At 64.0% G+C, this 115,343-nt stretch carries 97 protein-coding genes, 5 other RNA genes and 6 pseudogenes (1 of these 108 running past the window's edge); 49 read left to right on the forward strand and 59 right to left on the reverse strand.

Annotated features, from left to right (window positions below):
• Positions 1-273: hypothetical protein (locus ASF90_RS22755; RefSeq protein ID WP_082473624.1), on the reverse strand; the 273-nt coding region annotated here is incomplete at its 3' end.
• A gap of 719 nt (positions 274-992) precedes the next feature.
• On the opposite strand from ASF90_RS22755, the gene ASF90_RS17095 reads away from it, so the two are divergent.
• From ASF90_RS17095 to ASF90_RS17105, 3 genes are all read left to right on the forward strand, one after another.
• The gene (locus ASF90_RS17095; RefSeq protein ID WP_047128025.1) at positions 993-1,556 is read left to right on the forward strand and encodes a hypothetical protein; all 564 of its coding nucleotides are present in this window, start codon (positions 993-995) and stop codon (positions 1,554-1,556) included.
• A gap of 97 nt (positions 1,557-1,653) precedes the next feature.
• Positions 1,654-2,292, forward strand: coding sequence for a hypothetical protein (locus ASF90_RS17100; protein WP_055853004.1), 639 nt, complete (start codon positions 1,654-1,656; stop codon positions 2,290-2,292).
• A 63-nt stretch (positions 2,293-2,355) separates the two neighbouring features.
• Positions 2,356-3,765, forward strand: coding sequence for a hypothetical protein (locus ASF90_RS17105; RefSeq protein ID WP_055853007.1), 1,410 nt, complete (start codon positions 2,356-2,358; stop codon positions 3,763-3,765).
• 259 nt (positions 3,766-4,024) lie between these two features.
• On the opposite strand, the gene ASF90_RS17110 is transcribed toward ASF90_RS17105, so the two are convergent.
• Positions 4,025-5,332: a DUF4041 domain-containing protein gene (locus tag ASF90_RS17110; protein WP_055853009.1), complete on the reverse strand. Its 1,308-nt coding sequence runs from the start codon at positions 5,330-5,332 to the stop codon at positions 4,025-4,027.
• A gap of 384 nt (positions 5,333-5,716) precedes the next feature.
• On the opposite strand from ASF90_RS17110, the gene ASF90_RS17115 reads away from it, so the two are divergent.
• The 3 genes from ASF90_RS17115 (at position 5,717) to ASF90_RS22770 (ending at position 8,892) form a co-directional block, all read left to right on the forward strand.
• Positions 5,717-7,552 carry a 3'-5' exonuclease gene (locus ASF90_RS17115; protein WP_055853012.1) on the forward strand — a complete coding sequence of 612 codons (1,836 nt, stop codon included), beginning with the start codon at positions 5,717-5,719 and terminating at the stop codon, positions 7,550-7,552.
• Between the two features lie 371 nt (positions 7,553-7,923).
• Complete coding sequence (locus ASF90_RS17120) at positions 7,924-8,229, forward strand: hypothetical protein (RefSeq protein WP_055853904.1); 306 nt, start codon at positions 7,924-7,926, stop codon at positions 8,227-8,229.
• 285 nt (positions 8,230-8,514) lie between these two features.
• Entirely contained in the window at positions 8,515-8,892 is a 378-nt protein-coding gene (locus tag ASF90_RS22770) for a hypothetical protein (RefSeq protein WP_153066530.1), read from the forward strand.
• A gap of 337 nt (positions 8,893-9,229) precedes the next feature.
• Here ASF90_RS22770 and ASF90_RS17125 read toward each other — a convergent pair whose 3' ends face one another.
• From ASF90_RS17125 to ASF90_RS17150, 9 genes and pseudogenes are all read right to left on the reverse strand, one after another.
• The gene (locus ASF90_RS17125) at positions 9,230-10,129 is read right to left on the reverse strand and encodes an XVIPCD domain-containing protein (RefSeq protein WP_055853906.1); all 900 of its coding nucleotides are present in this window, start codon (positions 10,127-10,129) and stop codon (positions 9,230-9,232) included.
• A 108-nt stretch (positions 10,130-10,237) separates the two neighbouring features.
• Positions 10,238-10,705, reverse strand: a complete 468-nt coding sequence (locus ASF90_RS17130; RefSeq protein ID WP_236699302.1) for a hypothetical protein — start codon at positions 10,703-10,705, stop codon at positions 10,238-10,240.
• 394 nt (positions 10,706-11,099) lie between these two features.
• Positions 11,100-11,177 (reverse strand): annotated as a pseudogene (locus ASF90_RS24530) (transposase); the annotation flags it as partial.
• A 156-nt stretch (positions 11,178-11,333) separates the two neighbouring features.
• Positions 11,334-13,103, reverse strand: a complete 1,770-nt coding sequence (locus tag ASF90_RS23630; protein ID WP_153066529.1) for a helix-hairpin-helix domain-containing protein — start codon at positions 13,101-13,103, stop codon at positions 11,334-11,336.
• Between the two features lies 1 nt (position 13,104).
• Positions 13,105-13,980 (reverse strand): hypothetical protein, encoded by an 876-nt coding sequence (locus ASF90_RS23635; RefSeq protein WP_153066528.1) that lies wholly within the window; start codon positions 13,978-13,980, stop codon positions 13,105-13,107.
• 103 nt (positions 13,981-14,083) lie between these two features.
• Positions 14,084-16,771, reverse strand: coding sequence for a pyruvate dehydrogenase (acetyl-transferring), homodimeric type (gene aceE / locus ASF90_RS17135; protein ID WP_055853017.1), 2,688 nt, complete (start codon positions 16,769-16,771; stop codon positions 14,084-14,086).
• A 389-nt stretch (positions 16,772-17,160) separates the two neighbouring features.
• The gene (locus ASF90_RS17140; protein ID WP_055853020.1) at positions 17,161-18,162 is read right to left on the reverse strand and encodes an arabinogalactan endo-1,4-beta-galactosidase; all 1,002 of its coding nucleotides are present in this window, start codon (positions 18,160-18,162) and stop codon (positions 17,161-17,163) included.
• 387 nt (positions 18,163-18,549) lie between these two features.
• On the reverse strand, positions 18,550-19,872 hold the full coding sequence (locus tag ASF90_RS17145; protein ID WP_055853023.1) for an XVIPCD domain-containing protein: 1,323 nt from the start codon (positions 19,870-19,872) through the stop codon (positions 18,550-18,552).
• Complete coding sequence (locus ASF90_RS17150; protein WP_055853025.1) at positions 19,869-20,468, reverse strand: hypothetical protein; 600 nt, start codon at positions 20,466-20,468, stop codon at positions 19,869-19,871. The genes ASF90_RS17145 and ASF90_RS17150 overlap by 4 nt, the downstream gene beginning before the upstream one ends.
• A 136-nt stretch (positions 20,469-20,604) precedes the next feature.
• Between ASF90_RS17150 and ASF90_RS17155 the strand changes: the two genes are divergently transcribed.
• The 4 genes from ASF90_RS17155 to ASF90_RS17170 all read left to right on the forward strand — a co-directional run bounded on the left by ASF90_RS17155 (position 20,605) and on the right by ASF90_RS17170 (position 24,277).
• Positions 20,605-22,716 carry a SpoIIE family protein phosphatase gene (locus ASF90_RS17155; protein WP_055853028.1) on the forward strand — a complete coding sequence of 704 codons (2,112 nt, stop codon included), beginning with the start codon at positions 20,605-20,607 and terminating at the stop codon, positions 22,714-22,716.
• Complete coding sequence (locus ASF90_RS17160) at positions 22,713-23,144, forward strand: ATP-binding protein (RefSeq protein WP_055853031.1); 432 nt, start codon at positions 22,713-22,715, stop codon at positions 23,142-23,144. The genes ASF90_RS17155 and ASF90_RS17160 overlap by 4 nt, the downstream gene beginning before the upstream one ends.
• Complete coding sequence (locus ASF90_RS17165; RefSeq protein ID WP_055853034.1) at positions 23,141-23,560, forward strand: STAS domain-containing protein; 420 nt, start codon at positions 23,141-23,143, stop codon at positions 23,558-23,560. Before ASF90_RS17160 ends, ASF90_RS17165 begins: the two co-directional genes overlap by 4 nt.
• A gap of 93 nt (positions 23,561-23,653) precedes the next feature.
• A complete protein-coding gene (locus ASF90_RS17170; RefSeq protein ID WP_055853037.1) occupies positions 23,654-24,277 on the forward strand; it encodes an HAD hydrolase-like protein in 624 nt (207 codons plus the stop codon).
• Between the two features lie 109 nt (positions 24,278-24,386).
• Here ASF90_RS17170 and ASF90_RS22780 read toward each other — a convergent pair whose 3' ends face one another.
• The 13 genes and pseudogenes from ASF90_RS22780 to mdcA form a co-directional block, all read right to left on the reverse strand.
• Positions 24,387-24,611, reverse strand: a complete 225-nt coding sequence (locus ASF90_RS22780) for a hypothetical protein (RefSeq protein ID WP_082473605.1) — start codon at positions 24,609-24,611, stop codon at positions 24,387-24,389.
• 456 nt (positions 24,612-25,067) lie between these two features.
• Entirely contained in the window at positions 25,068-25,787 is a 720-nt protein-coding gene (locus ASF90_RS17180; protein WP_055853043.1) for a GntR family transcriptional regulator, read from the reverse strand.
• 79 nt (positions 25,788-25,866) lie between these two features.
• Complete coding sequence (locus tag ASF90_RS17185; protein WP_055853045.1) at positions 25,867-27,222, reverse strand: SLC13 family permease; 1,356 nt, start codon at positions 27,220-27,222, stop codon at positions 25,867-25,869.
• Positions 27,223-27,309: 87 nt separating this feature from the next.
• Complete coding sequence (gene mdcH / locus ASF90_RS17190; RefSeq protein ID WP_055853909.1) at positions 27,310-28,230, reverse strand: malonate decarboxylase subunit epsilon; 921 nt, start codon at positions 28,228-28,230, stop codon at positions 27,310-27,312.
• Positions 28,231-28,408: 178 nt separating this feature from the next.
• Entirely contained in the window at positions 28,409-29,278 is an 870-nt protein-coding gene (gene mdcB / locus ASF90_RS17195) for a triphosphoribosyl-dephospho-CoA synthase MdcB (RefSeq protein WP_055853050.1), read from the reverse strand.
• A complete protein-coding gene (mdcG, locus tag ASF90_RS17200) occupies positions 29,275-29,916 on the reverse strand; it encodes a malonate decarboxylase holo-[acyl-carrier-protein] synthase (protein WP_055853053.1) in 642 nt (213 codons plus the stop codon). The genes mdcB and mdcG overlap by 4 nt, the downstream gene beginning before the upstream one ends.
• A 2-nt stretch (positions 29,917-29,918) precedes the next feature.
• Positions 29,919-30,623 (reverse strand): biotin-independent malonate decarboxylase subunit gamma, encoded by a 705-nt coding sequence (gene mdcE / locus ASF90_RS17205; RefSeq protein WP_055853055.1) that lies wholly within the window; start codon positions 30,621-30,623, stop codon positions 29,919-29,921.
• On the reverse strand, positions 30,614-31,516 hold the full coding sequence (locus ASF90_RS17210; RefSeq protein ID WP_193552579.1) for a biotin-independent malonate decarboxylase subunit beta: 903 nt from the start codon (positions 31,514-31,516) through the stop codon (positions 30,614-30,616). The genes mdcE and ASF90_RS17210 overlap by 10 nt, the downstream gene beginning before the upstream one ends.
• 136 nt (positions 31,517-31,652) lie before the next feature.
• Positions 31,653-31,730 (reverse strand): annotated as a pseudogene (locus ASF90_RS23640) (malonate decarboxylase acyl carrier protein); the annotation flags it as partial.
• A 119-nt stretch (positions 31,731-31,849) separates the two neighbouring features.
• A pseudogene (locus tag ASF90_RS23645) lies at positions 31,850-31,927 on the reverse strand (malonate decarboxylase acyl carrier protein); the annotation flags it as partial.
• Positions 31,928-32,049: 122 nt separating this feature from the next.
• Positions 32,050-32,127, reverse strand: a pseudogene (locus ASF90_RS23650) (malonate decarboxylase acyl carrier protein); the annotation flags it as partial.
• Between the two features lie 134 nt (positions 32,128-32,261).
• Positions 32,262-32,579 carry a malonate decarboxylase acyl carrier protein gene (gene mdcC / locus ASF90_RS17215; protein WP_055853061.1) on the reverse strand — a complete coding sequence of 106 codons (318 nt, stop codon included), beginning with the start codon at positions 32,577-32,579 and terminating at the stop codon, positions 32,262-32,264.
• Between the two features lie 9 nt (positions 32,580-32,588).
• Positions 32,589-34,235, reverse strand: a complete 1,647-nt coding sequence (gene mdcA, locus ASF90_RS17220; RefSeq protein ID WP_055853063.1) for a malonate decarboxylase subunit alpha — start codon at positions 34,233-34,235, stop codon at positions 32,589-32,591.
• A gap of 202 nt (positions 34,236-34,437) precedes the next feature.
• Between mdcA and ASF90_RS17225 the strand changes: the two genes are divergently transcribed.
• Positions 34,438-34,980, forward strand: coding sequence for a PadR family transcriptional regulator (locus tag ASF90_RS17225; protein WP_055853067.1), 543 nt, complete (start codon positions 34,438-34,440; stop codon positions 34,978-34,980).
• Positions 34,981-35,573: 593 nt separating this feature from the next.
• Entirely contained in the window at positions 35,574-36,362 is a 789-nt protein-coding gene (locus tag ASF90_RS17230) for a siderophore-interacting protein (RefSeq protein WP_055853069.1), read from the forward strand.
• Between the two features lie 422 nt (positions 36,363-36,784).
• On the opposite strand, the gene ASF90_RS17235 is transcribed toward ASF90_RS17230, so the two are convergent.
• From ASF90_RS17235 to ASF90_RS17240, 3 genes are all read right to left on the reverse strand, one after another.
• Positions 36,785-37,501 carry a YceI family protein gene (locus ASF90_RS17235; RefSeq protein WP_082473606.1) on the reverse strand — a complete coding sequence of 239 codons (717 nt, stop codon included), beginning with the start codon at positions 37,499-37,501 and terminating at the stop codon, positions 36,785-36,787.
• A 125-nt stretch (positions 37,502-37,626) separates the two neighbouring features.
• Positions 37,627-37,704: non-coding RNA, sX9 sRNA (locus tag ASF90_RS22790), on the reverse strand.
• Positions 37,705-38,007: 303 nt separating this feature from the next.
• Positions 38,008-38,598: a malonic semialdehyde reductase gene (locus ASF90_RS17240; protein WP_055853071.1), complete on the reverse strand. Its 591-nt coding sequence runs from the start codon at positions 38,596-38,598 to the stop codon at positions 38,008-38,010.
• 134 nt (positions 38,599-38,732) lie between these two features.
• Here ASF90_RS17240 and ASF90_RS17245 point away from each other — a divergent pair, with 134 nt between their 5' ends.
• The 6 genes from ASF90_RS17245 to ASF90_RS17270 all read left to right on the forward strand — a co-directional run bounded on the left by ASF90_RS17245 (position 38,733) and on the right by ASF90_RS17270 (position 44,259).
• Positions 38,733-39,677, forward strand: a complete 945-nt coding sequence (locus ASF90_RS17245; protein WP_055853073.1) for an ELM1/GtrOC1 family putative glycosyltransferase — start codon at positions 38,733-38,735, stop codon at positions 39,675-39,677.
• Between the two features lie 49 nt (positions 39,678-39,726).
• Entirely contained in the window at positions 39,727-40,590 is an 864-nt protein-coding gene (locus ASF90_RS17250; protein ID WP_055853076.1) for a DUF2145 domain-containing protein, read from the forward strand.
• A complete protein-coding gene (locus tag ASF90_RS17255; protein WP_055853079.1) occupies positions 40,587-41,090 on the forward strand; it encodes a hypothetical protein in 504 nt (167 codons plus the stop codon). Before ASF90_RS17250 ends, ASF90_RS17255 begins: the two co-directional genes overlap by 4 nt.
• Positions 41,091-41,634: 544 nt before the next feature.
• On the forward strand, positions 41,635-42,192 hold the full coding sequence (locus ASF90_RS17260; protein ID WP_055853082.1) for a VUT family protein: 558 nt from the start codon (positions 41,635-41,637) through the stop codon (positions 42,190-42,192).
• Between the two features lie 519 nt (positions 42,193-42,711).
• Positions 42,712-43,740: an alpha/beta hydrolase gene (locus ASF90_RS17265; RefSeq protein WP_055853085.1), complete on the forward strand. Its 1,029-nt coding sequence runs from the start codon at positions 42,712-42,714 to the stop codon at positions 43,738-43,740.
• Between the two features lie 141 nt (positions 43,741-43,881).
• Positions 43,882-44,259 (forward strand): cyclophilin-like fold protein, encoded by a 378-nt coding sequence (locus tag ASF90_RS17270; RefSeq protein ID WP_236699303.1) that lies wholly within the window; start codon positions 43,882-43,884, stop codon positions 44,257-44,259.
• A gap of 193 nt (positions 44,260-44,452) precedes the next feature.
• Here the strand turns inward: ASF90_RS17270 and glnE are convergent, their stop codons facing one another.
• Positions 44,453-47,278, reverse strand: coding sequence for a bifunctional [glutamate--ammonia ligase]-adenylyl-L-tyrosine phosphorylase/[glutamate--ammonia-ligase] adenylyltransferase (glnE, locus tag ASF90_RS17280; protein WP_055853093.1), 2,826 nt, complete (start codon positions 47,276-47,278; stop codon positions 44,453-44,455).
• Positions 47,279-47,430: 152 nt separating this feature from the next.
• Between glnE and ASF90_RS17285 the strand changes: the two are divergent.
• Positions 47,431-48,187: pseudogene (locus tag ASF90_RS17285) on the forward strand (SMP-30/gluconolactonase/LRE family protein); the annotation flags it as partial.
• A gap of 223 nt (positions 48,188-48,410) precedes the next feature.
• On the opposite strand, the gene ASF90_RS17290 reads toward ASF90_RS17285, so the two are convergent.
• The 3 genes from ASF90_RS17290 to ASF90_RS17295 all read right to left on the reverse strand — a co-directional run bounded on the left by ASF90_RS17290 (position 48,411) and on the right by ASF90_RS17295 (position 53,501).
• Entirely contained in the window at positions 48,411-50,864 is a 2,454-nt protein-coding gene (locus tag ASF90_RS17290) for a hypothetical protein (protein ID WP_055853913.1), read from the reverse strand.
• A 213-nt stretch (positions 50,865-51,077) separates the two neighbouring features.
• Positions 51,078-51,148: non-coding RNA, sX9 sRNA (locus ASF90_RS22795), on the reverse strand.
• Between the two features lie 175 nt (positions 51,149-51,323).
• Entirely contained in the window at positions 51,324-53,501 is a 2,178-nt protein-coding gene (locus ASF90_RS17295; RefSeq protein WP_055853097.1) for a hypothetical protein, read from the reverse strand.
• Positions 53,502-53,802: 301 nt separating this feature from the next.
• Here ASF90_RS17295 and ASF90_RS24535 point away from each other — a divergent pair.
• Positions 53,803-53,997: pseudogene (locus tag ASF90_RS24535) on the forward strand (propionyl-CoA--succinate CoA transferase); the annotation flags it as partial.
• Between the two features lie 230 nt (positions 53,998-54,227).
• Positions 54,228-54,371 carry a hypothetical protein gene (locus tag ASF90_RS23660; RefSeq protein WP_156364984.1) on the forward strand — a complete coding sequence of 48 codons (144 nt, stop codon included), beginning with the start codon at positions 54,228-54,230 and terminating at the stop codon, positions 54,369-54,371.
• Between the two features lie 568 nt (positions 54,372-54,939).
• On the opposite strand, the gene ASF90_RS17305 is transcribed toward ASF90_RS23660, so the two are convergent.
• The 5 genes from ASF90_RS17305 to ASF90_RS17325 form a co-directional block, all read right to left on the reverse strand.
• A complete protein-coding gene (locus ASF90_RS17305; RefSeq protein ID WP_055853104.1) occupies positions 54,940-56,013 on the reverse strand; it encodes a 3-deoxy-7-phosphoheptulonate synthase in 1,074 nt (357 codons plus the stop codon).
• A gap of 848 nt (positions 56,014-56,861) precedes the next feature.
• Positions 56,862-59,675, reverse strand: coding sequence for a TonB-dependent receptor (locus tag ASF90_RS17310; RefSeq protein WP_055853113.1), 2,814 nt, complete (start codon positions 59,673-59,675; stop codon positions 56,862-56,864).
• A gap of 666 nt (positions 59,676-60,341) precedes the next feature.
• The gene (gene yghX / locus ASF90_RS17315; RefSeq protein ID WP_055853116.1) at positions 60,342-61,229 is read right to left on the reverse strand and encodes a YghX family hydrolase; all 888 of its coding nucleotides are present in this window, start codon (positions 61,227-61,229) and stop codon (positions 60,342-60,344) included.
• A 338-nt stretch (positions 61,230-61,567) separates the two neighbouring features.
• Positions 61,568-63,949, reverse strand: a complete 2,382-nt coding sequence (locus ASF90_RS17320; RefSeq protein ID WP_201782837.1) for a glycoside hydrolase family 3 protein — start codon at positions 63,947-63,949, stop codon at positions 61,568-61,570.
• Between the two features lie 195 nt (positions 63,950-64,144).
• On the reverse strand, positions 64,145-65,071 hold the full coding sequence (locus ASF90_RS17325; RefSeq protein WP_055853122.1) for an alpha/beta hydrolase: 927 nt from the start codon (positions 65,069-65,071) through the stop codon (positions 64,145-64,147).
• 112 nt (positions 65,072-65,183) lie between these two features.
• Here ASF90_RS17325 and ASF90_RS17330 point away from each other — a divergent pair, with 112 nt between their 5' ends.
• Positions 65,184-66,101 (forward strand): LysR family transcriptional regulator, encoded by a 918-nt coding sequence (locus tag ASF90_RS17330; protein ID WP_055853125.1) that lies wholly within the window; start codon positions 65,184-65,186, stop codon positions 66,099-66,101.
• Positions 66,102-66,428: 327 nt separating this feature from the next.
• Positions 66,429-67,232, forward strand: coding sequence for a trypsin-like serine protease (locus tag ASF90_RS17335; protein WP_055853915.1), 804 nt, complete (start codon positions 66,429-66,431; stop codon positions 67,230-67,232).
• Between the two features lie 206 nt (positions 67,233-67,438).
• Here the strand turns inward: ASF90_RS17335 and groL are convergent, their stop codons facing one another.
• The gene (groL, locus tag ASF90_RS17340; RefSeq protein WP_055853127.1) at positions 67,439-69,079 is read right to left on the reverse strand and encodes a chaperonin GroEL; all 1,641 of its coding nucleotides are present in this window, start codon (positions 69,077-69,079) and stop codon (positions 67,439-67,441) included.
• A 147-nt stretch (positions 69,080-69,226) separates the two neighbouring features.
• Positions 69,227-69,514 (reverse strand): co-chaperone GroES, encoded by a 288-nt coding sequence (locus ASF90_RS17345; protein WP_055853130.1) that lies wholly within the window; start codon positions 69,512-69,514, stop codon positions 69,227-69,229.
• A gap of 442 nt (positions 69,515-69,956) precedes the next feature.
• Here ASF90_RS17345 and ASF90_RS17350 point away from each other — a divergent pair, with 442 nt between their 5' ends.
• Entirely contained in the window at positions 69,957-71,732 is a 1,776-nt protein-coding gene (locus tag ASF90_RS17350; RefSeq protein ID WP_055853133.1) for an endonuclease, read from the forward strand.
• A gap of 359 nt (positions 71,733-72,091) precedes the next feature.
• On the opposite strand, the gene ASF90_RS22805 is transcribed toward ASF90_RS17350, so the two are convergent.
• Positions 72,092-72,168: non-coding RNA, sX9 sRNA (locus ASF90_RS22805), on the reverse strand.
• 356 nt (positions 72,169-72,524) lie between these two features.
• On the opposite strand from ASF90_RS22805, the gene cutA reads away from it, so the two are divergent.
• Complete coding sequence (gene cutA / locus ASF90_RS17355) at positions 72,525-72,857, forward strand: divalent-cation tolerance protein CutA (protein ID WP_055853136.1); 333 nt, start codon at positions 72,525-72,527, stop codon at positions 72,855-72,857.
• 5 nt (positions 72,858-72,862) lie between these two features.
• Positions 72,863-75,187 (forward strand): protein-disulfide reductase DsbD, encoded by a 2,325-nt coding sequence (locus ASF90_RS17360; RefSeq protein ID WP_055853139.1) that lies wholly within the window; start codon positions 72,863-72,865, stop codon positions 75,185-75,187.
• A gap of 79 nt (positions 75,188-75,266) precedes the next feature.
• On the opposite strand, the gene ASF90_RS17365 is transcribed toward ASF90_RS17360, so the two are convergent.
• Positions 75,267-75,842, reverse strand: a complete 576-nt coding sequence (locus ASF90_RS17365; RefSeq protein WP_055853142.1) for a TetR family transcriptional regulator — start codon at positions 75,840-75,842, stop codon at positions 75,267-75,269.
• A gap of 216 nt (positions 75,843-76,058) precedes the next feature.
• Here ASF90_RS17365 and ASF90_RS17370 point away from each other — a divergent pair, with 216 nt between their 5' ends.
• The 7 genes from ASF90_RS17370 to accC all read left to right on the forward strand — a co-directional run bounded on the left by ASF90_RS17370 (position 76,059) and on the right by accC (position 81,084).
• Positions 76,059-76,871, forward strand: coding sequence for an oxidoreductase (locus tag ASF90_RS17370; protein ID WP_055853145.1), 813 nt, complete (start codon positions 76,059-76,061; stop codon positions 76,869-76,871).
• Positions 76,872-77,219: 348 nt separating this feature from the next.
• A complete protein-coding gene (locus ASF90_RS17375; RefSeq protein ID WP_055853148.1) occupies positions 77,220-77,678 on the forward strand; it encodes a GFA family protein in 459 nt (152 codons plus the stop codon).
• Positions 77,679-77,839: 161 nt separating this feature from the next.
• On the forward strand, positions 77,840-78,172 hold the full coding sequence (locus tag ASF90_RS24340) for a hypothetical protein (protein WP_153066526.1): 333 nt from the start codon (positions 77,840-77,842) through the stop codon (positions 78,170-78,172).
• A gap of 67 nt (positions 78,173-78,239) precedes the next feature.
• Positions 78,240-78,686, forward strand: coding sequence for a type II 3-dehydroquinate dehydratase (gene aroQ, locus ASF90_RS17385; protein WP_055853151.1), 447 nt, complete (start codon positions 78,240-78,242; stop codon positions 78,684-78,686).
• A 98-nt stretch (positions 78,687-78,784) separates the two neighbouring features.
• Positions 78,785-79,267: an acetyl-CoA carboxylase biotin carboxyl carrier protein gene (gene accB, locus ASF90_RS17390; protein WP_055853153.1), complete on the forward strand. Its 483-nt coding sequence runs from the start codon at positions 78,785-78,787 to the stop codon at positions 79,265-79,267.
• 77 nt (positions 79,268-79,344) lie between these two features.
• The gene (locus tag ASF90_RS17395) at positions 79,345-79,674 is read left to right on the forward strand and encodes a four helix bundle protein (RefSeq protein ID WP_236699304.1); all 330 of its coding nucleotides are present in this window, start codon (positions 79,345-79,347) and stop codon (positions 79,672-79,674) included.
• A gap of 42 nt (positions 79,675-79,716) precedes the next feature.
• Positions 79,717-81,084, forward strand: a complete 1,368-nt coding sequence (gene accC / locus ASF90_RS17400) for an acetyl-CoA carboxylase biotin carboxylase subunit (RefSeq protein WP_055853158.1) — start codon at positions 79,717-79,719, stop codon at positions 81,082-81,084.
• Between the two features lie 315 nt (positions 81,085-81,399).
• Here accC and ASF90_RS17405 read toward each other — a convergent pair whose 3' ends face one another.
• Positions 81,400-81,765 (reverse strand): hypothetical protein, encoded by a 366-nt coding sequence (locus tag ASF90_RS17405; protein ID WP_055853160.1) that lies wholly within the window; start codon positions 81,763-81,765, stop codon positions 81,400-81,402.
• Positions 81,762-82,688: a hypothetical protein gene (locus ASF90_RS17410; protein ID WP_055853162.1), complete on the reverse strand. Its 927-nt coding sequence runs from the start codon at positions 82,686-82,688 to the stop codon at positions 81,762-81,764. The genes ASF90_RS17405 and ASF90_RS17410 overlap by 4 nt, the downstream gene beginning before the upstream one ends.
• A 1,087-nt stretch (positions 82,689-83,775) precedes the next feature.
• On the opposite strand from ASF90_RS17410, the gene prmA reads away from it, so the two are divergent.
• Positions 83,776-84,696 (forward strand): 50S ribosomal protein L11 methyltransferase, encoded by a 921-nt coding sequence (gene prmA / locus ASF90_RS17420; protein ID WP_055853166.1) that lies wholly within the window; start codon positions 83,776-83,778, stop codon positions 84,694-84,696.
• A gap of 12 nt (positions 84,697-84,708) precedes the next feature.
• On the opposite strand, the gene ASF90_RS17425 is transcribed toward prmA, so the two are convergent.
• Positions 84,709-85,206 (reverse strand): hypothetical protein, encoded by a 498-nt coding sequence (locus ASF90_RS17425; RefSeq protein WP_055853168.1) that lies wholly within the window; start codon positions 85,204-85,206, stop codon positions 84,709-84,711.
• Between the two features lie 144 nt (positions 85,207-85,350).
• Between ASF90_RS17425 and ASF90_RS17430 the strand changes: the two genes are divergently transcribed.
• The 3 genes from ASF90_RS17430 to fis all read left to right on the forward strand — a co-directional run bounded on the left by ASF90_RS17430 (position 85,351) and on the right by fis (position 87,514).
• Positions 85,351-85,728 (forward strand): helix-turn-helix domain-containing protein, encoded by a 378-nt coding sequence (locus ASF90_RS17430; protein ID WP_055853170.1) that lies wholly within the window; start codon positions 85,351-85,353, stop codon positions 85,726-85,728.
• A 322-nt stretch (positions 85,729-86,050) separates the two neighbouring features.
• A complete protein-coding gene (locus tag ASF90_RS22810; RefSeq protein WP_082473625.1) occupies positions 86,051-87,127 on the forward strand; it encodes a DUF3426 domain-containing protein in 1,077 nt (358 codons plus the stop codon).
• Between the two features lie 114 nt (positions 87,128-87,241).
• The gene (fis, locus tag ASF90_RS17440; RefSeq protein WP_002804983.1) at positions 87,242-87,514 is read left to right on the forward strand and encodes a DNA-binding transcriptional regulator Fis; all 273 of its coding nucleotides are present in this window, start codon (positions 87,242-87,244) and stop codon (positions 87,512-87,514) included.
• Positions 87,515-87,593: 79 nt separating this feature from the next.
• On the opposite strand, the gene ASF90_RS17445 is transcribed toward fis, so the two are convergent.
• The 8 genes from ASF90_RS17445 to ASF90_RS17480 form a co-directional block, all read right to left on the reverse strand.
• Entirely contained in the window at positions 87,594-88,568 is a 975-nt protein-coding gene (locus ASF90_RS17445) for a phosphatidate cytidylyltransferase (protein WP_055853171.1), read from the reverse strand.
• Positions 88,565-89,197, reverse strand: coding sequence for a lysophospholipid acyltransferase family protein (locus ASF90_RS17450; protein ID WP_055853173.1), 633 nt, complete (start codon positions 89,195-89,197; stop codon positions 88,565-88,567). The genes ASF90_RS17445 and ASF90_RS17450 overlap by 4 nt, the downstream gene beginning before the upstream one ends.
• Entirely contained in the window at positions 89,194-89,838 is a 645-nt protein-coding gene (locus tag ASF90_RS17455; protein WP_055853175.1) for a CDP-alcohol phosphatidyltransferase family protein, read from the reverse strand. The genes ASF90_RS17450 and ASF90_RS17455 overlap by 4 nt, the downstream gene beginning before the upstream one ends.
• Positions 89,838-91,331: a TIGR04222 domain-containing membrane protein gene (locus ASF90_RS17460; protein ID WP_055853178.1), complete on the reverse strand. Its 1,494-nt coding sequence runs from the start codon at positions 91,329-91,331 to the stop codon at positions 89,838-89,840. Before ASF90_RS17460 ends, ASF90_RS17455 begins: the two co-directional genes overlap by 1 nt.
• On the reverse strand, positions 91,328-91,771 hold the full coding sequence (locus ASF90_RS17465) for a hypothetical protein (protein WP_055853180.1): 444 nt from the start codon (positions 91,769-91,771) through the stop codon (positions 91,328-91,330). Before ASF90_RS17465 ends, ASF90_RS17460 begins: the two co-directional genes overlap by 4 nt.
• Positions 91,768-93,105: a phosphatase PAP2/dual specificity phosphatase family protein gene (locus ASF90_RS17470; protein WP_055853182.1), complete on the reverse strand. Its 1,338-nt coding sequence runs from the start codon at positions 93,103-93,105 to the stop codon at positions 91,768-91,770. Before ASF90_RS17470 ends, ASF90_RS17465 begins: the two co-directional genes overlap by 4 nt.
• Positions 93,102-94,856 carry a bifunctional alpha/beta hydrolase/class I SAM-dependent methyltransferase gene (locus ASF90_RS17475; RefSeq protein WP_055853184.1) on the reverse strand — a complete coding sequence of 585 codons (1,755 nt, stop codon included), beginning with the start codon at positions 94,854-94,856 and terminating at the stop codon, positions 93,102-93,104. Before ASF90_RS17475 ends, ASF90_RS17470 begins: the two co-directional genes overlap by 4 nt.
• An 85-nt stretch (positions 94,857-94,941) precedes the next feature.
• Positions 94,942-95,556, reverse strand: a complete 615-nt coding sequence (locus ASF90_RS17480; RefSeq protein WP_055853186.1) for a CDP-alcohol phosphatidyltransferase family protein — start codon at positions 95,554-95,556, stop codon at positions 94,942-94,944.
• A gap of 75 nt (positions 95,557-95,631) precedes the next feature.
• Here ASF90_RS17480 and purH point away from each other — a divergent pair, with 75 nt between their 5' ends.
• Genes purH through purD form a run of 3 tightly spaced genes read left to right on the forward strand, consistent with a single transcriptional unit; the run spans position 95,632 to position 99,419 of the window.
• On the forward strand, positions 95,632-97,215 hold the full coding sequence (gene purH / locus ASF90_RS17485; protein ID WP_055853189.1) for a bifunctional phosphoribosylaminoimidazolecarboxamide formyltransferase/IMP cyclohydrolase: 1,584 nt from the start codon (positions 95,632-95,634) through the stop codon (positions 97,213-97,215).
• A gap of 22 nt (positions 97,216-97,237) precedes the next feature.
• Complete coding sequence (locus ASF90_RS17490; protein WP_055853191.1) at positions 97,238-98,089, forward strand: hypothetical protein; 852 nt, start codon at positions 97,238-97,240, stop codon at positions 98,087-98,089.
• A gap of 34 nt (positions 98,090-98,123) precedes the next feature.
• Positions 98,124-99,419, forward strand: a complete 1,296-nt coding sequence (gene purD, locus ASF90_RS17495; RefSeq protein WP_055853193.1) for a phosphoribosylamine--glycine ligase — start codon at positions 98,124-98,126, stop codon at positions 99,417-99,419.
• A gap of 4 nt (positions 99,420-99,423) precedes the next feature.
• Here the strand turns inward: purD and ASF90_RS22815 are convergent.
• Positions 99,424-99,499: non-coding RNA, sX9 sRNA (locus ASF90_RS22815), on the reverse strand.
• A 378-nt stretch (positions 99,500-99,877) separates the two neighbouring features.
• On the opposite strand from ASF90_RS22815, the gene yccS reads away from it, so the two are divergent.
• Positions 99,878-102,091: a YccS family putative transporter gene (gene yccS / locus ASF90_RS17505; protein ID WP_055853195.1), complete on the forward strand. Its 2,214-nt coding sequence runs from the start codon at positions 99,878-99,880 to the stop codon at positions 102,089-102,091.
• Positions 102,092-102,257: 166 nt separating this feature from the next.
• Here the strand turns inward: yccS and ASF90_RS22820 are convergent.
• Positions 102,258-102,334, reverse strand: a non-coding RNA gene (locus ASF90_RS22820) — sX9 sRNA.
• A gap of 61 nt (positions 102,335-102,395) precedes the next feature.
• The gene (locus tag ASF90_RS17510; RefSeq protein ID WP_055853197.1) at positions 102,396-103,586 is read right to left on the reverse strand and encodes an MFS transporter; all 1,191 of its coding nucleotides are present in this window, start codon (positions 103,584-103,586) and stop codon (positions 102,396-102,398) included.
• 97 nt (positions 103,587-103,683) lie between these two features.
• On the opposite strand from ASF90_RS17510, the gene ASF90_RS17515 reads away from it, so the two are divergent.
• From ASF90_RS17515 to ASF90_RS17535, 5 genes are all read left to right on the forward strand, one after another.
• Positions 103,684-104,586 (forward strand): LysR family transcriptional regulator, encoded by a 903-nt coding sequence (locus ASF90_RS17515; protein ID WP_055853198.1) that lies wholly within the window; start codon positions 103,684-103,686, stop codon positions 104,584-104,586.
• A 66-nt stretch (positions 104,587-104,652) separates the two neighbouring features.
• Positions 104,653-106,575: an MFS transporter gene (locus tag ASF90_RS17520; RefSeq protein WP_055853200.1), complete on the forward strand. Its 1,923-nt coding sequence runs from the start codon at positions 104,653-104,655 to the stop codon at positions 106,573-106,575.
• Between the two features lie 308 nt (positions 106,576-106,883).
• Positions 106,884-107,228: a CD225/dispanin family protein gene (locus tag ASF90_RS17525; RefSeq protein ID WP_055853203.1), complete on the forward strand. Its 345-nt coding sequence runs from the start codon at positions 106,884-106,886 to the stop codon at positions 107,226-107,228.
• Positions 107,228-107,638: a DUF2752 domain-containing protein gene (locus tag ASF90_RS17530; RefSeq protein ID WP_055853205.1), complete on the forward strand. Its 411-nt coding sequence runs from the start codon at positions 107,228-107,230 to the stop codon at positions 107,636-107,638. The genes ASF90_RS17525 and ASF90_RS17530 overlap by 1 nt, the downstream gene beginning before the upstream one ends.
• 75 nt (positions 107,639-107,713) lie before the next feature.
• Positions 107,714-108,046 (forward strand): hypothetical protein, encoded by a 333-nt coding sequence (locus ASF90_RS17535; RefSeq protein ID WP_055853207.1) that lies wholly within the window; start codon positions 107,714-107,716, stop codon positions 108,044-108,046.
• Positions 108,047-108,245: 199 nt separating this feature from the next.
• On the opposite strand, the gene ampE is transcribed toward ASF90_RS17535, so the two are convergent.
• The 5 genes from ampE to ASF90_RS17560 form a co-directional block, all read right to left on the reverse strand.
• Positions 108,246-109,139: a regulatory signaling modulator protein AmpE gene (gene ampE, locus ASF90_RS17540; protein ID WP_055853208.1), complete on the reverse strand. Its 894-nt coding sequence runs from the start codon at positions 109,137-109,139 to the stop codon at positions 108,246-108,248.
• A 136-nt stretch (positions 109,140-109,275) separates the two neighbouring features.
• Positions 109,276-110,175 (reverse strand): NAD(+) diphosphatase, encoded by a 900-nt coding sequence (gene nudC / locus ASF90_RS17545; RefSeq protein ID WP_055853210.1) that lies wholly within the window; start codon positions 110,173-110,175, stop codon positions 109,276-109,278.
• A gap of 313 nt (positions 110,176-110,488) precedes the next feature.
• The gene (gene erpA / locus ASF90_RS17550) at positions 110,489-110,875 is read right to left on the reverse strand and encodes an iron-sulfur cluster insertion protein ErpA (RefSeq protein ID WP_055853212.1); all 387 of its coding nucleotides are present in this window, start codon (positions 110,873-110,875) and stop codon (positions 110,489-110,491) included.
• An 80-nt stretch (positions 110,876-110,955) separates the two neighbouring features.
• Positions 110,956-111,405, reverse strand: a complete 450-nt coding sequence (locus ASF90_RS17555) for a polymer-forming cytoskeletal protein (protein WP_055853213.1) — start codon at positions 111,403-111,405, stop codon at positions 110,956-110,958.
• A 3-nt stretch (positions 111,406-111,408) separates the two neighbouring features.
• A complete protein-coding gene (locus ASF90_RS17560) occupies positions 111,409-112,146 on the reverse strand; it encodes a DUF6776 family protein (protein WP_055853215.1) in 738 nt (245 codons plus the stop codon).
• Between the two features lie 128 nt (positions 112,147-112,274).
• On the opposite strand from ASF90_RS17560, the gene ASF90_RS17565 reads away from it, so the two are divergent.
• The 3 genes in view from ASF90_RS17565 to ASF90_RS17575 are tightly spaced (at most 38 nt apart) and all read left to right on the forward strand, a layout consistent with a single transcriptional unit that may run on beyond the window.
• Entirely contained in the window at positions 112,275-112,901 is a 627-nt protein-coding gene (locus tag ASF90_RS17565; RefSeq protein ID WP_055853216.1) for a DUF4126 domain-containing protein, read from the forward strand.
• A gap of 38 nt (positions 112,902-112,939) precedes the next feature.
• The gene (locus ASF90_RS17570; protein WP_055853218.1) at positions 112,940-114,904 is read left to right on the forward strand and encodes an EAL domain-containing response regulator; all 1,965 of its coding nucleotides are present in this window, start codon (positions 112,940-112,942) and stop codon (positions 114,902-114,904) included.
• Positions 114,905-115,343: the start of an ATP-binding protein gene (locus ASF90_RS17575; RefSeq protein WP_055853220.1), read on the forward strand. The gene runs 1,859 nt beyond the window's last position; 439 of the gene's 2,298 nt are visible here — the first part of the coding sequence; its start codon is at positions 114,905-114,907; the stop codon falls past the right edge of the window.

The raw sequence follows: 115,343 nt of genomic DNA on the forward strand, positions 1-115,343 counted from the left end.
ATGGGGTACGTGCTGGTCGCCGCCGTGATTGTGGGCGCCGGGGTAATGGGTATAGCTGACGGTGCATTGGCGCGGGCGGCGGGCGCGGCGGGGTGCGCGTAGCGTGCCGGGGCCTTGCGAGCAGGCGTCCGGGTCGGGCGGTAGCAGCGGCGGCAGCTTAGTGCGGTCGGGTTCCACAACGACCCACTGCACGCGCTTGGGCGGCGCGGGGCGCGGACGCGTGCGAGTGGGCAGTGCACTGGCGGATGCCGTGGGTGGGCGGCGGCGTGTCATGGCGCCTCCGGGTGGTGGCGCGTAGCGGTTGCAGCGACACACTGCTGCACTGCTACTACACCGCATGCGAACCGGCGGTGCGAGGTTTGCGGCAACGTAACGAGCTGGCGACTCAGAGAACGCACGGGAGCGTCGCTCACCTGCTCAATAGCAGCGCGTGCGGCGAGCCGGCGCAGCACCTCACCCGCATCCCAAAGCAGGCGTTGAGCAGAGCCTGGCGAAAGATCAACCGGCACAGATGCCGGCATGGATGGTGCGGTAGACATGGCAACGCCCTCCTGGAACAACCCAAGAACCGCCGCCAACGGCGACGGGATGTCGGGAGGTTCGAAACCGCTAGTAGCCGGCGGGCATATTCCCCTTGCGGGTGTTGTATTAGCCGCCCTCCCGACGCAGGCATCGCATCGGCTTGTACCTGCAGGATGCAGGCACAAAAAACCCACCGGTTTGACGGAGGTGGGTACCGCTCTTAGAGGAGTTTCGACGCTCCTTGGGATTAGATTGCTAGGGCAAGGTATGGCGTGTGAATAGCCACATAAGACCTTTGCCTGGCTCCGTGCCCGCAGGGCAAGCACGCCTCGAATGCTTGGCATCGATCGCTCAGCCAGTGACTCGTATCGCAAAACCGAAGATCCGTTCTCAAGGAGTTGTGCACTGCGACCGATGCAATGGTTTGCTGTTTTCGGTATACCGCGCTCCGCGCCACTTGAAGGAACGACATGTCAATCTTGCGAAGAATTTCGGAGTCAATTGTAGGTACCAAGGAGGCAATCAAGGAGAAAGGCGATATCGGGGAAACGGATCTTTGCAAGTGGCTCGGCGACTCTGGCCTGTCCTACGTTGCGGTCTGCCAGGCAAGGGAAAGCTTCGCCCCACTCTTCACAGGCGAGATCAAGCGACCGGATTTCATGGTCCTGCTCGACTCCATCGGACTGATTGCAGTTGACGCCAAAAACTTTGACTTGAAGGAGTGGGACGGCTCGCCCTGCTTCACACTAAGCCTGCAGAAAGAGCTGCTGAAAGCGGTCGCGTTCGAGCGCATGTTCCGTATCCCGCTCTGGTACGCCTACAGAGGCGAGGACAATGACAACGTCTCCTGGTATTGGATCAGCGCGCTCAAGGCCGTTGAAGTGGGAATCAAGCGCGATGGCCGCCATGGTGATTTCCTGACCATCGGCCTCGAGCACTTTGCACATGTGGTCAACCCCGATGACATGGCCAAGCTCTATACACAGCGGCTGCCCGGTGTTTCCAGGATCGCTGCCCTTCCGGTCACGAACTGAACGCGAATCGGCATCTGCAGACGTGAAGTCAGATTCCGATCTTGCGTCCGAACTTCCGCCGACCATCGTGGTCTTCACGCTCATTGAGGAGGGGTGAATGTTCAAGGATATGATCGCTGCCGGTGGCCCTGGCCTACTCATCCCAATCGTGTTGTTTGCGCTCATCATTTATACAACGCGCGGCTTCTTCGATCTTCATGGCAGGCGAAGCCAAAATCGACGAGAATTCCTGGAGCACTGGGACCCCAAGCGCGCAGATGACGATCTATGGCTTGAGGTCACCGTTCGCCATCTCTATGGGCAACTGTTACCTGCTCATGTCATTCGCACCGCCCTGAATCACCCACACTGCAGCCAAGCATTGATGGACCTTTCTGAGATCTGGGAGTTCTACCATTACGACTCAGACACCCAAACGGTTGGCTGGGCCCACACGCGGCACAAGCACGCATATCGCAGATGGTTGAACCACCGCTGGTCCTTGGCGCGCTATTTCCTGCTTGCCTGCCTGGCAATGGTGGCGACCTATTTCGCGACCCTCGTTAGCGGACTCTCGCAATGGATCTACGCAACTGCTGCAGCACTGTGTGGGATTGGTGCGTTCATTAGCTTGTGGCGCTGCGACGTAGAGAAAAAGGCGACCGATGCCGGCGAGATTTGGATCAAACGAATCAATGATCCTGCATCAAAATCGAGGTTTGAAAGTGATGGAATAACTTCGCGCAATGCCGCCTAGATGCAGCTGCAAGCGTACTGATATCCTGCTAGTCGATGACCTTCGCTTCATGGGAGTTTCTAAATGCCATCCAACATCCCCTATGACCCCGCTTTAGCGCTCGGCAACCTAGTTAGTAAAGAGCGGCTCGACATGCTCGAGCAGATCGCCTCCACCCAGGCACCTGCAGATGCCGCTGAAAACACGCTAAATTCTTTGATCGCAGTCAAGCACGCACTGGACATGACGTCCCAGGAGCTCGCCATGATGGGTATCGACACGACGGAACTGGACGCGGAGCGGGCACAGCTTGACAGGTCGATTTCCGAAGCCGCTGAGTCCTATGCCAAAGCCAAGATCAAAGCAGTCAAGGATACGCAGTCTTTGCACGCCACGGTGCCGAGCATCAGCGATTCGACAGATTCTCTCATCGACCATAACCGAAGCCATATCAAACAGGTGCCGCTTTCTGCGGATGGCCTGAGAATGCATGCTCAGTACTTCAGCTTTGACTCCAGCAACCTGGACGCCGGAACTCACGCTTCCAACGTAGCGAAGTTCATCAGCAAGCATGTCAGTCGTCTGGGTAGCGCGCTTGCTGTCCAAGCTTTGCGCTCTTCGGCAAGCCAGGTCCATAGCCAGATCAGGGACCATAGCATCGCTGGAACACTCATTATCGCCGTCAGTTGCGTTCACAAAGATGCTGTGTTGCTCGCTCCATTGATCCTCGATGCAGACAAGGGCATCCAGGCGTTCAATGCGTGCTTCCCTGACGAGACGATCAAGACTGGTTCACTCTCTGCCATGCAGGACATCGCAGCCAGGCCAGATACAACGGGGGACAAGGCGCTGACTGTCATCTCCGGAGCCACTTTGGGTTCTTGCTTCATCGGGATGGCCCACATCAGCAGCACTACGCAGATCAATACAGCTATGGAAGGCGTCGCTTCATCACTGCAAACCCAGTTCACGATCGGAAACTGGTTTGGAAGCGTCAATGGCGTTTCTGGCATGGGCAATTCGTTCGGCGATGATGCCAAGTTATTACTGTCCTCACAGAACATCGTGTCGCAGTGCACGCTGACCACCATCGGTTCGAGCTCGTCCGCCACACTGAACCAGTTCAACATCGGCGCCCTGGAGCTATCGGGTTACGATGCATCGGAATCGATGAAGGCCTCGCCCCAAGTTCAGGGAGTGCAACAAAATCTCCAGGACCCAATCGCACTTGCAGAACCTACTGAACATTCGGGCCAGAGCTTTGTTGCGATGAAGTCAGACCAGATGGAGAGCATGCTCTCGGATCTAAAAGAGAGTGATGATGGGGAGGAAAAAATCGTCGATATCAATGCGATGGTGGCCGCACTGGATGACTATGTGGAGAAGTGTGTGGCTGGCAGGATCGGCTTACCCATCACTTACTACACCAAGCGAGTCACGGCCAGCCAGCTGGCGCAGAGTTGGATTGAAAAGTACTGCCCTGCAAGCAATTGACCGTCTCCATAGGTGCTACTAGTCCGCGTGAAAGAGGCGCAACCACCGGCGGCAGCGCCAGTTGTACCAGTTACCTGGATGGTCGGCTTTTATTCTGCTGACGGAGTCTATTTGAGCAAGTTGGTAGTGAATCGAGCTCCGCATGATATTGGGAAATTCATGGATGAGCAGGAGAAGGCAACAATTTGGGAAGGGGGCGAGCGAGGTTGCTGGTGATCGGCGCCATAAGAACCCATCGCTTCGACGGAGATGGACGCAGCTACGAGTTGCCTACGCCCATCATCTTCTGACTCTGCCTGAATTCAAGCGCATCAGGGATGTCGTGAAATGTAAGTAGATCTCCAGCAAGCTCTGCGAGCAAATTCTTCGCATCTGTCGGCGTTGCACGGAAGAATTCGCGACGATGGTTTACAAGGTTTGCCCGGCTCTCAGCCAGCCGTGCGTGCATTTCACCTTCGATTCCAACAGCGTCCGTTGAGAAAAATAGCGCATGCACATCGAAGTTGAAGGGCACTGATGCATCACTGAGTTCGCGGATACGGTCCATCGGATCCAGACGACGCGTCATACCGACCTTGATCAGCGATTCACCAAAAGATCCAATGTTGGAGATAACGTAAACGTAGCCCGCCCTGATGTTGGCTACGCGATAGTCAACTTCCGCAATTGCATGCTCAACCTCTGACACCTGGGCGCGCATCCGCTCTACAGCCTCTGAATCACCCTTGGCCAATAGCGCCTGTAGCGCGTTGAGGTAATGTTGGCGCTCCTTCTCCAGCTTCAAACGCTCGCGCTCCATCTCCTGCTGGGTTTTGCGCTCTTCCCGCAGCCGCTCGCGCTCTTGCCGTTCCAGTTCCTTCTCTTCGGCTTTCTTCTGCACGAAATCCGCAGTGAGCTGCAATTCTGTAATACGAAGCTGCAGGTACTCATGCGTGATACGGATGCTCATGGTCTTGCCCAGGCGCTGGATTGTCTTGGCTACCTTTTCAATCCGATCGATGGCCGCAGCAAGTGCGTATGGCTTCAAACCACGTACCAGAACATCGGCCTCTGCATTGAATGCCCGCAGCATCAATTTGCTGTAGTCCCGAAGCATGGTCTTGCCCTGCGCTTCTGAGCCGTTAACGGTCCAGCCCACTGCAGCGACAACAGCGCGGCCATCTGCCTTGTTCAGCTCTTTGATAAGTCCGCGAATATGATCAAGGCGATCCTTGTAGGCCACCGCGTCTTGTAGCGGATGCGCATACTCATACACACCGGATTCTTGGAGCAGGGCGCGTTCACGGGTTTCGACGACTTCTTTGCGTAGCTCTGCGACCTGCAGCAACAGCTCATCGCGATTTGCCGTCAGCGTCGTAAGCTGTTCTTTCCATGCAAGCGATGCAGACGCCAACTCAGCATTCAGTAGTTCCAGCTCTCGCTCACGCTCCAACTGGCTAACACCTCCAATACGGGAGAGTGTCGCATAAATTTCATCCCTGTCCTTCGACACCGTAGCAAGCTCATCTATAACCTGGCGTGTGAAGCGCCTTACGCCGAAGAGCGGAATTTTCCGATTGGTGTCCATACCTGCTCCCTTGTTGATGTGTGACCTCAGCTAACAGCGTAATCTTGCCATGCCTCTCCCTTCTTACGAAGAAGCACTATTTATTAGATTTGCGATTAGTTTTCGGCGCCGGGTAGCGGCACAGAATTCCTGATCTTGAGTTCTCATGTTCAGAAGCGTGAGCACGCCCTCATTCTGACTGCAAATAAACCAATACCTCTTGCCTCAAATCGAGGACCAGAGCAATTCCAGCTTCGATAAGCCTTGTTTCGCACATGGGTTCACGCGCATCTCTCGCGCATGATTCTATTGCCCGCGCTGCGCTAGTGCTACGCTACAGCCACACCACGGAGGGGATCTTTAATGGCAACGCTGATTCCCAGTCGATCGAGTAGCGCCGGCCGAATGACATCTGGCGAGCGGCGCTTTTCGCAGCGCCTGGAAGACAAGCTCGATGATGAGTACATCTGCTGGTACGACGTGCCGATCGGCCCCAGTCACCGGCATCCGGACTTTATTGTGCTGCATCCCTATCGCGGGATCCTGGTGCTTGAGGTCAAGGACTGGAAACTGGAGACGATCGCTGAGATTGACCGCGACACCGCTGTGCTCCATACCGAGCGCGGCCGTGAAGTAACGTCCAATCCATTGCGCCAAGCTCGCGACATTTGTATCGAAGTCGGCAAGCTGATGCTCAAGGATAGTGCACTGCGCCTTCCTGAGGGAAGCAAGTATCAAGGCAAGCTGATCATGCCGTGGGGCTTTGGCGTGGTGTTTAGCAACATCAGCCGCGCCCAGTTTGACGAAGCCGAATTAGGCAATGTGATTGCGGCAGGCAGTGTGATCTGCCGGGACGAGATGACCGATTCGGTGGACACCGAGGCGTTTCAGAAACGGCTCTGGGATATGTTCCCTGCTACGTTCTCATGCCAACTTAGCCTGCCGCAGATCGAACGAATTCGCTGGCATCTGTTTCCGCAGCTACGAATCGTTCCTCCTGAGCAGGTGCAGTTGTTCGCCTCATCTCAGCCGGACAAGCCCATTGCCATCCCTGATTTGATCAAGGTGATGGATCTGCAACAAGAGCAACTTGCTCGCTCGATGGGGGACGGCCACCGAGTGATCCATGGCGTGGCAGGCTCTGGCAAGACAATGATCCTGGGCTATCGCTGCGTTGAGATTGCGAAGCGTCAAGGCAAGCCGGTGTTGGTGCTCTGCTACAACAAAACACTTGCCGGCCGCCTGGAGCACATGATTCACGCGCACGGCGTGCAGGACCGCGTGAGTGTGCGTCACTTCCATGGCTGGTGTGGGGAGCAGCTGAAGGCCTACGGCATCAAGCCTCCGCCCGCACAGCCAAATGCCCAGCAGTATCTGGACACATTGGTCAGTAAAGTCATTTCAGCAGTGGAGTCGCAGCAGATTCCGCGAGCACAGTACGCGGCAGTGATGATCGATGAAGGCCATGACTTTGCACCCGAATGGCTGCAAATCGTCACGCAGATGGTCGATCCGGAAACCAATTCGCTGTTGCTGCTCTATGACGACGCGCAAACCATCTACAGCACAGGTGGACGTCGAAAGTTCAGCTTCGCCAGCGTTGGCATCCAGGCCAAAGGGCGCACCACGATCCTGCGTCTGAACTACCGCAACACCTTGGAGATCCTTTCCACGGCAAAGGCCTTTGCCCAGGAGCTCTTGGCCGGGGAAGATGCGGATGAAGACAACGTGCCCGTGATCGCGCCAGAGAGCGCAGGACGCCGGGGCACCGTCCCCGAGCTGATACAGGCGAGCAACATTTGGGAAGAATCACGCATCATCGCCCAACAGGTACGCGAAGCACTCAACAACGGTGCAAGCGCCAACGACTTTGCGGTTCTTTGCCGCAATAAAGTACTTGCCACGCATATAGCCTCGCGGCTCCGGGCTGCGGAACTTCCAGTTGTACTAGCAGAAGAGATCAACAAGCGACACCTATTCGATGGCGAGCCTGCAGTTAAGGTGCTGACGATGCACTCCAGCAAGGGCCTGGAATTCGAGTCGGTGTTCATTCCCGGCATCTGCGAGATTGGGCAACGCTTGCAAGCCGACAGTGAGGAAATGAGGCAGGAGGCCAAACTGCTGTATGTCGCAATGACTCGAGCTCTTGGCTCGCTGACAATGCTGCATCATTCAGAGACAGTACTAACCGGGCGGATTGGACAGGCCATAGATCAGATACGGACTAGGCTTGCAGCCTAAAGTCTAAGATTTAAGGGATCCGAGGCAATCCCCCCTTACGTCTGAAGTGCGAGTCGCCCAAGGCGGACTGCTGCATGACGAGAAGGAGGGCGGTTCAAGACGCGGCATGCCGGGGCCTATTGCTCAAAAATAAGACCTCACCCTGACGTGAGCGATACAGCCGCTATTGGGCATCGCCGCGGGGGCATCTCCGGGCGGCTCGCTTAATCACTGTCTCCCCTTTGTTCCATCCCTAGCTTGTCGATGTACCGGGTGATAACGTGTCAGGACGAATCCCATACCTGGGCATGAACGTGGATATAAAAATTAGGCTCATTTTCGCGACAGGATTACTCGCACTCTCAACCTTGGCTGCTTGTGCAGGAGGAAACATGCGCTCTGATTACAAAAAGAATGATCTTCAGCCGGTCAAGATCGAAAAATCAGGCGATTCACTGCAAATCACTTACCACATGCCTGCAGAAAGTCTGTTTTATTCTCCCGGCATTGATTTCGTGAATGAGGGTGGCGTCTTGCGTATCGCCATCCGCAGATGTGGCATCAATGAGAAGTGTGATGCCATGGCGAAAGCTGCCATGCCACCAGTTGAGCCGTGGACGCCGAAGGTCACCGTACCGTATGGAGGCGAAAAGGTTGTATTGGTCTACGCGGACAGCGAGGAAACGTTGCTCCCATAACTCCAGCCAAGGAACGATGCAATGAGCACCGATCAGAAGTGAGAAGGGTCATTGAGCGCCAAGGCGACGTGCTTGTCGTTGGGGACGAATCCCGGATTCCGTGCATCGGTACTTGCGGGTGCTGGCCGTGACGGCCGAAGCCAACACCTGCTATTTCGCAGTAGTTAGGCTGATCGCCTAAACTGACCGCTTTCAATTACTAAGTTAACCTGACTCCGCTAATCATCGGGAAACCTCAACACCCGACCACGTTCCCGCAAGGCTTGCGCCGGCGTTCCACGAGCTATGGCACACTCGCAGCAGGAAGATGCATGGCTGCAACATTCAATCGGCCGTGCCGCTGGCTATCTCAATATTCACTCAAGCCGCCGCCGTTTTTCCACGCAGCCAAATGCGAGCGTTCACTCCATGGAAATCCTCTACTCGGGTACGGATAAAATCCTTTGCGATTCGCTGACTTTGATGCTCACTAAATCTCGAATCGAGCACGAAACTAGCAAGCGTCTGTACAGCGTACAGATCAATGACGCTGATGAAGTACACCAAATATCGGTTCATTGCGACGATTGGGATAGTGCAGCACGAATGCTCGACATGCTCACTAGCAAGACGCAATGCAAAGAGGCATCCGCATCAGTGAAGGCTGGACCGCGTCGCCAGTAAGCTGCGGTGATCATGATTGCTCTTGGAATCTCTGCCGGCCTTGCCACTACAAGGCTACTCCATAGCGCCCCCTACCCTTGCTTATTCCTATCGCAGCCCCCTATTTCCACCCGATAAGCGACTAGTAGGGTGGGTCGTCCATGCCGGCAACGCAGCGATCAAAGCATCGGGGCGACTAAAGACCACAAGACGCAAGATGGATGCACTTCCATCGAGCGCAGCAGCGACTGACGCTCGATCTTTAGCAACAGCGCCGGCATCGCGTCACTGCATCGCTGAGCCTTTTGCTCGCCTCGGTTAACGCCTGGACGACACGATCAATTCGATGGGTTACAACTCACACCATCCGCTGCTGGGGAGCGATAGATTGCTCGCGCTGCGGCTCCTGCTGCTGGGACTGCTGTTGTCGTTGCGTCTCACCTAAGGCCTGCAGTTGTGCCAGAGACTGCTGGACCGGTTGTGCGATCGCGTCGTTAGTCTTCATATGCGCCATCTTATGCGCGGGGTCGTTTAGCGCGCCTTCGACGACGAAGACATTCTCCCCCTGTCGCACGGATTTGCTGTTCTCGCTCAGAACGACGTGATCGATCTGCGACAGGCCATTCGCTTTTGCCAGATAGGCGCTACTAGCGGCCAGTCTGGCGCTGTTGTCGTCATAGTTCCGACCGAGCCCTTGTTCGAGGCGACGTACAGCGTCTTCTGCCTGGCGGTGCAGCGGGTCCTGCGGCGGCGCACCTACTGCCATTGCATCGACATCAACGGGGAATCCCGGATTTCCAGGCTTTGCCTCACCGATCACTTTCTGCCACCAAATTTGATCAGGCTTGGGATTACTGTGCTCCTTATTCAACTCGCTATTTGGCTTGGGAGCATGGATGCTCTTGATGTCATCAACGTTCCCTACCGGCTTGAGCGCACCTTCAAAATCCTTGTCGACTCCTTGCTTGGTTGTGCGATGCAGCCCGGCATAATTCAGCGCTCCCCAGGTAAAGTCGATACAGCTGTTGGAAGCACCGCCGTACTCCATATTGAAGTCATGCTTAGCAGGTGACTTACCGAATTCCTTCAACTTCTCGTACTGCGATTGATCAATCTCCAACGTACGCGAGTAATAGGGGTCTTTATAGTTTCTGACGTCATCTTTGAAGACCTTACCCGGCCCACTGGATTCCCCATGCTTTGCGGGAGCAAACCCGTAGCTATTAACCTCTTTTCCATCACTTACCGTGTAGTACATGTGCCCGGCCTTGGAATTACCTCCTGTGATAAGGAGGGGTGTCCCTGCCGAAGCGACGTAGACGGTAACGGTATAGCGCTTATCGTGATCATCCATGTCTCGCCCGCCTTACTTTGCTTTGTGAGTGTAGGCAATCAACAATCTTGCATTTGCGTCCAACAACGCCTGCCAATTCTGATCAAAACGCAGTTTGAGACGATAGCGGCCGGCCTGCAGTGACGGGCTATAGGCAAATGCAAGCTCCTCAGAAACCATCCCGGTCGGGAGCAGCCCAGCCTCAGCCAGTGTCTCAACATCTGCATTGAGCGCAAACAAGCCCTTTGCGATCCCATCGACAGCTACCGCAACAGGAACTTCCTGCTCTCTACCGACACGTTGACTGCGTTGCAGTACCACATCAGTCACCCCAGCCTGCTCAATACGTTCCAGGTGCACAATCGCCACGATATCCGCACGCACTAGACGATCGGCAACGTCAGCTACCGCGCCGGTATCAGTTCCGGTCAAGAGAACACCGACAAAAATTGGTGGACTAGCCTCGTCCTGCTGGGCAGGAACGTCAAACTCAAGAACCATCCCCCCTCCGTCGTCGGGAGGCAAGCTTCGCGTTAGTGGCACTGAAGTTCGCATCTCTGATTTTTCCTTTGCTATTGGGGTGCTTGTAGCAGGCGGTTGCATACCGCAGCCCGCAACTAAACCAATGATCAATGCCGTGACTGCAAAGCGCATTCGGCCTTTTGCAATTAGCACCGTCTCTCTCCTGTGAGTGTGACGCTGAGGTTGAAGCTCACGGCCAAAGCCCTGTTTGGAGCCGTGATACCAAGTAGCCGCCTTCTGCGGTCAGCACGCTGCATCCTATCGCTTATGTGTCCAAGCAGCTAACGGCAACCGGGTCAATTAGGCGCTCGCGGCCCGTCACCGCCGCGCCCGTCCCGGCACTGCTGGCTTCTCTGCTGGCGGCACCAGCTCCAATCGCACACCGATTCACGCCTCTCTGGACGACATGCATCGGAACGCCGGGCAGTTCCAGACGCGGCTGACGCGGCATGGCAGGGCATCCTGCTCAAGAAGAAGACCTCAGTCTGACGGCAGCGGCACAGCCCCCTATCAGGCATCTCCGCGCGGGCCTGTACGACCGGCTCGCTTAATTACCCCACCCCCTTTTTTCCGTTACTCCACCGTTGCTCCGCGCTTATCCAACATCCTAACCCGCGACGAATTCATCGACCGCGGCGCTAACGGTACTCTTGATTATAGCTGCACGCGCCTCGCCCACGTAATTGACAGCATCAAGCTGTTCGTGGGTTGCTTCGAATAGATCTCGGACGGTCGTAAATCCTGCATCAATCAATCTACTCTTAATTGCATTAGAGAGATCTAGTAACTCAATACTCTTGTTTAGAAGCATTGCTACTGGCGAACGTCCTTGGCCTCCGGCTCCACAAACGTCGCAAGGCCGAGATATATCTAAAATGGGATGCCCGTTAGCACACTCACCGCTTGGCTCTAGCATTGCTTCTTCGGAAACGGCTTGCCATAGTTCAGCCCCGCGCCCAACTTCAGCATGGACACGGCTAGCCATACCATCAAAAAATACAAGCCAGTCAGCTGGCGCTGGATTTCTTCTAGGAAAATAAACCGCTATTACATTATCTCTGAATGTAAAGCCTGGATGCAGCAGGTATAATGTTCCGCCCTCACGCTTACTCAGGCGCGCGGGCCCCTCTGGAACTATTACATTAGCTGCAACAAGCAGCCTAATACCCGCTTGACACAAATAGGGCACCTGCATTGAATTCGTTAGCGCAAGATACCCGCGGGGCTTTCCAGACTCATAAGGCCCCGGATTATCACTAATCTTACTCCGCAGCTCATAAAGTAGTAGCTCAGCCACCTTAAGTAACCGAGGATCAAGATCCTTGATGACACCCGGGACCATATTGTCCAGATGCCTATCAGTCACTGTATTGATAGCAGTGCGGATATCTTCGAACCTCATACTAGAAATTGGACGCGACCCAATTTGGGTTTGAACTTGCGCAACCAACTTTAGAAGACCGCGCGGGTTTCCATTTGAACAATAGAACAAAATGCCTATCCAATCATTATTAGCAAGCAAAGCCTCAAAAAAAATACGGCTGTTTCCTTCCGCAGCTACCGCGCGACGGCCGAGAAGATCACGAAATGCTTGGATATTAGATGGACGAGGCAAGTCGCCAAGAGGAACAACCACGGCATCATGGCCATAACTAAAATCAAGCCCATAGCGGGTCACTGCGGGGTACACAGATATCTTAAAAGCTAGGCCAGGATCGTACAATGACTTGATACACGTAAAAAATGCACCCTGAGCCCTTGTATCCAATGCATGCGCAGCATCATCCAAAAACAAAATCAGCAACTCCGCCCCCAGCGCAAGCCTGACAGAACGCAAGATCTCCAGCGTATAAGTATAGCCTCGCAACCCTGCAATAACATGTGACTTAAGCCCGATTGCCTGTAAATGCGACGTTATTGAATGAGGATCCCTGTAAGTGGTCTCCAAAACACCGACAACCTTTGCCCAGTCGATCAACCCCAGATCACCTAAGCTCTCTGTGAATTGAAGGCCCTTTAGTTCCACAACCACTTCTTTCAGGGCATTTAATATCCTTGAGTTTATCCACGCCTTAAAGTTATCGAGAGAATTAGATTCAATATCACTTCCGGAAGAAGGTGGTATTGTGGCTAGATACCTTTTAAAGGTTGTGTGAACACCCAAGCTACGCCCTGACGCCAGGTATTGCGACTTCATTCGATGAGCAGCAGTACGCATCAGCATCGTCTTGCCTGCGCCTCTGCAGCCTTCGAGCAAAATATTCTCCGCCGTATACATGCGTTGCAATGTGGCTGCCCACGGACCTTCGACAACTAACTGTTCTACGGTGTCGATAGGAAGGTTATCTGCCTGCAACTGCAAGGAATAGTCTGCCATATTAAATTCCAATGACCCTTAAGAAGGGCTTATTTAACCTTGCAATAATCTCGATATCATCTACTGCAGCGTAATAGGGGTCGGTTGCCATGAGAGAGCCAGCCCTCAAATCTGTCAGCATCCTTTCGTCGAAGGATAAAAATTCATAAAAAAAACATATCCAATAAAGACCTACAACGTTCACAGCCTCAGCAAGCGTCTTGAGCCCTTGCTTTGAAAGCGCTGCCGAACACTCCTCCGTATTCTCCGGTGATTTTGGCCTAAATGTCCCGTGGACCCCTTGGCTAAGCGTGGTAAAAATCCGCTCCGTCCTCTTAAGTATTTTTTGGTCATTCGGGATGCCAGATTTTTTTAAACCACTCATTGTTGCATCAAATCTAGCTTGATACACGAAAGCAAATGGATGCTTTTCACCAGACTCTGTAATTAATTGATGGAGCATTAACCTGTGGCTCGGCTTATCTCCTACTGCCACTTCGTCTTTGACTTTCCAAGCAATTCTACTGATGGGAGACTCAAGAAAGTAGAGCGCAAAAATAACTTGCTCAAACCATGACCTCCATAATGTATATGCTTGCTTCAAAAATCCAAGCCGGGCAAGCTCACATCCAGCAGTAAGGTCCTCTGCTGCAGAAGCGACGAGCGGCCTTACCTGACTTACCTCGTCCTCACTCAATACCAATGCTGCACAAGCTAAATAGGCATCTTGGAATTGAAGGGCGACCTTCTCAAGCAAGTGAAGCTCGTTGAACACTCCCCTCAAGAAAAGCCTTTCATTTACCCCCCAAGCAGGACGAGCGAACACAAGTTTACGAGCCAACTTCTTTACTGAGTAATGAGTACCAAATCTGGAATTTCGTGTCCATGTTGAACTCATTACCTCCTCCTTTAAATTTTCTTGATTTAACCATTGCCCTTACAAATAAACAAGTTCCAAAAAAAAAGCGGCTGCAAAGCCGCTTTTTTGAGTCAAGCAAGTATCAAACTCCTACAGGATTAGCCTTCTCAGGATCAATCTTGTACTGCTTGATCGCCCGGGCCACATCCTTGCCCGTCATCTTGCCGTCCTTCGCCAGCGCGGCAATCGCCGCATGCGCGATGTAGTAACGGTCGACCTCGAAGAACCGGCGCAGATTCGCACGCGTATCCGAGCGACCGAACCCATCGGTGCCGAGGACGGTGTAGGTCATCGGGACGAAGGCGCGGATCTGGTCGGCGAAGGCGCGTACGTAGTCGGTTGCGGCGATGGCCGGGCCCTGGCGGCCTTCTAGCAGCTGGGTGACGTACGGCTTACGCTGTTCGGCTTCCGGGTGCAGGCGGTTCCAGCGTTCAACGTCGAAGCCGTCGCGGCGGACTTCGTTGAGGCTGGGGCAGGACCAGATGTCGGCGGTGACGCCGAAGTCCTTGTTAAGCAGTTCGGCCGCAGCAATGGCTTCGCGCAGGATGGTGCCGCTGCCCAGCAGCTGTACGCGTAGCTCGCCCTTCTTGGGCTTGCCGGCGTCGGTGAGCAGGTACATGCCCTTGATGATGCCTTCGGCTGCGCCGTCCGGCATGCCGGGGTGGGCGTAGTTCTCGTTCATCAGGGTGATGTAGTAGTACTCGTCGATCTGGTCTTCCATCATCGACTTCATGCCGTGCTGCATGATGACGGTGACTTCAAAGCCGAAGGTCGGGTCGTAGCTACGCACGTTGGGGATCGAGCCGGCGATGACCTGGCTGAAGCCGTCTTCGTGCTGCAAGCCTTCGCCATTGAGCGTGGTGCGGCCGGCGGTGCCGCCGAGCAGGAAGCCACGCGTGCGCATGTCTGCTGCCTGCCAGGCGATGTCGCCCACGCGCTGGAAGCCGAACATGGAGTAGTAGATGTAGAACGGCAGCATCGGCACGTCGGACACCGAGTAGCTGGTGCCGGCGGCCATCCAGGAGGCAATCGCACCCGGTTCGCTGATGCCCTGCTGCAGCACCTGGCCGGTCTGGTCTTCGCGGTAGTACATCAGCTGGTCGGCGTCGACCGGCTTGTACTTCTGGCCGAACGGGGCGTAGATGCCGATCTGGCGGAACATGCCTTCCATACCGAAGGTGCGCGCTTCATCGGCCACGATCGGCACGATGCGCGGGCCCAGTTCCTTGTCGCGCAGGGCAATGTTGAGGCTCTGCACGAAGGACATGGTGGTGGAATAGCTGCGCTCGCCGCTGTCCTTGAGCAGGCGCTCGAACTTGTCGAGCGTGGGCGCGACGAAGGACTTGCTGGCCTTGGGACGGCGCTGTGGCAGGAAGCCGCCCAGCACGTTGCGGCGGTCCTTCAGGTACTGCACTTCCGGGGAATCGTCGCCGGGGTGGTAGAACGGCACCTGGCCGTCTTCCAGCTGGGCGTCGGTGACCGGAATGTTGAAGCGGTCGCGGAAGTGCTTGACCGCCGCGTCGTCCAGCTTCTTGGTCTGGTGGGTGGGGTTGAGCGCCTCACCGGCCGAGCCCATGCCGTAGCCCTTGACCGTCTTGGCCAGGATCACGGTGGGCATGCCCTTGGTGTTCACGGCCTGATGGTAGGCGGCGTACACCTTGTGCGGGTCGTGGCCACCACGGTTGAGGCGCCAGATGTCGTCGTCGGACAGGCCGGCGACCATCGCCGCGGTCTCCGGGTACTTGCCGAAGAAATTCTCGCGGGTGTAGGCGCCGCCGAAGGCCTTGCAGTTCTGGTATTCGCCGTCGACGGTTTCCATCATCAGCTTCTTGAGGACGCCGTCGGTGTCCTTGGCCAGCAGGGCATCCCAGTAACCGCCCCACAGCAGCTTGATGACGTTCCAGCCGCCGCCACGGAACACGCCTTCCAGTTCCTGGATGATCTTGCCGTTGCCGCGCACCGGGCCATCCAGGCGCTGCAGGTTGCAGTTGACCACGAAGATGAGGTTGTCCAGGCCTTCGCGGCCGGCCAGCGCGATGGCGCCGAGGGTTTCCGGCTCGTCCGACTCGCCGTCGCCGATGAAGCACCACACCTTACGGTCGGACTTCTCGATGAGGCCGCGGTTTTCCAGGTAGCGCATGAACTGCGCCTGGTAGATGGCGGCCAGCGGGCCCAGGCCCATCGACACGGTGGGGGTCTGCCAGAACTCGGGCATCAGCCACGGGTGCGGGTAGGAGGAGATGCCCTGGCCGTCCACTTCCATGCGGAAGTTGTCCAGCTGGGCCTGGCTGATGCGGCCTTCCAGGAAGGCGCGGGCGTAGATGCCCGGCGCGCTATGGCCCTGGACGAACAGCAGGTCGCCCGGGTGGCTGTCGGAGGGCGCACGCCAGAAGTGGTTGAAGCCCACGTCGTACAGCGTGGCGCTGGAGGCGAACGAGGCGATGTGGCCGCCCAGGTCACCCGGCTTGCGGTTGGCCCGCACGACGGTGGCCATGGCGTTCCAGCGGATGATCGAGCGGATCTTCCACTCCAGCGCGGAGTCGCCGGGGTTCTTGGCCTCGTTGGCCGGAGAGATGGTGTTGACGTACTCGGTGGTGGGCGAGAACGGCAGGTAAGCGCCGGCGCGGCGGGTCTGTTCGACCATGCCTTCCAGCAGCTGATGGGCGCGCTCCGGGCCTTCGACGTCGATGACGGCCTTGATCGATTCGAGCCACTCCTGCGTCTCTAGCGGGTTCGGATCGTTGTGCAGCACTTCGTTCAACCAGTTCATTAGCGCTCCCGGGGGGACACACCCCGCGGGTGTGTCGACATCGTGAATTCGTGAACCCCCAAGTGTACCGCACGCACCTGTTGGCATTCCTCGCTACGGGTGCGTATGGAATGGGATGGTGTGTGCGTGCGTGGGGGGATGGCGGGTGCTGTGCACACGGGCGCGGCCGGTGTACGACCAAAGGATGAGGGGCATGGGCGGGTGATGCGCACGCGGCCGTTGCCGCTCGGGACCAAGCGGAATGCACCCAAACAGGTGCACCTGTTTGTAGGAGCGCACCTGGGCGCGATGGGCTTTACCGGGAAGGCCCCATCGCGCCCAGGTGCGCTCCTACAAGGTGGGCGAAGTTTGGCGGGGTGGAGGCCCCGCCGTGTTCCCTGGGATGCCGGTCAGAACGCCTGCAGCGCTTCGGTCAGTTGGCCGTTATTGTTGACTGCGCCCATGGTGTAGCCCTGCCAACCCGGGTAGGCGTTGGGTTCCCAGTAGAAGACGCCGAGCACGCGTGAGCCGATGGCGTTGCTGCGGCTGAGCAGGTTGGTGAGCATGGCGCGGGTGGTGGCGGCCTGCTGCCAGTCCATGCCGACCTCGGCCACCACCACGTCGGTGCCGTAGCGCTTGATCATGTCGCGCATGTTGGTATCCAGCCGGGTGTTGTAGTCCTGCCAGCTGCCCACCGGCGGATAGTGCGACATGCCGATGACGTCCCATTTGCCGCCGGCCGAGCGCAGGTTGTCGAAGAACCAGCGGAAGTTGGCGTTGTCGTAGCCGTTGGCCAGATGCACGATGACCTTGGCATTGGGATACACCGCCTTGGTCGCGTTGTAGCCGCTGTTGATGAACTGCCCCAGGTTGGCGAAGTTGGGCGTCTTGCCCTGGTCCCACAGCATGCCGCTGTTGATCTCGTTGCCCACCTGCACCCAGGTGACGGTGATGCCGTTGTCCTTGAGATATTTGAGGATGCCCTGGGTGTGGTTGTAGACGTCGGTATTGAGCTGGGCCACGGAATGCCCTGCCCAGGCAGCCGGTTTGTTCTGCTTGCCAGGGTCGGCCCAGCTATCGCTGTAATGGAAGTCGATCATGATGCGCATGCCCTGCGCGGTGGCGCGCTTGGCCTTGTCGAGCGTGTCGCGGCCATCGTTCCAGCCGCCGGACGGGTTGACCCACACGCGCAGGCGAACGGCGTTGCCGCCGACATCCTTGAACAGCTTGAGGAAGTCGGTGGTCTTGTTGGAGGCGTCGCGAAATACCTGCGGCGGATTATTGGCCGCCTGTTGATTGAGCCAGCTGACATCGGCGCCTTTGGCGATGCCCTGTGCGCCTGCGCTCAGGCTGACCAACGACAGCAGCAGCACCAACAGTAGGCGGCTGTAACACGTACTCACCACACTCATGAACCCTCTCCCTTGATCGATAGATGTCGCGCCAAATGGCGCCCTGCCTGATCCCCCTGCTTTCGATCCGCGTGGCGTGGCGTGACGGGTCGTACAAGACACGGCCAGCTGCACTGCGAAACGCTGGCGATTCAAACATGGACGTTTCGATCGCTCGAGGTCGCTATAGCTCAGCGGTGATGTCGGAATATCTCTATGCGAAAAAATACGGTAATGGCGTACATGCGCGTTGGTTACCGGCGTGTCTGTTGTGCGGCTGCAGCAAGAAACAGCTGCATCTGCGCGCAAACAGGCAACAAAAACGCCGGCAAGCCGGCGTGTCTGTGGAAGTGCTGGATGCACGCGATGCGCGCAGGGCGGGCTGCCATCTGCAACCGCGCGGGGTGCTCAGCCCATCGCGCGTGCACCCTGCTGCTGTTGCTGGGTCTGCGTTTGTTGTTGTTCCAGCGCCACCGCCTGGCGCGCCGAATTTTCAGCCACTCGCTGGCTGCTCTGCTCCAACGGTGTGTTGATCGCGGTCATGGTTTCGACGCTGACGCGCAACTGCGCCGGATCATCGGCGCGCCCCTGCACTGCAAAGGTCCGGGCAGCATCGGGACTCATTGCCACCGAATCGATACGCTGGCCGCCGGCGGCATGCATCTCCGAGGCGAGCGCGCCAGACAGCTGCGCGCTGTGCTGATCCGGCGTACGGCCAGCACGCACGTCTTGCGCATGTACGCCACGCTGGGCGTCCTGGAACAAGGGGTTACCCACGTGCCCGGGTTGATCGATGCGCAACGAAGTGTGGTCGTTGCTGTGCTCACGCGCATCGCGCTTGGCCGGCTCGCCTGGAGCTAACGGGCCGCGAACGGCGTCGACCACATCCTGCCCAAGGCCTGGTGCACCGCGCGTCAGGATGGTAGTACCGGTACGCAACCCATTCACGTCGCTGCGGTATTCCTCAATCATCCGCGCGTTCTTTTCGGCGAGCGGACGTGCGTTGGGATCGGTGAGCGCGGAATGCTCCCCTAAAAAATTGCCCAGTTTGTGCGCACCCAACGATGCCGTAGCTGCCATCAGCGGATCGTCGGGAATCAGGAAGTTGGCCTTGCTATTGCTATAACCGCTAGCGCTCAAGGCGAGCATTTCAGTGGGCTTGGCATAAATGCGCACCTGGCCAAAATGCGGTGATGCCGCACTGACCGGGTCGGAGGCCATGACGTGATTGATCACGCTGTTGCCGCCTTCCGGGATGCGATAGCTCAGGCTGGCTGCACCATACGAATTGAAGGTTTCGCCCTTGAGGTCGTAATGGTGCGCGGAGATCTGTGCGAGTGCGCCGCCGAGGGAGTGACCGGTGACGGTGACTTCCGGTGCATGGCCGCTTCGCTGGCCAGCGACCTCCGCATAATCAAGCGCATGTTTGGTCAACGCTAGCGCATCAGCCGCCTGCGGATTGGTTCGCGACGTGACCATGGTGGCGTCGGTGAGAATGTCCTTGGCCACACCTTCGGTGCCGCGATGCGCGACCACGATTTCGCCACTGCCTTCGCGGCGGTAAATCGTGCCTTGGTAGCCAGTGGACTTGTTGTTGACGTGTTCGAGAACCGCGTAACGCTGACCCTCGACCACGACGATTTCTTCCTGACCCGGCGCGCGCCGACCGACTGCGCGATCCTTGTAGACATCGTCAGACAAGCCTGCATATTGCGGTGACGGGATGCTCATGGCGCAACTTCCTTGGCAGCCAGCGTGATGGTGAAGAGATTGTCGCGGATGTCGGGCTTGAACTTCTCAGGAGTCAATTCACCTACATCGGGGAAGTCGTCCATTCCCGAGCGTGGATAGCCCTCTCTCCAGTAATACTTTGTCTGCGACTGCTGTGCAGTTACGGTCTTGCCTTCGACAGAAAAAAGAAAACGGGTGTCTTCTTCCGCACCGGTCGCCTTCAGCATCACGCTGGCGCCACTGAATTCCCAATGGCAGATGCCGCGACCGTAATAGTCTTCGTCCTGCATCAGGTCTAGATAGACGGTGCCGCGATACTCGGTATCGGACACCTTCTTCAGCGCGAAGTCTTCCTGACTGGTGATGCGGCCGGCGGTGCCGGTCTCCGGCTGGATCTTTCCGCACTCGGCTTCGTTGCTGACGTCGTACTGCGCCGCGCCCTGCACTAGACCGAACGCGCCAGGCGCGTTCTTCAGGGTGAGCGTCACCTCGAACGCCTTGCGCGGACTGGGATTCAGCTTGGCAAGGCCGCGGCCGCCCGCCTCGACGTTGGCTTCTGCAGCGGCCTCGGTAGTGGGGGATTGGGTCTGGGTCATGCTGGTCTCCGGGGCGCTACAGGCCGTAAGCAATAGGGCCAGCAGGCTTGGGGTCAGAATCTGGCGCAAGGCCGGCCTCCGTGGCAGTTGGGCAGCCAATCTAGTCCGCCTGCGCTCGGGGGGCAATCGCGGCGGCGTGAGGATGAGGCCGCTGCCGGAGATTGTGGGTGGGCGCAAAGCTGCCATGATCGAGCACAGCCATCGCCAGGGAGTGCGCGCCATCGTTACCCGCCCACCAGCGCCCACGCCGTCCGCACCGGTCGCACCGCGCGTGCAGTGGCGCAATAGCTTGCGGATGCGGGTGATGCTGGCGGCCACCGGCGTGCTGGTGGCGTTGCTGGCGGTGCTGGGCACGCTGTTCTACCTGGGCGCTCGCGCCGAGCTGGTGGAGGCCGCGCGCAACGAGGTGGACGGGTTGACCGAGCAGACCGCGCGCAGCCTGGCCGCGATGCTGGATTCGGTGCAGGTGAGCGGGCGCACGTTGGCGGCCAGCAGCGGCGCGGTGGGGTTGCAGCCGTTCAACCTGCGCGCGTTGTTGCTGGCCACGCTCAGTGGCGACCCGGATATCGGGGCGGCGCGGCTGATCATCGAGCCGCGAACGCAAAAAGCGCGCGATACGGGGTTTGTCTGGTACGTGCATCGCGATGGCACGCGCACCGTTGAAAAATCGGTGACCGAGCTGGGCTACGACTATCGCGCGATGCCGTGGTACCTGCGCACGCAGCGCGAAGGCCGTGCGTGGTGGTCCGAGCCGTACCTCAACAGCAATGGCGGCAGTGCGCTGTACACCAGCTACAACCTGCCGCTGCGGCGCCCGGGCGATGCATCCGATGCGGCGCCCGTGGGCATGGTGAGCGTGGACCTGCCGTTGCAGCATCTGCGCGAGATCATCGACCAATTGCCACGCGATATCGGTATCCAGCCGATGCTGTTGTCGCCCGAAGGCATGCTGGTATTCAGCCCCGACCCGGCGCTCAATCTGCATCACACGCTGGACGCTTATGTGGCGCGTTCGCGGCCGGATCTGCGGCCATTGCAGCGGGCACTTGCGGCCGGCCAGCCGATCTCGTTTTCGCACACGGCGCCGGATGGCGAACGCTTCCTGACCCATAGTGCGGCAGTTGGGCACAGCGGCTGGACATTCGTGCTGTCCGCCTCGGAAGACTACGTGTTGGCTGGCCTGAACTGGCTGGCGGCGTGGGTGGCAGCGGCCGCGTTGCTGGGTGCCGGCGTGTGGTGGTGGTTGATGGGGCGGATCACGCGCAAGTTGACGCGGCCGATCGAGGAATTGACCGACACCGCCGAGCATTTCCGACGTGGCGAATTTGAGTATCCATTGCGGCATATCGAGCGCGATGACGAGGTGGGAGTGATGGCGCGCGCGTTCGACAGCGCACGCGATGCGATCCGTCACCATATCGCCGAGATTGGCGAGATGACCGCCGCGCGCGAACGCATGCAGAGCGAGCTGCAGATTGCGCGCGAGATCCAGCAGGCGATGCTGCCGTCCGGACGCACCTTCGACCGTGCAAGTTCGCACCTGGAAGCCTGCGCCTGGCTGGAGCCGGCCAAGGCGGTGGGCGGCGACTTCTACCACTTCGTCGAAACCGAACCGGGGCTGCTGTGGTTTGTGGTCGGCGATGTATCGGACAAGGGCGTGCCGGCAGCGTTGTTCATGGCGCGCGCGGTGAGCGTGCTGGAAATCGCCGCTCGCCGGTACACGCGCCCGGACGGCATCCTGATTGCCGCCTCCACACGGCTGGCCGAGAACAACGACACCTGTATGTTCGCCACCGTGCTGTGCGGCTTGATCAATGTGGTGAGCGGCGATTATTGGCTGGCCAGCGCCGGGCACGAGCCGCCGCTGTTAATCGATATCGATGGCAAGACGCATGCGTTGCCGCTGGAAACCGGCCCGCCGCTGGGGATCGAACCGCAGACCTCGTTTCCGGTACTGCAGGGCCGGATGACCGCGGGGCAGACCTTGTTGGGGTATACCGACGGGGTGGTCGAGGCGATGGACGAGCACGGCGCCAGCTATGGGCTGGAGCGGTTGCTGGCCACGCTGCACCCGCGCCGCAGTGCGGCGGCGCAGTGCAAGGCGGTGATCGCCAATATCGCCCGCTTCACCGGCAACGCCGATCCGTACGACGACATCACCCTGCTGGCGATCCGGCTGCGCCAGGAGCATGCTGGACGGGTCGCAGAGACCGGCCGGGGCGCCCCCGGGGAGGCAACCAGCCCATGAAGTTCGATCTGGCCATTGCACCGTCGCTGGCCCAGTTGGCCGGCGCCAACGACGCGCTGGAAGACTCGCTCACCCGTGAAGGCCTGCACGCCGAGCGCATCGGCCAGATCCGGCTGATCGTGGAAGAGCTGGGCTGCAATGCGCTCACCCACGGGCAGTGCGCCGAACAGCCGCTACGGCTGCAGCTGCAACTGGACCAACAGGCCCTGGTGCTGGAAATGCACGACCCCGGCACCGCGTTCGACCCGTGCGCTGCGCCAATGCCAGATGTGACAAGCGAGCTCGACGATCGCCAGATCGGCGGTTTAGGCTTGTTTCTGGTGCATCAGTTCGCCGATCACATCGACTACCGCCGCGATGGTGCATACAACATCGTGCGCGTCACCCTGCTCCACCCGTACGCCCCTGTCCCCGAGGCTTTGTCATGACCACGCTCGCCATCCAGATCGACCCGCCGCAAGACACCCGCCAACGCGTCATCCTGACCGGGCGGCTGGACACCCACACCTATCAGGACCTGGACGCGGCACTGTCGCCGTTGCTGGGCACCCGCATCACCACGCTGGTGCTGGACCTGTCCGCACTGGAATACATTTCCAGCGCCGGCATCCGCTGCATCTTCAAGGCGCGCAAGGCGCTGGCCGCGCACCACGGCAAGGTGCTGGTGACCAACCCGCAGCCGCAGATCCGCAAGGTCTTCGACATGGTCAAGGCAGTGCCGCTGAGCGATGTGTTCGCGTCCACCGAAGAACTGGACGCCTACCTGGCCGCCATGCAGCGCAAGGTCATCGAACAAAGCGCGCAGAGCGATGCACCCATCGTGTCGCATTTCGCCGAAGCGTAAGCCGCATCGCCTGCGCGCACACGTGGGGACGTGTGCGCGTGTGGCATGTGCGCGGGCTTGGTTAGGCTATGACGCCCCATTCGCTGCGTCGCAATGCCTGCACTGATCATTTTTGATTTCGACGGCACCCTGGCCGATTCGTTCGGCTTCTTCCTGAGCACGCAGCGCGCATTGGCTGCGCGACATGGCTTCCGCGCGGCAGAAGCGCATGAGGTAGACGCTGCGCGCCGGCTGACCACGCGCGAACTGCTCAAACAATCGGGATTGCCTGCCTGGCGGGTGCCGCTGGTGGCGGCCGACTTCATCCGGCTGATGCGCAGCGCGCCACCGGCTGCCTTGTTCCCCGGCATTGCGCAAACCGTGAGCGCACTGCACGCCGGTGGCACGCGCCTGGCGGTGGTGTCGTCCAACGCGGTGGACAACGTGCAACGCGCGCTGGGGGAGGAACTGAGCGCGAAATTCGCCGTCATCGAAGGCGGCGCGCATCTGCTGGGCAAGCAACGCGCCCTGCGCCGCGTCTTACGCGCAACCGCATACACGCCAGCGCAGGCGGTCTATGTGGGCGACCAGGTCGCCGACTGGGAAGCGGCGCAGGTGCTCGGCCTGCCGTTTGCCGCCGTCGCCTGGGGCTACGCCCACCCGGACGTGTTTGCCGGGCTGGCCGGAACCTCGCTGATCGAACGGGTGGACGATTTGCTGACGCTGGGCATGCGTTAGAGACGGCAAAGCGCAGTAGCGCTTCGGGCACGTTCTTACAGAGCTGGCACATAGCACCGGCTTGCGCTGAGGGGGTAGCTGGCGATCCACCCAACGGCGATTCTCTAACCTAGCTGGAGGTCTGCTGCTCGCTGATGTCGGCGTTTGCGGTGGTGAGCAGGTGCTGTCGTTGATCTTGCTGTTGATCTTGCTGTTGATCTTGCTGTTGATCTTGCTGTTGATCTTGCTGTTGATCTTGCTGTTGTTCTTGCTGTTGTTCTTGCTGTTGTTCTTGCTGTTGTTCTTGCTGTTGTTCTTGCTGTTGTTCTTGCTGTTGTTCTTGCTGTCGCTTCACCCAAGTCGCCTTAAAGCAAGCCGAGCACCGCAGTCATGCGTGGCCGAAGAGGCGCCCTTGTTTGAGCGAAGCGAGTTTGGGCGCCGTGCCGCGCATGACGAGGAGCGCAGGGGACCGGCGCGGCCGTATCGCGCCGGATTGCGTCAGGCGACAGCGGTTTTGGTGACTTTTGCCAAGACAAAAGTCACCCGCGCCCGAAGGGCGTGGAAGCTTTTGGCTTGGCTGTGGCTTGAGCACTGACGCTTGAAAGCTGTGCTTCAAATTCGTGCATGGTCTACAGGTACACCTGTTGGAGATCACCGGCAACCGTACCCTCATCTGCCCTTCGGGCACATTCTCCCGGAGGGAGAAGGAAAAGCACTCAGCAAGCTTGGGCGCCGTACTGCGCGTGGCACGGAGGAAACATTGAACACTGCAACGTGCGCCGCATGACATCAGGAAAACACGCGTGAACGCCTATACCCCACCGGAGTTCGGCAACGGTGCCGGCACATTCAACATCCCGCCCGCCGCCACGTAGGCCGCCAGCGCCTGGCCCTGGCTCAACAGATGCCCGTGCATGGTTCGCTCCGCACCTTCTGCATCGCCGCGCCGCACGCAGTCCATCAACTGCCGATGCTCGGCCAGCGACTGCGCCATGCGCCCCGGCGTCAACAACTGCCGGCCGCGGTGCATCTTCAAGATGCGATGCAGATCGTGGGTCACCCGGATCAACCACGGATTGCCTGCGTAATGCTGCACCGTTTCGTGGATCAGGTAATTGTTGCGGTAATACTCGGCCAGATCGCCGGAGGCGGCAGACGCTTCCATCGCCGCATGCAGCTCTTCCAGCCGCTGCACGCCGGCCGCATCCAGACGCTTGACCGCGTCATGCGCGCAGCGGCCTTCCAGCATCGCCATCACCGGGAACAGCTGGTTGAGATCCTCCAGCGTCAGCCGCGTGACCCGGCTGCCGCGGCCTGCGTCCAGTTGCACCAGGCCTTCGGCCGCAAGCAGCTTGAGACTTTCGCGCAGCGGCGTGCGGCTGATGCCGAGTTCTTCGGCCAACGCCGGCTCGTCGATCCATTCGCCCGGCGGCAGCGCGTAGTCGTAGATCTTCTGGCGCAGGCGCTCGGCCACTTCCTCGTACAGCGGTACGCGCTTCTTGGCACTGCGCGAATCAGGGGCGAGGGTCATGGTGGGCAGGTCGTCGGCAGTGGATCAGGGGCGCCCATTCTACGGGCGCGCCCGCCGACCCTGCCCACCAGCGCCATCGTCACAGCCAACCCGGCACCACGAACAGCAGCCACGCCGCCAGCGGCCCCAACAGCACCACCAGCCCGCTGTAGACCAGAAAACGGCGGAACAGCCCATCGCGTTCTTCCTTGGCCGCCGAGGCCACCACCAGCGCGCCGTTGGTGGAGAACGGGCTGACATCCACGATGGTGGACGACACCGCCAACGCGCAGATCACCCCGGCCGCACCCAGCTGGCCCTGCATCAGGAACGGCACCGCCAGCGGAATGGTGGCGCCCAGCACAGCCGCAGACGATGCGAACGCAGACACAATGCCGCCCACGTAGCACACCAGCAACGCGCCCAGTAATGGCATGCCGATATGCGACACGCCGGTGCCGATGTAGTCCACCGCGCCGGCCTTTTCCAGCACCGCGACATAAGTGACCACGCCGCTGATCAGCAGCACCGTGGACCAGCTGATGCCATCCACCGCGCCCTTTTGTGCATTGGGCGAGATCAACGCCAGCGCCACGGCGACGGTGATCGAGACCAGGCCGACGTTGAGGTTGTAGACCAGTGCCGCAACACCCAGCCCCAGCAGGCCGACAAGCGTGATCACGCGATCGCGGGTAATGGACACGGCCTCCAGCGCCAGCGGGTCGGTGGACAAGGTGCCGCCGCCGGCCGCCACCAGTGCGCCATGGCCTTCGATAGAGAAGCGTCGCTGCGATGCTTGATCGCCGCTGACCGGCACGTACTGCGCATCGGTCAGCGACACCTCCTGCCGACGCATCAGCTTGAGCCCGCCGAAGGCGCAGAAGCAGATGATCGCCATCATCAGGTTGAAGCCCAGGCTGGTGAGAAACACCGCCATCTCGGTGACGTCCAGCCCGGCCTTTTCCACCACCTTGTTGGTGATGCCCCCATACACGCTGATCGGCGAAAACCCGCCGCCCTGCGCGCCATGGATGACCAGCAAGCCCATCATCAACGGGTTGATGCGGTATTGCTTGGCAAAGCGCAACGCTACCGGCCCGATGATGGCCACCGCCGCCGGCCCCAGCGCACCGAAGGCGGTTAGCAGGCCGGTGATGACGAACATCACCCACGGGATGGCCACGATGTGCCCGCGTACCGCTCGTACTGCCCAATGCACCAGCAGATCGATGGTGCCGTTTTTCTGCGCGATGGCGAACAGATAGGTGATGCCGACCAGGGTCAGGAACAGGTCGCCCGGAAAGCCGGCCAGCACCTCCTTGCCGTCCAGCCCCACCCACACGCCACCGACGATGAATGCCAGCGCGAAAGCCACCGCGCCCATGTTGATGGGCAATGCGGTGGCGACGATGAACATGATCACCAAGCCAAGAATCGTTGCAATTTGCGGGGTCATGCGCCCTCCCAGACACCTGATACGCGTACAGCACGGATGGCCACCCGCCATCCAAGGGTCACGCCGTGTACGACACCTGCCTGATGGTCATGCCGCGCGTTCGCATGCGGCGTTGACCCACTCCACCACCCCTTGGGTGCTGTGGAAATCGTCGACCGACCGCGCTTCGCAGCCCGGTACGATCTCGCGCGCCATGCGCGCCAATGCGCTACCGGGGCCGAGTTCGAGAAACACACGCGCACCGCGTTCGGCGGCCTGCACCAGCACGTCGTGCCAGCGCACGGTCTGCGCGATCTGTGCAGCCAGGCTGTCGATCACCTGCGTCGGCGTGGCGACGGCACGTGCGTCGATGCCGGCAAGCACGCGCAGCGTGGGTGCGCGAATGGCCACCTTGTTCAACGCGACGGCGAAAGCATCGGCGGCCGCGCGCAGCCACGGCGTGTGCGCAGGCACACTGACCGGCAGCACGGTGACGCGTGCACCGCGCGATTGCGCGTCATCGCCAAGCCGCGCCAATGCCTTGCGCGGTCCGCCGAGCACGGCATGGTCGTCGCCGTTGATGATGGCCACTGCTGCACCATGCGTGTTGCAGAGCGATTCCAGCGTGGGCAGTGGCAGGCCGATCACCGCCATCAACCCGGCATCCTCGGGGCTGGCCGCATCCATCGCGCGCGCACGGGTGGCCGCAAGTTGCAGGCAGGTCTGAATATCGATGCTGCCAGCCACCGCGTGCGCAGCCAGCTCGCCGACGCTATAACCCAGCGCCAGCAGCGGCGTCGGCAGATGCTCGCGCAGCACCTGCCATTGCGCCAAGGTGCCTGCGCAGACCAGCGGCTGGGCGACGGCATTGGCGTAGCGGCCAGCATCTGCGGCAAGGGTTTGCGGAGCGGCGCCAAGCACCTGCCCGGCAGCAGCAAGCACCGCTGCCGCAGCAGGCGCATCGGCAATGCGGGCGAACATGTCGGCGTGCTGGCCGCCTTGGCCTGGGCAGAGGATGGTCAGGGTCATGGCGTTGGCCGCGTGCATGCGCTGGCGCGACTGCTGCAGGAACTGCACGTCTGCGCGCTACGGGCAACGTTTCCTGGTGCAGCATTCAATACCGCTGCTGTGCGGAGTGAGGCACAGATGCGTTGCGTGTGCGCGCAACCTGCTTCTGCAGCCACAGTGACACTGGGTGAGCGCCTGCTCACAACGTCTCCTGGCGATGCAGGAACCACGCGCAGGCCAGCAGGTCCGCGCTACCACCGGGGCTGAGCCGACGCGCCACGAATTGTTTGCCGATCGACGATAGCCGATCGCGCCAGTAGGGTTGCGCAATACCGCCATCGGCAAGAAAGCGCCGCGCCTGCGCTTTGGCATAGGCCAGACCGTCTGCGCCGCCACGATGTAGCAGATTGAGATCGTCGACATGCGCGACCAGTTGCATCAAGGTCTGCGCGAGCGCAGCGTCCGGCGTGGCGCCAGTGTCCAACGCGGCGCGCAGGCTCGGCAGCGCGATCTCGCGCAGTAGCGGGTAGCCGGCTGCGGCCTGCTCGCGAACGCCAGCCACCTTGTACTGCGCGCGCATGCGCTGGCCATTGCTGCGTGGGTCCAGCGGCGCAGCGCGCAACGCCGCGCCCCACACCTGTACCCCGTTGCAGACCGCATCGGCAGATGGCCGCTGGCCATACGCGGCGCGCAGGCGTGCGGCCTGTGCGGTGAGCAGGCCCAGGCTGAAGATCGCACCCCGGTGGGTATTGATGCCGCCGGTGGCGCGCAGCATGGCCGCCTCGGCCGCGATGCCCAGGTCGCGCAGCCGTGCAAAGGGTGCGTTGTCGCTGCCGGCCTGTGCGATGGCAATAAAGTAGCCGCGCAATGCGAACAGACTGCGCAAGAACGTGGAGGCATCCATGTCGCTGTGGCTACCGCTGTCGAACGGCGTCACTAGCCCGGGCTTGGGCGCGCAGGCCAACTCCGCATGCAGCGTGCCGACGGCGAGCCGGCCGAGCCGGTGCGCAACGTCGCGCGGCGCTGCGCGCGAGTCCACATGCTGCAGGTGTTGGACCTGCGCGTTCATGCCGCGTTCCTTAACTGAAACAACGCAGCGCGCGGCAACAAGCAGCAGCCGTTGCCGGATTTCACCAGCACCTGCTGCGCGTCACTGGCGTACTCGCGCCAGTTCACCGCGATGTCGTGGGGGAATAGCAACTCGCCATCGGCACGCATGCCGTGGCATTGTTCCCAGCGCTGCAACAAAGCAACCACTGTTTGTGCCTGCTCGGGCGTCTCGATGGACCACAGCAGATCCAGATCAGATTGCGCGTGCACATAGGTCAACCCCGTCAAGGCTTGCCACGCGAAACTGCCGAACACGCGCGGCTGCAGTGCATCAGCCTGCGCGTGCGCGCGCAATGCCTGCAACGCGGGCTGCACCTCGCCGGGTGCGTGCGCGATGACGGCATCCAACGACAGCGGCTCACTACAGCGTGCGATTTCCACAACGTTGGCACGCAATGCCAGACGCTGCTTGCCTTCGTCGGGCGGCAACGGCACGCCCAGGCGCAAACTGCCAAGCGCCTCGCTGCCGTCGCCACGCGCCACCACTGCAGGCAAGCCGGCGGCAAACCACTGCTGCAAGCGTGGCTGCGCACCGGGCGTGTGCGCCTGCCACTGCGCATCGTCGCGTAACCACACCAGGGCGTGGCGGCCGGCCATTCTCAGGCCTCGCCCGCTGCCACGGCGGCGGCAACCTCGCGCGCCAGCGTGCGGCCGCCGCGTTGCGCGCCCAGTGCGCGACGCTGATCGCCATCGACGGGAGCAGCCAATGCATCGAGCAGCGCCTGCGCCAGATCGCCGTCCCACAGCGATTGCACCGCGCCCATGCGCACATAGTTCTCCACGCCCGGCGCGAATACCGGCGAGCTTTTGCTGAGCGCCTGCAAGGTGTCTACCGACTGCTTGGTGACACGGGCCATGGCACGCAGATCCATCACGCGCACCTGCGCATCCGGCAATGCATGGATGCGATCGGCCATCAAGCCAAACGACAGAAATCCGCCGCTCACCGCTTCGCCATACACCAGCGTGACCAGTCGCGCGCCGCGCCTGCGCGCCAGATCCAGCGCACGCGCCAGATGCGCGAAGTAGCCATTGATGCCGAGCAATTCATCGCGACGTGCCAGGCGTTGCCCGGCGGTATCGGCCAGCATCACGATCGGCCGCTGCGGATGCGCGCGGGTGCTGGCCAGTACGGTGGCGGCCAGGGCCAACGCGTGGTCCACGCCCACTTCCAGCTTGTTGGCGGTGCCGATCACCGTGACCTCGCCTGCGGCCGTGGTCGCGCTGCCGGTGAGCACATCGTCATTGCGCGCGATGGCGTGGCCGAGCGGAAACAGCTGATCGAGCAGTTGGCTCAATTCCATGGCGTGCTCCGATCTGCAGTGGCCGTGAGGAAGGCGTCGGTGTCCAGCAGCGGCAGCCGCTGCGGATCGGCGATGCCTTGGCGCCCCCAGATGTCCAGGCCGTCCCGGCAATCGCCATAAGCATCGATGCGGGCAGACAGTTGATGATGCGCGCGCTCCAAGGCCTGCAAGGCAGCATCGCCTTCGGGTTCGACGAGTGCGTCCAGCGTGCTGGCCGCTGCATCGGCAAACGCCGCGATGCGGTCGGCCACCAAGGTCTGCGCGTCGCCCAGAAGATAGCGGTGTTTGCCACCGGTCACACGCCAGACCAGGGCGCGGTCGCGGGCGTCGAACTCTTCCACCCCGCGCACGGTTTCGATCACGTCCGGGCCGGACAGCGACAAGCGGCCTTCTTCGGACATGATCACCGCGCTGCAGCAGCGCGCCACGATGCCCATGCCGCCGAATGCGCCATTGCCGCTACCGATCAACGCCAGCACCGGCACGCCGGCCGCGCGCGTCTCCAGCGTTGCACGCATGACTTCGGAAATGGCGATCAGGCCGGCATTGGCTTCGTGCAAGCGCACGCCGCCGGTGTCGAGCAATAACAGCACTGCTGCCGGATGCGTGGCTGCAGCGCGTTCGAGCAAACCGGTGAGCTTGGCGCCGTGCACCTCACCGACGCCACCGCCCATAAACGCGCCCTGCTGGCCAGCGATCAACATGCTGCGGCCACGCAAGCTGCCCTCGCCCACAACGATGCCGTCGTCGAAGGCGCCCGGCACGTCGAGCTGCGCCAGATGCGGGCTGACCAGGCGGCGACGCGGGCCGACGAATTCGCGGAAGCTGCCGGCGTCCAGCAGCCCGTCGATACGCTCGCGGGCATCGGCTTCGTAATAGCTGCGCTCGGCCATGGGAATGGTAGTGCTCATACGCGCCTCCGGATTTGTGCTGTAGGAGCGCACCTGGGCGCGACCGCGGCGTTACCGAGAACGCCAGTCGCGCCCGGGTGCGCTCCTACGGAGGTGTCTGTGTCTCTGACATGGCAGCTCATGCCACATCTCCTTGCAGAACATCGATCGCCTGTTCCAGACGCAGACTCACCAATGCCGGCGTTGCGCCAACATCTACGCGCCTCCGAATGTGTGCTGTAGGAGCGCACCTGGGCGCGACCGTGGCGTTACCGAGAACGCCTGTCGCGCCCGGGTGCGCTCCTACGGAGGTGTATGTGTCTCTGACATGGCAGCTCATGCGGCATTTCCTTGCAGGACATCGATCGCCTGTTCCAGACGCAGACGCACCACTGCCGGCGTTGCGCCAACATCTACGCGCCTCCGGATTTGTGTTGTAGGAGCGCACCTGGGCGCGATTGCGGCATTACCGGGAACGCCCATCGCGCCCGGGTGCGCTCCTACGCAGGTATCTGTATCTGTGTGATGCACAAGGCTCATGCGGCATCTCCTTGCAGAACATTGATCGCCTGTTCCAAGCGCAGACGCAGCACTGCCGGCGTTGCGCCAACATCTACGCGCCTCCGGATTTGTGCTGTAGGAGCGCACCTGGGCGCGATTGTGGCTTTATCGGACAAGCCCGTCGCGCACGGGTGCGCTCCTACGGAGGTGTCTGTGTCTGTGTCTGTGTCTGTGCGATGCACGAGGCTCATGCGGCATCTCCTTGCAGGACATCGATCGCCTGTTCCAGACGCAGACTCACCACTGCCGGCGTTGCGCCAACATCGTTGATGCTGATGCGCACATCGCGCAGCGGATGGCGCGCGGCGAAGTCGCCCAGCACCGCCTGCCAGATCGTGCCGAAGCCGCGGGCCGCCGTGAGGATCTCGATTTCCATCGCGCCGTCGAGCGGCACGCGCTCGACCAGCACTTCCAGGTTGCCGGAGGCGACCACGCCGACCAGCGCATGCTCCAGACCGGTGCGCGCACCGTGCTGGCCGTCAAAGCGATATCGCAGGGTTTCCATGCTGAGCCCTTACCAATTGCGGAAACGTTTCGGCGGGTCGTACAACCCACCGGACCAGCGCACCAAGTCCTTGACCGTGCGCGCGGCGAGCAGATCGCGTGTGGCATCGCGCGGACGGATGCCCAGATCTTCCGGCCGCTTGATCACGCCGCGGTCGCGCAGGTTTTCCACCATGCCTTTGTCGCGGCCCAGACCCACGGCGGTGTAACCGGACACGCCGCGAATCGCCTGCTCGCGCTCTTCCGGCGTGCGGCACAACAACAGATTGGCGATGCCTTCTTCGGTCAGCACATGGCTGACGTCATCGCCGTAAATCATCACAGGCGGCAGCGGCATGTTGGCGCGCTCGGCCAGTTCCCAGGCATCAAGCTTGTCGACGAACGCCGGCGCCATGTGCTCGCGGAAGGTTTCCACCATCTGCACCACCAGCTTGCGACCGCGCGGCATCTCGCCCGGTCGTGCGGCTTCGCGTCCGGCCTTGAGCCAGGCAGCGCTGGCATGGCGACGACCGCGCGCATCCGAGCCCATATTCGGCGCGCCACCGAACCCGGCGATGCGGTCGCGCGTGGCAGTGGAGCTATTGCCCTGCAAATCGATCTGCAATGTAGAGCCGATAAACATGTCGCAGGCGTATAAGCCGGCGGTCTGCGAGAGCGCGCGGTTAGACCGCATGCTGCCGTCGGCGCCGGTAAAGAACACATCCGGGCGCGCGGCGATATAGTTTTCCATGCCCAACTCGGAGCCGAACGAATGCACCGACTGCACAAAGCCCGATTCAATCGCCGGGATCAGCGCCGGATGCGGATTCAGCGCCCAATGCCGGCAGATCTTGCCTTTCAATCCCAGCGATTCGGCGTAGGTGGGCAACAGCAATTCAATGGCGGCGGTGTCGAAGCCGATGCCGTGATTGAGCCGGTCCACACCGTACTCGGCGTAGATGCCCTTGATCGCCATCATCGCCATCAACACCTGGATCTCGGAGATCAACGCCGGGTCGCGGGTAAATAAGGGTTCGATGTAATTGGGCTTGGGTGCTTCGGTCACGAAGTCCACCCAATCGGCCGGAATATCCACGCGCGGCAAGGTGTCGAGGATTTCGTTGACCTGCGCGATCACGATACCGCCCTTGAACGCGGTGGCTTCCACAATCACCGGCGTATCTTCGGTGTTGGGGCCGGTGTAGAGATTGCCGTGGCGGTCAGCGGCCTGCGCGGTGATCAACGCGATGCGCGGGGTGAGGTCGATGAAATAGCGGCCGAACAATTCCAGATAGGTGTGGATGGCGCCGATCTCGATGCGGCCTTCGCTCACCAAACCAGCCAGACGCGCGGCCTGCGGGCCGGAGAACGAAAAATCCAGACGTTTGGCGATGCCGCGCTCGAACACATCCAGGTGCGAGGCCAGCGACAGCACCGACTGCACCATGTGCAGGTCGTGCACGCGCGCGGGGTCCACCTCGGTGAGGCAGCGTGCCAGGAAATCGGCCTGCTTCTGGTTGTTGCCCTCCAGACACACGCGGTCGCCGGGCTCGATCACCGCCTCCAGCAACGCCACCACATCGTTGGCGGCCACCACGCGGCCCTGCGGCGCCAGCGCGGCGGCACGCTGCAAGCGCCTACGCCGGCCTTCGGCCTGGGTGTCCCACTGTCGACTCATCGCATTGCCTCACCGGGCCGAGCCCGTAATGTCAGAGTAATTACATCGTAGTAATTACATCGTAATTATGGAAAGAGATGCTGTCTAGACGCATTGCAGCATCGGTGGATGACGTGGCGACGGACGGTCAGCAATGCGACAGCTAAGTGCTTGCGGCCGCCCGCACTTCGATATATCGTTTTTGCATGCTTCGATATATCGAATGAAACCGAACACCCGCCACCATGCGGTCTTGGCCGATCTGGATGCCGCCGACGGCAACGTCTCCGGCCGCGGCAGTGCGCGCATCCGGCCGCTGGGGCATGGCGACCTGCGCCTGCTGTTGCTGGCCTTGATCGAACAGCACCCACGCCACGGTTACGAGTTGATGCGGCAGATCACCGCGCTGTTCAAAGGCCTGTACACGCCCAGCGCCGGCGCGATCTACCCGGCGCTGGCGCAGCTGGAAGCCGACGGCTGGGTGCAGACCGATCTGGAACAGGGCCGCAAGCAGTATCGGATCACCGACGCCGGCCGCAGCTACGCCGTCGATCACCGCGACGCCCTGGATGCCGCACTGGCGCGCACACATCGCCGCGCACGCGAGCTGATCAAGGCGCAGACACCGCCACCCATCCGCGAGGCAATCCACCGCATCAAGCACGGATTGTTTGCACGCCACGGCCAGTGGAGCGAAGCAGACATCGAACGGATTGCCGCACTGCTCAACGCCGCCGCCGACGGCATGAAGCAGGACGAGCACTGAGGGGTGTTGCAGCGTCGACGGCAGCCGTTGGCCGATGTTGCGATGTTGCGATGTTGCGAGTTTGCTGGCCGGTTCTGTTGATCGGTCGTTCTGTTGATTTGATTGGCTGTTCTGTTGATCGGGCGTTCTGTTGAGTTGAGTGGCTGTTCTGTTGATCGGAAGTTCCGTTGGCTGTTCGTTCCGTCGCCAGGTATTGCGAGCGTTGCTAAAGCCCCTCTCCCCTCGGGAGAGGGGTTGGGGTGAGGGTACGGCGCGAAGCCTCACGAACATTCCAACCACACAAGATGTCGCTCAACCTCCTCCACCTGCAGGAAGAAACACCTCGAAGCGGGTAGAAAAACAGCGGTGTCTTGGCACTCAGCAAGTTTTAGAGCCGTGAAAACCAGCAACCAATCGTCAACTCAGCATGGACAGCGCACCCAGACCCAGAGCCTACGAGGACTGCATACCGCACCGAGTACCTGCGGTGCACGCCTGGCCCTAAGCGCAGTCGTCTTGTTAGCCACTCCTAACTATCCATCGTGTCACCGCCGTACCTGTTACCACCCCCACGCCGCGCCTCTGTGCGCGACACCATCAGGAATCGCACCCCCATGGCTGCACACACCAATACCCAACTTCGCCGCGACTCGCGCCTGCGCTCCGTGGAAGTGGTCCGTTGCGAGTCGATCACTCCGCAGATGCGCCGCATTGTGTTTGGCGGCAGCGAACTGGCCGGCTTTCAAAGCGAAGCGCCGGACGACCACGTCAAACTGTTTTTCCCCAATGCCGATGGCGCCTTCGTGCTGCCGACCATGACCCCGGAAGGACCGCGCTACGCCGAAGGGGCACTGCCCTCGCCCGGCCGCGATTACACCCCGCGCGCGTTCGATCCGCAGAGCGGCGAGCTGAGTATCGATTTCGTGCTGCATGGCGACGGCGTGGCATCCAGTTGGGCCGCACAGGCGCAGCCCGGCGATGCGCTGAAGATCGGCGGCCCACGCGGCTCGTTTCTGGTGGCAGACGACTTCGACCGTTACGTGCTGATCGGCGATGAAACCGCGCTGCCCGCGATCAGTCGCTGGCTGGAGTCGATGCCGGCCGACATGCAGGCAGAGGTCTTTATCGAAGTGGCCGATGCAGACGAGCGACAGGAGCTGATCAGCGCCGCCGATGTCGCTGTGTACTGGCTGGAGCGCAACGGCTTCGATGCGGCCAGCAGCACCTTGCTGGAAGACAGCCTGCGCGATTACGAGCCACACGACGGCGACACGTTTTACTGGATCGGCGCCGAATCGATGCGCGCGCGGGCCATGCGCAGGTTTGTGGAAGAGCACATGGACGTAGACAAGGAGTGGATCCGCGCGAAGGGATACTGGAAGGCGGGTCCCGCCGGGGAGTGATGCATGTCATGAGTGCGATCTATCTGGGTATCGCGAACCTGGATCACCCTCATGCGAATGCGCTAGTGCGATGAAGGTTTATCGATCTGGCTGCGTTTCGCAGGGCGGCCTATCGGTAGTGCGTTCGCGGCCGGGGCCGCTCCTACGGGTTGTCGTTCCCGGTGCGTGGCATTTGGCGATCACGACGTTGCGTCACGTTTGCAAGAATGCGCGCTTGTGCGATGAAGCCTTATCGACCTGGCGGTGCATCGCCCGCAGGCCTATCGGAAACGCGTTCGCGGCCGGGGCCGTTCCTACGGGTGCAGCTTTTAACGGCAACGAGCTTCAGCCGCACAAACAAAAGCCCGCCAATTGGCGGGCTTTTGCATTCCACAGATCGGTGTGATCGCTCACACCGGTCTGTATTTACCGCACTGCGCGAATTACTTCGCAGCAGCGTCGCCGGCCTTGGCCTGCAGGGCTTCGGTGGTGATGCGGATCTTGACCTCGTCGCTGACGTTCGGGGCGTACTGGCCCACGCCGAAGTCGCTGCGCTTGATCGTGGTGGTAGCGTCGAAACCGGCAGCCGCCACCTTCTTCATCGGGTGCTCGCCGGCACCGTTGAGGGTGACGTCCAGCACGACCGGCTTGGTCTGATCCTTGATGGTCAGGTCGCCGGTGACGGTCAGCTTGTTGGCGCCGGCCGATTCGACCTTGGTGCTCTTGAAGGTGGCGGTCGGGAACTTGGCCGCGTCGAAGAAGTCACCGCTCTTCAGGTGCTCGTCGAACTTGGCGGTGAAGCTGTTCAAGCCGGACAGCGGCAGGGTCACCTGCACGGTGGACTTGGTCACGTCGGCCGCGTCGTACACCAGGGTGCCGTCGACATTGCCGAAATGCGCACTCGGGTTGGAGAAGCCGAAGTGGCTCCACTGCGCCAGCACGTCGGTGTGGCTCGGGTCCAGGGTGTAGGTGCCCGAGGCCACTTCCACCGCAGGAGCGGTCGAGGCAGCCGGAGCCGGAGTGGCGGCAGCGGCATCGGCCGGCGCGGTGGCGGCGGGGGTTTCGGCGGCCGGCGCGGCGGCGTTGTCGGCCGGCTTGGAGCAGGCGGCGATGGCCAGGGTCAGGGCGAGCGGCAGCAGCAGTTTGTGGGTGGTTTTCATTGGAACTCCATGTGATGAGAGACGCGTTGGATCAACGCGGATGGGACAGATGCAGACGGACGAGGACTGCAGGAAACTGTAAGCGGCAACCATATCTTGCACACAGTGCTCAGGCGACGAAGAGCGGCCAACACACCGTAGCGAGCAGTCGTCCGCTGCGTGTGGACGGCGCGCTCGGAACCGGAGTGTACCGAGTGGTACATCCCGCACCGAGCACCTGCCGCGCCCGTCTGGCGGTGAGCGCAGCGGTTTTGTTGACGACTCCAAGAACCGCAGGCTCAAAAGCGCAGTGGACATGTGGCATCCACCGTTTCCGAGCATCGGTCGCGCTCACTTGAGGGTGAGCGCAATCGCTTCATCGACGACACACAGCAATGCGGCAAAAACAAATAGCGATCAGCACCGGGTAGCCCACATGACGACGCGCGATGATGCCGTCAGACACGCCGCAGCGTTGATGTCACAACGCATGCGTCACACACGGCGCTACTCAGTGATGCAGACCATCACTCGAAGCGCGCCGCTTCATCGAAGCTCAGGCGCGGCGAACGCGGGAACAACCCGGCCGGGTCGCCGTAGCCAAGATTGATCAGGAAGTTGGACTTGATCGGCGTGCCGGCGAAGAACGCCGCATCCACCTTGGCGTTGTCGAAGCCCGACATCGGGCCGGCATCCAGACCCAGCGCGCGCGCAGCCAGAATCAGATAGGCGCCCTGCAGCGAACCGTTGCGGAACGCCGATTCGGTGCGACCTTCGCGTGGGCCCTCGAACCAGCTCTTGGCATCGGCATGCGGGAACAGGTACGGCAGCTTTTCGTGGAAGTCTTCGTCGTGCGCCACGATCACCGTGACCGGCGCGGCCAGCGTCTTGGCCGCATTGCCTTCGGACAGCGCCGGCTTGAGCTTGGCCTTGCCCTCGGCGCTGGTCACGAACACAAAGCGCGCCGGCGAGCTATTGGCGGCGGTGGGGCCCCACTTCACCAGCTCATAGAGCTCACGCAGCACGTCCTGGCTGACCGGCGTGTCGGCAAACGCATTTTGCGTGCGGGCGGTACGGAACAGCTGATCCAGTGCGGCGGCGTTGAGCGAGTCGGACATGAGCACTCCAGAAGAAGGGGTGGCGGGACGGTAAGCTGCGGCGTCGGCACCAGTGTGAAGACCCGCAGTGTAGAGTGGCGCGATTGCCGCCACACGCGTTCAATCTGAAACAAATCTATGTCGGATCTGAAACGATGGCGGTGACCTGGGCGCTGAGCGACGGCCGCGCCGGCAATACGCGCCAGGCCGAAGCGCTGGCGCGGGCACTGCAACCTGGGGCCTTCCAGCCGATCCATCTGCACACGCAGCCGCCCTGGCGCTGGGCGGCGCCGCGTCTGCTACCCGGCGCACAACGCGCATTTGGCGCAGCGTTTGCCCAGCAACTACAGCAGCCCCCTGCCCTGGCGATCGGCTGCGGCCGCCAGGCAGCGCTGGCTACCCGGCTGCTGCGCGCGCGCGGCTGCCGTAGCGTGCAGATCCTGGACCCGCGCCTGGATGCCCGCCACTGGGATCTGCTGATCGTGCCCGAGCACGACGCGCTACGCGGCAGCAACGTGCTCACCCTGCTCGGCAGCCTGCATCCGGTGGACGATGCCTGGCTGGCGGCCGGGCGCGCCGCGTTCCCGGCACTGGGCCGCCTGCCCGGCCCGCGGCTGGCGCTGCTGGTCGGCGGACCCACCGCGCAGGTGCCATGGACAACGCAGGAGCTGACCGCGCTGTGCACGCCGCTGCGAGAGCAACTGCGGGCCGGCGGCAGCCTGCTGATCACCGTCTCACGCCGCACGCCGCCGGAGGCGATCGCCCCGTTGCGTGCGATCTGCAGCGGCTTACCGCACCTGCTGTGGTGCGACGACCGCGACGGCCCCAATCCCTACGCCGGCCTGCTGGGCTGGGCCGATGCCATCGTGGCGACCGCCGACTCGGTCAACCTGCTCTCCGAAGCCTGCGCCACGCGGGTACCGGTAACGGCGGCGTTTGCCGAACAGGCGCAAGGCCGGGTTGCCACGTACGTGCGGGCACTGCAGTCGCATGGCCGTTTATGCGATGCAGCGGATGTCTTCGTAACGCCGTCGCACCTTCAACCGCTGCGCGAAACTCAGCGCATCGCCACGCTAGTGCGCGAGCGCCTGCACGTATGATGGTTCAGCCGTGGCTGTCACGGGGCAACCACACGGACGATCGACCCCCATGCAACTCGAACACAAGCAGCGCAGGTGGCTTGCAACGGCGTCGTTGCTCATCGCCTTGACGTGCGCACTGCCCGCCATTGCCGCGCCGGTCTGCACCCCGCACTATCCAACCCCCGCCACGCTGGCGGCGATGTTCGACATGGCCAGATCCACCCAGCAGACGCTGGATGCAGTGGACGGTGCGCAGGTGGTGCTGCTGGCACGCGGCGGCCAGGATCTGAGCCGTTATGGGTTGAAACACAGCCATCTGGCCTTCGCGCTACGCGAGGACGACGGCACATGGCGGGTGAAGCACCTGCTCAATCATTGCAAGTCGGACAACTCCGCGCTGTATCACGAAGGTCTGAGCAACTTCATCGGCGAAACTGCCCTCACTGCAGATCTGCGCGTCGGCGTGCTGGCACCGGCACTGCAGCGGCAGCTACGCAGCTTGCTGCAGGACCCGGCCACGCTGGCGCATGCGCTGCATGAGGCGCGCTACAGCATAATTGCCTACCCGTTCTCCACCGATTATCAGAACTCCAACCAATGGGTGCTCGAGGTGCTGGCGGCGGCAATGGCAGCAACCAAGGCAGCAGATGCGACACCTGCGCCGGTGAGCGATCGACGCAGCGCGCAAGCCTGGCTCAAGCACAACGGTTACCAACCCACCCGCTTGCATCTCGATCTGAGCAAGCGCATTGGCGCACGTTTTTTCGTCGCCAATGCGGCGGTAACCGACCATCCTGCCAGCGAACGCATCTCCGGCAATTATTCGGTGATCACGGTCGAGTCGGTGTTCGATTTCCTGCAGCAACAACAGGTGCTGCAGCAGGACCAGTCCATTCCACATCGCGTCGCCACGCACGGAGCGTCTCCATGAACATCCCTTCTCGATTTACCTTCCTCGGGCTGTTGCTCGCCGTCTCGTTCGGTCAGCCGATGCCGGCCAACGCAGGCTTGACCACGATCACCCGCGGCGACGCCTCTGCGATGTCGGCGATTCTGGTGATCTCCGCACCGTACTTCGTGTCGTTGGCGCTGGGCCATAGTGCGATGGCAGGCTCGGAAGCACTCGATCATGCATCGAACAAGGCCTCCGCAGGGCCGTTGCCGCCGATGCGGGTCAAGTCGGTGGAAAAAACCACCGACGGCGGTTGCGAAGTGCAGTTGCAGGATCCAGAAAAAGCCGACAACGCCGCCCTGCTGCGCTGGCCGGCGCGCGAGGACGACCCGGCTGCGGGCTTTCGCGTTGGCGAGACGGTGACCTTCCAGCCGAGCCCGGCCGGTGCGGGCTGGACGGTGCAGTCGCCACAAGGCCAGGCGCTGGCGTTCGTGCCGACCGCAGAATCCGCTGCGCAGAACAGCAGCAAGACCTGGTGATGCGGGCACGCTGCTTGCAGATGCTGTCATCGGCCAGGATGGGGCGTTACTGACGCCTCCCGTCTGCGGTTACGGCGCTACGCGCGGCGCACGCAGACACATCTTCCACCGTCTACCGAGCTGCCTGCACGAAGACGTGTTGATCGTCACCGATGTGTACGGCGCGCGCAGTCGCAGACCCGTAGCGCACGATGCCTGGCACGTGCGCAGTTGCCAGCGTGCCAATCGCAAGGCAGGTAGCAACGATGTGTACGCCGATTGGCGATGTCATTGGTGGCGTGTGCGGGCGGGCGTTGCTGGCACTGGTGGCGCGCCGCATGCGGTCAAACGACAGCGCAGCGGCACGGTGGATCGATCAGGCATCGCGGTCGCGCGAACGCAAGCGATTCATACGGCGTCACTCCAGCGTGCTGGCGGCACCCCCTCATCAACACGCCGTTTCAACCTGCAGCCGCCGCCGTGGATTCTACGTGCGGCTCTGCGCACTGGTCCGCCTGCGTCAACGCGCGGATAATCCGCGCTGCTCTGTCACTGCCGCACCGCCATGTCCAGCACTTCGCCGACGCCGTACACCCCGCTCACTGCCCGCGCATTGGCGTGGGCGGTAGTGGCCATGGGCGCGGTGGTGCTGCTGTCCAACATCCTGGTGCAGTACCCGATCAACGACTGGCTGACCTGGGGTGCGTTCTCGTACCCGTTGGCGTTTTTGGTCAGCAATCTGATCAATCGCCGCTTTGGCCCACGCGCAGCGCGTACGGTGGCCTGGTGCGGGTTCGCGCTGGCGGTGCTGTTGTCGATCTGGCTGGCGACGCCGCGCATTGCGGCGGCCTCGTGCACAGCCTTTATCGCGGCGCAGTTGCTGGATATCACCGTGTTCGACCGGCTGCGCAACGGCAGCTGGTGGCGCGCGCCGATCGTGGCCACCACCTGCAGCGCCACGCTGGATACCGCACTCTTCTGGAGCATCGCCTTTGCCGGTGCATCGCTGCCGTGGGTGAGCTGGGCCGCGGGCGATCTAGCGGTGAAGCTGGGCATGGGCGTGTTCTTGCTCGGGCCGTTCCGTGCGTTGCTCTGGCGCAGTGCGCCTCGGGCGAATAGCTGAATCACGGTTGCGCTCTCTCACCTTGCGCACATGGGCATCTGCGCTGTAAACGATTTGCCACCGCCACGGACACCCAGTCTGTGCATGCGTAAGCACCGATCGCGTGCATGGCAGCCAAGGCGACCCACGTTGCCATGCGCACGGCACATCGCAGCACTCATGAAACGGCCACATGAAGGCATGCACGTGGCGGCAATGCTCTGGCGTGTCGCTTGACCTACATTAGGCCACCGCAAGACGCACCACGGCGGCAGCAACGCCCACCGGCTGCAGCAGGTAGGCACGCAAAAACGCAGTAACCATACCAGCGACGTGAGGCTGCATGCATCGCGGCGTAGCGCTCGCACACGGTGATGCAGCGCGGTCATCGGCGACATCGCAAAGGGCATTGCTGCAGCCATGCCACTGTCCGCACGGCGTCGCCCGTTGGCCGCACACGTCATCCCTTCATCCACCGGCCAACGCAACCACAGCGGCACATAGCTGCGGGCGGCGTGCACCGTTCATGAGAGCCACACCATGCAACTGCGCATCTTCTTTCTGGTGCTCTTGCTTGTTTCATTCCCAACGCTAGGAGCAGACATGTCCAACGGTGCCGATAATTTCTACACCAGCGAGACGGTGACCGTGCAAAAGGTCACCTTCAAGAATCAGTACCAGATGACCGTGGCCGGCAACCTGTTCGTCCCCAAGGGCCTGGACACCGGCAAGCGGCATCCGGCCATTGTGGTGGGGCATCCCATGGGTGCGACCAAGGAACAGAGCGCCAATCTCTACGCGACCAAACTTGCCGAACAAGGCTTTGTGACGCTGTCCCTGGACCTGTCGTTCTGGGGCGAAAGCGAAGGGCAACCACGCAACGCGGTGTCGCCGGACATCTATGCCGAAGACTTCAGTGCGGCAGTGGATTTCTTGGAAACGCAAACGTTTGTCGATCGCGAGCAGATCGGTGCGCTGGGTATCTGCGGCAGTGGCAGCTTTGTGATCAGCGCGGCCAAGATCGACCCACGCATGCACGCGATCGCCACGGTGAGCATGTACGACATGGGTGCGGCCAACCGCAACGGCCTGCGTCATGGGCTCAGCCTGGCGCAGCGCAAGCAGATCATCGCCGCGGCCGCCAAACAACGCTCGGTTGAATTCAGCGGCGAGCCGGTGGAATACACCGGCGGCACGGTCCTGGCGCTGACGCCGGAGTCCAACCCGATCGAACGCGAGTTCTACGATTTCTATCGGACACCGCGCGGACAGTACACGCCTAAGGGCCAGTCGCCCGAGCACACCACACGGCCGACGCTGACCAGCAACGTCAAGTTCATGAACTTCTATCCGTTCAACGACATCGAGACCATCTCGCCGCGGCCGATGCTATTCATTACCGGCGAGAAGGCGCATTCGCGCGAGTTCAGCGAAGAGGCGTACCGTCTGGCTGGCCAGCCCAAGCGATTGGTGATCGTGCCGGACGCAGGACACGTGGACTTGTACGATCGCGTGGATCTGATTCCGTTCGACACGCTCACCGCGTTCTTCCGCAAGCACCTGCAGTAATCCACGAGGACAGCGCCGATGTCGATCCTTCGCCCCAGCGCCTGCGTGCGCACCCTGTTACTGGGGTGCGTCGTCCTGGTCACCGCCTGCTCGGCTGCAACGCCACCAGCAGCGGCCACCCCACATACACCGGAGCGCACGATGCGTATCACCCTCACCATCGGCGATGACGTCGTCGAAGCGGAGCTGGTCGATCACTCGGCCACGCGCGACCTGCTCGCGCGGTTACCGATGACCGTGCCGTTCGAAGACTTCCATGGCAGCGAAAAGATCAGCTACCTGCCGTCCAAGCTCGACCTGAGCGCGGTTGGCCCTGCCGGCCCGGCACAGGTAGGCGACCTGATGTATTACGTGCCATGGGGCAACCTGGCGGTGTTCTACCGCGGCTATACGCCATCGCGCGATCTGGTGCGGCTGGGGCGGATCGTGTCCAACCCGCAAGCGCTGACACGCTCAGCCAGCTTCACCGCGACCATCGCACGTGCGGCGCCCGCGGCTGCGGCACCGCCGCCGCACTGAGGCGGGCGATCACAACACGCATCAGTGCGCTGCACATGGCCTGCTGCCGCTGCTGCAGGCCTTGCCGGCCCCGCTTGCCGACGCGGGCCTCAATCTCCTGCTGAGCCACTCCTGCGACTGGCGTCCTGCGCCAGCGGCAGCACGCAGCACGCAGGCGGCACTGTGAATCACCTGCACACCACCGCGTAATGCCTCACCCACGCGGTGCGTCCCTGCCGCGCGGGAACGCCAGGCCTTGCGCCTGCGCAATCGCAAAGATGCTGCCGGTGGCCTGCTGGATGGCGGCAGTTGGCGTGATCAGGCGCGGGCGCCGGTCCAGCGTGCAGGCCAGCCCGGCATCCACCAGCGTGGCATGTGCGTCGTGCAGCGCTTGCGCGGCAGTGCCGGGCAACCACTGCGCCTGCACCAGTGCATCGATCAGTGCGGGCGTGTCGCAGACCTGCAGCAACGGCGGATGCTGCGCCGCCTGGCCCAGCACACCGGCCTGCAACAGGAATTCCAGATCGACCAGGCCGCCGGCGCCTTGCTTGAGATCCAGCCGGCCGGCATCGCTGCGATCAAGCTCAGCGCGCATGCGTGCGCGCATCTTGCGCACGTCTTCGTGCAGCAGCGCAGTGTCGCGCACGCGCGCCAGCGTCTCGCGGCGTACCTGTGCAAACGCCTCGCACAGCGCGGCGTCGCCTGCGACCGCACGTGCGCGCACCAGCGCCTGATGCTCCCAGGTCCAGGCGCGCTCGCGCTGATACTCGCGGTAGCTGGCCAGCGACGACACCAGCGCGCCCTTGCCGCCGTCCGGACGCAGCCGCACGTCGATGTCGTACAAGCGGCCAGCGCCGGTTTCGGCAGCGAGCAACGCCATCACCTTCTGCGCAAACCGTGCGAACCAGCGCCCGGCTTCCAGCGGCCGCTTGCCGTCGGAGCTTTCAACCGCGCGCGGATGATCGTAGAGAAACACCAGGTCCAGATCCGAGCCGAAGCCCAGTTCCAACCCACCCAGGCTGCCGTAGCCGATGATGGCGAAGGTGCCGCCGGGCACTTGCCCATGCGCGGCGACCAGTTCGACGCGCGCCAGCTGCAGGACGGTCTGCACCACCGCCTCGGCAAGCCAGGCCAGTTGCCGGGTGCTGTCCACCGCAAGTTGGCGGCCATCGAGCGTGGCCAGCGCGATACGGAAACTCAGCGCCAACCGGCGCTCGTTGAGTTCGCGCAAGGCTGCTTCGGTATCGTCGATCTGCAGCGTGTCGGCACATGCCGCATGCAGGGCCGCGCGATCCGGCAATGGCCCGCTGATGCGGGTGTCGAGCAACTCGTCCAGCAGCAACGGGTACGCGGCCAGCCGCTCGGCCAGCAACGCACTGCGCGAGAGCACATCGACCAGGCGTGCCAGCGCACTGGGTTGTTCGTCCAGCAGCGCCAGATAGCTGGTGCGGCGCAAGGTGGCCTGCAACAGGCCCAGCATGCGCCGCACGGCGGCATCGGGCTGGCTGGCGCGCGTGGCCGCGTGCAGCAATGCCGGCATGACCCGATCGAGCCGTACCCGCGCGCTATCGGACAGTGCGTGCACGCCGGACGATTGCGCAAAATCGCTCAACACCTGATGCGCGTTGGCGGGATCGTGCAAGCCGATGCCCAGCAGCGGCGCCGCATCGCCCTCGGGCAATGCGCGCCAGTAATCGGCCAGCGCATCCGGCGCGGTGGCACGCACGCGCGGCGCCAGCAACTCGGCAAACTCCGCCGCCACCCGGCTGCGATGCGGGGCCAGCGCGTCCAGCAGCGCCGGCCAGTCCGCATGGCCCAAGCCCAATGCGATCCGCTCGCGGTCCAGCGGCGCCTGCGGCAACGCATGGGTCTGCGCATCGCGCAACATCTGCAGGCGGTTTTCCAGACGGCGCAAAAAGCGATACGCCTCGGTCAAGGCCGCACCGTTGTCCGCTTCGATCTGGCCTGCTGCAACCAGCGCCTGCAATGCGGGCAACAGCCGCCGCTCGCGCAGCGCGGGCTCGCGTCCGGCGCGGATCAGCTGCAGCGATTGCGCAAGAAATTCGATCTCGCGAATACCGCCGGGCCCACGCTTGATGTCGTCCAGCCGGTCGTGCCGCGCCACTTCGGCAGTGATGGCGGCTTTCATTTCGCGCAAGCCGTCCAGTGCGGTGAAATCCAGATAGCGCCGGTAGACGAACGGCCGCAGTGTTTCCAGCCAGGCCTCGCCGGCAGCGATGTCCCCGGCCACGGCGCGCGCCTTGAGCCAGGCATAGCGTTCCCAGTCGCGGCCTTCGCGCTGGAAGTACTGGTCCATGCCGGTGAACGACAACGCCACGCGGCCAGCGGTGCCGAACGGGCGCAGGCGCAGGTCCACGCGGTGGCTGAACCCATCGGCGGTGGTTTCGTCGAGCAACTTGGCCAGTTGCTGGCCCAATCGCGCGAAGTATTCTTCGGCCGCCAACGGGCGCGCGCCAGTGGACTGCCCGCCCTGCGGGTAGGCGTAGACCAGATCCACATCCGAAGAAAAATTCAGCTCGCCGCCGCCGAGTTTGCCCAGCCCGAAGACCACCAGCTGCTGCACGCTGCCGTCCTCGGCAATCACCTGCCCATGGCGGCTGTCGAACTGCTGCTCCAGCGCCTGCAGCGCACATTGCAGGCAGGCTTCTGCCAACCGGGTCGCACCGGCAAGTGTGGCGTCCACGCTGTCCAGGCCCAGCACGTCGCGCCACACCAGGCGGGTGGATTCAGCGGCGCGGTAGCGCCGTAACTGCGCCGCCCAGGCTTGTGGCTGCGCCGGGTCGAGCGTTGGCACCGGCAGCGGTGGCGGATCGGCCTGGGCCAGGTGCAGCAGCAGTGCCGGCTGGCGCGCCAGGGTTTCTAGCGCGAAGTCGCTGACAAGCGCGACCTGTTCGAGCGCTTGCGCAAGATCGCCGCCAGGCCACGGCTGCTCGGCAGGGACAGCCTGGCGGACACGCGCCACGGCCCGCTCGATCAGAGCGGTGAGCGCAGGAGAAGCAGATGTGATGGGCAGCGACATACGTCGATTCTGGCATCCCTGCACGGTGGCGGCATGTGTGCGCGCGCCATCATCCGGATGCGGCGTGCTGCCTGCGCATTCGCCTGCGCGATGCGTGACGCAGGCGAGTGCGCCTGCAAACCTGTACGACCAGGCCAGGCCCGGTGTGATGCGAGGCGCAACGCACACTGGTGTGGAGCGAGGTGGCGGACCGCGGCGTGCTCGGTTGGCGCGAAGACGGCGCAGTGGGCGTGCTACTGGACGCCATCGCCTTCAGCAACGGCAATGCGGTGGATGCGCAACAACGGCTGGTGCCTTGCGCGCATGGCCGCCGCGCAATCACCCGCAGCGATGCGGCTGGACGGGCGCATTTGCTGGTCGGGCGTTTTGAGGGCAAACGGCTGAAGTCGCCCAACGCTCCGAGCGTGGCGCGCGACGGCGCGATCTGGTTCGCCGGCCCACCGTTTGGCCTGCTCAAGCCCGCCAGAGCTACCCCGGCCCGCAGGAACTGGACCACCACGGCGGTCTATCGGCGGCCGCACGATGCTGGCCCGCTGCAGTGCATGGCAAGGCTGGATCACCCCAATGGCCTGGCGTTTTCGCCCGACGCGCGCGTGCTGTAAGTGTCGCAAACCCCGGAGGACGGCCCTGGCGAACCGGAGATCACCGCATGGGATTGGTGCGATGGTGCACTGCACGATCGACGCCGCTTTGCAGTGGTGCCAAACGGCCTGGCCGAGGGCTTCTGGGTGGACCGCCAAGGATGGCTGTGGAGCAGCTCCGGCGCAGGCGCGTGCATCCTCGTTCCGGAGGGACACCTGTTGGGGCTCGTACCGAGCCCCCGCACCGCGTCACTGCAGCTTCGATCAGGATCAGCGGCGGCTGTTCATCAGCGGCGGCAGCACGATGTGGATGCTGGAACTGCAGTAAATCCCGTGCTTTACGGAGCTGCACATGCTTGACTGGTCAAACGTCAGGCAATAAAAAAGCCCGCTTGCAGCGAACTGCCAGCGGGCTTTGCTCCCTCCCCCACGTCGGGATGCAGGATCATAGTGCGCGCCCCGAATCCGACTTGCACGCTGCACTGCAAAACAACACCAGACGGTACAGAACTGGCCCAGTTTTCTTCACGCAACGCTGCCGCGTCCGGTTGTCATCGCAACAGGTCCGGCTGCGCCTGATACCACTCCGGCGCACGTAGCAGATGCCACTCGGGGGTGTCGTTGCGCAGGCCGACTGCCGCACTCACTACACCCCAGCGCGCGAGCAGGCTGCCGCTGCGCTGCGTGCCTTGCAGGCGCAACCGTGCATCGACCTGGAAACGTGCGTTGCGCGCCTGCAGTCGATCGACGATGACGGTATCGCCTTGCCAATGCACACGACCGACGACCTGCGCCTGCCCTGCATCCACCAACCGCAGCATCCAATTGGGAATGGAGCGGTCGCGCGCGTACAACGCCATCAAGAACGCCAGGTCGCGTACCTGGATGCGCACGCGTCCATCCACACCGACCGGCTGACGCCACTGCATACGCGTGTCGTCCAGCACGATGCGTGCCCACCAGCCATCGCGGCGCTGTCCATCCGGACCGGTAAATCCGACATTGCGCAGCTGCACCGTACTGGCATCGAGTCGAAAATTTTCTGCACGCAGATCGCCACGCTGCAGGCGCAGATCGGCATCCACGTCGCCACGCAATGCGAGCCCGGCAAACTGCAGGCGCGCCGCGCGTGCACCGAGACGCAATCCGCCCTTGCCGATACGCCCACCGGGCTCGATCTGCAGATCGCCGCTAAGCACCCCGTTGCCACCATCGAACCGCAGCTGCTGCTGCGGCAGATAGCGGTTGTATGCACGCAAATCAGGCACACGCGCATTGGCAAAGGTCAGATGCGCACGCGTGGCATCGCGCAATGTCGCCAGGTTGCGTGCATCGGCGCGCGTCTGCAGATCCAGACGCAGATCGCGGCCTTGCACGAACGGACGCGTAGGTGCGTCTGTATGGGCGATCGCAAACTGCTGCATCTGCAGTGCGAGCGCGGGCAACAGCTGACCGTTGGCATCGGCATCCACGCGCAGATCCGCACTGGCCTGGCCATCGATCGCGTGCCCCATCACGCCGACATGCGCGCGCACATGCGGCACCCGCAGCCGGCTGCCGGCACCGAGCTGGCCATGCGCGATACGCAGGTCCGCATCGACCAGGCCATCGCCCTCCAGGGTGAGCCAGTCCACATCCGGAAATAGCGCGGGAATCCAGCTGAGCGACGCCAGCTGCCAATGTAGCCGTGCATGCCCGGAGGTGCGCGGCAGCAGGTCGCGCAGGGACTGCAGCGGCAACTGCCGGCCCTGCACGCGCAGGTCGGCATCCAGCGTCAGCCCGGCATCGGCAGGCTCAGGCATGCTCACGGTCAGGCGCATGTTGTCGTCCACCTGCAACTGCGCCGCCAACTCACCCAACAACGCGGCAGGCATGCGCGTGCTGTCGTGCAGAGGCGCACGCCAGTGCAGCTGGCTGCCCGGTTGCAACGCGCCGCGCGTCCAGCGTAACTCGCCATCTGCCCGCCCTTTGCCCGGCCGGGTGACCACCGTGTGGCGGCCCTGTGCAGTACGGGTGACATCCAGCGCGGCGGTGTCGCCGTGCACGGCCACCAGCGCATCGGTCAGCTGCAGCAAGGCCAGCCCGCGCGCCTGGTCGGGCACATGCCGCGCAATGCTCGCCTCCAGGCGCAGCTGCCCGTTGCGCAGCAATTCGCTCTTGCCCCACTGCACGCGTGCGTTGTCGAACACCGCACGCGATGGGAACAGTTCCATCGGCCCGCCGCGCAACTGCTTGAACAGACCGAGCTGCAGCTGGCCGTCGCCTTCGATCCGCAATTGGCGCAGTGATAGCGTGTGTACCTGCACGGCATCGATGCGGTCGAACTGCAGTGTCCAGGCCGGCGTGGCGGGGTTTGGATTTGCAGGGGACTTAGCGGATTGCGGATTTCGTGCCTGATCCGATGGAGATGACGCGGTTGCTGTTGTTGCTGTTGTTGCTGTCGACTTCGCACGTTCTGCGGCTGTCGCTGTTGCTGCTGTCGAAGGCGCTGCTGTCGCGTGCGTTGCATTCGCTGCGGCTTGCTCGGGTGCAGCGGTCGCGGATGCATTCGATGTTGCGTCCATCGTCGTGGTTGCCGGCTGCGCACCCACCGCGGCAGCAGCGGGAGCTGCGCCCAGGGCATCCGCTATGGACGGTGCCGAATGCAGGCCGGCACGCACACCGTGCACATGCAGTTCCGGCACCAGCAGTTGCCGATGCAGCAAGGGCAACATTCGGATCTGCCCGCTCATGCGCTGCGCCCTGACGCTCCAGCGGTTGCGGTTGGAGCGGCCTTGCAGATCGACATCCCACAACATCACCCGTCCCGGCCACCAAGTCAGGCCAGGGCCCCATTGCATGGCGAAGGTGTCCGGCTTGCGATTGAGCGCTGCCGGCCCGAGCGGGGTGTTGAGCAGCAGGTTGCCCAGCAGCAGGTAGCCCACATACAGCACGATCACGGCCGATAACGGCCAACGCAGCGCACGGGGCAATGCGCGCCAGCGGGCGCGAACAGGCATCGTCATGACGTCAGGCTCCTTCAAGACCGCGCAGGCGGCGCCGCGCAGTGTGCCAATCAGACCGTGAGTGCGGTGCGCATCGTGGGCACATGGCTGCGCACGCGTATGCGCGTGGCGATTGCGATTGCGATGGCGACCACGAGGCATGGCGCTTGGCGTGGACGCCACACGTCGAACGCTCCGCTCAATGCTTGATCAGGCAACCGGACGACTTAGAGCGACTAACACACCGTAGCGAGCAGTCGTCAGATGGGTGGACAAAGCACAGGAACCGAAGTGTACGAGTGCACCACGCCGACTCCGAGCATCGCCCGCACTCGCCTGGCAGTGAGCGCAGCCGCTTTGTTAGCCGCTCTTCGCCATCTGATGCCCACACCGCGCGGCCCGCACTGTGGTCTACACGGCATCGCCCAAGATGGATGCCACACCCAGAATGACGCCATGCCAGCACGCTTCGCCAAGCGCTTACTTCCGCCGGGATACCGGCGGCAGCAAGCCCGGTTGTTTGTCGTACCACTCGCGCGCGCCGGCCAGATGCCATTGCCGCTGCTTGCCATCCAGTTCGATGCCGGCGCCGAGCACGCCCCAACGCAGATACAGATTGCCGCGCCGCGTGTCGTCGTCAAGCGCCAGGCGCGCGCGCAACGAAAGCCGCGCGTTTTCTGCCTGCAGATCGTCGACCGTGAGTTGCTGCTTACGCCAGCGTACGCGGCCGGTGGCATCGAGCTCGCCCGAATCCAGCAAGCCCACCACCCAGCGCGGATAGTCGGCCCGCTGCGCGAACACCGATAGTAGCGGCGCGGCATCGCGCATGCGCAGCGCCGCGTCGGCATCCAGCTGAAACGGTGCGCTGGCCTGGATGGTGCCGGCACCGACCTGCAGCTCGCCCCACCAGTTGGTATCGGCGGTGTCGTCGCCCACGCGCATGTTGCGCAGACGCACGCGCGTCCCGCTGAGGTCGAAGAACTTGTTCTTGAAGTCGGCGCGTTGCAGCTGCGCCTGCAGGTCGGCATCGCCGCGCATCTGCACGCCGGCCAGCGCCAGATGCGCGCCCTGCCCGCGCAGATGCGCATGCCCGCTGCCGACATCGCCGGCTGCGTTGAGCGCGACATCGCCGGTCAGGCTGCCACTGCCGCCGAGCAGGCGCACGGCCTTACCGGACAGATAGCGGTTGTAGACCGTCAGGTCGGGCACCTTCGCATCGCTGAAACGCAGCTGCGCCTTGAGCGTGTCGCGCAGACGCGCCAGTTCCGCATCGCCATGCATGGCCAGCTGCAGGTCGCGACCATCCAGCAGGATCTGCTTGGGCGCATCGCGTGGCGCGGCGCGGAACGTTGGAATGCTCACATCCAGATGCGCCTGCGGGGTGGCGGCATCGTCGATGCGGCCGCGCGCCCTGGCGATGCCGGTCAAACGCGTATCGAACACCTGCGCCACTGCCTCCACGCGTGGAATCTCCAGGCTACTGCCACTGGTCAGCCGACCTTGCGCCAGGCGTAGATCGGCTTCCACCAGGCCGCCGCCTTCCAGCTGAAACCACGGCTTACGTACGAACAGCTCGGCGATCCAGTTCAAGGATTCGAACTTCCAGCGCCCCTGCACCTGTCCCGATAGCCGCGGCAAGATCTGCGCCGGCTCCTGGAAGGGAATGCTGCGGCCGGCAATGCGCAGATCGGCGTGCAGTTCGCTGCCGGTGTCTGCATCGCGCGGCAACCGCGCCTGTACGCGGATGTCCTGCGCCACGTCCAGCTGCAACGCCAGCATGCCGCGGTCGGTGGCACCGACACCGGCCATCAACGGCAGCCGCCACACCGCGTGACTGCCCGGCTGCAGCGCGCCGCGGTCCAGCGTGATGTCGGCCTCCACGCGCGCGACCGATGGTCCGCTGCGGATGTCCACGTGCGGGGCACCGGTATCGATCTTCAATGCCACCGTACTGGCCTTCAACTGCAGGCGCGCACGGGTGATACCGAGCTTGCGCAGGCCGGGCGCTTCATCGCGGTAGTGGCGCGGAAACTGGAACTGCGCATCCAGCTGCGCGCCATTGAAGACCTGCACCCCATCGAAGCTGACCACCGCATCGGTAAAGCCCGCCTCGGATGGAAACAGCTCCGATGGCCCGCCCTTCAGCTGCTTCAGAAAGCCAACCGTACCGTGGCCGTTGCCTGCGATCAGCAGTTTCCCCACGCGCGCACTGCGGATGCTGTCGCTGCTGATCGCATCGAAGCGCAGGGTCCAGCCCTGGTCGCCACGTGGCGGCGGCGGGATGGGCGTATCGGAGGTCTCCACTTCTGCGCTCAGGCCGGTGGCATGCAGCCACGGCAGACGGACCTCACGCCGGAACAGGGCCAGTAGCGCGATGCGTGCATGCGCGCGATCGGCATGGAAGACATACACGGTGCGGTTGGCCTGCCCGCGCATGCGCACATTCCAGGCCATCACCTCGCCCGGGAACAGCGTCAGTGCCGGGCCCGTCTGCATGGTGAACTTGTGCGGCTGCCGGTTGGTGGTGGCATCGAACAACGGCGTGTTGAGAAACACATTGCCGGCCAGCAGATACAGCGCGTACAGCGCCAACAGCACCAGCAGTGCGAGCCGCCACGGCCGGGGCCAGCGCTGAAAGCGTTCGCGAAGAGAGGGCATGGGCGCAGGCGAAGAAGAGTCTGCCGCCACTATCGGGGGTGCGCCGACGGCGAGGCGTGAACGCTGAGGGTGAGCGACACCGTGGAGGCGCTGTCAGGTGGGTTCTGGAACGCCCGCTGCAGCCTCTGCATGCGCGACACCTAGTGACGCTTAGCGGCCGCGTTCGGCTGATGATAAGCGCAGTGATTCCAGATGGCGTGCTCACTGGCAGCAGACGCAAGTGACCATTGCACCAAGGTCGCACGCGGCCAGCTGTTTGCTGCGGCGATAATGGCGCTGCCCCGTTGCAGCTGCGCCCGCCATGTCCGAGCAACGCATCCTGTACGCGCCGCTGCGCGACCGACGGGTGTCTGCCAAGGCGGCAGCCGCGCTGATCAAGCCGGACCAGACCGTGGCGACGAGCAGCTTCATCGGGTCCTGCTATCCCAAGGCGGCGCCGATGGCGATAACGAAGCGGATCGAAGCGGCGAACCTACAAGGCAAGCAGTGGCCAATCTGCGTGTGCTCACGCCCAATCAGCACGCGCGCCAGTCGCTCGACCATTGAGTGTCCCCGCGCTATCGCAATGCACTGGAACACTAGATGGCATGCGCCAATCACGTTAGCGATTGCACGCACATCCCGCATACGCTGACTGAGTCATTGGCGCGGCGCCAGCGCTGGCTCGACCCTGGCGACATGCTGGGCTGACGTTGCATGCATGCACAGGTTATTGGGTTACATCGCGTGTCCCCGCGCTATCGCAATGCAGTGGAACACCAGGTGGCACGCGCCAATCGCGATAGCGATGGCACACACACCCCGCATACGCTGACTGAGTCATTGGAGCGGCGCCAGCGCTGGCTCGACCCTGGCGACATGCTGGGCTGACGTTGCATGTATGCACAGGTTATTGGGTTACGTGGCCATGCATGCAGCGATGTACGCAAGTGAAGCACCGCCGCGGCGCCGCTTAACTCTTTGGAAACTTCATGTCTGCCGGCGCCACGCAGCGACATGCGCAGGTCATGCCCCGGGGCGATAACGTCCTTACCCGCTCGCTGGCGGTGCATAACGTCTCTCCCTCCTAGCCACCGCAGCGACGGGTCACCAGTGGGTGGTGTTGTTCAATCCGCCGGACCGGCTCCCTGCGCCGGTCCGGCGTTTTTCTTTGGCCGCCCATGTGGTGTTTCAAGCGATGGATGGGTTTTCCGCCGCACCATCGCCCCAACCATCTCCCGCCGGCTTAGTGGCTTTCGTTTTCTCGGACGAAAGACGCTTTCATCCTGTCGATGCGCGCTGCTTTCATCCTCCCAGGATAATAAGCGCTCCCGGCCTTCTCCCGTCGGGAGAAGGTGGCGCGTCGCGCCGGATGCGGGTCCAGGCGACACTTGGTGCCGCATCCGTAAGCCGACCAACCGCAACCTCGAGATCAGTCAGCGAACACCATGTCGCACGCTTACGCAGCCTCAGCAATCCGCCGCGCGCGCCGGGCGCGCACTGCAGTCGCCAGACGATCCAGTACCTGTACCGAAGTGTCCCAATCCAGGCAGCCGTCGGTGATGCTCTGGCCGTAGGTCAGCTCGCAGCCTGCGACAAGTTCCTGGCGGCCGCCGACCAGATGGCTTTCCACCATGACGCCGACGATGCGCGTCTCGCCGCCTTCCAGCTGCCGCGCGATGTCATCGATCACCTTGGGCTGGTTGTCGGGATTCTTGCCGCTATTGGCGTGGCTGGCGTCGATCATCAACCGTGCCGGCAGACCGGAGGTGTTGAGCACCTGGCTGGCCGATTCAACGCTGGCCGCATCGAAGTTGGGCACCTTGCCGCCGCGCAGGATCACATGGCAATCCGGGTTGCCCGCAGTCGCTGCCACCGCGGTCTGGCCGTCCTTGGTCACGGCCAGGAAATGATGCGGATGCGAGGCCGCGCCCACGGCGTCCACCGCAATCTTGACGTCACCACCGGTGCCGTTCTTGAACCCCACCGGGCACGACAGACCCGAGGCCATTTCGCGGTGCACCTGGCTTTCGGTGGTGCGTGCGCCGATCGCGCCCCAGGCCACCAGATCGGCGATGTATTGCGGCGAAATAATGTCGAGAAACTCCACACCGGCCGGCAACCCAAGGTTGTTGATGTCGCGCAGCAAGCCGCGCGCCACGCGCAGCCCCTTGTTGATCTGGAAGCTGCCATCCAGGTCCGGATCGTTGATCAGGCCCTTCCAGCCGATGGTGGTGCGCGGCTTTTCGAAGTACACCCGCATCACGATCTCCAGCGCATCGCCGAACTGCTCGCGCAGTGGGCGCAGCCGGTGTGCGTACTCCATCGCCGCGACCGGGTCGTGGATCGAGCAGGGCCCGATCACCACCGCCAGGCGGTCGTCGCGCCCATGCAGGATCTCGTGCAGCGCGGCGCGCGAGTTGGTGACGGTTTCGGAGGCGCGCTCATCGCAGGGCAGCAGCGACAGCAGCTGCGAAGGCGGTGCGAGGGCTTCGATCTTGCGGATACGCAGGTCATCGGTCACAGGCGGCATAACAGTGTCTCGGGTCGGCGGTTGCATCGGGGAGCCAGGCGAGGCGGCAACAAAAAAGCCGCCAGTGTGCGCTGGCGGCTTTTCGGGAATGCTGCTGAAGTTTCCTTCAGGGTGAGCGCAATCCTTCCTCCGCCAGCGGCATCGGAAAACCGTAGTACCAAAAATAAAACTGGCTGCGGGGTGCGTTCATGGGATGCATTGATACCACGCGTTTTTGCGTGTTGCCACTGTTTCATCGGCAACGGACGTGCGCCCTATCGCAGTCGATGCACTGCCGGGACGCGAGAAAGGCCCACCGGCATATCCCTCGTTGACCACGACGGCGTGGCGCGACGCAATCGATGAGCGATGTGCGACCAGCCCTTTTGGCGCGGCTGTTTCATAAAGCTTGCGGTCCGTAGCTGCGGCGGAACGATTAACGCACTGGTACGCAAGTCCGCTTGTCCGACATCCGATGCGTGGATGCAGATGCGTCGTGACACTCAGCAGATCGTACATAGCGTTCCAAATTCGTATCTCGCTGCGGGCAACGACACATATATTCGCCAGATGCCAGTTGAGCAACGGCACCGCCACCAGCAACCCCTCGTTCCTCCAGCATGGAATTGCTATCCGTATCCACGCGAGCGCTGCACTGCGGCCCGTCTAATGTCGGGTTGCAGCCGATCGTCATTGCACTGCTATGCGCCGCGTCCGCTTGCACCTTGCAGCCGCTGTTCACTGCATTGCCGCGCACGCTATCGATGCTTGCACCAAACAGCATCGCGCTAGCTTGATCGACCGCGCCACCGCGCACCACGCCACAGCGATCATGCCGTGACGTGGTGTGCATGCAGCAACCACATCACTCAAAACGTAAACACATACTCCGCTGCGACTTCGCGGCCGATCGGGTTGAACAAGGTGGTGTTGTAGAACCCGTAGCCGTAGAAGCGCTCCTTGTTCTCGTAGCCCACTTCGTTGAACACGTTGTTGACGTAGAAGTTGACCTTGGCGTGGTCGGTGATCTTGTAGCCGGTGCTGAGGTTCCAGTAGATCGCCGGGCCCACGCGACCGAAGTAGCGCTTGCTGCTCTCGCCCAGATGCACGTTGGCGGTGTCGGTTACCAGGCATTGGTCCGATGCGCTGGGCTGGTAGCCATCGTCGAAGCGCGCGCAGGTGCCCCAATTGACCGCACGCATCGAGCCGAGCCGGCGGAAGTACACCGTCCAGTCCCAGGCGCCGCCGTTGTCCCAATGCACGCTGCCACGCACCCGGCTGCGCACGCGTTCGTCGCGGCGGTTTTCGTCGCTGTCGGTGCGGTAGATCTGTTCGCGATAGGCGATCAGGTTGTTGTAATCCAGCGACAGCTGGAAGTTGCCCCAGCCGGCGGTGGCAAGGCGATATTTCAACGACGCATCGATGCCGGAGGTTTCCATCTGCGCCAGGTTGATCGGGCCGCGCTCGATGCTGGCGATGGTGCCGTCGGCATTGCGCACCACGCGCGAGGTGATGGTGTCGCAATAGCCCGCACCGCCGGGATTGTTCCAGGCGCCACCGCTGACGGTGGTGCCGGTGCGGCAGCCGGCTTCGGCGGACAGGATCTCGTCGCGGTCCAGATCCTTGATCATTTCCTCCAGCTGGATGCGGTAGTAATCCACGCTCAGCGACAACCCTTGCGCGATGTCCCACACCACTCCGCCGGTGAACGAGCGGCCGGTTTCCGAGCGTAGATCCGGGGTGCCGCGCCGATTCACATCCACGGTGTAGTAGATATCGTTGTTTTCGTCGTTGCAGCCGCCGGTGAGGTAGGCGCCGGAGGAAATGCAGCGGTATTGATCGATCACGGTCTGGTTGGTGGAGCTGGGTTCGCCGAGCACGTAGTGCATGTCCGGCGCGCGGAAGCTGGTGGCCAGCGTGCTACGCAACAACAGGCTCTCGACCGGGCGCCATTCCAAGCCCGCGCTCCAGGTGGTATCGCTTTGCGTGCCGACATCGGTGGCGATGGCGGCCGACGACCGGTAACTGCCATAGCGGTCGTAGCGACCGGCCACATTCGCGCTCAACGTGGACAGCAACGGGATCTGGAATTCCAGGCCGGCGGAGCTTCGCACGCGTTCGCCGCCGCCGCTATCGACCACATCCACCGGGTAGCACTCGTTGGCGCACGGGTCCGGCGACAGTTGATAGCCCTGCTTGGCGACTTCGGCCACGGTGGCGAAGCGGATCGGCCCAGCCCAGCCCTGCACCAGATCGCCGCTGAGGCTGAAGCTGGCCTGATTTACCCAGGAATACGCGGCATTGTGCGATTTGGCGACCAGGTCGTCGTACTGATCCGACGACAGCGGTGCGTACAGGCGCGCTTCGTTGATTGCATAGATGGGCGAGCCATCGGCGGCGGTGCCGGTGGGGCTGCCGAGGAAGTATTCGGTGGCACGCGCGGTATCCACGGTGCGGATGTATTCGTCCACGGTGTAGCGTGAGCGGCCCACGCTCAACTCCCAATCGAAGCGGTCGGCCCAGACCCCGCGCAGGCCGGCGCTGAGATCCCACGACTGTTCCTTGTTGTAGTTGGCCAGCCGGTCCCAGCCGCCGGCTTCGCGCCGGGTGAGCTGACGGATCAGGTTCAACGAACGCCCGGTGGCCGCGTCCTGGAACGGGCCCAGATACGCGTATGGCGGGTCATAGGTCCAGCGCCCGATGCTGCGGTTGGCCGACAGCGTGGCCCAGGCCTCGGTGGCCTCGCCGAACTTCCAGGTGCCGTAGAGATACGCCGAATAATCTTCGCTGCCGGTGACCAGGCCCCAGTCACCGTAATCGCGCGCCACGCCGCAATAGTTGCCGGTATTGCTGAGCGCGCCGCTGTTCTGGTCGTAGCTCAGCCGCTGCGCATCGACGAACTCGCCGCCGAAGCGCGCGCAGGTGCCCGCAGGCGGCGCCAGACGCTGGTTGGTGTTGGCATCGACCAGGCTCAGGCCAGTGAATGGATTGAAGCCATACAGGCGGTTCTGGCCGGTCCAGTTGGAATAGGACATGTCGTCCGAATCGTCCATTTCCGGGCGATCGCGGCCGCTCAAGGGGTCGCGTCGCGTGGCCTGCAGGGCGTAGGTCACGCTCCAGTTTTCGCCGGTGCGTCCGCCCGCCCACGACACATCGAAACTGTCGCGCCCGCCTTCGGTGGCGGTGCCGCCACGCAGGCGCACCTGGTCGCCCTGGTAGTCGCGCTTGAGGATCACGTTGACCACGCCGGCCACCGCGTCCGAGCCGTAGATCGCCGAGGCGCCGCCGGTGAGGATCTCGATGCGCTCCACCGCCGCGGACGGGATGTTGCTGTAGTTGGAAAAGTTGCTTTCGCCGCCGTAAGGCAGCGGGTAATCGGCGACGCGGTGGCCGTTGACCAGCAGCAGGGTGCGCCCCGGCCCCAGGTCGCGCAGATTGATCGGCGAGGCGTTGGGCGTGTGCGAGCCCCATTGCGTGTCGGCTTCCACCGAGCCCTGCTGATTCATGCTGTTGAGCACATCGTAGACGGTGGCGAAACCTTCCTGCTGGATCTGCTGCGCGGAGATGGTGACCACCGGCTGCGCGCCTTCGACCTGCGCGCGCTTGATGCGCGAGCCGGTGACGCTGACCGCGTCCAGCGTGGAGGTAGCGCGCGGTGTGTCCGGCTCGGTTTGCTGGGCCATGAGCGGCGCTGCGGCAGCCGTCAGTGCGAGAGATACGGAAATCGACAAGGCAAGACGATGACTGCGGCAGTTCATAAGATCCCCGGGAGAAGCCGGACGCGGCCGGCGTGGCAGTGCGCTGCAACGACGTCTGCCAGCGATGCATGCACCGCCGCCCCTTGTCCGATGGCCCCCCGACCACGCGGCGCAAACGCCTGCCCAGCGACGCTAGAGCTGCGATGACATCGGTGTCAATACACTCTTACGCTAGTGTGATCGACATCGCGGTCCTGGGTTTGCGAATCCACTGGACACGCTTGCGCTCGCATGGCGATTGCGCGAAGTGCGGCGCACTCCGCAGGGGATGCGTCGCACGCTTCGGCTTGGTCGCCTGTTTCGTTAGCTTGCCTGATCGACTGGCCGCCTGTTCGCTTGTCCTCTGGGTGACAAGGTTCGATTGATTCCTGATCGCTTGGCGTTTGGCAGTGCGCACGCGACACGCACACCAGCCGGGAGACTGACAGCTCAGCAGTCGGCAATCCCGGTGCGTCGCTTCTGCCGGCAGTCTGGCGTCGTCGCGACAACCCGATGCCTCACAGCCTTAATGTGCCCGCATCGAGCGGCTACGCCAGGGTGCAGGCGCTGGGCCCGGGCAACGAACGCCGCACGGCGACGCGCGCCATCGACTCAGGCCAGATAGCGGCGGAACCACGCAATGGTGCGGTCCCACGCCAGCGTGGCGGCGGCCTTGTCGTAGCGCGGCGTGGAATCGTTATGGAAGCCGTGATTGGTACCAGGGTAGAGATGGGCCTCGTACACCCTGTGCTGTGCCTTGAGCGCGGCCTCATAGGCCGGCCAGCCGGCGTTGACGCGCTCGTCCTGCGCCGCGTAATGCAGCAGCAACGGCGCACGGATGCGTGCGACCTCCTCGGCGGTCGGTTGACGGCCATAGAACGGCACGGCAGCGGCCAACTCGGGATAGGCCACGGCCGCTGCATTGGCCACCCCACCGCCATAACAGAAGCCGGTGATGCCGACCTTGCCGGTGCTGTTCTCGCGGCGCATCAAGAACTCCACGGCGGCGAAGAAATCATTCATCAGCTTGGTGGGATCGACCTGCTGCTGCAACGCGCGGCCCTTCTCGTCGTTACCGGGATACCCGCCGACCGAGCTCAGGCCATCCGGCGCCAACGCGACAAAGCCGGCCTTGGCCACGCGCCGCGCCACATCTTCGATATACGGATTCAACCCGCGATTCTCGTGCGCCACCACCACACCCGGCACCGGCGCGCCGGTCTTGGCCGGACGCACCAGATAGCCACGTACGTCGCCATGCCCGTTGGGCGAGGGATACCGGATGTACTCGGCCACGATGTCCGGGTCGGTGAATTCCACCTGGGTGGCCAGCGCGTAGTCGGGACTCATCGATTCCAGGATCGCCGCCGCACTCAACCCTGCCACCGCAAAAGCGGCCGCGCGATCAAGAAACTCGCGCCGGCTCAGCGTGCCGTGCACATAGCCATCGTAGAGCTCGAGCAGTGCGGGATGAACATCCTGGGCGGTCAGACGGGGCATCGGCGTTCTCCTGGAGCTGGCCTGGCGAGCTGGGCGATCACGCCAGGCAGCATACGGTCTGCGCCGACGCTGCCTTCACTTGGTCTGCAGGTCCCTCCCGACAACGGCTTGCGTGCTACTGCGGCAGGACCCGTGCACGGCTAGCACGCGGTCGGATGTGTCGTGGCTGTCCAGTACCCGAAGGCACTGTGCCCGACCAGGCGCCGACCACAAACAGCATTGGATCCCAGCGCTGCTCGGTGCGGGAAACAAGCACGCGCGTTGCGGGTGCCGTAGCCGGCTTGCTAGGGCGTTTGTTCGGCCTGCGACCACAGTCGCCGATTTGCACCTTTGTGTTTCTAAGGCTTGACGTTGCGAGCGCTCACGTTCAACGACATAGACTTCCCCGGATCGGCTGCGTTGTCCGCCAAGCGAACGCTGTATGTGCCTTCCGAAATCGCCCACTGACGCGCTGCGGTGTCGAACCTGGCGAAGAATCTTGGATCGATCTCAAGTTCCAACTTTTTGCTCTCACCCGGCGCAAGCTCGACGCGCTCGAAGGCACAAAGCCGTTTTGGAAACTTAATCACGCCCTCGCCCGCCACATACACCTGCGCTACATACGCTCCGGTCAGGTCGCCGGAATTGCTGACAACAAAGCGAGCGACGAACCTGCCACCTTCGTCACTCACGTGAAAGTCATGGGTTTCAAAGCGCGTATACGACAACCCGTATCCGAACGGGAACAGCGGTGTTAGCGAGCGCGCGTCGAACCAGCGATAGCCTACATCGGCGCCCTCGACGTTGTAATCGATGCAGAAGATCTCGCCCTTGATCGGCTCCCCCGGATTGGACGTCGTGGTCGACGGATCTCGCTGCTCAGGATGCGGCAACTGTTCGACACTCTGTGGGAACGTGATGGGGAGGCGCCCGGAAGGGTTGACGCGGCCAAACAAGATGCCAGCGATGGCCTCTCCGCCGCCTAGGCCAGGATAGAACGCTGCGACCACGCCAACGACGTCGTCTAACCAAGGCATCGTGACCGAGCCACCTGAGATCAGCACGACCACGGTGTTTGCGTTGGCCTTGGCCACGGCAGTGATCAATGCATCCTGATCATCAGGCAACGAGAGACCTTGGGCATCTTGACCTTCCGAGCGCCATTCTTCGGCAACGACGATGACCGCATCGGCACCATGCGCCGCTGTGACGGCTGCGGCTGCATCGTTCGCGCTCACATAAACAACCTGCGCCGCGCAGGCTTCGGCCTTGATGGCGTTCAAGACCGAGCTGGGATGGTAGACCTTCTCCATCACCGTTCCCATAAACTCGAAACCAGGCTTGGTCACGCTGCCGATCGGAGTAACGGCAGACGAGCCGCCGCCCGCCACGACGCCGATGTCCGCCTGCGTGCCGATGACGATGATGCGGTTAGCGCCTCTCGAAAGTGGCAGGACATCTGCCTTGTTCTTGAGCAATACGATGCCTTGCTCAGCGGACCGCTGCGCCAACAGGCGATGCGCGGCGTAGTCGATCGCGGCGCCTGGCTTGGGCGGAGTGTCGATGACGCCGACAGCAAAAAGGCTACGCAGCTGACGGTGCACCATGTCGTCGATACGCGATTGGAGGACCAAGCCATTGCTGACGGCGGTTCGCAGCGGTTCGGCGAAATAGGGTTCAGGGTCCAAGTTCGCTCCGGATTGAACATCCAGCCCGGCAAGTGCGGCCTTCTCCACCGAGTGTGTCGCCCCCCAGTCGGACATCACCCAACCCGGATAGCCCCATTCCCCCTTCAATACGGTGTTGATGAGATAGGCGTTTTCGCTGGCCCACTCTCCGTTGACCAAGTTGTAGCCGGGCATCACGGCGCCTGGTTCACCAATCTCAATCGCGATTTTGAACGCCAGCAGATCCGACTCGTGGAGCGCCTGATCGGCGATGTGCGAGTTCACCACCACGCGCCCGGTTTCTTGCGGGTTGATCGCAAAGTGTTTGACAGTCGAAACCACGCCTTGCGACTGAATACCAGCAACGGAGTTGCCAGCGATCACACCAGTGAGTAGCGGGTCTTCGGAGACATATTCGAAGTTGCGTCCACCACGTGGCTCACGCACCAGGTTCGCCCCGCCCGCCAACTGCACATTGAAACCCTTGGCCCTGGCTTCCTGCCCAACCATCGCGCCCGTTTTGCGCGCCATGATTGGATTAAAGGTCGCCCCAAGCAACAACGACGACGGCAGCGCTGTGGCGTTGTCGCCAGGACGTACATTCGCCAAATTGCCTACACCCAGACTTGCATCGGTTTGCTGTTGCGCAGGAATGCCCAAACGCGGCACTGCCGGGTAGTAGGCCGCTGATCCGAGCGCACCTTCCGGCTTGCTACTGCCTGCAATCGGAATTGCCATTGGCCCGGACAACCATGCAAATTTCTCGTCCTCGGTCATCGCCTGAACCACCAGCCAAGCGCGCGTCTCTGCTGGCAGGCTTGCATCAGACCAAGGGAATTGCTGCGCGTCCGCACAAGCCGATCGAACATGCTCCTCACCGACAATGCGAGCGTTGTCCGTGCCTTTAGGCGTATCGCTGCGAGATGGGCTGTGCAAGACAGAACTCCTGAAAATTTTCTGGAAAGATAAATGTTTGAGAGTGTGGATGCGATGAAGCGCTGCGCTCAAACGGGTACGTCGCGCGAGCAGCGGATCGCTTGTCACCGAGGCGAAGCTTTCGCGCTTGGCATTCAATGAAAGATCGATGACTCAGACATCGCATAACAGCGGATGGTGAAGGTAATTGGCCACTCAGCGTCACGCCAACTTGCCAGCAACCTCCTATCCAACGCCGCCCTGCTACCGGCTTTTTCGCCGATAGCAGCGTGCTGAAACAGCAGCATCGGTCGGTTGCAAGCATGCCGCTTCTGCGAGGTCATCCCGACAGCGTTAGCTCGAGGTCTTTTCGAGCTGCGCGTTCAAGAATCGCACTGAGCTTGCAAGTGCTTGGCGAGCCTCTGGAAGTGCGTTTGCAAAAAAGTGCCACGCATGGAACATGCCCGGCCAGACTTCAAGATCGACGCGCACACGGTTGTCGCCCAGATGCGTCGCCAGGCGCATCGCGTCGCTCAACATCAACTCGTTCTCGCCGATCTGAATCTGGATCGGTGGCAGGCCAGTGACATCGGCAAACACAGGAGATGCCATCGGATGATTCGGCAATGCATCGCCCAAAAAGGTGCGAGCCAAGAAGCGTAATCCCGCTCCGGTATTCAGCGGATCGAGTCCTTCGCGATTGGTGACCGATGCCCCGGTGTGCTCCAGATTTGCCCAAGGCGAAATCGCAGTGCCGGCTGCAGGAAGAGGCAAGCCTGCGTTGCGTGCCGCCACCATGACGGAAACCACCATCGCGCCGCCAGCCGACTCGCCGGCGAAAACGATTTTTTGGGCTGGGATGCCCAACGCAAGAAGTCCCTTATAGGCCGCTAGCGTGTCGTCAATTGGCGTGGGAAAAGGATACTCGGGGGCAAGCCTGTAATCGGGCATGTAGACCCGTGCACCCAGCATCTGCGCGTAATTTCCGCCTATTCCATGATATCCATCCGGGGCACCGACGATATAGGCGCCGCCGTGAATATAAAACAGGACGGCATCGGTGTTCTGCGTTGCCGGAGTCACCAGTGTCGCGGGCACGCCGTTCAGATCGATCTTCTCGAAACTCACGTCTGCTGGCGGCAACTGCTTGGCCAGCATGTCTACGTAACTGTCGCGGATTTCTTTCATCGTGAGTTCTTTGTTTTCCCCGGTCACTACTGGGGCAAGTTCTGCCAAGCTCTGAGCCCACTCTTTGACGCTTGCCTTGACGTTCTCGTTCACAGAAGCTCCCTCAGTCGATCATTGGTTCTTGAAAACCGGTATGCCAAGATTAGGCGCATGATTGGGGAATTTGGTTCCCCACTGATCCGGTGATCAATCCCTAGAGGCCTCAATGGAACTCACGAACATCAACGACATTGTCGCGTTCGTTACAGTCGTTGATAGCGGTAATTACACGCTGGCCGCCAAACGTTTGGGGTTGACGCGCTCGGCCGTTGGCAAGCGCGTTGTTCGTCTGGAGGAAAGACTGGGTATGCGTCTGTTGAACCGGACGACCAGGAGCTTGAGCCTGACGGACGATGGGCACGTTCTCTATGCGAGAAGCTCTCTGATCCTTGAGGATTTGAAGGAAACAGAGACCGCGATGGCGCTTCGTTCGGAAGCCCCGTATGGCCGCCTAGCCATCAGTGTTCCTGTAACACTGGGAATGAGGTATGTGCTTCCGGTAGTAGAGCAGTTCATCGATACCTGGCCAAACGTCAGCGCAGTTGTGCAGTATTCCGATCGCTTTGTGGATCTGATTGAAGATGGTATCGACATTGCAGTGCGCACCGGACCTGCACGCGAAGACTCGCGCATCTTCAATCGAACCGTCACGCACCAACGCATGGTGACGTGTGCATCGCCCAGTTACTTAGCGAAGCACAACGCGCCAGAAGCCCCATCCGATCTGTCTCAGCATCATTGCTGTTTCTTTCTAGACGAAGGGCGACCAAGACCGTGGACGTTCCGAACTGGAAAAAGCGATACATCCTTTTCGGGTGCAAGCAGACTTGTCATGGATAGTGGCGAAGCCTTGCAACGTTCAGCCTGTGCAGGGCTGGGCATCGCCCAACTTCCCGACTATCTCATCCGAGATGACCTCGCATTGGGAACGTTGGTCAGGATCTTGGAAACATTCGAGCCCGCTCCTGAGCCTATCCGTGTCGTCTATCCAAGCAAGCGTCACCTGTCGCCCAAGATCCGTCGGTTTATCGACCTGCTGAGCGACGCATGGAGAGCGGATCCACCGGGCGGAAACAGTCAGTGAGCGGCTGACTAATGAAGAGATGCGCGAAGCCATCTTGGTCGGAGCTGCAGCTGGTGAACTGGATGCCGTTAGCGACGAGAACCGTATGCAGGGTGTAAGTCACCGTCTGTTTTCCACCATCTTTTGATTGATTCCGTAGCGGCTTGGAAAGCGCTCTCAGGCTTTTTTGACCCCGACTCAGCCCTCATTTCCCGGCTTTCGTCTTACCGAATGCCGTCTCGTCAGAAATCCGGTGGTGTGTCGAAACTGCTCGGCTATATTGAAGCGAGAACCGCAAGAATCTTGTGGATGGCCGTCAGGTTGATGCATGAAAGGACGCACGGGCACATGAAACGCCAGTTATTAGTTGCTCTTTGTATGCTGCCGTTCGCGGCGAACGCAGTTGTCATCCGTAACGATGTTGAAGACTCAAAGTATCGAGTAGATCGATCTGCGTTTGCGGCGCTGGCAGATATGCCAGGCGAAGGGCATGGCGTTCTCATCGCGCCGAAGTGGGTCGTCACCGCCGCACACGCAGCTCCCATGGAAGGCATGGACGCCGAGGTGACCATCGACGGGCACGCATACAAAGTTGCGCGCGTAGTCGTCCATCCAGGCTACAAGCGCATGCCCGACGCGCTGAGCCAGGACGCCTTGAAGACCGGCAATCCTTCCAGGATTCACGCCTTTCTGGCCGGTTCGGATGACATCGCTCTGGTCGAGCTGGAGACGCCAGTGAAGCAAATTGCACCGGTAGCCCTGTATCGCGGCAACGATGAGGTCACGCAAGTCGCCATGTTGGTAGGGAAAGGGGCAACCGGTAATGGCATCGAGGGGCAGATTCCCAATGCGCCACATCGCGGCGTGTTGCGGCGGGCCTACAACTCCATTACTGGAGCCAACGATCGCTATGTCTGGTATCGATTCGATCCCCCGGCACGCGGCTTGCCGCTCGAAGGCGTGTTGGGAAGCGGCGACAGCGGCGGCCCGCTGGTTGTGCAGAAGCAGGGCGCCTGGCAACTCATTGGGCTGGGATCGTGGATCACGGCGGTTCCAGAGCACGCCCTGGAGGCGGGTTTCTACGGACAAATGGTCTACAACGTCCGCATATCGCGCTATGTCGCGTGGATCGATGGCGTGATGTCGCCATAACTCTGGCCGCGCAGCCCGCTACGCCCGAAGACTTCGCGACGCAGTGACATCTGACCATGGCTGCTGCGCCTGGCGTTACGTGCGCCGCTGATAGCGCATCGGCATGCAAGCGGGATAACTGTCGCGGTGCACGCAAAAAAAGAGCCCCGCATCGCTGCGGGGCTCCTTTTGACTGCGGTGTTGCGTGTCGGCGTAAGCCGGCTGGATCAGAAATCCATGCCGCCCATGCCGCCCATGCCACCGCCGCCCGGCATTGCCGGCTCGTCCTTCTTCGGTGTATCGGCCACCATGGCTTCGGTGGTGATCATCAGGCCGGCAATCGAGGCTGCGTTCTGCAGCGCCGAACGGGTGACCTTGGTCGGGTCCAGGATGCCGAATTCGACCATGTCGCCGAACTCGCCGTTGGCGGCGTTGTAGCCGTAGTTGCCGGTGCCTTCCTTGACCTTGTTCAGGATCACGGACGGCTCTTCGCCGGCATTGGCCACGATTTCGCGCAGCGGGGCTTCCATGGCGCGCAGGGCGATCTGGATACCGTGGGTCTGGTCTTCGTTGGCACCGGTCAGGTTACCGACGGCCACCAGCGCGCGCACCAGGGCCACACCGCCGCCCGGGACCACGCCTTCTTCGACGGCTGCACGGGTGGCGTGCAGGGCGTCTTCGACGCGTGCCTTCTTTTCCTTCATTTCGATTTCGGTCGATGCGCCGACCTTGATCACTGCAACGCCACCGGCCAGCTTGGCCACGCGTTCCTGCAGCTTCTCACGGTCGTAATCGGACGAGGTGTCTTCGATCTGGGTCTTGATCTGGCCGACGCGCGACTCGATCGCGGCCGAATCGCCAGCGCCGTCGATGATGATGGTGTTCTCCTTGGAGACCTGCACCTTCTTCGCACGGCCCAGGTCCTTGATCGTGGCCTTCTCCAGCGCCAGACCCACTTCCTCGGAGATCACGGTGCCGCCGGTCAGCACGGCCATGTCTTCCAGCATCGCCTTGCGACGGTCGCCGAAGCCCGGTGCCTTGACGGCCACGACCTTGACGATGCCGCGGATGGTGTTGACCACCAGGGTCGCCAGCGCTTCGCCTTCGACTTCTTCAGCGACGATCAGCAGCGGCTTGCCGGCCTTGGCCACGCCTTCCAGCACGGGCAGCAGGTCGCGCACGTTGGAGATCTTCTTGTCGTGCAGCAGGATGAACGGGTCGTCCAGATCGGCCGACTGGCTCTGCTGGTTGTTGATGAAGTACGGGGAGAGGTAGCCGCGATCGAACTGCATGCCCTCGACCACGTCCAGCTCGTTTTCCAGGCCCGAACCTTCTTCAACCGTGATCACGCCTTCCTTGCCGACCTTCTGCATCGCTTCGGCAATGATGTTGCCGATCGATTCGTCCGAGTTGGCCGAGATGGTGCCGACCTGGGCAATTGCCTTGTCGTCGGTGGTCGGCTTGGACAGGTTCTTCAGCTCGACGACCGCAGCCTTGACGGCCTGGTCGATACCGCGCTTCAGATCCATCGGGTTCATGCCGGCAGCCACGGCCTTGACGCCTTCGCGGATCAGGGCCTGAGCCAACACGGTGGCGGTGGTGGTGCCGTCGCCAGCGTTGTCGTTGGTGCGCGACGCGACTTCCTTCACCATCTGCGCGCCCATGTTCTCGAACTTGTCAGCCAGTTCGATTTCCTTGGCGACGGAGACGCCGTCCTTGGTGATGGTCGGGGCGCCGAAGCTCTTCTCGAGCACGACGTTGCGGCCCTTCGGGCCCAGGGTCGCCTTGACGGCATTGGCAAGAATATTGACGCCACGCACCATGCGGTTGCGTGCATCTTCACCGAAACGAATGTCTTTAGCAGCCATTTGTATGTAACTCCGGAAATGGGGAATAGGGAATGGGGGATCGGTAGATCAACAGCGTGAATCGGGGCGGGGTGGAATGGCGAAGGGCGTTAGCCGCTTTGCCCATTCCCGATTCCCAACTCCCGATTCCCGGCGCATAGCGCCTGATTAGCCGATGACTGCCAGGATGTCGTCTTCGCGCAGCACCTTGTACTCGACGCCTTCGGACTTGTAGCTGCTGCCGGCGTACTGGCCGTAGATGACCTTGTCGCCAACCTTGACCACCGGCGCGCGCAGGCTGCCGTTGTCCAGGGGCTTGCCGGCGCCGATGGCGATGACTTCACCCTTGGTGGACTTTTCCTTGGCGGAGTCAGGAATCACGATGCCGCCGGCGGAAACTTCGTCGGCTTCGATCGGCTTGACTACAACGCGGTCGTGAAGCGGCTTGATGCTCATAGATAAGACCCTCTTAAGTGATTGATTAGTCTGGAAATTATCGGCGATGTTAGCACTCGTATATGACGACTGCCAGCACAGCGCGCGGAAAAAACCCGACAGAGCGGGTGCGGGCCAGAGATTGTGCTGGGCGGGCAGCTTTCAAGGGCTGGTGGCAAAAAATTTTCATCCGGCCGTCTCATCCGGCGGGCGAACCGCGGCAAAAACACCGAGCAAGCCGTCGTCGGGGCGAACGTGAGCGGCGTGCAGGAGCTGGATGTTGCGACCCAGCGCCACCGAGCGCCGGTGACTGTCGCCACGTGCCGATTCCGGGCAGCGGCTGCAGCCACCGGCCGTGCGTGCAGCCGGTGCTACTCGCTCTAAAAATGGAACCAGGTTCCACCGTTTGTCATGCACAGGCTCTACAGTCGGGACAGCATTCCCCGATCACAAGGAGCTGTCGATGAGGTTGCCGTTCCGTAGTCTTCCACTGGCCTGCACCATTGTCCTGGCCGTCCCCACCGCCCACGCCGCGGTGTTCATCAACGAACTGCATTACGACGACGCGGGCGCCTCCGGCGATACCGGCGAAGGCGTGGAAGTGGTGGCCACCGCCGGCGAGTCGCTGAGCGGCTACCGGATCTATCTGTACAACGGCAGTGCCCCCAGCGCAGCGGTGAGCTACGCCAACACGGCGGTGCCGGCGGGCAGCCTGGTCAGTTGCGGTAGCCAGGTGCGCATTGCCACCGTCAGCTACGCCAGCAACGGCGTGCAGAACGGGCCCAACGACGGCGTGGCGCTGGTGGACCCGAGCGGCCAGCTGGTGCAGTTCCTCAGCTACGAAGGCGCCATCACCGGTAGCGGCGGCCCGGCGGCCGGCGTCACCAGCCAGAACCTGCCGGTCAGCGAGAGCAACAGCAGCGCGGTCGGCAGTTCGCTGCAACTCACCGGCACCGGCAGTGCGGCAGCCAACTTCAGCTGGGCGGGTTCGGCGGCACAGACCTTCGGCGCCTGCAACCGCGGCCAGACCTTCAACGGCAGCGGCGGCGGTGGCGGCACCACCGGCGCACCGACGATCACCAGCACCACGCCGACCCAGGGCGCGAGCGGCTTCCCGGCGGCCGGCGATCTGGCGGTGGGCTTCAGCGAGACGGTGACGCTGAGCAGCGGCGCCTTTGCGCTGAGTTGCGCCAGCTCCGGCACGGTGGCCTTGAGCTACCCGACCAGCGGCACCCGCTTCACCCTGTCCACCAACACCGCCTTGGTCGGCGGCGAACGCTGCAGCCTGGCGATCACCGCCAGCGCCATCCGCGATGCCAGCGGCTTGAGCCCGGCGGCCAATCAGTCGATCGCCTTCACGGTGGCGACGGCCGGCGGTGGCGGCACCGGCTACTACTCGCGGGTCAACACCACCAGCCCCAGCCAGTTGCGCTGCTCGCTCAATGCCACCATTCGCGGCCACACGGTCTATCCCTACAGCGGGACCGGTACCAGCACCTGGACCATCCTGGAGATGGCCGACGAGGATCCCAACAACAGCGGCCGCATCCTGGACGCCTACCGTAACCGCAGCTACGCCAAAGTCAGCGACCGGGCCGGCACCGGCAGCGGCCTGACCTACAACCGCGAGCACACCTGGCCCAACTCGCTGGGCTTCGGCAGCGCCACCGGCGACCGCGGCCTGCCGTATGCGCCCTACACCGACACCCACATGCTGTATCTGACCGACACCACCTTCAACGCCAACCGTGGCAACAAGCCCTACGCCACCTGCACCAGCAGCTGCGGCGAGCGGGTGACCGAGGTCAACGACGGCAGTGGCGGCGGCAGCGGGCGCTATCCGGGCAATTCCAACTGGGTACGCACGCCCGACGGCAACGGCGGCACCTTCGAGGTGTGGGGCCGGCGCAAGGGCGACATGGCGCGCGCAGTGATGTACATGGCGATCCGCTACGAAGGTGGCACCGACGCGTCCACCGGCCAGTCCGAACCGGATCTGGAGCTCACCGACGACCGCAGCCGGATCGTGCAGACCTCGTCCTCGCCAGCGTACATGGGCCTGTTGTCGACACTGCTGGCCTGGCACCAGGCCGACCCGCCGGACGATGCCGAGCGTGCGCGCAACCAGGTGGTCTTCAGCTTCCAGGGCAACCGCAACCCGTTCGTCGATCACCCCGAATGGGCCACCGCCGGCCTGTTCAATTCGGCCAAGCCGGCCAGCTGCCAGCTGGCCAACTGAGACCCATCGGCCCGGCGCGTGCTGCGTCGGGCCGGTGTGGCTGGAGCGCTTTTCAGCGGAGACCTACAGCGACGGCGCGCTGTGCCAGTGCCAGTGCCAGTGCCAGTGCCAGTGCCAGTGCCAGTGCCAGTGCCAGTGCCAGCGATCGTCGACCGGCAGCATCCCGCCAATCGCACGTCCCTTGCCGCCCTGCATTGCACGTTGGCCGATGGCGCAGGTGCCGCGAATACCGGCGTTAGCGCCAGTCGGTCATGCAACTCGCAGACCCGGCGCATCGCCCTGCCGGACCTGGGACGTTGGGCGCTCCAACCCATCTCTGCTACTAGTGCGGGGTTCTCTTGCTGATCGCGGATTAGCGCGGCTAACACCACGTAGCGAACAGTGGTCAGACAGGCGTGGGCGGCGCGCTCAGAACCGGAGTGCACGCGTGGCCCATACCGCACCGCGTAGCGAGCAGCAAGCACCGGCCGCGTCCGCTTGGCGGGGAGCAAAATCGGTTTATCAGCTGTTCGTCGCCTTGCTGCCTCTGCGCAAACCTGGTGCTGGCGCGGCGCGCGGTCCAGGCACGCATCGCACAGCGCAGCATTCGACGCTGACGAGTCACCCGGCGTACTGCGTTCGTCGGCGCATGCCGATGCCCTCAAAGCAGCCCAGCGCGCCGCTTTGGTTACCCAACGACCACGGCGGCGCTAACGCATCGCCCGTCTGCAGCGGCAATCCAGCGAAGTTGACGCCTTGTTCCGGAATGTGCGGTCGATCCCCCGCAGGCAGGGGATTACACTGCCGAGCCGAATGAACGCCTCTTCCCTCCATCTGTTGTTCAGTACCTGCCCGGACGCGGACAGCGCCGACCGCATCGCGCATGCCTTGCTCGACGAACGGCTGGCCGCCTGCGTCACCCAGCTGCCCGGCGCACAATCGTTGTACCGCTGGAACGGGGCGATCGCGCGCAGCACCGAAGTGCAGCTACTGATCAAGACCTGGGAAGACCGCCTGCCAGACGCCATCGCGCGGCTGCAGGCACTGCATCCGTATGAACTGCCGGAGGCGGTCGCTGTCCAAGCCAGCGCCGGGCTGCCGGCGTATCTCGATTGGGTCCGGGCCGACACCCGCAAGGAAATTTGACGTCCATGAAGTCTTTGTCCCGCTGGATCGCCCGCTGCGCACTGCTGTCCGCTCCTGTCATCGCCGCCTCGCTCGCACTGGTGGCACCTGCCGCGCAGGCGGTCAGCGAGGCCGACCTGCTGCCGGTCAACCAGGCTTTCGTGCTCAGCGCCCAGGCCGACAGCCGCGACAGCATCGGCCTGACCTGGAAAATCGCGCCGGGCTATTACCTGTACCGGCACCGCATCAGCGTCAAATCCGGGCAAGGCTTTTCTGCGGGCGACTTGACCCTGCCGGAAGGCGAGAGCAAGCACGACGAGTTCTTCGGCCAGGTGCAGACCTACCGCAAGCAACTGCAGGCCACCCTGGCCGGCAAGGCCGATCCGGCACTGAAAACCGCGGTCCTGCAGGTGCAATACCAGGGCTGCGCCGATGCCGGGGTGTGCTACCCGCCGCAACGGCGCGAGATCCGCGTGACCCTGCCCGGCGCACAAGCGGCTGGTGCAGCCGCTTCCACGCCGCAACGCGAGAATCTGGGAGCGCTGGTGCCGCGCGCTGCGCCAGGCCCGCGCCTGTTCGGGGCGCCCGGCCAGACTGCCGGCGTAGATGCACTGCCGCTGCCGGCCGAGCAAGCCTTTACCTTCGAAGCCATCGTCGGCGACGGCAACAGCCTGCTGCTGCGCTTCACCCCGGCGCCGGGCTATTACCTCTACCGCGACCGCACCTCACTGGCGGTGGAAGGCAGCAGTGGCGTGCGCACCGGGCTGCCGCGCTGGCCACAGGGCAAGACCCACCGCGATGAACACTTCGGCGATGTGGTGGTGTATTTCGACCAGGCCGAAGTCACCTTGCCGCTGCTGCGCGAGCGTGCCGACCCGGCGCGCGTGACCCTGGTGGCGACCTTCCAGGGCTGCCAGACCGATGGCATTTGCTACCCGCCGATGACCCGCCGCGTGACGCTGGACCTGCCCGCCGGCACGGTGTCGCCGCAGAACCAGGCGCAAGCCGCTCCACTGATGATCTCGCCGCTGGCCGCCGGGCAAACGCCGCCCGGGCCCGCCCCGGCAACGGCATCGGGCGGCAAGACGCAGCCCGCGCCGACAGCGGCGGCCGACAACCCGCAGCGCACCCAGCCGCCGCACACCGACAAGGGCCTGCTGGCGATGCTGGCGCTGGCGCTGCTCGGCGGGCTGGTGCTGAACCTGATGCCGTGCGTGCTGCCAATCCTGTCGCTGAAGGTGCTGGGCCTGGCGCATAGCGGCGAGAGCCGCAACCACGCGCGCAGCCATGCCATCTGGTATTCGCTGGGCGTGCTGGTGTCGTTCGCCGCCATCGGTGGGCTGGTGATCGCCCTACGTGCGGCCGGCCAGGCGGCCGGCTGGGGCTTCCAGCTGCAGCAGCCGTGGTTTGTGGCGGCGCTGGCGTATCTGATGTTTGCGGTGGGCCTGAGCCTGTCGGGCGTGTTCACGCTGGGCAGCAATCTGGGCGGCATCGGCCAGTCGCTGGCCGCGCGCAATGGCCCGCTGGGCGATTTCTTCACCGGTGTGCTGGCCTGTGTGGTCGCCAGCCCCTGCATCGCCCCGTTCATGGGCACCGCCCTGGCCTATGCCTTCACCGCGCCTGCGCCGCTGGCGATGCTGGTGTTTCTGGCGCTGGGCCTGGGCCTGGCGCTGCCGTTCCTGTTGATCGGCTTCATCCCGTCGCTGGCGCGGCGCCTGCCCACGCCCGGCGCGTGGATGGAAACGCTCAAGCAGGTGCTGGCGTTCCCGATGTATCTCACCGCGATCTGGCTGCTGTGGGTGCTGGGCAAACAGCGCGGCGTGGATGCGCTGGCCCTGATGCTGGTCGGCGCCACCCTGCTGGCGCTGGGTCTGTGGTGTTTCGAGCGCAGCCGCTGGAACAGCAACCGCGCGGGCATGCGCCTGGCGGTGGCGATGCTGGTGCTGGCCATCGTGCCGGTGGTGGGCGTCACCCGCCTGCGTTTGCCGGCCGCCACCGCTGCCAGCGAAGGCGCGGTCGCGTTCTCGCCGCAGCTGCTGGACCGTCTGCGCGCCGACAACCGGGTGGTGTTCGTCAACATGACCGCCGACTGGTGCGTGACCTGCAAGGCCAACGAAAAGAACGTGCTCAGCAGCGCCGAGTTCCGCGATGCGCTGCGCCGCGTGGATGCGGTCTACATGAAAGGCGACTGGACCAATGTCGACCCGGCCATCAGCACCTTCCTCGACCAGCACCAGGCAGTCGGCGTGCCGCTGTACGTGGTGTACGGCCCCGGCGCCCCGCCGGCCATCCTGCCCACGGTGCTGACCAATGCGATCACCGAGGATGCGTTGCTGCGCGCGGCACGCTGAAAACAGCCTGCTGCGCCGGAAAAGGCGCTTGATGCGCGCCGCGTGAGCGGTGCATTGCCCACGTCGGCCGATTCCATGCTCACCCTTCCTGCTGCGTGCCGAGAGCGGCCAGGATGCGCGCGCGGCTGACCTGCAGGATCTCCTCGGCCAGCGCCGAATCGTCCGGACACGCGCGCGACAACATCACCGCGCCAACCACGCGGGCATATGTGTCGAGCATCGTTTCCCGCGCCTGGCCCGCACCCTGCGGGCCCGCCTCGCTGTCGACGAAGTTCGCCAGGCTGTTCTCGATGCCCTGCGCAAACGTTGCCCGGATGTCCTCGCCCTGGCGCGCAGCGTCACCGCTCAGTGCCGCCATCGTGCAACCCGCGCCGCGATCGTCGCGGTGGTCGCGGGACAGGTAGGAATCGACGAACGCCGACAGATCCGCATGTTTGTCGTTGGCCAGGCGCTGCGCGATGCCGCTGGCCGCCGTCTCGGCCATGAGGTCGGCCTTGGAACGGAAGTGTTTGTAGAACCCGCCCTGGGTGAAACCGGCGGCAGACATCAGTTCGGCAATCCCCACCCCGTCGTAGCCCCGCTCCCGGAACAGCGCGGCGGCGGTCTGGACGATATGGGCGCGATTTTCCTGCGCCTGCGCCTTGGTGACTTTCATGAGTGGATGTCTCTGCTGTGGACGACAAGGGCAGTCAGTATTTCATTGATGTTGATCGTAATCAAACTATTGACAACTTAGATTACTATCGACATCATTAGGCCAACTGAGGTGCTTCGGCTCATCCGATCACCTGCGGCGACCCGCTTACCTACATCACTCACCGGACTGGCGTCGCCGCTCCGGAACCACCACACCTCATCCGAGACTCGACAAATGAACAACGCGAAAAATGCAGTTGCCCTGGTCACGGGCGCCTCCTCCGGCATCGGCCAAGTCACCGCCAAGGCACTGGTCACTGCGGGTTACCGCGTCTTCGGAACCAGCCGCAAGCCGGCAACCAGCACGCCGGGCGTGACCATGTTGGTCTGCGACGTCACCGACGAGACCTCGGTGCAGACGCTGATCGAGGAGATCGTCAAACAAGCCGGCCGTCTCGATCTGGTGGTCAACAATGCCGGCATCGGCCTGATCGGCGCCGCGGAAGATTCATCCATTGCCCAGGCGCAGCGCCTGTTCGACGTCAACGTGTTCGGCGTTGCCCGTGTGGTCAATGCGGTGCTGCCGATCATGCGTGCGCAGCGCAGCGGCCGCATCATCAATATGAGCTCGATCCTTGGCCTGATCCCCTCGCCGTTCAACGCCTACTACGCGTCGACCAAGCACGCCATCGAGGGCTATACCGAATCGCTCGATCACGAAGTGCGCGCCTTGGGTATCCGCGCCCTGCTCGTGGAGCCCGGCGTGACCCGCACCGCGTTCGAAGAAAACCTGACCCGCGCCGACCAGCCGCTGCCGGTGTACGCCACCGAGCGCGCGCGCAGCGAAACGCTGATGCGCAAGTGGGTGGAATCGGGCGATCTGCCGCAGGTCGTGGCCGACACCGTGGTCAAGGCCGCCACGGCGACCAAACCGAAACTGCGCTACTCGGCCGGCAAGCAATCCACGCAGGTAAGTACGCTGCGCCGCTTCATGCCCGAGCGGATGGTCGACAGCACGCTGCGCAAGTTCAACGAGTTTCCTGCCTAAGCGCAAAACCGAAGCGCAAAGCCGACACGCGCGGGTGCCCGCAGCCGGACACCCGCGTCATGCACCGATCTGCTGAGTGCACCTCGATGAAAGCGATACAGATCGACCGCACCGGCAATGCCGATGTGCTGAATTTCCGCGAAGTGCCAGCGCCGATTGCCGGCGCCGGAGACGACTGATCCACCGCCGCCCGCAGGGCAGTCGGCATGCTGTCGCGCCAACGGCATCTGCGCGCGCACGCACCACACGCCGCTGTCCTTTTGTCCAGGACAGGGCGGCCGCTACATCCACCCTGCGCCCCTGCGGTCGCATCCCTGTTGTCTTCCACTTCATTCGGATAGAACGCACATGAGCCGACACACCCAACCGCATCTGCACGGCCGCTGCGAATGCGGCAACTTCTCGTTCGAAACCAGCAAGGCACCGCACACACGCTTCATTTGCCACTGCTTGTTCTGCCAGGATTTCACCGGCGAGGCGTTCTCCGACGTGTCGGTGATGTGGGCTCATCAGATCACGCTGAAAGCGAGCTCAGAACTAGTCGGCAAGAAGTACCGGCTTCCGCCCAACCTCACCCGCAATCGCTGCCCGAACTGCGGCAAAGCGGCGATGGAAACCATGGGCGCAGGTCCGTTGAAACTGGTCTTCATTCCGTCGAAGAACTTCGCCCAAACACCGCTGCTGCCGGCAGTGCGATTGCACGCGTTCTACAACCGACGCGTGCGCGACGTGGCCGATGGCCTTCCAAAGCATTCGCACTACTGGCCGAGCCAGTTGGCGATTTCCAGAGCGATCATGGGCCTGTGATGCACGCCTGCGATGCACCGGGCTACGACCGGTCAGCCGATGCGGGTGCCAGGGGTGGAAAGCCCACATTTCGGCCGGACATGGGCCCCATCGCGCCGGCTTGAACGGCTGCCTGATCCGTCAGCCGTAAGGACCGGTGCAACGCGTTCGATCATCGACCAGTGGCAACGCACCTGGATGCAGCCGAACGTCACCAGAGCATCCACGCCGACCCTGTTAAACAGCAGCACGGAAGACACCCGCAGGGATTGGGCACCACCGGGATCGGCGTGCTAACGGCCATGAGCGCCCGCTATCTTCCCGGCAGCGGCAGCGTCGATGTCTGGCGGATCAAGCTGAACGCGCCGCCAGCGATGCGGCCACCTGCTCCGCAGCAGCAGCCGGCCGGCGCCAATCAGGTGCCGAGCGCCAAAAGTCCGCCGCACAAGGCTGCGCATACTCCGCTCAGTGCACATGACCCCGAAATTTCAATCAACCGTTTAAAACACGCATAACTTCTGCTATCTGGACAGCATCGCCCACATCGCGCAGACTTCCGGCCTTTCCGCTCTGCTGGATCTCATGGCCCACCTGCTGCTGCTGCACGGCCCCAACCTCAACCTGCTCGGTACCCGCGAGCCGGAGGTCTACGGGCGCACCACGCTGGCGCAGATCGATGCAGCCCTGGTGGACCGCGCACAGGCAGCCGGACACACGTTGGCCTGCCTGCAGTCCAACGCCGAGCATGTGCTGGTGGAGCGCATTCACGCCGCCCGCGAGGACGGCACCGCCTACATCCTGATCAACCCGGCCGCCTTCACCCACACCTCGGTGGCGCTGCGCGACGCGCTGCTGGGCGTGGGCCTGCCGTTCGTGGAGATCCATCTGTCCAATCCGCATGCGCGCGAGCCATTTCGCCACCACAGCTATCTCAGCGACAAGGCCGACGGCGTGATCTGCGGCTTCGGCGCAGACAGCTACCGGTTGGCGCTGGAAGCGGCGATCGCGCGCCTGGAGCGCGACGCATGACACCTGCAGCAACGACCACGGCGCCCACGCCGACGGTCTGACCCCATTCCGCCGGCACCCCGCCGACACTCTCCACCGATTCACCTCAAGAGGCCCTTATGGATCTCCGCAAAATCAAGAAACTGATCGACCTGCTCGAAGAATCCAATCTCGCCGAAATCGAGATCAAGGAAGGCGAAGAAAGCGTGCGTCTGGCGCGTGTGCCCAAGGGCACCCAGGTGGTGAGCGCGCCGATGCAGCAGTACGCACCGGCCCCCGCCGCGCCGCCGCAAGCGGCCTCCATGGCGATGCAGTCGCCCACCGAGGCCTCCACCGGGGGGGCCAAGCAGGCTGCCGCGTTGCCGGAAGGCCATGTGTTGCGCGCGCCGATGGTCGGTACGTTCTACACCTCGCCCTCCCCCGACAAGCCGGTGTTCGTCACCGTGGGCCAGGCCGTCAAGGCCGGCGACACCCTGGCGATCATCGAGGCGATGAAGATGTTCAACCCGATCGAAGCCGACGTCTCCGGCACCATCGTCGCCATCCTCGGCGAAACCGGTCAGCCGGTGGAATTCGATCAGCCGTTGTTTGTGATTGGCTGAGCGGCCGGGAATCGGGAGTGGAGAATCGGGAATCGGCAAAGCGGCCTCATGAACGTCTTGAGGCGTGGCGCGATTCCATGGAGCTTGTCGAAATGATCTATCGGTTCACCGAGTTCTTTCCCGAACAGGAACGCTACGGCCTGATAGCGCAATTGCGCCGTGCAGCCGTCAGCGTTCCGTCAAATATCGCCGAAGGTGCGGCGAGACGCTCCACCCCCGATTACGCGCGGTTTCTCTCGATTGCGCGCGGCTCGCTCTCCGAACTGGATACACAGGTCCAGATCGCCGGACGACTGGGCTATAGCAACACCGAAGACGAAGACATCGTCAGCCAGCAGGTCGACCAGGTCTTCGCCAAGCTCACCGCATTGATGAATGCCTTACGCAGACGTGGAGCCGCACCATGATGCCCGCATCTACCCATTCCCCATTCCCGACTCCCTATTCCCATGCTAGATAAAGTCGTCATTGCCAACCGAGGCGAAATCGCGCTGCGCATCCTGCGCGCGTGCCATACGCTCGGCATCCGCACGGTCGCGGTGCATTCCACGGTCGACCGCAACCTCAAGCACGTGGCCATGGCCGATGAGTCGGTGTGTATCGGCCCAGCCGCCTCCAGCGACAGTTACCTCAATATCCCGGCGTTGATCGCTGCGGCCGAGGTGACCGATGCGCAGGCCATCCATCCCGGCTACGGTTTTCTGTCGGAAAACGCCGATTTTGCCGAGCGCGTAGAAGAATCCGGTTTCATCTTCATCGGCCCCAGGGCCGACACCATTCGCCTGATGGGCGACAAGGTGGAAGCGATCCGTGCGATGAAGGCCGCCGGCGTGCCGTGCGTGCCCGGCTCGGGCGGCCCGTTGGGCGATGACATCGTCGCCAACACCAAGGTAGCGCGCGAGATCGGCTACCCGGTGATCATCAAGGCCGCCGGTGGCGGCGGTGGACGCGGCATGCGCGTGGTGCATTCGGAAGCGGCGTTGAAGGCTGCGATCGAAACCACCAAGTCCGAAGCCAAGGCCGCTTTCAGCAACGATCAGGTGTACATGGAGAAGTTCCTGGAAAATCCGCGTCACGTGGAAATCCAGGTGCTCGCCGATGGCCAGGGCGGTGCGATCCATCTGGGTGAACGCGATTGTTCGATGCAGCGCCGCCATCAGAAAGTGGTGGAAGAAGCGCCGGCACCGGGCATCACCGAAGAACTGCGCGCTGAAATCGGCAAGGTCTGCGTGGATGCCTGCATCCGCATCGGTTATCGCGGTGCGGGCACCTTCGAATTCCTGTTCGAAGGCGGGCGTTTCTACTTCATCGAAATGAACACCCGTATCCAGGTGGAGCACCCGGTCACCGAGCGCATCACCGGCATCGATCTGGTGTGCGAGCAGCTGCGTATCGCCGCCGGCCACAAGCTCAGCATCAAGCAGAGCGACATTGTGCTGCGCGGGCATGCGATCGAGTGCCGCATCAATGCCGAAGACCCGGAAACCTTCATGCCCAATCCGGGCCTGATCACCGCCTTCCATCCGCCCGGTGGCCCGGGTGTGCGCGTGGATACGCACATCTATGCCGGCTACAAGGTGCCGCCGAACTACGACTCGATGATCGGCAAGTTGATCGTGCACGGGCCCGACCGCGAGACCGCGATCGCGCGCATGCGCGTGGCGTTGAGCGAGATGGTGGTGGACGGCATCAAGACCAACATCCCGTTGCAGCAGCGCATCATGCGCGACAAGGGCTTCCAGGCCGGTGGGCAGAACATCCACTACCTGGAAAAACGCCTGGCCGAGCGCAAGAACAAGTCGATTGCACTGACCTGATCGCACTGGCCATTGCACCACGCAACAAGCCCGGGAAACCGGGCTTGTTGCGTTGGATCCCAGTACATCGCGCCGGCAGTGCATCGCGCAGGCCAGTCACGCAGCTCGACGACAGCGCTCACCGGCAAAACCACACGGCCAGCCGCCCGCTGCGTAGGAGCGCACCCGGGCGCGACCGCTCTTTATCGGTGGAACCTCGTCCGCCCGGGTGCGCTCCTACGGGATCCGGGGTGCCACCGGATTCGCTGCGCAGACCTTCAGTCGTCCGCGCGGATGCGCATCACGCTCGCATCGGGGCGCGATGCGACACGCCATTCAACGCCGCGGCGCAGGCGCCTGCTGGCTGCCCGGTACCGGCACGATGCCGCTGGACGATGCCGGGTCGACCACCATCATGGTTTCGGTGGAGCCATCCGGCCAGACCACCTGAAACATCGAGCCGGCCGACAAGGTGGAGAACGGCATCGCGCTGCTGGCGCGATATACCGCGGCCACCTGGCTGGCGCCATGCTGTCGCTGCTGCTCGTCGGCGCCGACCGTGGTCGATTTGATCGACAGCGGCTGGTAGCGGTGATCGGCGGTATCGATCATCACGATGCCCACCGCTGCGGCCGAGTACGCCACGAATAACGCCACCCAGAACCAGAACTTGGCGCCATGCGCCAACCGACGGTAATTCATGACTGCGCTCCCGGATCGGACACCAATGTATCGACCATCTCATCCACCCTGTCTGCTCCCTGCCGCGGCACCGCGGCGTCGAATACGAACGACACAAAATCCTGTGCGCTATCGCGCGAGCAGATGCCCGCGTTGGCGCAATAACTGGTAACCAGCGTGCTGTCGGCACTGCAGTCCAGACCCAGGCGGCACGCGGCCACCTGCCAGGCGAGTTCGGCGAACTGATCGCCGGCCACATACCCTTCCAGACTGTCATCGCCGCTGGCACGCGCGCCCATCGCAGGCGCCAACGCCAGATAGGCCTCCGGGTCACGCGAGGCCAGCACGCGCTGCACCAGAGCGCGCTTGTAGGTGGGGGTTGCCTGCAGCGGTTCGCCCAGGGCCAGCAACGCGGCTTCGGCGGCCAGGCTGCCGCCGCGCGCGGCGCGCAGCCGTTGTTGCGCAACCAGGCGCGGGCTCAGCCCATCGCTGGGAGCGAAGCCGGCACAGCGCTGCGCCACCCGATCGCGCGCAGCGTGCATCGCGGCCACGCCAGGCGTCTGGTGCGCGGCGATCCAGTCGCTGTCGGCGGCGTAGCCGGCCGGGCTGTCTGCATACGGCGCGCAGTAATCGTAGACCCGGCTCAGGCGCCAGCCGGCCTGCGCATCGCCGGCGCGCACCTTCTGCTGCAACTGCTGCGCGTAGCGATACAGATCCGGCTGCGCATCCACCGCATCGCGATACGGCAGATGCAGCGCGTTGCCGCGTTCGGAAGAGGTGTGGCGCGCTGGCGTTGCAACAGCCGCGCGCGCGGAAGTGGCGCTGGCGGCGGGCACGGCAGTGACGACCGCTACCGATTGCGCGCGCAGCTGCCACCAGGCTGCCGCCGCGAGCGCGACGGGAGCGAGCAACAGCCAGAGATGGCGGGCACGAACAAGCGGCATGACAGCGGCAACCCAGCTGCGGAAGACGCCCGCAGCAACGGCGCGGAGTCTAGCACCCGGCTGTGCCGGCAGCGGCCGCCAAGCGGGCGCTGCCAGCGCGTGCGGTACTGATTGGCAGTACCTGCAGTGATGGCGAGCGCGACCGATGACAACGACTACGGAACCACCAAACGGGCGCGGCCGGTGCTGGGTGCGGCAGGCAGCACGCGTACACACCTGTTTATGCGCAGCGCCCAGATCCGCCTGTCAGCCACTCGCTGCACTTCTTGGCGCTCTTCGCACGATGCGCCTGTTGCGTGCGCGCCGCGGATGTCTGGCCGCATCGCGCTCCTGGTGCAGGTGCAGGTGCAGGTGCAGGTGCAGGTGCGTATTGCATGTAGACACGTCGCGATACCGGCGCACTCGCAGGTTTCTAACTGACAAACGGAATGCGTGGCAGCCGGTGAGCGAGCGCGCTCATCCCAATGTGCATGCTGCTCGCGCTGAGTGTGTGTGGTCGCATCGCGATCCGGATACCGCATCCAGCACGCGTCTCGCCTGTGGATACATCACGGTACCGGCACGCTCGTGGGTTTCTACCTGATAGACGGAATGCGCTGGTATCCGGCGCGAGAGCGCGCTCATCGCGATATGCCTGTTGCTCGCGCTACGTGCATCTGGTCGCATCGCGATCCAGATGCCGGGTCTAGCGCGTCTCGCCTTTGGATACATCGCGATGCCGGCGCGCTAGCCGGATCGGTCTGACAGACGGAATGGCTGACGCGCGATGTGGCGTACTGGGTGCTTGGCGCCGGCTTGGTGCGTTGTCGATGCATGACGCTTGCGCGGCCGACACACCACTGCCCGGATCGCGAGCCGAGCGCAGCGTGGTTGCGATGTGCGTGTAGCACCCTCCGGCACACATTGCCATCTAATGCACACAGCAACGCAGATCGGTCGCTGGCGTTGATTGGCCGATCTTGCGCATCGCTGCTCGATTCCGGTGCCGCCATCCTCCACCAAACCGTGCGCCCCGCCTGGGGCAACGTGTCAGCCCGCCGGCACGAATCGTCTACGATGCACGCCTTGATGATTGCCGACTGCCACGATGCCGTTTCTTGAACTGACCCTGCCCTGCTCCGATACCACCCAGCCCCGCTTCCAGACCGCGCTGGAGGAAGTCGGCGCGCTGGCGGTGACCCTGCTCGATGCCGATGCCGATACCAGCAACGAGCGCGCCATCCTGGAGCCCGGCGTGGGCGAGATGCCGCTCTGGAATGCGCTGGTGCTGACTGCGCTGTTCGATGGCGAGAGCGACGCGCTGGAGGTGCTTGCGGCGCTGGAAGCGTTCGACCCGGAGCTGGACTGGAGCCAGGTGGCGCTGCGCATGGTCGGAGACAGCGACTGGGAACGCGCGTGGATGGATCTGTTCAAGCCGATGCAGTTCGGTGCGCGCACCTTCATCGTGCCGTGGAATCACGACCTGCCCGAGGCGGCCGACACAGCGGAGGCCGCCGTGGTGCGGCTGGATCCGGGCCTGGCGTTCGGGTCGGGCACGCATCAGACCACCGCGCTGTGCCTGCGCTGGCTGGATAGCCTGGCCGGCAGCGGCGAGCTGCAGGGGCGCGGCGTGCTCGACTTCGGCTGCGGCTCGGGGATTCTGGCGGTCGCCGCGCTGAAACTGGGTGCCACCAGCGCCGTGGGGGTGGACAACGACCCGCAGGCGCTGCTGGCAACGGCCGACAATGCCGAACGCAACGCCGTGGCCGCGCAGCTGGCGGTGTATTTGCCCCAGGACGAGCCGGTGCAGACCTATCCGGTGGTGGTCGCCAACATCCTGGCCTCGGCGCTGGATGCGCTGGCCGACACCCTGGCCGCGCGCGTGGCGCCGGGTGGCCGCATTGCCCTGTCGGGCATCCTGCACGGTCAGGAAGACGACCTGCTGCAGCGCTATGCACCGTGGTTCGATCAGCTGCGCTGCGAACGCGACGAAGACTGGATGCGCATCGACGGCGTTCGCCGCAGCTGATCCTGGGCCGGCTCACCGGCGCGGGCGGCCGGCGCGAATCTGCGCGGTGGTCACCGCGTCGGCCACACTGATCGCACGCAGGCGGGTCACCGCCTGCCAGCCGGCACGCTGCAACGCCGCACTGCGCCAGCGCTCGGCACCCCGGGCCGCATACACACGCAGCACCACCTCGGCCAGCAACAGCGCCACCCAGACGCCCGCCGACCACGCCTGTGCACCGGCCAGCGCCATGCCTGTGGCCAAACCAGCGAGCGTCGCCCCCATTCCCAGCAACGGCCAGTGCCGATAGCGCAACGCCCAGACCCGTGGCGCCAGCGCCGCTGACCAGTGCACGCCCTCGACGATGGCGGCCCAGTCCTGGGCGCGTCGCCAGACTTGATAGCAGGCCGCACCGCGAAAGCGCCTGACCGCCGGATCCAGCGGCGAATCGGCGGGCCACGGCGCGCTTGGCGGCGGTATCCGGCCATCGCGATGGTCCGGTGTTGGAGTGACAGGCTCGACCATGAACATCCTCCTTGAGTTCGCTGCGATCACGTCATCGATGTCATTGCGACAGTATCGCAAACATATGCCGATATGAAAGACATACGAACTATCCCCAAGTGCTGCTAGGGCTATATCTCCCGGCCCTGCCTGCCTCCCATCCGGTGCCGTGTGAGCAAGCTGTACGAACGAGTACGCGAAGCCCGCAGCTTCACCAAGCTGACCCAGGAAGCCCTGGCCGGCGAGCTGGGCGTTACCCGCAGCGCGGTGGCGCAGTGGGAAATGGCCGAAGGCACCGCCCCGTCTGTGGAGAACCTGATCGGCCTGGCCAAGCGCAGCGGCATGGCGTTCGAATACCTGGCCACCGGCCGCGGCGATCGCGTGTTTGGCCCGCCGGTCTCGGCGATTGCCGAGGAACCGGCCCAGTACCGCCGCCTGGACGACCAGCAACGCGTGCTATTGGCGCGCTTCGACACCCTGGCGCCGCGTCAGCGCAGCGGGCTGCTGGATCTGTTGCTGGCCGAGGGGAAGACGCGGCGCAGGCGGTGAGGCTGGGAATCGGGAATCGGGAATCGGGATTGGGGAATCGGGAATCGAAACAGCGGTTTGCTGCGCCGTGGCGTGAGCTGCGGTGGTGTTGGCGTTTCCCGTAGGCGGACAGCGACTTTCCGTGCCTTTATTGCTCGTTAGCATCGCCGCTAAAGCGCTGGCCGCAGACATCTACTTTCGGTGAATCTGTCTTCCTCGGTAGCGTCGCTGCATCGTTGCGAAGGCACTGCGCCAGGAAGCACGCGTCGCACTTCCCCAGCCGAACGTTCGCCCATTGCTGCGCACGTGGTTGAATAGCGATCTTCCCGCTGCACGCCTGCCGATGTCAGAGACTCCGCCACCGCGCCGCCCCCTTGCCACCTTTCTGCGGGCGACGCCGCCGCCTGCACCGACGTTGATTCAACCGCCGGTGCTGCCGGCCACCGCGCCTGCGGAGCAGGTGGTGCCGATGCCCGCGACTGAGACGCCAGCTGCGCCCGTGCGGCAACCGGTGCCTGCGCCGCCGACGTCCGAGGCCGCTGCACCAGGCGTGCCGGCCGTGAGCGCGCCGCGCACCGCGCTGCCGCAGACGCCGCCACCCACCAACGAACACGGCAGCACTGCTGCAGACGACGCCGGGCCGCAGGACACCGCGGCGCTTGAACGCGGAGCGCCGCAGCTGCCGGTCGAGCGGCAGGCGGCCGACGAAACGCGCTACGAGCCCGCTGCCGAGACCGCGTCCAACAGCGCGCGCGACGCCGCAGACCGGCAGGACAGTGAGGCGCTCGATGCCGACAGCAACGCCACGCCCACTGCCGACATCGCAGCCCATGCGCAGCGCGACACCGGCGCCAGCGAGGCGCCCACCCACGCAACGCAATTGCACCCCTTGCCCACCGCTGCGGTGGCAGCGCCCGCCTTCGCACGCCGCGGGCTCAGCCGCCCTCGGCTGCGCGCTAGCGGGCGGCAGTGGGTGCTGTTGATCGGTCTGGTCGGGCTGCTGGGACTGCAGATCGTCATTGCCGACCGTGCGCATCTGGCCGGCGACGCGCGTTGGCGGCCGCTGGTCACCGCTGCCTGCGCGGTAATGCGTTGCACGCTGCCGGCGTGGCGCGAGCCGGCCACCCTGACCCTGCTCAATCGCGATGTGCGCCCGCTGCCGGGCCTCGCCGGCGTGCTGCAGATCCAGGCCAGTTTCCGCAACGATGCGCGTTGGGCGCAGGCCTGGCCCTGGTTGCAGCTGTCGCTGTCCGATGCCGATGGGCGGGTGATCGGCACCCGGGTGCTGTCGCCGCAGGAGTACCTGGGCCAGGCGCCAGCCGAGCACGACACGCTGGCGCCGGGCCAGGCCGTGCAGGTGGCATTTCGCGTGCGCGAACCGGCTGCCAGTACCGCTGCCTTCAGTTTCGACTTCCGCTAAGCGGACACAACCTCGTCCGATAGCCACATGGGCGTGGCGAGCGATGAGGTCACGCGCTAGACTCACTCCCCCTCGCCGGCCCGCGCCCCGGCCTCGTGACACTGGGAACTTTCTTTGAACGCAGCCCCCTCTCGTCCTGACACCAGTCGTGGCGCCCCGAAGTCGCCGCTGCGCGAACACGTGGCCCAGTCCGTTCGCCGTTACCTACGCGATCTGGACGGCAGCGACGCGGACGATGTGTACGAAATCGTGCTGCGCGAAATGGAGATCCCGTTGTTCGTCGAAGTGCTCAATCACTGCGAAGGCAACCAGAGCCGCGCCGCGGCAATGCTGGGCATCCACCGCGCCACCTTGCGCAAGAAGTTGAAAGAGTACGGGCTGACGTAAGCCGGAAATCGGGATTGGCGAATCGTGAGAGAAGTGCCGCGTTGCTGACCTGCGATGTGCGCAATTTTTTGCTGCGCGATTACGCCCAGCCGTAGCGGATCAGATGGAAGAACACCGGTGCGGCAAAGCACACCGAGTCCAGCCGATCCAGCACGCCGCCGTGGCCTTCGATCATGTGGCCCCAGTCCTTGATGCCGCGATCGCGTTTGATCGCCGACATCACCAGACCGCCGAAGAACCCCATCAGATTGGCCACCAGCGCCAGCGCGAACGCGTGCCACGGCGCGAACGGGGTGATCCACCACAGCGCCATGCCGAGCAGGCTGGCCGACAGCACGCCGCCGATGAAACCTTCTACCGTTTTGGACGGCGACAATTTCGGCGCGATGAGATGGCGGCCGGCCAACTTGCCCCAGACGTACTGCAACACGTCCGACGACTGCACCACGATCACCAGGAACGCGATCAACAACAGATTGCGCCCGGCATACCCGGGGATTTCCAGATTCAGCAATGCGGGCACGTGCGAGATGCAGAACACGCTGATCATCAAGCCCCACTGCACCTTGGCCGTGCGTTCCAGATAGCGCGTGGTATCGCCGCCGATGGTGGCCAGGATCGGCAACACCAAGAACGCGTAGACCGGAATCAGCAGCGTGTACATGCCGTACCAGCCGGTCCACACCAGCCCGTATTGCCACGGCAGCACGATATAGAACGCGGCCAACAACGCGTAGTAATCCCCGCGCCGCGTCGGTGTCAGGGTGATGAACTCGCGCAGCGCGAACAACGACACCAGCGCAAATAATCCAATGACACCGGCGCGCCCGAACACGAACGCGATGCCGACCACCGCCGCCATCACCCACCACGCACGGATCCGCGCCACCAGGTTGTCCAGCACCGCGCTCGGGCGTTCGCGCGCACGCCAACGCAGCGTTTCGGAAATCAGCGTGGCGATGATCAGCACCAGTGCGATACCGCTGAATAACCACAGCGTCTGCTGATGCATCGAGGACTGCTGCAACTGCCCGCTGAAGGCATAAGGATTCATGCGCGCGCCTCCAGTTGGTCCGGCGACAACGCCAGCAACGCCTCGCGTGCGCGCGCCAGGAACGCGTCCTTGTCTTCATCGGCATCCAGCCGCAGCGGCGCACCAAACGTGGTGGTGCACAACAACGGCAACGGAAGCCATTTGCCCTTGGGCATCACGCGTTTGAGGTTGTCGATCCACACCGGCACGAACTCCAGTTCCGGGCGTTGCCGCGCCAGGTGATACAGCCCGCTTTTGAACGGCAGCACGCCTTCGTCCGGGTTGCGCGTGCCTTCGGGAAACAGAATCAGCGAATCGCCGGCATCCACCGCGTCGCACAGGCATTCGATCGGGTCGCGGGTGCGTTGCGCCGGGTTGCGTTCGACCAGCACGCCATTGAACACCGCATGGATCAGATAGCGCCGCAACGCGGTGCGTTGCCAGTAATCGGCCGCGGCCACCGGGCGCACTTCGTGACGCAGGCTGGCCGGCAACGAGGACCAGATCAGCACGAAATCGCCATGGCTGGCGTGGTTGCCGTAATACACGCGGCGCTCGTTGGACGGCGCACAGCCGCGCCACAACGCGCGCGCGCCGGTCAAGGTACGGATGGCGCCGCTGCAGGCACGCGCAATCAAACGGGCAATCATGTCCACTCCAATGTGCGCACGATCATGCGCAGCCGCAGCACCACCGTCAGCACCGCACCGGCGATCAACACCGCCAGCGCGCCGATCAACACCCAGGCCGCTGCCTGCGGCTGGCCCATCCACTGCAACGGCATCGCCAGCACGGTCATCAGCGACAACCAGTGCATGCGCTGCACGCGCGCCATCGGCCCCTGCCGTGGCTCGGCGGTGCCGCAGGCCAGGCCGAGCATGCGCACGTAGGCGGTGGCCACACAGCACAATGCCGCCGCCCAGCCCAGTTGCGCGGCCCACGGCACGCTGGCCTGCAAGCCGTAGCCCAGCCCGACGCAGACCAGCACATCCGACAACCGGTCCGGCGCATCGTTGTAGACCTCGCCGGCGCGCGACACCAGCCGCGCCTGTCGCGCCAGCACGCCATCCAGGCGGTTGCACCACAGCCGCCCCTGCAGGCCGAGCAAGGCCAGCAGCAGGGGGGCGGCGCCTTCGCGCGCCGGTGCACTCAAGGCGATGTAGAACATCACGCCGGCCAGCGCGGCGAAGGCGATGCCGGCCCACGACACGCCATTAGGCGTTGCACCGCGTCCGCGCAAGGCGCGTGCCCAGCGCTGGCGTCGTTGCAACAGGGTCTGCTTGCGTTGCATCAGTCGCCTCCTCCACCGCAACCACCACATCCACCGCCACCGTCTCCACCGCTATCGCCGCCACCACTGTCGCCGCCACCGCTGCAACTGCTGCCGCTGCTGTCGGTATTGCTGGTCGTTGGCGCGCGCAGCGTGTGGTAGCTCACCCAGGGCGTGCCCACCAAGGCGACGGTGCCGTACAACGCCACCGCTTCGCCGGGGTCGTTGCCAGTGCGCGCCGCATCGGGCCGGACTTCCGACCTGCGCTCGTGCAGGCGCGCGTCGCCGGCCCCGCTGCGGCGCACCGGCACCAGCAAAAATCCCAGCAGCACCATGCTGACCAGCACCATCAACGCCAGCAGATAGCCCACCGGATACCCACCCTGCAGCCCGATCACCAGCTTGCACGCGCCAAGCGTCCACAGGGCGGCTACCGGCACGGCGCTTATCGCGCGCACCAGCAGCGCCATACGCCGATCCAGCAACAACCCCTTGTCGATCAGCCGCTGCTGCACCGGTGCGGCCAGCGTGCGTAGCGTCTGCCATGCCAGCACCGGATCTTCGCCATCGCGCACGCACTGCAGTGCCGGTTGCAGCGCCGCCGGCACTGCAACGGTGGGATCGCACTGCAGCCACTTGCGCGCCTGCGCATCTTCATCGCGCTGCAGATGCACCGCATCGCAGGCCAGCAAGCGGGCAAACAGTAGATCGGCCACACGCCCGGCGCCACCGCTCAGGCAGGCCAGTTCCATCGTATCGACCGCGTGCACCGGCGAGGCGCGTCCGATGCTGCGCAACTGGCGGCGCAACCAGGCCGATGTAGACCAGGCCAGGCCGATGCCCACCACAAACACCGCCAGAAAACTGCTGCCGCGCCAGTGCAGCGGCGAGGCGGCCTCCCCGTTGCCGGCAACCACGCCAATCACCAGCGTCGCCACGGCCCAGACCAGCAGCGTACCGAGGCCCGCACCGCGCCGCGCGCGCATCGGCTCGCCGCGCAGGGCGCGCAAGCTGGCTTCGGCATCGTGCTGCTGCGCCGGCGTGGCTGCAGACTGCGGCGGTGGCGCAGGCCAGACCTGCGTCGGCGGCTCGCCGAAGTGCGTGCTGTACCGCTCCAGTGTCTGCCGATACTGCGTCTGGAAACGCGCAGCGTCGTCGCTGTCGCCACGTCCGGGCTGATGGTGCAGCGTGGTCTGCAACACCTGCGGGCAGAACTGCTGCCAGTACTCGCGGGTGTCGGTGAGATGGGTGTGCCAGACCTGATCGACCAAGGGGCTGGGCGTGACATCGTGGGTGTCGCTGCAGGCCAGAAAACAGAACCGTCGGTACTCGTCCACCGCCAGCTGCGCCTGCGCCACGCTGCAGTGGGCCTGCTTGGCAACACGCCGCACGAACGCCGGCAACGCATCGGCATCGCTGCCGAAACGATACGCCTGCAAGCGCTGCCACAGCGCCAGCTGCGCCGCGGTGGCCTGCATCGGTTCGGGCTGACCGGAGGCGTGCGCGTTGCTCATCCGAACACCCGCAGCGCCAGTGCTGCGACCATCCACAGCAACTGCGCCGCCACGCTCGCCAGTTGCCAGCCCAGCAAGCGGCGCATGCCGCTCCAGCGCGCCGACCAATCGCGGGTGGGTGGCAGCGTCGCGCGCAGGCCGATGGCATGCAGGGCCGTATCGAGTTGTTGCGCAGCCTGTGTCTCGTCGTTGCCGCGCGCGATCTGCGCGATCACGGCTTCCAGCAGGTCGGCATCCAGGCCGACGCGGAATGCCCAATAGCGTTGCATCAGCCCGGCCGCTGCACTGAGCGCAAAGCTCAGTTGTATCGATGGCGGCGCTTCGGCAACACCCAGCAAGACAATCGCGGCGGCCAGCAGCAGCAACGAGAACCGGTCCAGTGCCGCGCCCTGGCGCAACACCGCGCGCATCGCTGCCAAGGTCATCGGGGAGGTATTCATTGGAGGCTCCGCACGGCCGCGCCGTCGTGCTCTAGCTGACCCGTGCACGCCGCCACGATGGCAGCGCGATGCTGTGCGCCCAGCACGATCGAAGCGCGGGCGGTACGCAGTTGCGCGATGGCCGCGTCCACATCGTTACTGCGGCCACTGCGCACCAACCAGGTCGCAACGCTGGCGGCGCTGCGCGAGTAACCCAGTGCGCAGCACACCAGCAGCGGGCCATGCACGCGCGCGGATTCGATTGCGTCGGCGGCGGCGCGTAGCTGCGCGGGTGTGGGCGCCACCAGATCCAGCATCGGCAGCGTGCGGTCGTGCGGACGCGCTGCGTACAAGGACAACTCCGCACTCACGTCCACCACTACGGCGAATGCAGCGCGCTGGCCGGGCAGCGGAATGCGGCCCAGCCACACGCCATCGCAGACCGCACGCGGCAGCGCGTCGCGGCGCGTCCATAGCCGCGAGTTGCACCAGGCCGCCAGCAGATACGGCGCATACAACCAGCGCGCGGCCAGGCTCAAGCCACCATCGGCGCGTTTCTGGAAGCCAAGCGCGCCAAGCAGTGCATAGTTCAGCGCGACCAGGCCCAGCGACAGGCTCATCCACAGCATCCATAACCCGGCGCCGCCACTCCACAACGCCGCCACGGCGCTGGCGACTGTGCCGACCAGATACAACGCGGCCAAACGCCAACGCCGCGGATCGCGCGCCAGGTGCGCCTGCGCAAACGGTGCGGCGATCCGCTCCGGCCACAGCCACACGCACAGCCAACCCGCGGCAAGGCCGGTGGGGATATCCAGAAAATGGTGTTGATAGGTGGTCAGCACCGACACGCCGATCAAGCCGAACCAACCGTGCAGCAGCCAGCGCCACACACCGGACAGATGCTGCGCGTAACGCATCCACAGCACCACCAGCAACACGATGTGCAGCGACGGCGCCTGATTGAACGGCTTGTCGAAGCCCAGCAGCACGGCGAACAACCAGCCGAACACACCGTCCGTGTCCGGGCGCACGAAGCTATACCGCAACGGCCACAGCACAAAACAGGCCACGCACAGCACTTGCGCGCTGAGCAGGCGCAGCGCATGCGTATCCAGTTCGCGGCGGGTCCGGCAGACGAAGAACGAGGCGGCGTAGAACAGATCGATCGTCCAATACGGCACGATGGTCCACGGCCAGAACGGCATGCCGTGTTCCCAGCCGAACACCACCGACGGCACCTGTACCGCACGCCCGGCCAGCGTATTGGCCAGGCCATAACTGAGGAAGAAAAACGGCCCCAGGAGCGCCAACCACAACGCGGCACGACCGCTCGGGCGCGCGCCGTGCGTCATGCGTCGATCCGCTGCGCCATCGACACGGTGAAGATGCCGAATGCATCGATCCGCTGCGCCACCTTGCGGAAGCCTGCCGCCTCCACCAGCGCATCCATCTCCTGCTGGCTGCGCCGGCGCATCACCCAAGCCACGCCATCGCGGTGACTGGTGAGCGCGCGCGCGATGAATTCCAGCTGCGGATGCCACGGCTGGCCGGTGTAGAGCAAATAGCCGCCAGGCTGCACCGCGGAGGCCAGGCCGGCCAGCGAGCGCGCCACCTGGTCGTTGTCGGCAAACAGTTCGTACAACCCCGACACCACCGCCAGGGTGGGCGCCGGCTGCACCGCGGCCAAGGCGGCCGGGTCGAACGCATCGCCTTGTTCGAAGCGGGCAATGTCGCCGGCGCCGAGCGTGCCAATCAGCGCACCACCCTGGGTGACGTTGAGCGCGCTGAAATCGCGCAGCACGATGGCATCGGCACGTTGCGCACCGCTGCCCAGCGCTTCCAGCACGTAACGGCCGTGGCCCGCGGCCACATCGAGCACGCGTACCGGCTGGCCGGCCTGGCGCAAGCGGCCTGCCGCATCGCGCAGTAGTTCGCCCAGATGCGCGCCACGGATGCGGATGCCACGCCAGCCGATCGCATCGAGATAATTGCGGTCGATCATGCGCCCCAGCGGGCCACGTCCACGCGCCTGGTTACGGTAGATGTAATCCAGCGTGCTGCCGGAATCGAAGCCGGTCTGCAGGCCCAAGGCAATGCCCTCGGACAACGTGCCGCCCAGACGCAACCCGGCACGCACGCCGCGCCAGCGCAGGTCCTGCAGGCTGTTGCGTTGCGGCGGCCAGGCCAGCCGTTCGGCTTCTTCGAAGCTGGGTCCGGCGCGATGCGCATCGCGCAAGTCCGCACGCACTGGCGGCTGTGCGAAACGCGCTTCGATAAAGCTGCGAATGGGCGCGATGGCCAGCGCGCGGTCGCGCTCGCCCAGGGTGTCGTGGAAGAAGCCGGGCAGCCAATGCCGCTGCTTGATCGGCGAGCGCAGGTTCTCGTAAAACCGATCCTGCGGGCCGCGATGCACCACAAAGTCCGAGCCGGACACCAGCAGTTGCGTCGGCACGGTGATCGCCTGCGCATCGGCCACCACGCGATCGGCTGCTGCATACAGACCCAGCAGCACGCGCACCGAGATCGGACGGGTGATCAGCGGGTCGGTGCGGTAGCTTTCCACGCGTTGCGCATCGTGGGTGAGCCACTGCGGCTTGACGTAGCTGTTGACGAAGAAGTTGCCGCGCAGCGCATGCATCAGCGCCAGCCCGGCACGTGCGAACGGCACGTACAACTTGACCTTGAACGCCGGCGAGGCCAGCACCAACGCGCGCAGCGGCGGGGCGTAATCGTGCACCCAGGTGGCCGCGACCACCGCGCCCACGCTTTGCGCGATCACCGCGATGTCCTGCACCGCGATGCCGTGCGTGGTGCCCAGATGCGCGATGAAGCTGTCCAGATCGCGCACCAGCGCATCGAAGCCCGGTGCATCGCCGCGTACGCCCGGCGAGCGGCCATTGCCGCGCGCGTCCCAGGCAAAGAATTGCGCATCGGGCAGATTCAATTCTTCGGCCAGATGCATCACCCGGCCGGAGTGCTCATGCCCGCGATGCAGCAGCACCACCGCCTTGGGTGCAGCACCTGCCAGCTGCGCCGGCCAGTGCCGATAAAACAGCTGCGCACCATCGAAACTGGCGAATTCGCGCTCTACGACATCACGCATCGGATCATCCTGAAATCAGTGAGAAAGAGTGAAAGCCGTGCAGCGCCAATGAGACGTGGCAGCGCACGGCGCGCCGCGATGTCGATCAGCGCGCCGCTGCCTCGGCCAGCCCGGCGCGCACCCGCCGCCACACCGTGGCACTGCAGGCAACACTCAAGGCAATGACGACCCAGGTGACGCCGCGCGCGCCCAGCAACCCGCAGGCCAGGCCGACCCCCACCACGCCGATCACGAAGGCGCGGTCGCTCTTGCCCATCGGCCCGTCGTAACGGCGACTGGCACCGACCATCAGCCCGAGCACGCCGGTGTATTCGGTCAGCGCCGCCAGCAGCGCAAAGATCCATAGCCAGTGCGCGCCCACGCCGGGCACGCCGAGCAGACTCAAGTACAGCGCCGCATCGGCCACCACATCGCACAGCTCGTTGAGGTAGGCGCCCAGGCGCGACTGCTGGCCGAACTCGCGCGCCAACATGCCATCCACCGCATTGAGCGCCATGCGCAGCAGCATCCACAGCGGCAGCAACAGATACAGCAGCGGCCAGCTGGCGCCGGCGCGATAGACCACCGCGGCCACCATCACCGACACCGCTGCGGCGATGAGCGTCACCTGGTTGGCAGTGATGCCGCCGCGGTACAGCGCGCCGACCATGGGCCGCAGCAGGTCCTGGAAGCGTCCTTTCAGAGCATAGATCGAGGCCATACCAGTGGTTGAGTCCATTCGAGCGCTGGCGCAGCCTACAATATCGGCTGCCCCGCAACGACTGTTCCCTCACTCATGGCCTCCGATTTCCTGCCCGTGCGCCGGGCCCTGCTCTCCGTTTCCGACAAGACCGGCCTGATCGACCTGGCCCGCGCGCTGGTGGCGCGCAAGGTCGAGCTGCTGTCCACCGGCGGCACCGCCAAGGCGATCCGCGACGCCGGCCTGCCGGTCAAGGACGTTGCCGACCTGACCGGTTTCCCGGAAATGATGGACGGCCGCGTCAAGACCCTGCACCCGCTGGTGCACGGCGGCCTGCTAGGCCGCGCCGGCATCGATGAGGCGGTGATGGCCGACCACGGCATCGCGCCGATCGATCTGCTGGTGCTCAACCTGTATCCGTTCGAGTCGGTCACCGCCAAGGCCGATTGCACGCTGGCCGACGCGGTGGAAAACATCGACATCGGCGGGCCGGCGATGCTGCGCAGCGCGGCCAAGAATTTCGCCCGCGTGGCGGTGGCCACCGACCCGGCGCAATACGCCGACCTGCTTGCCGAGCTGGAAGCCAACGACGGCCAGCTGTCGGCCGCCAAGCGCTTTGCGCTGTCGGTGGCTGCGTTCAACCGCGTGGCGCAATACGACGCGGCGATCAGCAACTATCTGTCGGCAGTGGCCGACAGTGCGGAAAACATCCCCACGCGCAGCCCGTTCCCGGCGCAGATCAATTCCAACTTCATCAAGGTCATGGACCTGCGCTACGGTGAAAACCCGCACCAATCCGGCGCGTTCTACCGCGATCTGTATCCGGTGCCGGGCACCTTGGCCACCTTCCAGCAGTTGCAGGGCAAGGAGCTGAGCTACAACAACCTGGCCGATGCCGATGCGGCCTGGGAATGCGTGCGTCAGTTCGATGTGCCGGCCTGCGTGATCGTCAAGCACGCCAACCCCTGCGGCGTAGCCGTGGGCGTGGCCTGCGGCGATGCCTACGAGCTGGCCTACGCCACCGACCCGACCAGCGCGTTCGGCGGCATCCTGGCCTTCAACAAGACCCTGGATGCAGCGACCGCCAAGGCCATTTTGGATCGCCAGTTCGTCGAGGTGCTGATCGCCCCCGACTACGAGGCCGGCGCGCTCGAATACGCCACCAAAAAGGCCAATGTGCGCGTGCTCAAGATTCCGCACGGCGCCGGCCTCAACAACTACGACACCAAGCGGATTGGCTCTGGCCTGCTGATGCAGTCGGCCGATAACCGCGGCATGTCGCTGGGCGAATTGAGCGTGGTCACCCAGCGCGCGCCCAGCGATGCAGAACTGGGCGATCTGCTGTTCGCCTGGCGCGTGGCCAAGTACGTCAAATCCAACGCGATTGTCTATGCCAAGGACAGCCGCACCATTGGTGTGGGCGCCGGGCAGATGAGCCGCGTGGTCAGCGCCAAGATCGCCGCGCTCAAGGCCGAAGAAGCCAAGCTGGAAGTGGCCGGCTCGGTGATGGCATCGGATGCGTTCTTCCCGTTCCGCGACGGCATCGACGCCGCCGCTGCTGCCGGTATCAAGGCGGTAATCCAGCCGGGCGGTTCGATGCGCGATGGCGAAGTGATCGCCGCCGCCGACGAACACGGCATCGCGATGGTGTTTACCGGCGTACGCCATTTCCGTCACTGAGCCGAACGACAAGGACAGGTCCATGTACCGATTGCACTCCCTCGCCGCCCTGGTGGCTGCTGCCGGCTTGCTCGGTGGATGCAAGCAGGATCCCGCGCCTGCTGCGGCGCCCGCCGCCGCCGCAGCGCCCACCCCTGCTGCGGCCACCACCACGCAGCTGAGCCGCACCGAGCGCCTGGACGGTTTTTTGCGCACGCGCTATGGCGCCAAGGCCGGTCTGGCCGCGCAATGGAACGGCGAGGCGGATGGCTTCAAGGCCGACAGCCAGGTCTGCGCCGAGCAGCCGGTGGTGGTTGGTGAGCAGGTGCAGCAGCTGCTGGCGGTGTGCCACAGCCTCAGCGACGGCGGCCACGGCAATCCCGGGCTGATCGACTTTTTCGTGCTGCGCAGCGACGGCGACACGTTCAAGGTGGTGGCCGAAAAACTGTCCGACACCTTCGGCAGCGATGGCAATCCCGGCAGCGTGGACGTGCTGCGGCTGGGCAGCGATTTTTACGGTTTCATCGTGCACAGTTTCTGGATGGGCCAGGGCCTGATGCTGGAATCGCAGGATCTGGTGGTGCCCGGCCCCAAGGGGCTGGTCGGCGCCGGCTCGCTGCGCGCGCATATCGACAATAGCGGCGGGCTGGACTGCGACGACCAGGCCCGCGAGCCGGATCAAACCCAGGCGCAATGCATGGCCGAAGCGTTCGATGTGGACTTCACCCTGGACGTGGACAGCAGCAACGCACAGGCACGCATCTGGCCGCTGCGCATCCACGAACACGGCAGCGATTGCGGGCAGACGCTGGACACCACGCATGTGTTCGCACTCGACCCCAAGACCTGGACCTACCCCTTCCCCAACGCTCTGCAGCGCGAAGGCTGCAAGTAGCGCGCCCTTTCCCCCGTCCTAGCGAGCAGCTCTCTTGAAAATCCTTGTCATCGGCTCCGGCGGCCGTGAACACGCCCTGGCCTGGAAGATCGCGCAATCCGCGCGCGTGAGCGAGGTGCTCGTGGCGCCAGGCAATGCCGGCACCGCCACCGAGGCCAAGTGCCGCAATGTCGCGATCAAGGTCGACGACCTCGATGGCCTGCTCACACTGGCACAGCGCGAAGCCGTCGCGCTCACCGTGGTCGGCCCGGAAGTGCCGTTGGTACTGGGCGTGGTCGACCGCTTCCACGCTGCTGGCCTGCGCATCTTCGGGCCCAGCGCCAAGGCCGCGCAGCTGGAAGGCAGCAAGGCCTTCGCCAAGGATTTCCTGGCCCGCCACGGCATCCCCACCGCGTACTACGCCGTGCATACCGAGGTGGACGCCGCACTCGCCTACGTGCGCGAGAAAGGCGCGCCCATCGTGGTCAAGGCCGATGGTCTGGCCGCCGGCAAGGGCGTGATCGTGGCGATGACGCTGAGCGAGGCCGAAGACGCGGTGCGCGACATGCTCTCGGGCAATGCGTTCGGCGATGCCGGCGCACGCGTGGTGATCGAAGAATTCCTCGATGGCGAAGAGGCCAGCTTCATCTCCATGGTCGATGGCACCCACGCCTTGCCGATGGCTACCAGCCAGGACCACAAGCGCGTCGGCGATGGCGACACCGGCCCCAACACCGGCGGCATGGGCGCGTACTCGCCGGCCCCGGTAGTGACGCCCGAGGTACATGCGCGGGTGATGCGCGAAGTGGTCGAGCCCACCGTGCAGGGCATGATCGCCGACGGCGTACCGTTTACCGGTTTTCTGTATGCCGGGCTGATGATCGATGCGCACGGTGCGCCCAAGGTGATCGAATTCAACGTGCGCTTCGGCGACCCGGAAACCCAACCGGTGATGCTGCGGCTGCAGTCGGATCTGGTGGATCTGCTCGAAGCGGCCATCGATGGCGAACTCGCCACCGCGCAGGCGCAGTGGGACCCGCGCCCCTCGCTCGGTGTGGTGATCGCCGCCAAGCCCTATCCGGAAACCCCGGTCACCGGCGAGGTCATCACCGGCCTGGACCAGGTACCGGCCAGCGCCAAGGTCTTCCATGCCGGCACTGCATTGAATGACGCAGGCGAGGTGATCAGCGCCGGTGGCCGCGTGCTGTGCGTTGCCGCATTGGGCGACAGCGTGCAGGACGCACAGCGCACCGCCTACGCCGGCCTGCAGCCGATCCACTGGCCCAACGCCTTCCAGCGCAGCGATATCGGCTGGCGTGCGATCGCCCGCGAGCGCGACGCGCAGGGCTAAGAGCGGCTAACACAACGTAGCGAGCAGTCGTCAGGTGGGCGTGGGCGGCGCGGAGGAACCACAGCGTACGAGTGGTACATGCCGCACCGAGCACCGGCCGCACCCGCCTGGTGGCTGCGCAATCCTTTTGTTAATTGCTCTAAGCCGCGTCCTTCCCCCGCCGGCGGGGGAAGGTGCCCGAAGGGCGGATGGGGGCAAGCACGGACATCCGCTGGTTGTCGGCCGAACAGAGCAACAGCTCGCTGGTGGTCGCCGACAAGGCGGTGTTTAAACTCGCAACCACAGGTTGCAAGGTCGCCAAGCGCGGTAGACGGCCGTGAAGCCGGGGCGGCGGTGCAATCGCGCACTCTGCTCCAGTCCGCACACATGCCGGCTACTGACAAAGAACTAGCCGCTCTCCACACCGGTGGCGCGTGCCTGCGGCAATAATGCCCGGGCACGCTTGCCCATCAGAGACCGTGGCCACCACTTCCTTCGAATCCCGCCTCAGCCGCCTGTGGGCCCATGAAAAGGCCAGTTACGGCCTACGTGTGTTCATCGCGCTGGCGGTGGCCATGGGCGTGTGCTGGCACTGGCAGCAACTCACCGCAGTCCCGGCGCTGTTTCTGGGCACCATCGCCAGCGCCATCGCCGAAACCGACGACAACTGGTTGGGCCGCATCAAATCGGTGCTGCTGTCGTTGCTGTGCTTTGCCGCAGCGGCGGCGGCAGTGACGCTGCTGTTCCCGTACCCGCTGGCGTTCGTGATCGGCATGGCGGTGGCCACCTTCTCGCTCACGCTGCTGGGCGCACTGGGCGAGCGCTACGCCTCCATCGCGCAGGCCACGGTGGCGTTGTCGATCTACGCCATGATCGGCATGGACCAGCACGGCAGCCACGATCCGCTGGTGGCCTGGCATGGCGCGGCGTTGCTGTTGATCGGCGCCACCTGGTACGGCGTGCTGTCGATCCTGTGGACCATCCTGTTCGCCAATCGCCCGGTGCGCGAGCGGCTGTCGCGGTTGTTCTTCGAGCTGGGCCTCTATCTCAAGCGCAAGGCCGACCTGTTCGAACCGGTGCGGCAAAGCGACCTGCATGCGCGCCGGCTGGCGCTGGCCGAACAGAACGCCAAGGTCGTCGGCGCACTCAATGCCGCCAAGACCGCGATCATCAGCCGCTTCGGGCGCTCGGGACGGCCGGGCGTGCAATCGGGCCTGTATTTCCGGCTCTATTACATGGCGCAGGAATTCCACGAACGCGCCAGTTCGTCGCACTATCCGTACGAAGCGCTGACCGATGCGTTCTTCCACAGCGATGTGCTGTACCGCTGCCAGCGCCTGCTCGCACTGCAGGGCAAGGCCTGCACCGCGTTGGGCGAGGCGATCCGGCTGCGGCAGCCGTTCGACTATGGCGACAACAGCCGTCTGGCCACCGAAGACCTGCGCCAGTCGCTGGATTATCTGCATGCGCGCGCCGACCCCGCACTGGCGCGCCTGCTCGGCGCGCTGGAACTGCTGGTCACCAATCTGCAGACCATCGAACGCAAGCTCTCCGAAGCGGCGCAATCCGATTCCACCAGCGACAACCTCGACACCCGCCTGCGCGATTCCTCCCCGCACACCTTGCGCGAAATGGCCGCGCGGCTCGGCCAGCAACTCACGCCCGGCTCGGTGCTGTTCCGGCATGGCCTGCGCATGGCCATCGCATTGGTCGCAGGCTACGCGGTGATGCAATCCATCCATGCCGACAACGGCTACTGGATCCTGCTCACCACCGCGTTCGTGTGCCGGCCCAATTACGGTGCGACACGCCTGCGGCTGGTGCAGCGTATCGCCGGCACCTTGATCGGCCTGGTCGCCACCTGGGCGTTGATGCAGCTGTTCCCCGGCACCGAAGTACAGCTGCTGCTGGCCCTGGTCGCGGCGCTGGTGTTCTTCATTACGCGCACCGATCGCTACATGCTGGCCACCGCCGGCATCACGGTCATGGCGCTGTTCTGCTTCAACCTGCTCGGCGATGGCTTCGTGCTGATCTGGCCGCGGCTGATCGACACCGTGATCGGCTGCGCCATCGCCGCGGCGGCCTCGTTCCTGATCCTGCCGGACTGGCAGGGCCGCCGGCTCAACCAGGTGATGGCCACGGTACTGGCCAGCTGCGCGCGCTATCTCACCCAGGTACTGGAGCAATATGCGAGCGGCATGCGCGACGATCTGCCCTACCGCATCGCACGCCGCGACATGCACAACGCCGATGCGGCGTTGTCGGTGGCGCTGTCCAACATGCTGCGCGAGCCGGGCCGCTTTCGACGCAATCTGGATGCAGGTTTCCGCTTCCTGGCGCTGTCCAATACCTTGCTGGGCTATCTATCGGCGCTAGGCGCGCACCGCGCCGCGCTCGATGGCGAACACGACCCCACCATCGCCCGGGCCGGCGACTATCTGCAGCGCGCGCTTGGTGACATCGCTACCGCATTGAGCCAACGCCACCCACTGCCGGCGCATGACGAAACCGAAGAGCTGGCCATGGCCGATGCGCTGGAGCAGCACGCCGTGCAGCTGCCGCCCAAGCAGCGTCTGGTGCGCGACCAACTTGCACTCACCTTGCGCCTGCTGCCCAAGCTGCGCGCTGCTGCGGTGGCGGTGACCGATGCGCCGGCCGAGAGTGCCACGCGTCTGGCGGTGAGCAAACACTAGCGGCGATCGAGGACAGTGCGGCTGCGGCTGGTCATCGACCACGCCGTGCAGCCCGGCGGCGTTGACGCAACATTTGTGCGCAACACCGCAAAAGCCAAGCGCTTCAGATGCGCGCATCCCTGCAGCGCGCGAGGACGCGTCACTACGCATCGGCAGCGAGTGGAGCGGCTAACACACCGTAGCGAGCAGCCGTCGGGTGCGTGCAGACGGCGCACGCAGAACCGGAATGCACGGGTGGTACCTACCGCACCGAGCACCGGCGACGCCCGCCTGATAGTAAGCGCAGTCGTTTTGCTAGCCGCTGCTATTTCCAGGTGTTGCGCGACACACTCCAGCCCACCCAGCCCAACGCCGCCACGGCCAGCAGCGCACCGCCGATCACCACACCGCTCCAGCCGGCCTGCGCGTACGCCGCCGTGCTCAAGGTCGACCCCAGCGCGCCGCCGATGAAGTAGCAGGTGATGTAGGCAGAGGTGATGCGGTTGCGCGCATCCGGATTGCGTTGATAGATCACGCTCTGATTGGCGATGTGCACGCCCTGTACGGCGATATCCAGCAGCAGCACGCCCACGATCAGCAACGCCATCGAGTGCGGCGCAAACGCCAGCAGCCCCCACGACACCAGCAACATCAACAGCCCACCCCAACTCACGCGGTCGCCATGGCCGTGGTCGGACCAGTACCCGGACCGATTGGCCGCCAACGCACCGGCGGCACCGATCAAGCCAAACAACCCGATCACCGCGGTGCCATAGCCATACGTCGGACCGGACAACAGAAACGCCAGCGTGGTCCAGAACATGCTGAAGCCGGCAAAGATCAGCCCACCCAGCACCGCGCGCGCGCGCAGCACCGCATCGTCGCGCAGCAGCGTCAACACCGATCCCACCAACTGCGGATACGACAGCTGCGCATTGCCCGGATGCCGCGGCAGCCCGCGCCATAGCAGCGCGGCGGTGATCAGCAGCAGACCGGCGGCAATCCAGTACACCGTGTGCCAGCCGCCCACGCCGGCCAGCAGCCCGGCAGCGGTGCGCGCCAGCAGGATGCCCAGCAGCAAGCCGCTCATCACCGTGCCGATCACCCGCCCCCGCTCGTGCGGTGCCGCCAGCGTGGCGGCGAACGGCACCAGGATCTGCGCCGCCACCGAACTGGCGCCGGTGACAATCGTGCCGACCAGCAACATCGCAAAGCTGTGCGAGCTGGCACTGATCAGCAGGCCCAGTGCGCTGAGCACGAACAGGCCCACGATCAGGCTGCGCCGCTCCAGCCGGTCGCCCAATGGCACCAGCAACAGCAGCCCGGCCGCATACGCCAGCTGCGCTGCGGTCACCACCGCCCCGGCGCTGCGCACCTGGATGCCGAAGGTCTGCGCCAGCGTTTCCAGTAGCGGCTGGGCATAGTAATTGCTCGCCACTGCCAGCCCGGTGGCGGCGGCCATCAACAGCACCAGGCGGCGCGGCAATGGCGGATGGGCGGCAGGGTCGACGGTCATGGCAGAGGCCTGTGGAAGGAATGGAGGCAGTGTGGGCAGCGGCGATGCATCTTTCCAATGTATTGTTTTCACCATCACCATCGCGTTTCGAGATCGCATGCTCACCCTGCGCCAGCTGGAATTTGCCGTGGCCGTGGCCGACGAAGGCGGCTTCACCGCGGCCGCACGCCGCTGCAACACGGTGCAATCGGCGCTCAGCCATCAGGTGGCCAAGATCGAAGAGACGCTTGGCGCGCGGCTGTTCGAGCGCGGCACCCGCCGGGTACGCCCCACTGCGGCCGGCGAAGTCTTTCTGCACAACGCACGCGAAACCCTGCGCGCGGCCGAACGCCTGCACGAAGAAATGGCCCAGGCACTGGGTACCGTGCGTGGCCGGCTCACACTGGGGCAGATCTCCTCGCTGAGTACGGTGCAGGTGCCGCAGCTACTGCGCCAGTTCCGCACCGCACATGCGCGGGTAGACGTGCACCTGCGCACTGCCATGAGCGAGGCCTTGCTGCACGATCTGGGCGAAGGCCGGCTGGATGTGGCCCTGGTCGGCGTCGGCCCGCAGGTCGCGGTACCGGAGCAGCGCCTGCTCCTGCACGAAGAACCGCTCGCCTTGATCGTCGCCCCCGGCCATCGCTTTGCCGCGCGCAAGCGGGTGGCCCTGGCCGAGCTGGAGGACGAACCGATGGCAGGGCTGATCCCCGGTGCCGGGGTGCGCGGCATCATCGATGCGGCCTTCGAGCAGGCCGGGCTGCGGCAGCGCCAGCAATACGAGGTGACTCACGCCGACCTGATGCGCGAACTGGTCGCCGCCGACCTGGGCGTGGGCATCGTGCCGCACACCATGGCCAGCGCCATGCGCGAGGTGGTGACGGTCGCGCTCAAGGAGCGCTTCCGCTTTTTGACCTACGCGGTGTGGCGGCCGGACCCCACCCCGGCCGCACGCGCGTTCGTGGCGCTGCTGCGTGCCCAAGCGGCGCCGCGTGCGCCATCGCCTGGCCGGTCGCGCTAAGCACACAGGCCCTCCACCAGCACCGTGGAAGCCTGCTAGGCTGCGCGCGTTCGCAAAGGAAACTGCATGTCCGGTCACAGTCAGTTCGCCCTGCTCAGGCAGCGCCGCTTCTTGCCGTTCTTCGCTGTCCAGGCGCTGGGCGCGTTTAACGACAACGTCTATCGGCAGGCCATCATCGGCTTGCTGTTCTATCTCGGCATCGATGCGGCGCAGCGCACGCTCTACACCAATCTGGCGCCGGCGCTGTTCATCCTGCCGTACTTCCTGTTCTCCGCGCTGGCCGGCCAGATCGCCGAAAAAATGGAGAAGCAGAAGCTCATCGTGATCACCACCACGATGGAGATCGCCATCATGTCGCTGGCCGCGGTGGGCTTCATCACCGAGAACATGGTGATCCTGCTGATCGCGCTGTTCTGCACCGGCCTGCAGTCCACACTGTTCGGGCCGGTGAAGTACTCGATCCTGCCCTCGGTGCTCAAACCCGAGGAACTCACCGGCGGTAATGGCCTGGTCGAGATGGGCACCTCGATCTCGATCCTGTGCGGCATGATCTTCGGCGGGCTGATCTTCCAGATCGCCGGCAGCCATGGCCCGGTCGCCGCAGCCACCGCCGTGATCGCCATCGCCGTCACCGGCAACCTGGTCGCGCGGCTGGTGCCCAAGGTCGATGCCGGCGCGCCAGAGCTGAAGATCAACTGGAACCCCATCCCCGAATCGCGCGCCATCATGCGCCTGACCCGGCGCACGCCGGCCGTGCGCAACTCGGTGCTGGGCGTGTCGTGGTTCTGGTTCGTCGGCACCGTGCTCACCGCGCAGCTGCCCACCTACGCGCAGCTCAATCTCGGCGGCCAGCAAGACCTGTACGTGTTTGCGCTGGCGCTGTTTTCGATCGGCACCGGCGTGGGCTCGCTGCTGTGCGAACGGCTGTCCGGGCGCACCGTGGAAATCGGCCTGGTGCCGCTGGGTGCGTTCGGCATCAGCGCGTTCCTGCTGGACCTGTATTTCGCCCGCCCCGGTGCCGCGCCGGTGAGCGATCTGTCGATCGGCCAGTTTGTGCGGCAAGCCGGCAGCGTGCGGCTGATCATCGATCTGGTCGGCATTGGCCTGTTCACCGGTCTGTTCGTGGTGCCGTTGTTCGCGCTGATCCAGAGCCGCACGCCCAAGGCCGAACTCTCGCGCGTGATCGCCGGGCTCAACATCCAGAATTCGCTCTTCATCGTGGCCGCCGCCGTCATCGGCATTGCGCTACAGCTGCCGCAGGTGGTGCTGTTCGGCCACCGCATTCCGATGCCGGGGCTGAGCATTCCGCAGGTGTTTCTGGCGCTGGCGATCGCCAATACGCTGGTGGCGCTGTGGATCTTCACCCTGGTGCCCGAGTTCCTGATGCGCTTTCTCAGCTGGGTGCTGGTGAGCGTGTTGTACCGGCTGCGCGCACGCGACATCGACACCCACGTGCCCGACAACGGCGCCGCCTTGCTGGTGTGCAACCACGTCAGCTACATGGACGCGCTGATTCTGTCGGCGGTGATTCCGCGCCCGGTGCGCTTTGTCATGTACTACAAGATCTTTCGCATCCCGGTGATGCGCTGGATCTTCCGCACCGCCAAGGCCATCCCGATCGCCGGCGCGCGCGAAGACCCTGCACTGATGCAGCAGGCGTTCGACCGCATCGACGCCGCGCTGGCCGATGGCGAGCTGGTGTGCATCTTTCCGGAAGGTGCGTTGACCAAGGACGGTGAGATTGCCGCGTTCAAGTCCGGTGTCGAAAAGATCCTGGAGCGCCGCAAGGTGCCGGTGATTCCGATGGCGCTGCGTGGCATGTGGTCGAGCATGTGGAGCCGCCGCGATACGCGTCTGGGCCGCATGCGCGTGCCGCGCCGGATGCGGGCGCAGATCGAAGTGGCTGCAGGCCCCGCCGTTGCCGGCGACCAGGCCAGCGCCGCGTTGCTCGAACAGCAGGTCCGCGCACTGCGCCAGGACCAACCGTGAGCCGCACCGGCGCGGGCTTTGCGTCCGTCGCGCACCGCGAGTAGCCTGTGCGCCACTGCACGCTTTGTCGCCGCGTTCGCCAAGCGGACGCGGCAGGTCGTACTGGGGGAAGTCGTCGTGCGCAACATCGTGTCTGAGGCATCTGCCGCAACCGGCAGCCGTCGCGCCTGTCGGCGACCTGCGGTTGCAGCGCTGAACCGCGGCCCTGCGGGCACGACGCACGTTGCCATCCGTCGCGCTGCGACCGTCATCACCCTCCCCACGCACCCGATCCGTTTGCTGTCGTTTACCACCCAAGGAGCTTCACCATGAGTGCCATCCCACCGCCGATCCACCCCTCGTCCAGCGCAACGCCCGGCCCGGTGCCCAATCACCTGATCTGGGCGATCGTCTCCACCGTGCTCGGCTTCTGCCTGTGCTGCCCGTCCCTGATCACCGGCATCGTGGCGATCGTGTTCTCCAGCAAGGTCAACGGCCTGCTCAACCAGGGCGACATCGACGGCGCGCGTCGCGCCTCCAACACCGCCAAGACCTGGTGCATCGTGACCAGCGTGCTGGCCGCGATCGGCCTGCTGGTCAACATCGGCATGGTCGCCACCGGCGGCATGCAGGGGTACTCGGATTACATGCAGCAGCTGCAGCACATGCAGTAATGGAACTGCGTCCACGCCATTGGCTTGGACTGGGGGCGGCCACCAGCGTGGCCGCCTTTGGCGTATCGCTGCTCTATCGCTTCGACCCGAACGCGAGCAACAGCCCGTTCCCGCCCTGCATTTTTCGCACCGTCACCGGCTGCTACTGCCCCGGTTGCGGCATGACCCGCGCGTTGTATGCGCTGGTGCATTTCGATCTTCCTGGCGCCTTCGCCATGAACCCTGCCGCCGTGCTCGGCCTGTTCACCCTGCCCGGCCTGATCGCCTGGAAAGCCGGCTGGCGCGCCCGCTGGTTCGCACCGGTGGTGAGCGTGATGTCCGAACCGAAATTCTGGTTATGGGCACTCCCCACGTACTGGATTGCACGAAATCTGCCGTGGTACCCGTTTACGCTGCTGGCGCCGGGTTAGGAAAAACCAGATATTCCGTAGCGCAAGAGATCCAACGATTTCACCTAGCTCATATCCGGAACTTACAAGGCCAGCATGGACTTCGAGGTCGGCATTGAATTCAAAGTGATTGGAATAGGAATTATCGTCCTGTTCTTCTTCGTAACCGGAGCCGTGAATTCTCTTGCCGTCAGAATGGCAAATGACCCTCCGAGCAAAAGCAGGAGCATGGGAGTCGTCTTTGGATGCGTCGGAATTCTACTGATGGACCTGGTGTTGTTCTGGCCTTTAATCAGATTTCTCTATTCCTTCACTGACACTCTATCCGGCGTGGCGAATCTGCCACCGTCTTTGCTGACTTGCGGAATGTTTTGCACATTGGGATCCGCATCCATGCTTATCGTTGCTGCATTCAAAAAGAAGCAATGAGGCTTAACGATCACTCAAGCCAAACTCACCTCAAAAAATCTATAAGTAGCTAGTCTCAGTAACTAGCAACTAGCCGCCGCGTGACCACAGGTCGGCTGATGAAGTTAGACGTCAAGCGACAAAGCCACATTCGACAAGATGTCATCACTACGCAAACTTGCGCCTTATAGGCGAGCCCGAACATCCGCATTGCACAAGATCACCGCACCCAACCCGCAATCACCAACAACGCCAGCACCACCATCCACAGCAGCAGCACGCGCCACACCAGGCTCATTGCATCGCGCACTTCCGGCAGCCGGCGCCAGACCGGCACCAGGCCCGAATCGGTGTAGTCGTGCGCTTCTTCGCGCAGCTCGGCACTGACACTGGCACGCGCAACGGCACCGAGAAAATGCGGCTCCAGCGACCAACGGTTGCCATGCGCTTGCCGCCACGCGCGGAACACCGTGTCGAAGTTGCCGACCAATGCCATCGACACCGTGATTAGCTGCGCTACCGGCCATTCCAGCACCGCCAGCAGCCATCGCGCGCCGGCAAGATTGCGCGGCGGCAGCAGCACCGCCAGCGGGCTTTCCACCGCCAGCGCGGTCAGGCGATACAGCACCGCGCCGAAAGGCCCCAGCAACAGAAACCACCACAGCACCGCAAACCAGCGCCGCAGGCCATTGACCACCACCGCCTCGACCAGCGACGGCGCATCCTCGTGCACGCTGCCGCCGGCGGCCTGCAACTGCGAGATCGCATCGCGCCGCGCCCCGGGTTCGTCGGCATCGATCACCGCCTCGACATCGCGATCCAGATCGCGCGGCCCCCAGGTCCAGGCCAGCACCGCCACGCCGAACAGCAGCGACAGGAACCCGTGCCAGACATCGTCCAGCAGCCACTGCAGCACGAGCACTACAAACAAGGCCGGCAACAGCGCCAGCAGCACCCCGTAGCGGCCCTGCCAGGCGCCACGTCCGGCGGCATAACTGTCCAGCCGGCGCAGCCAATGACCAAACCATTCAAAACGCCGCAGCCTGGCCACCTGCGCCGGCACCAGATGGCCCAGCGTGAGTGCGACGACGACGGCAACCAGGGTGGTGAACATGGGTGTCCCTCCTCAGCCGAGTCTAGCCGAGCGGGCACAACCGCCCCGTAACGCGTTTCGCGCGCCGGTACCGTGCGCACCGGGCAAGGGCGCGCATGCGCTTGCCGCACGCCGCGTGCATGCGCAAGCGATGCCCTCAGCCATGCGTGCGATACCACTGCTCGATCAGCGCGCGCGCAATCGAAATCGCAGGCGGCAGCCCAATCCCGTCCTCGCCGCCTTGCCCGGCCAGCGCGGCGCCGACCTCGGCATGACTCACCCAGCGCGCGTCTTCCAACTCACCGGTCACCTGCGGCACTTCGCTCGCCGCCGCATGCGCAGTAAAGCCCAGCATCAGCGCACCCGGGAATGGCCACGGCTGCGCGCCGACATAGCTGCAGTGCTCGATCCGCACCCGGGTCTCTTCGTGCACCTCACGCGCCACCGTCTGTTCCAGCGACTCGCCTGGCTCCACAAATCCGGCGATCACCGAATAGCGCCGCGGCGCCCAGCTGGCCTGGCGGCCCAACAGCAACCGCTGCCCGTCGCTGACAGCGACAATGATCGCCGGGTCCACGCGCGGGTAGTGCTCGGTCTGGCACTGCGTGCAATGCGCGATGAAGCCGGCGCGGCGGAACACGATCGCCCCGCCGCACACGCCGCAAAAGCGCGTGCGCGATTGCCAGTGCAGCATGGCCCGCGCATAGGACACCGCGGTGGCGATCTCCGCCGGCCACTCGGCTGCCGCCTGGCGCAGGTCCACACGCTGCGGCGCCTTGACGTCGAGCGGGTCGGCCGACAGGCAGAACCAGCCTTGGCCATCGCGCACGCCCAGGAAGATCGCCGCCTCCGGGCTATCGGCAAGCGCCGAGCCCTGCAGCAGCAACGGTTGTCCCTGCGCATCGGCCAGCGCGGTGCCCTTGGCATCGATCAGCAGCACGTTGCCTTGCGGCCACAGTTGCGCCAACGCAGCGGGATCGTCACGCAACGCATCGCCACGATCGAGCGGCGCGTGGGTGAAGGCAAAACCGGACAACGGAAAAGTAGACTCGGACATCAGCGCAAGCCTGCCGATAATTGGCGACACCCGCAACCGGCAGTGCATGACGATCGCCGCAGCGTAGGCGCATGCAATGCGCGCGCACTCGTGACAGGTCGCTGATGATTACAACCGGTTCGTCGCTGCAGACGCCATGCATCCGCAATGCGGACCTGCCGAAACGCGTTTTGCGCCATCTGCATCGATCATCGCAACAGGGCTTGCCCGCTGCGCTCGATCAGGACGCGTCAGCCAAGTGTGGGACAGCGCCACTGGCGGCGCAGACGCGCGCCGTCAACCGATCATGACCACGTCAGACCACCGAACACCCTCAGACGCTGAAGCTGCTACCGCACCCGCAGGTGGTCTTGGCATTGGGGTTACGGATCACGAACTGCGCACCGGTCAGGCTTTCGGTGTAATCCACCTCGGCGCCCATCAGGTATTGCAGGCTCAGCGGGTCGACCAACAGCGTCACGCCATCGGTGGCCACGGCCAGATCGTCTTCGGCACGGTTCTCGTCGAACTCGAAACCGTACTGGAAGCCGGAACACCCGCCTCCCTGGATATACACGCGCAACGCCAGCTCGGCGTTGCCCTCTTCCTGGATCAGCTCGCGCACCTTGGCGGCGGCAGCTCCGGAAAAATTCAGCGGCCGGTCGATGGACTGATAGTCCGGGGCCGGGGCGGCAGTAGGAAGCGAAACGAGCGTACTCATGGCGTCAGCATGGGGGCCAGACGGCCCCACTTCAAGCGGGTTGTGCCAGCGACAGGCTCGCGCTTCAGCCGCGTGCCCGCTCAGGCCTCGGCGGTTTCGGCCTGCAGCGCCTTGACCGGCTCGGTGCGACTGCCTTCCGGAGCCGGCAGCGCGGCGGTCGCGCCCGCTGTAGCGGCATGGATCAACCGCCCGGTGAGCTGCGCACCGGCGCTCATTTCCACCACCTGGTAGTGCACGTTGCCCTGCACCCGCGCATTGGCGGCCAGTTCGACCCGCTCGGCCGCATGCACGTCGCCGGTCAGCTGACCATTGATGATCACCACCGGCGCACGCACTTCGCCCTCGATGCTGCCCTGCTCGGCCACGGTCAGAATGGCGCTGGCGCCGTCTTCGGCAATCACTTTGCCCAGGATGCGGCCTTCCACATACAGGCCACCGCTGAAGGTCAGGTCGCCGCGGATCACCACCTGCGGCCCGATCAAGGTATCGACCACGGTCTGCGCACCACGGTTGGACTTGTTTCCGAACATGAGCTACTCCCCCGCGCCATTGCCGGCGACTTTCCAATCGAATGTCTGGTTGACCGGCGCCCCATCGCCGCTCAGGGAGATTTTGACACGTTGCGGAGTGAAATCCTTCGGCAGGATCACGCTACCGTCCAACTGCTGGAAATAGCGGAACGAATACGGCTGGGCGGCGGCATCGGGCTTCTGGTGCAACTCGTTCCAGCTCACCGTCACCAGCTTGCCGGCGCGCACGCCTTCCACCGCAAAGCGCAGCTGGCCCTGGCTGATCGCGCCACGGTTGAGGTTCTGGGTCAGCACCACACTGTAATTCCAGGTCCCGCCGGCCTCGGCGGTGAACTGCACCGAGTGCGCATTGAGCCCCTTGCGCTGCGCGGTGGAGCCCACCAGCCGCTCGTAGAAGGCCACATCGGCGCGCAGCGCGGCGATCTGCTCGTCGCGCTCGGCCAGCGAGGCCTGCACTTCGGTATTGGCGACGCGGCTGATCTTGTCGGACATCGCCAGATTGACCTGGCGCTGCTGTAATTGTTCGATCAGCCGGCGCTGCTGGGCCTGGCTGCGCTGGGCCTGCTGCAAGGCAGCCTCGGCCTCGACCAGGCGCGGCGCGGCAGTGCGGCTGGCCATCCACCACACACCGCCCAGCGATGCCAGCCAGAGCAGGACGACCACGATCCACAGCCAGCGGCCGCTGGAAGGGCCACCACCGGAGTCACGTTGGACGATCTGAACGCGTGCGGCTGGTCTCATGGGCATCGGGTCCGGACGGGCCGGCGGTGTGGGCGGCGGCGTAGTGTGCCAGAGCCTCGACGGCCGTCGCGCTGGCGCTGGGCCGGCGGTTATCCGATAGTTCCGCATTGTTCGCAGGAAGCAACGCCATGAGCGAAGCCCATCTGTTCGTGATCGGCATCCTGCTGGCCTGGCTGGCCGGCATCCGCGTCTACCTCACCGTGTTCGGCGTCGGCCTGGCCGGCCTGCTCGGCTGGATCGAGCTGCCGCCGGCCCTGCATCCCGCGCAATCGCTGTGGGTGCTGGGCACGTCCGGCGCGCTGGCGGTGGCCGAATTCTTCGCCGACAAGATCCCCGGCGTGGATTCGGGCTGGGATCTGCTGCAGACCCTGGCGCGGGTGCCGGCCGGCGCGTTTCTGGCCGCCGCCACGCTGTCGCTGGATGGCGACCTGGGCGCGGGCGCGTTGGCGGCCGGCGCTGGCGTGGCGTTGACCAGCCACACGCTCAAGGCCGGCACCCGCGCACTGCTCAACACTTCGCCGGAGCCGGCCAGCAACTGGGTCGCGTCGCTGGCCGAAGACACCATCGCCACCACTGCACTGGCGCTGGCCTTGGCGCATCCGTGGTGGGCGTTGAGTCTGTCGGTGGGGTCCAGCGTGCTGGCCGCGCTGGTGGTGTGGTGGGTGTGGCGATTGCTGTGGCGTGGCATGCGCCGGCTGGTCGCGCCGATGCGCGCTTCAAGCACGCCGGCTGCACGCCGCTCCCCGCTATCGTGAAGTTCATCGCATAATCATCGCGACTGCAGGGAGTATCGATGGCCGCCCGAGATCCGGTTCCTTTCACCACCCGTGACGACACCGCCACGCGTAATCGCCCGCTGCGCGCCGAGACGCCGCCGGCCGACTATTGGCATCGCTGGGCCGACGAGGCCGCCAGCGCGCCCGACGACAGCGCGCCGGTAAGTGCGGCCATCATTCCCGCGCCCGCCGCCGCCAACGTTCCCAGCCATGCGACACCCATTGCACCGGCGCGTGCCGTGTCCAACGCCGGCGCAACGCGCGTTGCGCCAGCGTTGCCGCCGTCCTCCGCGGTGTCCGCAGTCAACACCGACGGCGGCGACAACGTCGCGGCCGATGCGCCGTATCGCGTTCTGATCGTCGAAGACGACCGCTCGCAGGCGTTGTTCGCACAGAGCGTGCTGCACGGCGCCGGCATGCACGCGCAGGTCGAAATGACCGCCGCCAGCGTGCCGCAGGCGATCCAGGACTATCACCCGGATCTGATCCTGATGGATCTGCACATGCCCGAGCTGGACGGCATCCGCCTGACCACCTTGATCCGCCAACAGCCGGGGCAGCAGCTGCTGCCGATCGTGTTCCTCACTGGCGACCCGGACCCGGAACGTCAGTTCGAAGTGCTCGACAGCGGCGCCGACGATTTCCTCACCAAGCCGATCCGCCCGCGCCATCTGATCGCCGCGGTGTCCAACCGTATCCGCCGCGCGCGCCAACAGGCGCTGCAGCTGGCCGGCGAGCAGGTCAGCGTGCGCAGCAACCCGGAAACCGGCCTGCCCACGCGCGGCCACGTGATGGAGTTACTCGCCAATGCACTGGAGCGCAAGCAGCCCGGCGGGCTGTTCTTCATCGAGATCGCCAGCGCACTCGGCCTGCGCGAACGCTACGGCTACGCCGCCTACGAACGCCTGATGACCCAGGCCGGGCATCGTCTGGCCACTGCCGCCCAGCCGTATCCGCTGGCGCGTCTGAACGACAACAGCTTCCTGCTGCTGGCCGTGGAGATGGACGAGGCCAGCCTGGAACAACGCGCGCTGGATATCCGCGAGCGTCTTTCCGCCAACGCCTTCCCGGTGCGCGAAGAAGAATCGGTGCATGTGCGCTGCGCCATCGGCGTGGCTCCGCTGGGCCTGGGCTTTGACGACACCGGCAGCGCGCTGGAAGCGGTCGAGCGCACCGCGCTGCAGGCACGCCTGCGCAGCGACGGTGTGCAGGCCTATCTGGCGCCCAGCCAGGCCGAGCAGCAGGAGCAACTGCGCCTGGTCGAAGGCCAACTCGAACTGGCCTATCAGCCGATCGTGGCAGTGGCTGGCGGCGACACCGCGCAGTACCAGGTGCTGCTGCGGCTGCGCCAGGCCGACGGCACGCTGCTGTCGGCCGGCCAGGTGATCCCTGCCGCCGAAGCGGCCGGACGCATCGCCGATCTGGACCAGCAGGTCATGGATCACGCGCTTGGCTTGCTGCATCTGTATCAGCACGCCAGCCCGCCGCTGCGCCTGTTCGTTTCGCAATCGCCGCGCACACTGGCCCGAGATGCCTTCGCCGAGTGGCTACTCAAGGCATTGATCGAACGCGGCGTGGCCGGGCAATCGCTGATCGTGGATCTGCGTCTGGACGATGCCCTGATCCACGCGGTCACCGTGCAGCAGTTCTGCGCCAAGCTCATGCCGGCCGGCGTGCAGTTCTGCCTGAGCCAGTTCGAACCCGGCGATGAAGCAAACGCGCTGCTGAGCCAGTTGCCGCTGAGTTTCGTGCGCATGGCCAACCGCTTTGCCGATGCGCATGGCAATGCCGCAGTGCGCGACGAGCTGCGCGGCGTGATCGACATCGCCCATCAGCGCGGCCTGCTGATCATCGGCCAGCGCATCGAAGACCCGCAGGCGGCCGCTGCGATGTGGATGAGCGGCGTGGATTTCATTCAGGGCAACCTGGTGCAGACCGTCGGCAAGGAACTGGATTTCGACTTCACGAACGCGGTGCTCTAAATGACGGCGCAGGCGGGAGGCCTTCGCGCCTGGAGCGCTTTGGCCACGGTGACCGCACTCACCGCAGCGGTGGGCGCAGGCCTGCAGTGGAGCGACATCCAGGGGCCGTGGCGCGCGCTCACCGCCATCGCTGCGGCGCTGGCCGTGGTGTCTGCCCTGTGCGCAGCCGTCGCCGCCCAGCGCAGCGCCCGCGCCCAGCAGCGGTTGTCGCAGCGCCTGGACGAGGCGGAGCTGGCCCGCGAGCGCCTGCAACAGGAACTGCAACGCCACGGCGAACTCGAACAGGAACTGCTGCGCGCCAAACAGGCGGCCGAAGCCGCGACGTTGGCCAAGGGTGAATTTCTGGCCACCATGAGCCACGAGATCCGTACCCCGCTCAACGGCATCATTCCGATGCTGGAGCTCATCTCCAGCGGCCAGCTCAGCCTGGACCAGCGCG

Origin of the sequence: Xanthomonas sp. Leaf148, assembly GCF_001423585.1 — a bacterium.
Taxonomy (GTDB): Bacteria; Pseudomonadota; Gammaproteobacteria; order Xanthomonadales; family Xanthomonadaceae; genus Xanthomonas.

Excerpts from the sequence above, each read along its gene's own strand:
- ASF90_RS17095 (WP_047128025.1), top strand. The coding sequence starts at position 993 with ATGTCAATCTTGCGAAGAATTTCGGAGTCAATTGTAGGTACCAAGGAG.
- ASF90_RS17100 (WP_055853004.1), top strand. The coding sequence starts at position 1,654 with ATGTTCAAGGATATGATCGCTGCCGGTGGCCCTGGCCTACTCATCCCA.
- ASF90_RS17105 (WP_055853007.1), top strand. The coding sequence starts at position 2,356 with ATGCCATCCAACATCCCCTATGACCCCGCTTTAGCGCTCGGCAACCTA.
- ASF90_RS17110 (WP_055853009.1), bottom strand. The coding sequence starts at position 5,332 with ATGGACACCAATCGGAAAATTCCGCTCTTCGGCGTAAGGCGCTTCACA.
- ASF90_RS17115 (WP_055853012.1), top strand. The coding sequence starts at position 5,717 with ATGACATCTGGCGAGCGGCGCTTTTCGCAGCGCCTGGAAGACAAGCTC.
- ASF90_RS17120 (WP_055853904.1), top strand. The coding sequence starts at position 7,924 with ATGCGCTCTGATTACAAAAAGAATGATCTTCAGCCGGTCAAGATCGAA.
- ASF90_RS22770 (WP_153066530.1), top strand. The coding sequence starts at position 8,515 with ATGGCACACTCGCAGCAGGAAGATGCATGGCTGCAACATTCAATCGGC.
- ASF90_RS17125 (WP_055853906.1), bottom strand. The coding sequence starts at position 10,129 with ATGTACTACACGGTAAGTGATGGAAAAGAGGTTAATAGCTACGGGTTT.
- ASF90_RS17130 (WP_236699302.1), bottom strand. The coding sequence starts at position 10,705 with ATGGTTCTTGAGTTTGACGTTCCTGCCCAGCAGGACGAGGCTAGTCCA.
- ASF90_RS23630 (WP_153066529.1), bottom strand. The coding sequence starts at position 13,103 with ATGGCAGACTATTCCTTGCAGTTGCAGGCAGATAACCTTCCTATCGAC.
- ASF90_RS23635 (WP_153066528.1), bottom strand. The coding sequence starts at position 13,980 with ATGAGTTCAACATGGACACGAAATTCCAGATTTGGTACTCATTACTCA.
- aceE (WP_055853017.1), bottom strand. The coding sequence starts at position 16,771 with ATGAACTGGTTGAACGAAGTGCTGCACAACGATCCGAACCCGCTAGAG.
- ASF90_RS17140 (WP_055853020.1), bottom strand. The coding sequence starts at position 18,162 with ATGAGTGTGGTGAGTACGTGTTACAGCCGCCTACTGTTGGTGCTGCTG.
- ASF90_RS17145 (WP_055853023.1), bottom strand. The coding sequence starts at position 19,872 with ATGAGCATCCCGTCACCGCAATATGCAGGCTTGTCTGACGATGTCTAC.
- ASF90_RS17150 (WP_055853025.1), bottom strand. The coding sequence starts at position 20,468 with ATGACCCAGACCCAATCCCCCACTACCGAGGCCGCTGCAGAAGCCAAC.
- ASF90_RS17160 (WP_055853031.1), top strand. The coding sequence starts at position 22,713 with ATGAAGTTCGATCTGGCCATTGCACCGTCGCTGGCCCAGTTGGCCGGC.
- ASF90_RS17165 (WP_055853034.1), top strand. The coding sequence starts at position 23,141 with ATGACCACGCTCGCCATCCAGATCGACCCGCCGCAAGACACCCGCCAA.
- ASF90_RS17170 (WP_055853037.1), top strand. The coding sequence starts at position 23,654 with ATGCCTGCACTGATCATTTTTGATTTCGACGGCACCCTGGCCGATTCG.
- ASF90_RS17180 (WP_055853043.1), bottom strand. The coding sequence starts at position 25,787 with ATGACCCTCGCCCCTGATTCGCGCAGTGCCAAGAAGCGCGTACCGCTG.
- ASF90_RS17185 (WP_055853045.1), bottom strand. The coding sequence starts at position 27,222 with ATGACCCCGCAAATTGCAACGATTCTTGGCTTGGTGATCATGTTCATC.
- mdcH (WP_055853909.1), bottom strand. The coding sequence starts at position 28,230 with ATGACCCTGACCATCCTCTGCCCAGGCCAAGGCGGCCAGCACGCCGAC.
- mdcB (WP_055853050.1), bottom strand. The coding sequence starts at position 29,278 with ATGAACGCGCAGGTCCAACACCTGCAGCATGTGGACTCGCGCGCAGCG.
- mdcG (WP_055853053.1), bottom strand. The coding sequence starts at position 29,916 with ATGGCCGGCCGCCACGCCCTGGTGTGGTTACGCGACGATGCGCAGTGG.
- mdcE (WP_055853055.1), bottom strand. The coding sequence starts at position 30,623 with ATGGAATTGAGCCAACTGCTCGATCAGCTGTTTCCGCTCGGCCACGCC.
- ASF90_RS17210 (WP_193552579.1), bottom strand. The coding sequence starts at position 31,516 with ATGGCCGAGCGCAGCTATTACGAAGCCGATGCCCGCGAGCGTATCGAC.
- mdcC (WP_055853061.1), bottom strand. The coding sequence starts at position 32,579 with ATGGAAACCCTGCGATATCGCTTTGACGGCCAGCACGGTGCGCGCACC.
- mdcA (WP_055853063.1), bottom strand. The coding sequence starts at position 34,235 with ATGAGTCGACAGTGGGACACCCAGGCCGAAGGCCGGCGTAGGCGCTTG.
- ASF90_RS17225 (WP_055853067.1), top strand. The coding sequence starts at position 34,438 with ATGAAACCGAACACCCGCCACCATGCGGTCTTGGCCGATCTGGATGCC.
- ASF90_RS17230 (WP_055853069.1), top strand. The coding sequence starts at position 35,574 with ATGGCTGCACACACCAATACCCAACTTCGCCGCGACTCGCGCCTGCGC.
- ASF90_RS17235 (WP_082473606.1), bottom strand. The coding sequence starts at position 37,501 with ATGAAAACCACCCACAAACTGCTGCTGCCGCTCGCCCTGACCCTGGCC.
- ASF90_RS17240 (WP_055853071.1), bottom strand. The coding sequence starts at position 38,598 with ATGTCCGACTCGCTCAACGCCGCCGCACTGGATCAGCTGTTCCGTACC.
- ASF90_RS17245 (WP_055853073.1), top strand. The coding sequence starts at position 38,733 with ATGGCGGTGACCTGGGCGCTGAGCGACGGCCGCGCCGGCAATACGCGC.
- ASF90_RS17250 (WP_055853076.1), top strand. The coding sequence starts at position 39,727 with ATGCAACTCGAACACAAGCAGCGCAGGTGGCTTGCAACGGCGTCGTTG.
- ASF90_RS17255 (WP_055853079.1), top strand. The coding sequence starts at position 40,587 with ATGAACATCCCTTCTCGATTTACCTTCCTCGGGCTGTTGCTCGCCGTC.
- ASF90_RS17260 (WP_055853082.1), top strand. The coding sequence starts at position 41,635 with ATGTCCAGCACTTCGCCGACGCCGTACACCCCGCTCACTGCCCGCGCA.
- ASF90_RS17265 (WP_055853085.1), top strand. The coding sequence starts at position 42,712 with ATGCAACTGCGCATCTTCTTTCTGGTGCTCTTGCTTGTTTCATTCCCA.
- ASF90_RS17270 (WP_236699303.1), top strand. The coding sequence starts at position 43,882 with ATGCGTATCACCCTCACCATCGGCGATGACGTCGTCGAAGCGGAGCTG.
- glnE (WP_055853093.1), bottom strand. The coding sequence starts at position 47,278 with ATGTCGCTGCCCATCACATCTGCTTCTCCTGCGCTCACCGCTCTGATC.
- ASF90_RS17290 (WP_055853913.1), bottom strand. The coding sequence starts at position 50,864 with ATGACGATGCCTGTTCGCGCCCGCTGGCGCGCATTGCCCCGTGCGCTG.
- ASF90_RS17295 (WP_055853097.1), bottom strand. The coding sequence starts at position 53,501 with ATGCCCTCTCTTCGCGAACGCTTTCAGCGCTGGCCCCGGCCGTGGCGG.
- ASF90_RS17305 (WP_055853104.1), bottom strand. The coding sequence starts at position 56,013 with ATGCCGCCTGTGACCGATGACCTGCGTATCCGCAAGATCGAAGCCCTC.
- ASF90_RS17310 (WP_055853113.1), bottom strand. The coding sequence starts at position 59,675 with ATGGCCCAGCAAACCGAGCCGGACACACCGCGCGCTACCTCCACGCTG.
- yghX (WP_055853116.1), bottom strand. The coding sequence starts at position 61,229 with ATGCCCCGTCTGACCGCCCAGGATGTTCATCCCGCACTGCTCGAGCTC.
- ASF90_RS17330 (WP_055853125.1), top strand. The coding sequence starts at position 65,184 with ATGGAACTCACGAACATCAACGACATTGTCGCGTTCGTTACAGTCGTT.
- ASF90_RS17335 (WP_055853915.1), top strand. The coding sequence starts at position 66,429 with ATGAAACGCCAGTTATTAGTTGCTCTTTGTATGCTGCCGTTCGCGGCG.
- groL (WP_055853127.1), bottom strand. The coding sequence starts at position 69,079 with ATGGCTGCTAAAGACATTCGTTTCGGTGAAGATGCACGCAACCGCATG.
- ASF90_RS17345 (WP_055853130.1), bottom strand. The coding sequence starts at position 69,514 with ATGAGCATCAAGCCGCTTCACGACCGCGTTGTAGTCAAGCCGATCGAA.
- ASF90_RS17350 (WP_055853133.1), top strand. The coding sequence starts at position 69,957 with ATGAGGTTGCCGTTCCGTAGTCTTCCACTGGCCTGCACCATTGTCCTG.
- cutA (WP_055853136.1), top strand. The coding sequence starts at position 72,525 with ATGAACGCCTCTTCCCTCCATCTGTTGTTCAGTACCTGCCCGGACGCG.
- ASF90_RS17360 (WP_055853139.1), top strand. The coding sequence starts at position 72,863 with ATGAAGTCTTTGTCCCGCTGGATCGCCCGCTGCGCACTGCTGTCCGCT.
- ASF90_RS17365 (WP_055853142.1), bottom strand. The coding sequence starts at position 75,842 with ATGAAAGTCACCAAGGCGCAGGCGCAGGAAAATCGCGCCCATATCGTC.
- ASF90_RS17370 (WP_055853145.1), top strand. The coding sequence starts at position 76,059 with ATGAACAACGCGAAAAATGCAGTTGCCCTGGTCACGGGCGCCTCCTCC.
- ASF90_RS17375 (WP_055853148.1), top strand. The coding sequence starts at position 77,220 with ATGAGCCGACACACCCAACCGCATCTGCACGGCCGCTGCGAATGCGGC.
- aroQ (WP_055853151.1), top strand. The coding sequence starts at position 78,240 with ATGGCCCACCTGCTGCTGCTGCACGGCCCCAACCTCAACCTGCTCGGT.
- accB (WP_055853153.1), top strand. The coding sequence starts at position 78,785 with ATGGATCTCCGCAAAATCAAGAAACTGATCGACCTGCTCGAAGAATCC.
- ASF90_RS17395 (WP_236699304.1), top strand. The coding sequence starts at position 79,345 with ATGGAGCTTGTCGAAATGATCTATCGGTTCACCGAGTTCTTTCCCGAA.
- accC (WP_055853158.1), top strand. The coding sequence starts at position 79,717 with ATGCTAGATAAAGTCGTCATTGCCAACCGAGGCGAAATCGCGCTGCGC.
- ASF90_RS17405 (WP_055853160.1), bottom strand. The coding sequence starts at position 81,765 with ATGAATTACCGTCGGTTGGCGCATGGCGCCAAGTTCTGGTTCTGGGTG.
- ASF90_RS17410 (WP_055853162.1), bottom strand. The coding sequence starts at position 82,688 with ATGCCGCTTGTTCGTGCCCGCCATCTCTGGCTGTTGCTCGCTCCCGTC.
- prmA (WP_055853166.1), top strand. The coding sequence starts at position 83,776 with ATGCCGTTTCTTGAACTGACCCTGCCCTGCTCCGATACCACCCAGCCC.
- ASF90_RS17425 (WP_055853168.1), bottom strand. The coding sequence starts at position 85,206 with ATGTTCATGGTCGAGCCTGTCACTCCAACACCGGACCATCGCGATGGC.
- ASF90_RS22810 (WP_082473625.1), top strand. The coding sequence starts at position 86,051 with ATGTCAGAGACTCCGCCACCGCGCCGCCCCCTTGCCACCTTTCTGCGG.
- ASF90_RS17445 (WP_055853171.1), bottom strand. The coding sequence starts at position 88,568 with ATGAATCCTTATGCCTTCAGCGGGCAGTTGCAGCAGTCCTCGATGCAT.
- ASF90_RS17450 (WP_055853173.1), bottom strand. The coding sequence starts at position 89,197 with ATGATTGCCCGTTTGATTGCGCGTGCCTGCAGCGGCGCCATCCGTACC.
- ASF90_RS17455 (WP_055853175.1), bottom strand. The coding sequence starts at position 89,838 with ATGCAACGCAAGCAGACCCTGTTGCAACGACGCCAGCGCTGGGCACGC.
- ASF90_RS17460 (WP_055853178.1), bottom strand. The coding sequence starts at position 91,331 with ATGAGCAACGCGCACGCCTCCGGTCAGCCCGAACCGATGCAGGCCACC.
- ASF90_RS17465 (WP_055853180.1), bottom strand. The coding sequence starts at position 91,771 with ATGAATACCTCCCCGATGACCTTGGCAGCGATGCGCGCGGTGTTGCGC.
- ASF90_RS17470 (WP_055853182.1), bottom strand. The coding sequence starts at position 93,105 with ATGACGCACGGCGCGCGCCCGAGCGGTCGTGCCGCGTTGTGGTTGGCG.
- ASF90_RS17475 (WP_055853184.1), bottom strand. The coding sequence starts at position 94,856 with ATGCGTGATGTCGTAGAGCGCGAATTCGCCAGTTTCGATGGTGCGCAG.
- ASF90_RS17480 (WP_055853186.1), bottom strand. The coding sequence starts at position 95,556 with ATGGCCTCGATCTATGCTCTGAAAGGACGCTTCCAGGACCTGCTGCGG.
- purH (WP_055853189.1), top strand. The coding sequence starts at position 95,632 with ATGGCCTCCGATTTCCTGCCCGTGCGCCGGGCCCTGCTCTCCGTTTCC.
- ASF90_RS17490 (WP_055853191.1), top strand. The coding sequence starts at position 97,238 with ATGTACCGATTGCACTCCCTCGCCGCCCTGGTGGCTGCTGCCGGCTTG.
- ASF90_RS17510 (WP_055853197.1), bottom strand. The coding sequence starts at position 103,586 with ATGACCGTCGACCCTGCCGCCCATCCGCCATTGCCGCGCCGCCTGGTG.
- ASF90_RS17515 (WP_055853198.1), top strand. The coding sequence starts at position 103,684 with ATGCTCACCCTGCGCCAGCTGGAATTTGCCGTGGCCGTGGCCGACGAA.
- ASF90_RS17520 (WP_055853200.1), top strand. The coding sequence starts at position 104,653 with ATGTCCGGTCACAGTCAGTTCGCCCTGCTCAGGCAGCGCCGCTTCTTG.
- ASF90_RS17525 (WP_055853203.1), top strand. The coding sequence starts at position 106,884 with ATGAGTGCCATCCCACCGCCGATCCACCCCTCGTCCAGCGCAACGCCC.
- ASF90_RS17530 (WP_055853205.1), top strand. The coding sequence starts at position 107,228 with ATGGAACTGCGTCCACGCCATTGGCTTGGACTGGGGGCGGCCACCAGC.
- ASF90_RS17535 (WP_055853207.1), top strand. The coding sequence starts at position 107,714 with ATGGACTTCGAGGTCGGCATTGAATTCAAAGTGATTGGAATAGGAATT.
- ampE (WP_055853208.1), bottom strand. The coding sequence starts at position 109,139 with ATGTTCACCACCCTGGTTGCCGTCGTCGTCGCACTCACGCTGGGCCAT.
- nudC (WP_055853210.1), bottom strand. The coding sequence starts at position 110,175 with ATGTCCGAGTCTACTTTTCCGTTGTCCGGTTTTGCCTTCACCCACGCG.
- erpA (WP_055853212.1), bottom strand. The coding sequence starts at position 110,875 with ATGAGTACGCTCGTTTCGCTTCCTACTGCCGCCCCGGCCCCGGACTAT.
- ASF90_RS17555 (WP_055853213.1), bottom strand. The coding sequence starts at position 111,405 with ATGTTCGGAAACAAGTCCAACCGTGGTGCGCAGACCGTGGTCGATACC.
- ASF90_RS17560 (WP_055853215.1), bottom strand. The coding sequence starts at position 112,146 with ATGAGACCAGCCGCACGCGTTCAGATCGTCCAACGTGACTCCGGTGGT.
- ASF90_RS17565 (WP_055853216.1), top strand. The coding sequence starts at position 112,275 with ATGAGCGAAGCCCATCTGTTCGTGATCGGCATCCTGCTGGCCTGGCTG.
- ASF90_RS17570 (WP_055853218.1), top strand. The coding sequence starts at position 112,940 with ATGGCCGCCCGAGATCCGGTTCCTTTCACCACCCGTGACGACACCGCC.